The organism is Pseudovibrio sp. W64 (assembly GCF_001623145.1).
GTDB lineage: Bacteria > Pseudomonadota > Alphaproteobacteria > Rhizobiales > Stappiaceae > Pseudovibrio.
Window position 1 is genome coordinate 159,672 of record NZ_LMCI01000043.1, and the last position, 114,661, is coordinate 274,332.

Consider the following 114,661-nt stretch of genomic DNA (forward strand, 5'->3'; position numbering starts at 1 on the left):
CGCCGCCTTACTGTCACGCACTGTCTGCTTTCGGTACTTCACCAGATCAGAACTGGTTTTGCCCTTGGTCAGCAAATCCCGGATAAGCAAGCGACGCCGTGGCATGCGGATCGGATCACGTTCCTCTTCATGGTAGATCAATCCACCAGCAGAACCAGCCGCAGTGGTGATTGCATTCGAGACAGTAATGCGCAAATTACCTCGTGCACCACCATCGGCAAACGCCTTGATCCGGTCATCTTCTGCCACGAATGCCTGACCAAGTGTCATCACCGGAGTAGAGCCACCGCCGCCGATCCCCTCAGCCACTTGCTGCGAGATTTCCAGCGCCTGACTCTTGATGCCTTCCAGAGCATTTTTCAACTCAGTGACCGAGTTGCTCAAAGCTGTCTGCTCAGTCAAAAGCTTGTCGGCCTTATCTTTGGTTTCCTGCGAAACCTCGCCAGAGCGCTTCGCTTGCTTCAGAGCTTCTTCCGCCGTGCCCTTAACGTTATCAGTCACATCATCCAGCTGCTGACTAACTTTTTTCAGCAGGTCTTCTGTCGTCATGTTGTCATTGCGTACCGACCCGACAACAGCATCAGGGCGAGCAAGAGCAAGTGCCGCCAAGCAAATGGCGGGCATGAGTGATTTCGTTCTCATGAATGTTCTCCGATTTACATGGAATCCAATTTATCGAGGAGGCTTTGCACTCCTGCTCGAACGGCAGCGCCAGACTTGCCGGATGGAGCAGCGCCAGACGTGCTCCCTTTCAAAGCCGCACAAAGTGAGCGACGTTTTGATTTTGGTACGTTGAGACGCGCAAGGAGGATATCAAGCTCCTTCTGCGCAGCATTTGGTGAGGGCTTATCGGAAGCTTGGCTTGGAGCCTGCTCAACTTCATCACTTGGAAGAAGCGCATCTGCAAACCCTTGCTCAACTGCACTCTCACCATTGATCCAGGTCTCTTTGTCGAGCTGATTGCTCAGCTCTTTTTCCGAGATCTTGGTGCGTGCGTGATAGATGCTGACTGCCGCATCATCAAACGGCTTTAGCCAATCGGCAACCTCAAGGAACGCATGGCGATCACCGCATGCACAAACCCATGTGTTATGGATCATCAAGAACGCCGCTCGCCCGATCTGGATTTCATCTGCCGCCATCGCAATGACAGAAGCCGCTGATGCTGCTAACCCCAGCACCTTCACAGTTACCTTTGCCTTGTGCTCACGCAGCAGATTGTAGATCGCCAACCCTTCGAAGAAGTCGCCGCCGGGAGAGTTGATCGAGACGACCACATCCTTCTCACCAATGTTGCGCAGCACCGCTGAAATTCGCTTGGCAGTCACCCCATCATACATCCAGCTCTCGCCAATTGGATCGAGGATGGAAATGGTGTTTTCGCCATCCTCACCAGCTGCTGCCTTGATATCGGGATTCCAGCGCTGCTGTACGCTTTCAGCAATCGCACTTTGAAGACCTTTCCCAGCCAACACCGGGACATTTGGCAAATTGCGGATGCTCATTTGTCTTCCTTTCCTAGCAAGTCGACCAGTCCCATAGAGGTTTGAACCACCAGCTCATCACTGTTGCCACCGCGCCGTGGCAGATTGAGCTTGTCGCGTCCCTCATCACCAGACATGAAGCCGCCCATTCGCATTTTGAGGAGAAAGTCACCTTTGGCCTTGCTGTCCATTTGCAACATGGCTTCGCGGTTATATTCCACGTACCAACGCCCACGCTTTTCAACGGGAATGAGATCTTTCAGGATACGAGCTTCGTTTTTGATAAGTAGCGGATTGATACCAAGCGAGAGCCAGGACAACATCACCGCCTCAACACCACTGCCCCACATGGTCTGGCCATCAGATGAATGACCAATCACAATCGGCGGAACCCCAAACCATCTGCAAACATCTTCAACGCCAAAGCGCCGGGTTTCCAAAAGCTGCGCATCCTCAGGGTTCATCTGGAGCTGCTTGTAAGAAAGCCCAGCTTCAAGCGTCAGAATTTTACCTGCCTTGCGAGAACCTGAGAATTTGGTGAGGATCGCCTGAAGTTGCCCGCGCTGCGTCTCGTTGAGCTTTTGCTCGGAACTCAATACGCCTGCAGCCATCATTGCATTTGAAAAAACACTGCCCGCTGTTTCATCAGCAGCCAAAGCAGCACCAATTGAGTTCGCCCCATACTTGATGGCTGACATGCCCAAACCATCACCAGCCCCAAACCCGCGCAGATGGAACACTTTATCAGCGGGCAATGTGCTGTGTTTGCCCCGGTCATAGACGCTGTATTCCAGCTTGCCATCTTGATTGCGTTTGGGTGTGGCATTGAGCAGAGGGCGCAGCCCAACCAGCCTTGGTCCCACAAAGAGCTTTTCCGCACATGCATTGCCGCGCAAGGTTGCATGCGCCGTCATACCTTCCCAGAACTCAACCGCAGTTTGCTCAGGGTTGGGGCTCTTACTAAGGATCTCGGACAGGTCCTCTTCAATCTTCACCCTGCTGTTTTCAGCACCCTTTTCATAAAGAGCAAGAGGCAGTGTTGAGATCACCTGTGAAGTCTTGCGAACACAATCCCAAACAGCAGAAAACGCCAGAGCAGAGGACGCATTCACGGTTTTGCCAGCCGCAGAAGAATGACCGCCCCCAGTCCATGCATCTCCCCCATTGAGGTTGATCCATCCAGACTCGCCTGCTCGTAGCTCCTGCTTAATGCCGCGAGCTGCTGCCTTTAAAAATCTGATCATATAACCATCACCGGATTGCTGAGGAAATCATCCAGGCCATTGCCTTCTGCTTCTGGATGGCGGCTCATAAGATCGAACGCGTTGAACGCTGCTGTGAGCGGATCAATCTTCATGGAACCGGAGGCTTGCTTGGTCACGTAGTCGGCATTGCCGCGTTTCTCGGTTTTGGCGTTAGAAACACACCAAGCCATCAACCGCGAGCCACCATGAACCAGAGATTTGTCTGCTAGCTTTCGCGCCATGCCTTTGGTTACGCCTGAGAGTTTGTAGCCTTGAGGCACACCAACAAGCTGCTCTTGTTTGACCTCCCGCTCCATCAGCTCATCAACAATTGCCGCAACCCCAACTGGATCTAGTCCGATTGCATCCTGTTTTGGGAAAAGACCACGATCCAGAACTTGCTCGATGTAATCAGCAACAATCGGAATATCGTCTTCGATGTTCTCACAGATGAACAGGTCGCCATCCTTCTCAAAGTCTTGGAGCGCCGTTGCAATCTGTTTGCGTTTTTCCAGCGCACTTTTGTGGCAACACGCGCAGGTCCAAAGCAGCCATCTGCTTTTCTCGGCCTCGCTCTCTTTTTCGCGCCCGATAAAACAAAGCCCTAGAAGGTCATCCAGACCGCCGCCATCAACACCAGCAGTCACAACTTCACATCGATCCAAAAATTCAACAAAATCGCGGATGACAGTGAACTCAGCAGCCTGCCAATGATCAGCCCCGGCCCACCGATCTCTTCGCAGGTTCATGCCAATCGGCACATTCAAGTGCTTAGCAAGGAAGCTCTGCTTGTCTTCTTCACCAGTGCCATCCATGGCTTCGCGAAGTTTGGATTCCAGCCAGCTCTTACGAACGGAACGCCCGAGATTGGGATTGGTGATGTAATAGTTTTCCGGCTTCAGATAATCCTTGCTTTTGAGCATTGCTTTCGGGAACTCATAGAGAACTCCAAGCCGCTCAGGATCATGAATTTTCCCGTCGCGCACATCGCGGTAATATTCAAGCTTACTCTTCCAGACCCCTGCTGGCGGCTCATCAGAATGCGTAGTCAGATAAACAACAAACCCTTCAGGACGCGCAATCAATCCGCCAGTGGCCTCCTGCAGCATGGCTGCTGCCTTTGGCTTCTTGCCAAACAACCACAGCTCATCAACCAGAACGAAACCAGCTTTTTTGCCAGAAAGCGTGTCACTGTCAGCAGCCACAATCTTGAGGTTCGAGTTTGTGGTCTCATGCCTGATTGTTCGCTGGTGCGAAATCACTTTGAGGATGCTTTTGAGTTCCGGATCGTAGGAGACCATCGCAGCAGCTGGATCAAAGCAGTTGTTGGCGACCTCAATTGTAGGAGCCAACAGCAACAACTCATTGAGGTGACGCCAGTTGCGAATGAGCGCCGTCACCATAATCCCGGCTGCAATGGTGGACTTGGCATTTTTCTTTGAGATCAGGAGAAGGAACTCACTGATCAAACGCTGCCCTTGTTCCGCGTCATAAGCTCCAAAGATCGCACCAACAAAATCGAACACCCATTGATCACAGCACTCACCAAATGTCGGCATGCCCGGAACATCAACTACTTTGAGCGACTTGAAGACATTCAAAGCCGCCTCTGCTTCTGCTGAGAACAACGGATCAAAGGGAATGAGAGATTTCCCTTGAACAATCCGTTGTTCCCAATCCACGCAGGCTGTTGACCAGTGCTGAACTTTCAAGACAGATCTTTCTTCAGTTGATCAGCTGGGGAGCTTGGGGAGGTGCAAACTTCCCGTCATAGGTTTCTGCTGTTTTCTTGCGTTCTTCTTTTTTGCCAAGCGCCTTCCCGGATGCAGCTGGAACACTTGTTCCCCGATTGGCAATCGCCTCTGCAAGCTTGTCGCGATCAGAGCGCTCTAGGCGTGCAAAGATTTCTTTGATCGCTGACACTTTCCCGGCTTCAGCCATGTCCATGAGCTTGCCCAGCAGCTTGGCTTCCACTCTCGCCCGAGCATCATCCTTGACCTTGAGCTGACGAAAATAATTCTTGCGCAAAGTGGGAGCTGTGATCCCTAAAGCTGCTGCAATTTCATCCTGAGTTTTCCCAAATGCCAGTAACTGTATGACAAGTCTACGCTTTTCGTCTGTCACCACATGAGGTGGACGCCCTCGTTTTCCAAACCCTTTCGGGATTGGATCGCCTAGCAGGTCAAAATCGAAGTCGGCCAAAAAAAAATCTCTCAGTTATAATGGGGCGGGTAAGGGCCATTCAGCCCCCGGACTTTCACCCTACCCCCCCATTTTCTCTTTAAAATCAATGACTTGGAAGCCCAACCACTAAAGCCCTCACAGCCGCCTCAGAGGCGCTCAACAGCTCCCGAGCAACTCATTCAAACTGAAATTCATTTTATAAATCAATGCCTTGGCAACGCATCCGTCGCGCCTGCGCAGTCTTCCGATTGTGGCACCACGTGCAAAGGCACTGGATGTTGCCCGGATCGAGGTCAGAGCCGCCATCCTTGCGCTCGACGATGTGGTCAGCGATGAGCTTGTGTTGCAGCTTGGAGAAGTCCTTGCCGCACATCTCGCAGACATAGCCGCGCAGCTGCTTGATGTACTTGGCGAGCGCCTTCCATTCAGCCGTGAGGTAGAACGGATCAATCGCCTTCGGCGCTTTGCGCAGCGTTGAGCCCAATGTGTTCAGGCGGGGTGTGATGGATTTGAGTGGCAAAGGAAGCTGCCTTCAAACAGAAAAAAGGCCCGCCTCTCAGCGAACCAGTTTGACGCACTCTGCATGCGTATCGAAATTCCATAGAAACTCTTCGCGCCAACTCCGCTTCTCAGCGTCTTATGTTGACTGGGTCTCGTGTCTGGGTCGCTTCTGTTTGGTGTAGCGGGTTCTAGCCGCTCAGGCCCCAAGAGATTCACGTGATCATCCTGACGCGTATCATGATTAACCTAACGACACTTTGTCAACTGGTACCGTTGCATTCATCACCCGACCGAATGCCTCAAGCTCCACTCGAACCAACTCACCGCCTTGCCTGAAGCTGCGAACCTCGCCTATCAACTGAGCACCAACGCCAGCCACAAGCATGACCTTATCACCAATACTAAAGAGCTGACCCTTAACTAGTTTTCGCCCAACCTCAGCTTCACATGCCGTGTCGACTATTCGAAGCATCTCGCGCATCGGCACACGATGAGGAGCGCCCTCTAAAGTTGCCGAAAGAATTTTTTCCACACCATCACATTTTCGGACTAAATCGCAGGTGTGGCCTGCATTCGCATCCAAACCTACAAACAGATAACGAGGGAACATCAAGCAGCTCACAGCGAACTGCTTTTTCCTTGTCTTCGACCTCCGGCACTCGGTCATCATTGGTAGATAGGCAGTCAGGCCAACCGCATTGATCCCTTCGAAAGCTCGATCCTCACAGTTCGGATTGGTGCGAACCACAACCCATTCAAGAGAGCTACTTTTGATGAGCGAACGCATGAACTGATAGTTGCGCTCAAGCGCTCGTCTTTCCTCGTTGGGAGCAGTCTTCATCATTCAGCAGCCTCCTGAGTTGCCGTTGTGGTGTTGGTGACTTGATTGTGCGCTGCCTCAAAGTTCTCAAGAGCCGCCTTCACAGCCCCAAGCAAAGTCTCGTGTTCATCACCAACAAGCCTCGGCATCCAGACCCACTCAGGCAGAGCATGATCAGGAGCAAACCTAGGCCAGCCACGCTCCTGGTGAAGCCACTTCCAAGCCTGCCAGATCTCGCTACCAACCTTCACAACTTCAAACTCATCACCCAACGAAGACAGCTCATTCGGGACAGTTCCGCCACTTCGCTTCCGTTCGGCAGCTTGATGCATGAGAACAACCGAGCGCCAACCGTATTTCGACAACCGGTCCAGCTTCTCTTGCTTCTCGATATCTCCCCCAGCCGTTAGTCGCCCTTGGATTATCGAAGGTGGTTTCGGAAAGTGCTCAGGCGCAAGGGGCGGTTTGAGCAACTCAGAAAACCGATAAACGCCCCAAAGCTTGCCATAGGGCTTGACAACCTGCACCTCACCGCCCTCATTTCCAGAGCCTTTGGGCAGCAGCTCCCACCGCTTTTCCTTGAGATAAGTCAGCAAAGAGCAAATCTTGGTGCGACCTAAATCCCTGATGTGTTTCTCGTAAGATTTCGCCAGCTTTGCAGCTTGATTGCGTTCTTCCTCAGTCAGTCCAAACCACAGCCGCTCAGCAGCTTCCACACTGTCGCCTGCCCCTGTAGACCAGCCAGCATGAACCTTTTTCAGCCTTCGAACCCACGTTTCACGAGTGACTTTGCCCTTATTGTCATTTTTTACATTCTCGCTCTTACACGCGCCCTCTCTCTTCTGGACTGGTATTGGATTGTTAAATGGACTGTTCTTATCTTGGTGCACGTCGTGCACCGCCTTAGGTGCATCAGGTGCACCACCTTCATGCACCTCGTGCACCACCTTTTTTGAGTGAGCTGGTGCATCTGGTGCACCGCCTTCCTCCTCAAACTCGGTAGATTTGACCATCCGCTCAGATAAGCTGGGCGCAACTAAATCACGCTCAGGCCACCGCGCCACGTACTCATGGCGCTTCCATCTTTGCCCTCTGAAACCATGCTGGCTGACTTTGATCCAACCAGCTGCCCGAGCCGTCTCGATATGGTTGAGAACTGCCCGCTTGCTCAGACCGCTATACTCCATCAAATCTTCAATTGACGGATAGCAGCTCTCCCCCAACGTGTTCATGAACATGCTCAAGGTTTGCAGCACATGCTTTGTAGTCGCCGGAAGTTCAGACTGGCAGAAGGCTTGCCGCCAATTCCATGCCTTTCGGTCTCCGCTCATGTCCAGCCCTCCACTTCCATTTCAGGAGACTTGAGCATGTAGTCATTTCGCCTAAGTTTTGCGCCCGCAGCATCGTAGCGCCGCACTCCGACCCAGCCAGCCTGTTGTGCCCTCTTAAGGTGCTTGGTCACCACCGGTTTGCTCAAGTTGGCCCGCTCTGCCAGATCGCTAACAGGCACCGTAAAAACCTCACCAACACCGCCGACAAACAGGCTCAGCGTATGCAGCACCAAGCAGGTGCCGGATTCCATGTGGTATTGCGAAAACTCGCGCCGCCACTCTTCAATGTTTCGAAATTCACGCACTGCAAGCCTCCATTGTTTCAGGGAGAGAAAACAAAGGGCCAGGTTGATCCTGAAGTTCAGGGCCAGTAGCCAGTTCTAGGTCATTTAGCTTTGAAAATTGCCCTTTGGAGCCGGGAGGCACCCAGATGAGCTGGGTAGAGCTTGCCTCTTGGTCTGTCCGAAAAATGATCCAGCAATACGCCGTTGCAGTGGACCCTTTGGGATCATATCGCCCCTTATGGATCGGCACCCTTTCAGCAAAAACCGCCACGATTGCAGGTGGATGAGCAAGAAACAGTGTTGCAACACGCTCGATTGTCTCCAGCCACCTCAATGGAACAAGCACAGCAACGCCTCGCTTGGGCTTATGGGCTAATGCACGTTCCACGAACTGCTGAGCCAACATGCCAAAGGGCGGATTGGTGACAATCCAATCAAAGGTTCCGTTAGGGAATTGCCACTCAGGGAGCACTGTCAGGAAGTCCCAAAACTCCCCATGTGCATCGCCAAACCCGCGATTGAACAGATCGGACGCCCAAACCAGATCAAAGTATTCTCGGAGCGGGATCGCCATATGCCCACCACCGCAAGCACATTCCCAAACCTTCAACGGCTCCCAACCCGCCTCTCCCACTCGCTTGAGGTGCAAAAGCAATTCGCACAGAGCACGCGTTGCCCATGGTGGCGTAGGGAAATAGTCACCAAACTTCTCAGGCTCCACTCGAGACGCCATAACCGCTCGTGAGTTCTTAGGAGAGCTCATGCAGCAACCCTCCCGAGGAATTCCGTAGATCGACGTTCAGGTGAATGCGTGTTGCAATCGGCATCGCGTAAAGATGCAGAGAGCCTTGCCGGATGCGCCAACATAGCAAAGCTCTCTGCGCACACTGGCAACCCGAGGAAAGGAACAGCCAGCATGAGTGATGAAGTATTCGAAGAAGCCGTAATTGAAGTACATCCAGAAGAGAATTTAGAACAGAGAGCACATAATGAAGTTCTATTTGTCTTACTGTGCAAAGTGCTTGAAAGCCTAACACCTGAGCAAAGAAAATCTGCTGTAGGACAATTTGAACATTATGCCAGAAACTTGAAATATGGCGATCGCACCAACGACGATGACTGCAAAGTCGTGGAAGAAGTTTGCTATCAATACCTCCGTCAGATTCGATACCTCCGCTAGAAGCAAAGTGGTTGCAAACCTCGCCTAGAAGAAGAACTAGCTTAGTCAATTTTGATTTGTTGACTGGGTTTTGCTCTGCCAACAGATTATGAGGAAAGGTCATGCAGCAACCTCTCGCAACATAATGTGCAAAAGTTACACGACGTTTATCAGATTTGAACACTACACCACCTCCCCCAAACAATGCGCTGCGTGACGAGATTGGCTGCATTGAGGGAACCATCTCTCAATACAGCCAACTTCTACCAATCACCTCTTGGCAGTAGGAAGGTTTTCATCTTCAGTGACTTGCTGTTGCTCCAACATGAAAAGCTGATAAGACCTTTCAAGAACGGCAGTTTTCTCAGAGAAACCATCCCGTTCAACGCGAGAGATGCAACTTTGAGAGCATCCAAGCGCACGCGCCATCTCCAACTGAGTAAGCTTAGCTTTCATTCGAATTTCGGTAGGCTCTAGCATCGCTATAAAATCCCGTGGGTATAATATTTACTCGACACGTGTATTTTCAATGCCAGATGCATAGTCCAAAGTCAACACCCAATGCATAAAGCCGATTGGCACTGTGGAGCTATGGAACCACACGAAAGACTTAGAACAGCCCGCTTCAATGCAGGCTTCAAAACAGCTACAGCAGCCGCCAAGTCTCTTGGCGTCAACGTTAGCACCTACTCAAGCCACGAGAACGGCTCTAGGGCATTCGGTCATGAAGAGGCCGCTCACTATGCCCGCCGCTTCAAAACATCTCCCCAGTTCCTTTTGTATGGAGAAGGCCGATCACCCGATGATGCAAAACCAGACGCTGATGACCTAACACACAGCCTGCTGGGTGAAATGGCGAACAATTCTGACAGACCGCAAACGGATAAGCTTGACTTAGAGTTATTCTTAAAGTCTTTTGAAGAAGGAATAAGACTTGAAGAGCAAATTCTTGATGGCAGGGGTAGCATTAGAGATTTATCTATTATAGTTGAAAATATTTATAACGCTGCAAAGAAGAAAAAGACTGATAAGTGATATTTTTTAACTGAAGGATACTGTCCTAAAGTTTCGCTACGCGCTCTAACCATAAGTACCTAAAGAGAGACCATATGGACAACGAAAGCGCACTATCACTGATCTGGCATCGTCCAACCTTCTCACACAAAGAGGAAGTTTTGGACCTTATTAAGACCGCCGAAAAGTACGACCTAATCACACCACTTAAGATGATGTGTGTTAATCTTTACGATTGCCCCTACATCGATTTACTAAGCGAAAAGCAGCAAAAAGAAGTAATCAACGCCTTTCGCCCCGCGCTGGTTCTGGCGTACACACAACAGAAACAGGAGCAGGAAGTTGCTTGAGTACACCAAGAGGCGCCCCGCTACTGCACTCATACTCGAAGAGTTGAGCACAACGGGTGCACAGCTTTTGCACATCTGGAATAAATCCAATGGGCACCTCTCACCCGAGTTCATCGATTACGCACGCAAAGTACTACTCATGGCGCCACCTGCCACCCCCAGCGACAGCCCTGACATTCTAATGATAGGCAACGACAGCTTCGCACGTCACGTGTTCGGGGCGGACTGGGCTCAACACCCAACCAGAGCCAGAAAGGCGATGTCACTGACATATCGGCAATTGGTGGCAAGCAGTTATTGGAATGCCCACCAGTCAAACAAGCCAATTTTTGACCTGATCGGCGCAAACCTTTCCGACAATAACTATCGCGAGTATTGCAGACTAATCCTGCCCGTACATTCACGAGCAGGAATTTCGCAACTTGTAGTTTTCACGAAAGAGCTACCTGATCAATCATCTCGCGCTATATCACTAATCAACTGATTCAGAGCGTATGAAGGGTTTGCACAAAACGCCAACCCCTTTGGAAAGTCTCGAGACGGCACCTCAAAGCGAATGCCATCTGACTGACCCACCAACCATCCCCAGCGCGCTCCATTTCCATTCAAGAAATCAGCGGGACGCATCCAGCAATAAATCCAATCAAGTCGCCAAAGATCAAAAGCCATAATCTGCGCGAACTCCATCAATCTGCGCGCGTACCCCCGCTTCCTGAGATCTGGCCTTATCCAAAGATCGCCCAGGTATCCAACCTGCCCCGAAATACGCTTCGCGATCTCAGGCTGAACATTCGTCACCTGTACAGGATTGCCATCAACATCAACATATCGCAATCGCCAATAAGTGGCCAAGAATTCCGACAACGCCAACCCTTGCAGCGGCTCTAGCCTAATTGCCGCAAACCCACATAAATGCTTCTCACCAACTAACCTCAGGCCTAGCCATGCAACATTCTCTTTACTCTGTGCGTTGAGAGAATATGCAAAATGCGGTGTAAGCCCGCCCTTAGCCTCGGGCAAAGCTTCTTCAGCAGCGGCAAACGATTCCCCCTGAACAATCTCAAAGCCGTTTTTCTCAAACTCAGAAATCAGCTTAGCAGCTGCCTGATAGAGCACTAAACGCGCCACCATATTGGTACCTCCAAATACCCAAAGAGCAATTGGATGCAGATATCCACATAAAACCTAACGAAATTACCCCTTAAATCTAACAATCAACATAGTTTGACTCGTGTCCTAAATTCATTTTTCGGACGCAGAGCATAATATTTATGCCATACGCATTGACAACAGCGTATACTCAGAGCATATTTTTTACACTGACTGTGTGGATTTGAATATCATGACCGAATTTGAAGCAATTAAGCTTCTTCGTGAACATCGAAGAAAACTGTCTCGACTTCCAGCTGGCTCATTAGTCCGTTTTCGAAGGAGCCCGCCTGAAGACTTAGGCCGATGCAACATCGGTATTGTGCAACGAGATGCAGCCCTTAGTGCTGTGGTCGTTCTCTACATCGATAGCAACAACCAACCTCAGCAAGCAGTAGCAGCAGTTTCAGATTTATTTATCGCAGAGGGTGAACGAGATGACATCTCAGATTGATGACAAAAAGGTGCGGGACACACGCGACGATCTACAACCTGGAATTGACAACCTGACCAGCCAGATCAAAAGCGCCGCGGTGTCTGACACAGATAAAGCAACTCTCGCTTTGCGTGCAGGGAAGGCAATCGTCTCAAACGTTGCAGAAGAGATCTTGGTGAACCAGTTCGCCGAGACACTCTCAAAGGAAGATGAAGACACCACCGCCTAACACAAAATAGAGAGAGAGGGCCCTGCTCTGTCTCTCTATCTCCAAAAGGGAGTATTTCGATGCATAGCGCCACAATCATTCAATTCCCTGCGACTAAACAGAGCCCAGCTCAAGCACCCTCCAAAACCGTACAGCAAGTGGGTGAAGAAGCGCTCACCCAGACGAAGGACGCTCATAGAGACCTCTGCACGTTCCTCTCTGACTTGAGCTTCATGGTCAAAGAGACCCCGCAGGATCGCCGCGCGATCAGCGCTCGCATCCTCGCCATGCACGAAACACTCACCAACGCCGATATCGCGCTGGTGAAGATGCTTCAGCAAATGGAAACCGCAACTCCAGCAGGCACTCTTTAGGGCCTCCAATACCTCACCTCTTCGCTCCCCTCAATCACGAGGAACAGTCCCATGAATAGCATTGAGAAAGTCGTATCTAGTAATCTCTGCCGCGAGATCCTGTTCCACGTGAACGAGGCCGCGAAGCTATCCGTTCTGGTGGTCTTCGCCATAGTGCTGCTGCTCCTCGCCCCCGCCCTTGATGAAACAGTAATCGAGGCAAAACAGAGCATCTCCTCTGAGTTCATCAGCACCCAGCTTTCCTCTTTTGACGTCCTAAACGAACGCTAGAAGGTTCATGCGCCTATGAAACGTAAAGCGAAATTCCAGACTGAAGCCGAGATGTGCTCAGTGTTCCTAAAGAACTTGCCGGAAGGCTGGACCGCTTACCCGGAATGGAACAATTGGGACATTGTTTTGGTCCGCGACTGCGATGGCTTTCAAATCGGCATAGAAGCCAAGCTGCGCTTAAACGCCAAGGTCGTCACTCAAGCTGCAGAACGCGCCTATGAGATCACCAAGCCGGGACCAGATTGCCGTGCGATCCTCATTCCCGAGGGCCACAGAAACGATCTGGCCTTCATTTGCGGACTACTCAATCTGCAAATCATCGAAGTGCGCGACGAAGTGAAGAGCCCCAAATACGACGAATGGTTCTCGCCATCGCTCCCCGTTCTTGATCAATACAATTTCACGTATTTTCCTGAGTTCTTTCCTCTTTCCAGAATGCCATTGCCTGAGATTGTTCCAACTGTAGAAGCTGGCAAACCCTGCCCTACTCGCCTCACAGATTGGAAGATCAAAGCGATCAAACTTTCCATTCTGCTCGAAAAGAACGGATTTGTGACCCGCAAAACCTTCAAAGAACTGGAGTTGAGCCCGACGCTATTTATTTACGCGGGCAAGAATTGGATGGAACGAGGCTCCACCCGAGGACACTGGCAGAAGACCGGAACCTTCCCCGATTTTCGGAACGGCTTTGAAGCGAACTACGCAGAGCTGGAACAGCTCTTTCCTGATTGGTCCCAACAGTTGAGCCTTTAACATGCAAGCAGAACTCTTCAATCTTTCCGCCAGCCGGACCTTTCACGAACTCATCGCAATGGAGGAAGCAGCATGACCTTCCTTCCCCTCATCTTCACTGTAAACACCCTCCGCATGAGGCAGCTCTACTGGTTCGGAATGGAGCCGGCTCGCTATGGAACAGCCCTAGAGCAGGAGAACGAGCAATGAAGTGCCCTAGCTGCGTTGGAACCGGACGCGATGACTATTTCCACCTTGCATTAAGCGAGTGCGAACGCTGCAACGGAACCGGCTCTCTCCCAATTGAAGACCTCAATCCGTCTGCCCTGAAGACTGCTTCGAAAGCTTTTTGGGAAACTCAGTCTACGAGCAACCAAGTGCCTTTCGACGAACTCACCCTGAGCAATCAAATGGACCTCTCTTGGCACGCTGCGAAGATCATTCTCGCCTACCAAGAACGCGACGAAGAAACACGGAGCTAACCATGCCAGTCTTAGCACCTAAAGCCACAGCGTCAGCAGTCGAGACCATCAAAGAAACAGCCAGAACCGCTGGCTACTCTATGCCTGCATTCAAGCGGATCATTGAGGAGTTTATCTACCCTCTTCGCTGGTCAGAACGGCAGTCTCGCCCGTCTCACGATCCTTACTTTAAGACCTCCGAGTTCTACTCAAAGCCACCTCTTATGCTCTACATGATCGTGCGCAGGGACTGGTATAACGGGAAAACCGATTGGCTTGCATACTTCCAGCGCTCCAACGGCATCTATTCTTCAGACAACAAACCACACAGCACATTCGAAGAAGCAGAAGCAGCCTGCAACAAGTTCCACCGCGACCACGTCTTGAAACTTATCGACCTGGAGGCAGTTTGCAGCGAGGTCTTTGAGATGGTGGCGAACATGCTGGAAGCCCAAACCGGCACAGCCGACAAAACCCCGTGCCCCTCCTGCTCTGGCAACGATGCAAACCGTTGCGACTGCGTAGAGGATTACTGCACCTGCACGCTCCCTCGCACAAATTGCGACCATTGCAACAACAAAGGCTGGCTACCCCAAACACCCGCCAGCAACCTCCTCACTGAAGAGGAGGGCAAGCTGGCAACATTCCAGCACGTCACCCACGCCCATTAGCATTGCCGAGGTTACTCCTCCCAAGCGCGAAAGCGTCGCCTCGGCATGAGCGGCTCAGGAAAGGCGCACCTGAGCCGCTACCCACCCTTCTCAACACTGGTCGCAACCTAAGCTCAAAGAGGCACAGCAATGAGATTGGAAACAGAAGTCAACCCAATTCATATCGGCATTACACTGACAACCAAACCGGAAGCCTTAGCAGAGCTACTCACCGCCGTTGCTGTTAACGCTCCCTCTGAGCTTGCTGAGCAAGTCAACGAGCATATGCCGGAAGCCCTACGCGACCGCACATCCAACCTGCTTGAGAAACTACTCATCGCAATCTCAACCTGAAACCAATGAGGTGATAAATGTTAGATGGCAAAACCAATCCGTTGAACTTCCCGCCTCGCGGTTTAGGTAGAGTGGATGCCGCCAAGTACATTGGCATAAGCGCAAGTCTTTTCGATGAGCTGGTTGCAAAACGTTTGATGCCTGATCCTAAAATGATGAACACCAGAAAAGTCTGGGATATCCGAGAGCTGGACAGAGCTTTCGATGAGCTCCCGCATTCCAACCAATCAGCAACAACAAACAGCAACCTACCAAGCGACTTCGTGTAACCATGAGCACAACAAAGTTCAAAGGCGTTCATACCGAACGAGATCGACACGGAAAAATTCGCAGGTACTTTCGCAAAGACCGACAGTCACGCAGAATCCGCCTTAGAGAAGAGCCCGGAACACAAGCTTTTTTTGATGAGATCGCCCGCGCTCAGCTTGGGTTAACAAAGCCTGCACCCCTGGCAAAAGATAAGCCGAAGAAGACTATTCGAAAGGTAAAAGGAACATTCGGCTGGCTGGCAGAGGAGTATCTCAGTCGAGTAGGACCCACCTTTGCAAAGTCAACAGTAGACCAAAAACGCCGAGTGCTCACCGTTATTGGCGACGAAACGTGCTTGAGCGCCTCTGCGTCTGCTTTGCGAGATATGGACTATCGCGGACTAACCAAAGCACACGTCACTAAACTGCGCGATCAAAAAGCCGGTACTCCTGAAGCAGCAAACCACCGTGTGAAAGCTCTATCAGCCCTTTTCGAGTGGGCTTGCGGAGAAGCTGAACTTGCAGAAACCAACCCCGTCCATGGGGTCAAGAAGTTCAAGTCAAACACGACCGGCCATCATACCTGGACACAAGATGAGATGGACCAGTTTGCTGCTCACCATAGCCCAGGTTCAAAAGCCCACCTGTGCTTCACAGTTTTACGCTACACCGGCTTGCGCATATCCGACGTTTCTCGACTTGGACCAAAACATCTCTACACTGATCGCGAAACAGGCTTGCTTCACTTTAAGATTGCAACCAAAAAGAATGAGAACAACACCTCGAAGGTGATTGATATGCCGGTACTCCCGCCACTAGCATTGGCTATCAAAGATCTCGATGAACAGGCAACGTTCGTCCAGACACAGTGGGGAAAACAGTACTCCATAAAAAGTCTTGGGAACCGCTTCAGCACTTGGTGCAATCAAGCAAATCTTCCTCATTGCTCTGCTCACGGAATCAGAAAAGCTGATGCCGTTCTGGCTGCCGAACAAGGCGCAACCGCTCATGAACTACTGAGCATGTTCGGCTGGGAGAAACTAAGCACCGCCGAAATCTATACGCGAAAAGCAAACGCAAAAAGACTGAGCCAAACAGGCTCTTCAAAACTGCTAAAAAAGTGAGGGAAACCAATTTGCTAAGTCTTTGATTTTTAGTCCTTAGACTTTCCCTCACCTACCAACTAACAATATGATTATTCAAATATAAATCGCTTCGGCAGAGGCCTCCATTTTCCTTCTCCCCCATTGATATTATTAGCTATTGCCTATCTCTGGCGCAGAAGAATTGCGTCTTGCGATCAGTCATGTCTCACGTTTTACAACACCGGAGGCGCGTCTATTTTTACGCGGCCAACCTCCCGATGATGGCTCGGTTTGCCTGTCAGCTTACTCCTGAAATTCAGATAGCCAGTATAAATCTCTGACTGCCGCCCCTTCACGCCCGGCAACGAGCGCAGGTCTAACCCAGACCACGGAAAGTAAGGCGAACGGCGCAAATCTGCGAACAGTCCAACACGAACACCCGGACGCGTTGCAATCCCGCGGCGATGGAACCCATGCGTATCAGCAATCACCAGTGAGTTTGCAGGCACATCAAAACTGATAGGCTCACCATACCCCAACCTTAAGATATCATCCTCGCTTGCACGAAATGAACCCGCTGCGTGCATACCATCGGGATGTTGAACTGCATTCAAGCTCTGCTCAAACTCCCAGGCAGTCCGTTCCGGTGTATAACGATGAGACCCCGGCACATAATGAAAAGGCCCATCTGCAACATCCACATCACGCAAAAACAGCCAGGCTTTAGATGTGGCATGGAACGTATCAATGTGAAAATCAGTCTGCGGGTCTTTCTTCTTCTTGTCCAAATCCCACAAAACAGCATGCAAAAACATAATGGGATCCGCATTGTATGACCCCACATAGCGCATGGCATTTTGCAAAAACGGATCATGCACTGCCCTGCTCAGGCCAGGCAAGTCTTTCAGCACTGAAGGTGGCAAACCGATGAAACGTGTCACCGTTTTCCCTTGCCGCATTTCGCTTGCTGCAAACGATTTCGTTGCAATCTCACCCTGAATTTGCGCAAAAACGTCCTTGGAGAGAAAATTCTCTTTCACCACATATCCATTGCGGTGAAAAAACGCTTTATCTTCATCTGGCAGAAAGTGAACCATCTGACGACGACGCAGATCAGCCATCTTCTCGGCCCACGCCACACGCTTCAGATAAAACCCACGCTCATTTAACCAGCGACTTCCTATAATCGGATTCTTCTTAAATGACTTTTGCCCCATCAAGGCATCTAGTGCCCAGATAGGACTTTTTAAAATTCGCAACACACCAGCCCCTACTCTTCTGGCAAAATTCGCCAGAACCTGTGCAGTAACAGACACTCTACGTATTCCTGTGGTCATTTGCCAATTAAACTCATTGGGCAGGCTATTGCAGCACTGAGGATTTAAAGGGCAACTTTCCATGAGCGATACACTTGATCAACCAACCAAACGCTCACCTCCTGCACGTCGTAAGAAGAGACGCCGCAAAGCAGAGTTTGCCTCCGAAAGCCACATGTGCACTCATTTCATCAATAAGCTCCCGGAAGAGTGGGTCGCTTATCCTGAGTGGGGCAACTGGGACATTCTGCTTGTCAGAACAAAAGATGGCTTTCAGGTTGGCATCGAAGCCAAGTTGCGCCTCAATGCAAAAGTCATCTCTCAATCAGCAGAAACCGCCTATCAGAGCGACAAACCGGGACCAGATTGCCGAGTAATCCTGATCCCAAAGGGCTCCAATCTCGATTTTCAACCGGTTTGCAACATACTGTCTCTGCAGATCATTGAGATTGAAAGCGAAACCTCAAAAAGCCCAAGCACGGTCAGCTGGTACCGGCCCAAACTCCCCAATCCAGATCGCGCGTCTCCAGCAGGAAATTTTAAAGAGTTTTATCCCATCGAACGGTTGGAACTTCCTGAAATCATTCCAGTTGTTGAAGCTGGCAAGCCCTCTCCCATCAAGCTGACACCGTGGAAAATCAAAGCCATAAAGCTTGACATTCTGCTGCAAAAGCATGGCGTGGTTACGCGCAAACTGTTCAAAGCCCTCAACCTCAGCACAACGCTCTTCCTTCATTCCGGCAATGGCTGGATGTTGAAGGGATCAGAACGGGGCGTCTGGACACGCGGCCCCAGTTTCCCTGATTTCAGAACAGGGTGCGAAGAAAACTACGACGAGCTGGAAAAGCGTTACAAAACATGGGTTAAAACCTTGCCGATGGAAGGCATCCTCGCACCGGAAACAGAAAAAGAACCTGCCTCATGAGCGAATAAGCAGCCCTTTGTTGTTGCATGCAGAACAAACACCCCGAAACAACAGAGTTTCACTTGACCTAAATAGCTGCTAGATTACCCTTAGGTAAACCAAGCATCTGGGAGGGAGCGATGGTTTTCAAAACGCAAGATGAGACGGGCACACTCAAAACATTCAGGGACGCAAAGCGATATTACTGGCTGATTGCTTATGCCAGCAGCAGCGTCACACTCATCACAGTCGCGCTTTATGCCTACACGCACGTCACAGCAACTCTGTTCATTCCCCTCGTTTACTTCTTCATCGTCATTCCTGGCCTGGACGCCCTGATCGGCGAAGACCCGTATAATCCGCCTGATGATGTGTTGATCCAGATGGCGGAAGACCCTTATTACAGCCGGCTCGTGCACTGGCTGGTCCCATATTCATGGATCAACCTCTTTGCAGGCGTATGGCTTGTTGGCACCTATGACCTCCCTCTCTGGCTGATTGCTCTGTTTGCCTTTGGCAAAGGCCTGTTCGGCTCCGGCACCATCATGCTTGCCCATGAGCTCGGCCACAAAACCAACAAGACAGATCAGTTACTGGCCAAGTTTGCCCTTGCTGTCGTCGGCTACGGTCATTTTTGCATTGAGCACAATCGCGGCCACCACGTGTATGTGGCAACGCCGGAAGATCCCGCCAGCTCCCGCATGGGAGAAAGCATCTACGCCTTTGCTTGGCGCGAGATCCCCGGCGCGTTCGTCAGAGGCTGGCAAAACGAAAAGGAACGCTTGCACAAGAAAGGCCTCAGCACCTTCTCAGCGAAAAACGATATCTTGCAAGGCTATGCCATCACCTTGATTGTCTTTGGCATTTGCACCGCCCTGTTTGGCTGGAAGGTTCTGTTATTACTGGCGATTCAAAGCGTGGTTGCTTGGTATGGCCTGACGCAGGCAAACTATGTGGAACACTATGGCCTGCTGCGCCAGAAGGACAAGAATGGCAAATACGAGCGCTGCCAGCCACGCCACTCATGGAACACAAACCACATCTTCTCAAACCTGAGCACATTCCACCTGCAGCGCCATTCAGACCACCACGCCAACCCGCTGCGCCCCTATCAAACCCTGCGAAATTTCCCGGACTTACCCAGCCTTCCCAGCGGATATCCCGGCTGCTTCGCACTGGCGGCCATCCCCTCACTGTGGTTCAAAACAATGGACCCAAAAGTTCTGGAATGGGCTGGCGGAGACATCAACAAGGTCAATCGCGTTGATGGGTATGAGCCTGTTGCATTCTCTGCGCCGAACATCTGTTGAAACACGCAGAATACCACTGCATTTCATGGCAATCACACAGTCGCCCCGCTAAAACAGGATCAAGTTTTGAAGCGGGGTTAGACCAATGCAACATGGTGGCGATCTTTCAAAGGCAATTGCTGAGTTTGGCGGCGAGATCAGCGACTGGCTGGACCTTTCCACCGGCATCAATCCCGTTGTCTATCCAGCAGCAGAACACATCACGTTCCGCGGTCTGGCAGAGCTGCCAAGCGAAAGAGCCGAAGTCGCGCTGATTGAAGTTGCACGAAAGGCTTATCATGTCGCACCGCACTCAGGCATCACAGCAACACCTGGCACTCAGGCGATCATCAGCGCACTTCCGCAGCTACTAGGCGCCAGTTCTTCAATCGCAATTGTCGGTCCAACCTATGCTTCCCACGAAGAAAGCTGGAGAGCCGCAGGTGCGACCGTCCAATGCATTTCCGCTCAAGAAGCCCACACCGCTACGACTGATCACCTCTTGCTTGTGAACCCAAATAATCCGGATGGTCATCTTCTCTCAAAAACCGAACTTCTGGAACTTGCAGTTAAGAGAAAAGAAAGCGGCGGCTATCTGATCATCGACGAAGCCTACATGGATCTTTATCCAGAAACCTCGATCATTCCTGAGCTTGATGAGCTTCCAATTCTGGTCCTGCGCAGCTTCGGCAAATTCTTCGGCCTCGCAGGCTTGCGCCTCGGCTTTCTTGTTGGTCCCAAAGCAATCACAACGAAACTACAGAACCAGTTGGGCAGTTGGGCGGTCTCCGGCCCCGCATTGGACGTTGGCTGCACCGCTCTGTCGGACCTGAACTGGCAAGAAGAAATGCGTGCGTTTTTGAAAACGGAAATGGACATCTTCAGGGCTACATTTCAGGAACTAGATATATCAGTCGTAGGCCAAACCAATCTCTATCTGTTGATTGATCATCCTTCTGCTCACCAGCTCCACGCAGCACTGGCGACAGAGAAAATCTGGACACGTGTGTTCGATTACAGCGAAAGCTGGTTGCGCCTTGGTTTGCCTGCATCTAAATCCGCCCGGCGGCGGTTCATGCTAGCATTCAAGAACGCAGTACAGACGGTCGAAAACCATGCTGCTCTTTGAAAACATGCTCTGGATCGTTCTGCTTGCCATTTGTCTTGACGCCGTGATTGGTGATCCGGAATGGCTGTGGTCCAGACTGCCACATCCAGTCACTCTGATTGGCAAAGTGATCTCCTATATGGATCACACCTACAACAAACCGGAATACGAACGCTCCGCTCGCAAAACCAATGGTATTCTAACGCTTGCGTTGTTGATCAGCAGTGCTGGTTTTGCTGGATTGGTACTCCAGTATCTGCTCGATTTTTTGCCATTTGGTAGCATTCTGGTCGCGCTGATCGGTATGATCTTGATTGCGCAAAAAAGCCTCTACCAACACGTGGCAAGAGTGCGAGATGCCCTGCGAAACTCCGGCCTTATCGAGGCCCGCAAGCAAGTCTCCATGATCGTTGGCCGTAATCCTGAATATCTGGATGAAGCTGGCGTCAGCAGAGCAGCCATAGAATCATGCTCGGAGAACTTTTCAGATGGTGTGGTCGCGCCCATCTTCTGGTTTGCCGTTTTGGGCCTGCCTGGGCTGTTCATTTACAAAGCCGTCAACACAGCTGACAGCATGATCGGCCATAAAAACGAAACCTATGAGGACTTTGGCTGGGCCTCAGCACGGTTTGACGACTTGATCAATCTACCAGCCTCTCGCCTGTCCGGTCTGCTGATCGTGCTCGCAGCGCTCATTTCCGGCAGAGCTTATAAAACAGCACTCTCCACCATCCTTAGGGAAGCAAAAAAACACCGTTCACCCAACGCAGGCTGGCCCGAAGCTGCTATGGCAGGGGCGCTCGGAATAGCTCTAGCAGGCCCACGGCAGTATGCTGAATACCGTATTGAAGATCCCTTCATGAACGCAGAAGGACGCAAAATAGCGGATGCAGATGATATTGATTGTGCGCTGAAACTGATGGCAATTTCCAGCGTCCTCCTAGCACTCCTGATCGCAGCAATCTTAGTTATCTAATGCGGCTTTGAGCAATTTCCCAAAGCGCATCCAGATCAAGATGCTGCTCCAGATGATCAGCCAGCGCATCCAGCGCTCGTTCAACACGATGCTCGTATCCCAATTGAGAAACAGCCCCAAACCCTTTCAGGAATGCTGCACGAAACGCATCTGAGCCAAAGACGCCATGCATATAACACCCTGAAATCTGGCCGGTTTTCGAGATCGCACCATCCACGTGGTCTCCAAGGTCAACAAAGGGACGTTCACAATCCGGGCCAGACGTCCGCCCCACATGGATCTCATAACCTGTGACACTCTCACCACTCGGGACATGCAACCCGGTCTTCTCCGTGGTTTCCTTATGGGCTGTCAAAACCGTTTCAACATCCAGCAAACCAAGCCCGTCAACGGTGCCAGCATCACCTTCAATGCCTTCAGGATCCGCGATAGTTTTGCCAAGCATCTGGTAGCCGCCACAAATCCCCAGCACTTGCCCACCGCGGCGGACATGACCGTAAAGATCAATGTCCCACCCCTGAGCGCGGAAGAAGGCAATATCACCGATGGTGGACTTGGTCCCCGGCAGCAAAACCACATCCGCATCAGCTGGCAGCACCTCACCCGGGAGCACAAACTCCAGCGAAACATCCGCTTCCATGCGAAGTGGGTCAAGATCATCAAAATTCGCAATTCGGCTGATGACAGGAACCACAACCTTCAACTTACCGCGACTGGTGCTCTCAGACAGGTCCAGCGCATCTTCCGCAGGCAGGTCCATCACTTGCGCAAACCATGGCACCACGCCATTGCAGGGCCATCCGGTTTTGTCCTCAATAGCCGTTACACCTGAATCAAACAGTGAGGGTTCACCCCTAAACTTATTGATTAAAAACGACTTTATGCGTTTTACTTCACCACTTTCCAGCACAGCATGCGTTCCGACCAACGAGGCAATGACGCCGCCGCGATCAATATCTCCACACAGTACAACCGGTACATCTGCTGCCTCGGCAAAGCCCATATTGGCAATGTCACCGGAGCGCAGATTGATCTCAGCCGGTGAGCCGGCTCCCTCAACCAGAACCAGATCAGCCATTGACTCAACTTCAGCAAAACTCTCCATAACGTACTGGATAAGCGTGCCTTTTTGCCGACCAAACTCCGCCCCGCGCAACGTACCAAACCGTTTGCCCTGCACAATCACCTGAGACCCACTGTCGCTTTCAGGTTTCAAAAGCACAGGGTTCATATGCACGCTCAACGCAACATTTGCGCCTCGTGCCTGTAAGGCTTGAGCGCGCCCAATCTCTCCACCGTCAGCCGTGACAGCAGCGTTGTTAGACATGTTCTGCGGTTTGAACGGCTGAACGGAAAGACCACGCCGCGTGAAAGCACGCGCCAGTCCGGCAACAAGCACGCTCTTACCAACGTTAGAGCCAGTGCCCTGTATCATCAGGGCTGGCTTTCTTTTCTGCGAAACAGATGACGTCACAACTTAAAACTCAATGCCTTCCTGCGGCTTCACACCAGAGCGGAACGGATGCTTGATCTGGCCCATCTCAGTCACAAGATCAGCAATCTCAATCAACTCGTCCTTCGCATTCCGACCTGTGATAACCACATGAACATCATCAGGTTTTTCATCACGAAGGAAGGCTACGACACCCTCAAGCGGAATGTATTCATAACGCAGCACGATGTTCAGCTCATCCAACAAAACCATCTTATGTTCACGAGAACTGATCAACTCCTTTGCAGCATCCCAGGCAGCGTGTGCAGCTGTAATATCGCGCTGACGGTCCTGAGTTTCCCATGTAAAGCCTTCGCCCATGCGTTTGATGGTGACGAGATCGGAGAAACGATCCAATGCCATGCGTTCACCAGTCTCCAGGCGGCCTTTCACGAACTGTACAACAGCCACTTTATGGCCGTGACCAAGGCTGCGGAAAATCATGCCGAAACCGGCGGTGGATTTGCCTTTCCCCTTGCCGGTATGGACGATCAGCAGTCCCTTCTCGATGGTCTTAGTCGCCATGATCTTATCGCGCGCAGCCTTCTTCTTACGCATCTTTTCAGCGTGGCGTGCGTCCAGATCTTCTTCACTCATGTCAGCCTTGGTAACCATTCTTATTCCCCTCCATCCATGAGCGCGCGTCGCAGCTCTATTAAGTCCTCAAAGGCGCTGTTTCGTTTCGGCACCCACATATCTCGTTGAATGATCTCTAAAAATCGCTCTGTCATTTCCAAAAGCGCTGCAGAATTCTTCTCTGCAATAAAGTCCCGCACCTCATCATCATAAAGATATGCATCATAGAGCTGGTCAAAATGATGGTTAGAGACAGCGTTGGTCGTCGCCCCAAAAGCAAAGAGATAGTCGACCGTGGCCGCCATCTCAAAAGCACCTTTATACCCGTGGCGCATCACACCTGCGATCCATTTTGGATTGGCAGCTCTTCCTCTGACAACCCGCCCGATTTCCTCAGAAAGCGTGCGAATGACTGGGCGTTCGGGCCGCGAATGGTCGTTGTGGTAGACGTGCGGAGCATCGCCTTTGAGCGTTTCAACAGTTGCGGCCAAACCGCCCTCAAACTGATAATAGTCATCAGAATCAAGGAGATCGTGCTCTCTGTTGTCCTGATTGTGAACCACTGCATCAGCATGGGTGAGCCGGGTGACCAGATCGTCTCTGGCTTGCTCGCCTTCTTGCGAACGGCCATAGGCATAGCCTCCCCATTCAAGGAAACTCTCCGCAAAATCCGCACGTTTATCCCATAGCTTCTCATCAATCAGTGCCTGCAGGCCAGCGCCGTAAGCGCCTGGTTTACTTCCGAAAATCCGGGTGGAAGATCGCTTGCGCGCTTGTCCTTCTTCAACGCCCTTGGCCAGTAATTCCCCAAGCTCAGTTTGGTATCGCGCCGCCAGAGGATTGGCATCATCAGGCTCATCAAGATCGCAAATCGCAGCAACCGCAGCGTCGAACAAATGTATGAGTTGTGGGAACGCATCGCGAAAAAAGCCGGAAATTCTGAGGGTTACGTCAACGCGGGGGCGTTGGAGCTCGGAAAGCGGAACAATTTCAAAACCTGTCACGCGGCCAGAGGTGTCTTCCCAGACCGGACGAGCCCCAATCAGGGCCAGCGCCTGTGCGATATCATCCCCGCCGGTGCGCATATTTGCGGTTCCCCAGCAACTCATGGCGATGCTTTGCAGCCACTCGCCGTGCTCCTGAAAGTGTCGCATAATCAACGCGCTAGCGCTTCTCTCGCCAAGCTTCCAGGCAACCTTTGTAGGAACTGAGCGGACGTCAACAGAATAAAAGTTACGCCCGGTCGGCAGCACATCAGGGCGACCACGCGACGGCGCACCCGATGGTCCGGGGGGGACAAACCGTCCGGACAAGGAGGATAACACCCCCTCAACCTCAGCAGCGCCAGAGGCATCAACTGAGCGCGCAATCTCTTGGCTCAAAGCCTCCAACACGGCACAAGTCACTGTAAATCCAGCCGGAACCGTCAGCTCACCTGAGACATACGCCAATGCCAGCGCTTCCAATCGCTCAACCGTATCCCCGCAGCTGCGCCACGGCGCGTCAACAAGCTCCTGCAAAAGCACAGGCCGTTCACCAGCCCACGCCTGCTCAAAGGCACAATCCAGCGGATCAAACGGAGCCAGATTCAAATCCTCAGCAAGTGCGCGTAACAGACTGTTCTCATGAGGCTTTTCACCACGTGGCACACGCAGCAAAGCCACCAGCAGCTCGGCCCGCTGCTCTCCTGTTGGCGACTGCCCTAGAATGTGCAACCCATCGCGGATTTGTAACTCTTTCAGGTCACACAAGTAGGCATCGAGCCGCGCCAAACGCGTGTCCTCATCCATCTGCGATGTAAGACCGATGTCTTTGTCCATACCTTCACGCGCAGCAACGCCAAGTATCTCTTTTCCAAGCGCTTTCAGGCGGCGATGGTCCACCCCTGCGGCGATGTAATACTCATCCAGTAACGCCTCCAGCTCCAGCGCAGAGCCGTGGCTCTCAGCACGGGCCAGCGGAGGGGTAAGATGATCGATGATCACCGAGGATAACCGCCGTTTTGCCTGCGATCCCTCTCCAGGGTCGTTAACGATGAAAGGATAGATATTCGGTACCGGTCCAATCACAGCTTCAGGATAACAAGCCTCTGATAAGGCTAATGCTTTTCCGGGGAGCCATTCCAGATTTCCGTGTTTGCCAAGGTGAATAAGTGCGTCCGCCTCAAAGCTGTCGCGCAGCCACATGTACCAGGCAAGGTAATGATGCGGCGGAACAAGCGCCGGATCGTGATAAGTCTCTTTAGGATCAATGTTATAGCCGCGTGCGGGCTGAATGCCGACAGTGATATTGCCGTAAGTCTTAAGCGCCAGCTGGAAAGAGCCGTCCACAATATGCGGATCGTCCTCCGGCGCCCCCCAGCGCTCCTCAATCCCCTCTCGCACTGCCAAAGGCAGTTGAGAAAACAACTGCTTATAGCGAGCAAGCGCAAACACTTCCCCGCCTTTGCGTTGGTTTGCGTTCCTATGGGAATTGGTGGGGCCAGCCAACAGGTCGTCTATCAACGCCTCAGAAGATTTCGGCGCATTCTCTACAACTCCATAACCTTCTGTTTTCAAAGCAGAAAGCAGATGCGCGCAAGAGGCAGGTGTATCCAGCCCAACCCCATTTGCTATACGCCCATCCTTGTTGGGATAGTTTGCGAGCACTATGCCAATTTTGCGTTGATTTGCGTTTTTGTGTCTCAAACCCGCCCAATTGGCCGCCAACGCTGCCACAAACTTAATCCGGTCCGGTTTTGGCACAAAACGAACAAGCGAACATTGGGTCCTGACATCACGCCCACCTTCTTCCTTAAACGAGATCGCCCGAGTCAAAAGACGACCATCAATTTCAGGAAGCACCACATGCATGGCAAGGTCGCGCGGGGATAGGCCCTGATCACTCTCCGCCCAGCCTTCTTGCGAGGAAGACGACAGAACGATCTGCAGAACACATGCACCTGGGTTGTCCAGCACCGTGCCGGAATGAACAGCACCCGCACTCGACAAAGCAAAGGCTGTGGCATTCAAAACCACATCTGGCGGACACTGCTCAAACACGCTGGAAACAACACCAGCGCATTCCGCAGTTTTCAGGCTCGCCACATAAAGCACCAACGGGTTTATCCCCTGTGCCTCAAGCGCATGGCATAATGCCTGCACTGGCTCGATTGCACCGCTCTGGTACAGCGCCCGATAAAACACAATGGCCGCGACCGGACGGCTTGAGTCTTTCCAGCTCGCCCGCACATCATCTAAGGAAGGAAGCGAATGCCCTTGCAGCACCAGCCCGGCCCGCGGCAACGCCATTGGCTCCGATGGTGTCTCAACAGGCAACTCAGTAATCTGCGCGGCATAAAGCAAAGCGTTAGAAAGGTTCTCCGCCCCGCCCTCAATCAGATAGCGCCACAACATCTGCGCAACTGACAAAGGCACGGTGGAGCGCATCGCCAGCTCTTCGTCCCACTTGTCATCACCGGGCAGCAGAACCAGCTTCACCCCGTCAGCGCGGGCAGCTGCTTCCAGCCGCTCAACGCCGTAACGCCAGTATTCAACACCGCCCAAAAGGCGCACCACAACAAGCTTGGAAGCCTGAATGGTCTGCTCAACATAAAGATCAACAGAGTACGGATGCGACAGCGCCAGAAAACTGGCAAGACGAAGAGAATAGCCCTCATGCTGGGCATGCGCCACCGCAAGCCCGGCAAGCTCTGTGTCTGCTGCACTTAAAAACACAACATCCGCAGGCGCCTGCTCAAGGTCGACGGCCTCTTCACCATCATCCAATCGGCGTGATTGCCCGACAAGTACGTGCATCAGGCCTGAACCAACTCAAATTCACTCAGCGCAGCCTGCACACTGTGCTTGTCCAGCCCCGCAAGGCCGATCACAACAAGTTTGGAGTGGCTTTCACTGCCAGCCGCAAACCACATTTCCACACGCGGCCCAACCGCCTGCACCAGCACCGGCGCGGTCTTGCCCTCAACCACCACACTGCCCTTAATGCGCAACACACCAGAAACCTTCATGGCCGCTTCCACCTGTGCCTTCACCTCATCAATTGAAGCAAATCGGCGGGTTGGTAGTACAAAACTCTCAAAATCATCATGAGAATGATCGTGATGATGATGGTGGTCGTGGTCGTGGTCGTGGTCGTGGTCGTGAGCATGCTGCGCTTCATGGTGAGAAAGACGCAAGTCCATATCATCTTCGGCCCCGGCATCACGCCCAAGCAGGACATCCAGCGCCAGCTCGCCATGAGAGGCAGAAACAATCTCAACCCCATCACGCACCCGGCCACGGATCGTCTGCTTCACCGCCGCCAGCTCTGCTTCAGTCAAAAGGTCCGCTTTGGAAAGCACAACAAGGTCAGCACAGGTCAGCTGATCAGCAAACAACTCTTCCACCGGGCTTTCATGGTCCAGCGCATCATCCGCCGCCCGCTGCGCAGCAACAGCCTCTTCATCGCAGGCCACTTTGCCAGCAGCAACAGCCGGTGCGTCCACCACGGTCACCACACTGTCAACGGTCACGCGCGGCTTGACAGAAGGCCAGTTGAACGCCCGCACCAACGGCTGTGGCAGGGCAAGGCCAGAGGTTTCAATCACAATCACATCCGGCACCTGCTCGCGCTCCAGCAACATTTCCATGGTCGGCAGAAAATCATCAGCTACCGTGCAGCAAATGCAGCCATTGGCCAGCTCCACCACTTCATCAGCAGAACAGTCCGGATCGGCACAGCCATTCACCAGTGAGCCATCAAAGCCCATCTCGCCGAATTCATTGACGATCAGCGCAATGCGTTTGTTCTGTGCCTTCATCAGCAGGTTACGCACCAGCGTTGTTTTTCCGGCACCCAGAAAACCAGTGATAATGACAGCAGGGATTTTTTTAGAAGGTGCAGCAAAAGAAACAGTCATAGGGAAATCTCCGGAAAAACAGCAGGCTTCAGCTGCAAAGGCTGCCCAGCAGCCACAAACATCACAAAATGGCAGAGGTCGGCGATACGCTGGTTCAGGCGGCCAGCTTCATCTCGAAAGGCGCGGGCCATGGCGTTTTCAGGCACAATGCCCATGCCCACTTCATTGCCAACAAACACAACAGGGCACGGCAAAGAGCTAAGAACCGCCTCAAGTCGCTCAAGCTCCACGGTCCAGTCCCGCGACCCGTGCATAAGGTTGGAAAGCCAAAGCGTCAGACAATCAACGAGGATCGCACGATCGCTGCTGGCATGCGTTTCCAGCACGCGCACAAGCTCCAGCGGCTCCTCAACAGTGTCCCAAAGGTCGCCCCGCTGCATCTTATGATGCGCGATACGCTCCTCCATTTCACCGTCAAAGGCCTGGCCTGTCGCGATATAAGTCGGGCGTCGCCCGCTGCTTATAACCAGCTTTTCCGCATATGCGCTTTTCCCGGAACGAGCTCCACCCGTAACCAGGCAATGGCGAACACCAAGGTCGCCTCTCTGTTCAGCCATCTGGGTTAGCTGGTCAGCAAGCGCAAAGAAGCCGGGGCTTCAGTCAAAGAATATGAAAGTACAGCAACTGTCTCGCACGGAGACAGGAAAATATGCGTCATGAGCACCTCTCGCCGTCCACCCGACAGCAGTCCTATGTCAAATCATATCTCCAGCCGGTCTCCTGGCTTGCGGCTCAACCGACCATAGCCCCTTCCCAGCCCTTAAAAGGCCAGTGGGATTTTCGCTAAGGTCTCACCGCTCACAGTTGCGGGGGCAGCTGCGGCTTGTCTCCATAATAAATGGAACCGCATTCCCGTTTAATCTCGTCATTCCAAAGCCTGAGCCGGAACAAAAAGAAACTGGAGTTCTGGCCTTAAGTGTGGGGCGCAATCAGCTCTCCTGTCAATTGTCTTTGTGAGGATTCCAACATCACCGGAAAATCAAACCCGCAAAATCCGCGGTTTTTGGAGATTTCTGGCTAACCCCCTTGGATATCTCAATAAAAAAATAGAGAAACTGTCCACAAATCGAAAAATACGCAAAAAACGACTTGGCAAACACAACATGCCTCTGTAAAAGCCTCCTCACGCAAACGGCGAGGCAAACTCGCAAGGGTGTCATGATCCCCGGTAGCTCAGTGGTAGAGCAAGCGGCTGTTAACCGCTTGGTCGCTGGTTCGAATCCGGCCCGGGGAGCCATCCTTTTTCGTTTGCAGCCATACGGCAAGATCATCGTGATCCCCGGTAGCTCAGTGGTAGAGCAAGCGGCTGTTAACCGCTTGGTCGCTGGTTCGAATCCGGCCCGGGGAGCCACTTCTTTTATCGATCAAAGCCAATGGCAACATAGTATGATCCCCGGTAGCTCAGTGGTAGAGCAAGCGGCTGTTAACCGCTTGGTCGCTGGTTCGAATCCGGCCCGGGGAGCCATACTTTTCTCTTTACCCTCCCCTTCTTCTTAAAACAGCTCTTCTCTTCACAAAACACGTGCGTGCGCGTCTATCCAGAAAACAAGAAAAATGATGGGTAGAAAACCATGTTCACGCGAAGCGAAGGCGCAGCACTATCAAGTGCCGCTGGCCGAAGACATAAAGTCCATTTGGGTAGAACTCTCTTCCGCACAAAAGCGGAGGCGTTCCATTTTGCGTTAAAACTCACCCTGATCCTGCACATGGCCACCCACTGATCCAGCACTGGCTCCTTCAATTTTCAGGGAGTTCATAAGTCTGGAGAGCTGTGCATATCAGCAACGAGCCCAAATGCCGCCCGACAGCCCTTGGCACCCACAAAAAATTGGCCGAAATGAAGCGCTGTTCTTTCAAAAGCTTAGTTCATGCGGAAAAATACTAGATTTTTTTGCCATATGTACAAACTGCGATCTACATCACAGTTCTATCCAAATCCTATAGCAAATCAACACAATGAAAATTTTACATAATAGCATTTAAATAACCTGAAAGTATAAATACGCGAAACATAATTTATATACAATTATTATGGCATAGATACTCTAAGTAAATGCGTATACCTCTAATATATCTAGTGCATATTATCATAATCACTACTAAGTGATAACTAGTGAAGTGCACATAATAAGGCGCCCCCTCTGGGAAAGTTGCTGCGTAAAAGTCAGGGAGCCATAAATGAGTAGTCTGTTGCCATCCTGCGGTCTGCCGCAAACCTTCAAGTTACATCTCACAAGATCAGTGTTTCTTGCCGCCTGCATCGCTGCGCCACTCGCTTTGGCTGCGCCTTCGCACGCAGAAACGCCACCTGCCTCCTCGCCTGCCACAACATCCGGCCCTCAGCTCATCGAAAAATCCGATAATGGCAACACCTACGCCATGCCAGAGGACTATCTGGCCGTCACCGTTGCTCCGCCCTCCAAAACACCCTACGCCGATCCATTAGAGAGCGACCTGTCCATCTGGGTTGGTGAGGTGGAAATTGAGGGCCGCAAGACCCTGTGGGTCGAGCTGATCGATACCCACGGTGAGGTCATCTACAATTCCGAGGTCCAGCAAAACGAGACGCATCTGCTGCCAGATGGCAGAGCCATTGCCGTCACCGTGATGCAGCCTGCCACTCACAACAAAGCACTACAGTCTGCCAGCCTGAAGAAAGACCAGTCCCGCGTGCCAACCGATGAGCGCTTTGTCATCACCCGCAAGGAAGCTTTTGCTCCGGCATTGGATACGCAGGTGAACCTGCTGGAAGTGCAGCCCGTCCCAAAGGAAGTCCATAACTCCTTCATGCTGCGCGCAGGTGAGAACGGTGAGATCCTCTGGAAAGCCACCAAGGATGCCATCACCTGGCTGGAAAGCAGATCCTGACAGAGACGGGACGGCGCGCAAATCGATACTCTCTCAAATCGCATTTAGCGCACTCATTCGAAAGCCACGCACCCCGTGAGCAATTTTGTTCTCATGCGCGATTGCCAAGAGAATAATATCCTAGTCTGACGCACCCTTTGGCAGCCCATTTCTTGTTCTCGTGAGGTCAGCGCAGTAGCGTGGTCTCAAAAGGGGTAAACACCCGCATTCTGATTTTTGGTCATACGAATTATTTGAGAGAAACTATGGATACGCGCGCCTCTGCCATCGAAGCCATCGGCAACACTCCACTTATTCGCCTCAAAGGCCCCTCCGAGCGAACCGGCTGTGAAATTCTCGGCAAAGCCGAGTTCATGAACCCGGGCCAGTCCGTCAAGGACCGCGCCGCGCTCTTCATCATCAATGACGCAGTCAAACGCGGCACGCTCAAACCGGGCGGCATCATCGTGGAAGGTACAGCTGGCAACACCGGCATCGGCCTCGCACTGGTCGGCAACGCTCTGGGCTATCGCTCTGTGATCGTCATTCCCGAGACCCAGTCTCAGGAAAAGAAAGACATGCTGCGTATCGCAGGCGCTGAGCTTATCGAAGTTCCGGCTGTCCCCTATAAGAACCCGAACAACTACATCAAGGTCTCCCAGCGCGTTGCTGAAGAGTTGAACAGAACCCACCCGCAAGGCGCCATCTGGGCCAACCAGTTTGATAACACCGCCAACCGTCAGGGCCACATTGAAACCACCGCTCAGGAAATCTGGCAGCAGACCGACGGCAAAGTGGACGGCTTTATCTGTGCGGTCGGCACCGGCGGCACGCTTGCCGGCACCGGCATCGGCCTGAAGGAAAAGAACCCGAACATCAAGATCGGCCTCGCAGACCCACACGGCGCAGCGCTTTACAACTACTACGCCCACGGCGAACTGAAGTCCGAAGGCTCTTCCATCTCGGAGGGCATCGGTCAAGGCCGCATTACCGCCAATCTGGAAGATGCACCGATCGACATTCCTTACCGTATTTCTGATGAAGAAGGCCTACTGATCAACTTCGAGCTTCTGGAACACGAAGGCCTCTGCCTTGGCGGCTCCTCCGGCATCAACGTCGCTGGCGCAATCCGCCTGGCAAAAGAACTCGGCCCCGGCCACACCATCGTGACCATCCTGTGCGACTACGGCACCCGTTACCAGGGCAAGATGTTCAACCCAACCTTCCTGCGCGAAAAAGGCCTGCCAGTGCCAGAATGGATGGAACGCAAGTCCGAAATCGCCATTCCATTTGAAGCTGCCTAACCTTAACGGAAAGCACTGCACAATATGCCAAGAGGTTTTGACCATTCCTCTTGGCGCAGCTATAAGTAGGTCCTCGCATTACAGGAGTTGTAGCGCTTGGAATCCTCATTTAGCCTTCTTCCCCTGATCGCAGTTTTCAGTGTTCTTTTCTATGCATTGGCAGTCATTTGCGCCATTCGCGAGATCATGTATTCACGCACCTCGCAAGGCAGCATTGCCTGGCTGCTCTCCCTGTTTTTCATCCCCATGCCAACGGTCCCGCTCTACTTCGTCTTCGCATGGAAGCGGCTGGATGATTACATCGAGGTCCGCGATGATATCTCCCAGATTGAGGCAGACGTCCTCAATCGTCACACACCGTATGTAGACGGCGCAGCCAACAAGCAGTGGCCGGTGCACACCCGTGTAGCCTCGGTGCCTTTTCTCGCGAATAACCAGTGTGACCTGCTCATCGATGGTCCAGCTATGTTTGCGTCCATCATTGAAGGCATCCGCACCGCCGAAAGGCATGTTCTTGTCCAGTTCTTCATCATCCGCGAAGACAGCGCGGGACTGGAGCTGGCAGATGCCTTGATAGAACGCGCCAAAGCGGGCCTGCACGTTTGCCTGCTTTACGACGACATCGGCTCCCGCTCTCTTTCCACGCAGTACCTCACGCGCCTGCAAGACGCTGGTGTCCTCGTCAGCGCGTTCAACAGACGCCACCGCCTCATGCGTATGCTCGGCCCCATGCGCCTCAACTACCGCAACCACCGCAAAGTCGTGGTCACAGACAGCAAACACTGCTGGATCGGCGGTCACAACATCGGTGAGGAGTATCTGGGGCTGTCAAAAGAGTTCGGTCACTGGCGCGACACCCATGTCAAAGTCACTGGCCCGGCAGCGCTCGCAGCCACGCTCTCTTTCAGCGAAGACTGGCAATTTGCAACGGGCAAGACATTACAGCTGGAACTGCCCTCCTCCTTCTCCCAAACGGGTGGGGAAAGCGTCATGGTCATGCCGACAGGTCCGGCAGACATTCAGGAAGACTGCGCCATCACATTTGTGGAGAGCATTTCAAGAGCCAAGGAACGCATCTGGATCGTCAGCCCTTACTTTGTACCGGGCATTGAAGTCCTCACAGCCCTCTACGCAGCCGCTTTGCGCGGCGTGGATGTCCGCATCCTCCTGCCGGAAAAAGCCGACCACTGGCTCGTCTGGCTCGCCAGCTATGCCCACGCAGATAACCTCGCCAGCCATGGCATCAAGGTTTATCGCTATCTGGAAGGCTTCCTGCACGAAAAGGTCATCCTCATCGATGAGGAACTGGCAGGCATTGGCACCGTCAATTTCGACAACCGCTCCTTCAACATCAACTTCGAGATCACCCTCTGGTTCACAGGCCAGAACATGATCAGGAAAACCGAAGAGATGCTGCTGCAGGATTTCAAAGGCGCCCGGCAAACTGATCGCCTGGAACTCAACAACCGCCGCTACGCCTTCCGCGTCCTCGCCCAGGCCGCCCGCCTGTTCTCACCCATTTTGTAGATCTTTTTCTTGGCCACCGATTGCTTTTGCAGAAGCGATTGCTCGCCCTGAACATTAGAATATTGATTGAATGACCCAAGCACAGAAAAAAGTTGTTTTGATTACCGGAGCAGGCCGCGGATTAGGTCATGCAACAGCAGTTGCGTTTATGGCAGCAGGCTATGAAGTCATAGCAACCGCACGTGACACCTCTGAGAAGCGGGATAAAGCGGGCCTTAATTGGAGACCGCTGGACGTGAAAGATGCCGCAGCCTGCAATGAAATCATCGCCGACGCATTTGCTGAATATGGCCGACTGGATATCTTGATAAACAACGCCTCAGGTTACACCGGCGGCATGCCATTCGATGAGCTATCTGATGATGAGATCATCGCAGAAACAGATATCACACTTAAAGCCCCAATGCTCCTTTCCAAAGCTTTCATGAAACACGGAAAACACCAAGGATTTGGGAAAATCATTTTCATTGGTTCAACGGCAGGCCTCACCAACCGAGGCGCGACCAGTAAGTGGGCAGCCTATTCAGCAACCAAAGCAGCAATACTTCGATTTTCTGAAAGCCTGCAAGGCGATCTCTATGCCTACGGGATGCAAAGCCATGTCATCATCCCAGACAATCTTCGGGAAACAGAAGACATGACAGAACTGTCTCAGGAAGCCGCCACATCATACGAAGCGGTATCTGAAGCACTTTTGTTTCTGGCGCAGCTTAAAGGCAACCTCTCAATTTCTCGCATGGACATACGTCCGGCTATCATTGCAAGCAATGATGTACCCAATAAGCCCTAAACACTTTAGAGCACCCTCCGAAATAGTGAGTACGCTTCAGTAGACTTGCGTTGGGGCACTGAAATACGTTAGGGGCCAACTGAGAATAATAACCCAGAGGGCTTTTCGCATGTATTTTGTGCCTGAACTAAGCGTGATGGCGGGCTTTACCCTTGCTGCCTTCATCCTGTCCATTACACCTGGACCGGACATGACCTTCTTCATGAGCAAAACGCTCACACAGGGCCGAAAAGCCGGACTGGTTGCGATCATCGGCGCAACCAACGGCATCATGATCCATGCGTTTCTGGCAGCGGTTGGCATTTCCGCCCTGCTCGCCGCATCTGAATTTGCCTTCCAGGTCCTCAAAACGGTAGGCGCGCTCTATCTGGTTTACCTGGCTTTCCAGATCCTGCGCAACGGGTCCGCCCTCTCATTGGAAGAAGGCGAAGCATCCCGCGAAACTCCCAGAGCCATTTGGGCAAAGGCTGTCACGATCAACCTGCTCAACCCGAAAGTTGTGTTGTTCTTCGTAACCTTCCTGCCGCAGTTCGTGTCTGCCTCTGATCCATACGCAACCTCAAAACTGTTGTTCCTTGGCTTCTTCTTCATTCTTCTGAATGTGCCAAGCAGTCTCGTAATGGTATTTGGCGCCTCTGCTGTCTCCAAGTTCCTGCGCAGCTCACCGCGGGTGATGCGCATTCTCGACTATTCTTTCGCTGGCATCATGGCAGCGTTCGCTGTGAAGCTGCTCAGCGCACGCACCACCGCTTAAGATCACCAGTTAAAGGTGCGCCAATTCATTTCATGGCGCACCTGTTCAATCCATTTGAGATTATTCCATGACCGAACATTTGTACCGTGAAGATGCTTACTTGCGCAGCAGCGAAGCCGCTGTAAACGAAATCACTCCGGAAGGTGGCATCATTCTGGACCGGACCTGCTTCTACCCCAATGGCGGCGGCCAGCCGGGGGACTGTGGCTCGCTTGAGCTGGAGGATGACACCCGCATTCCAATTGCAACAGCTGTTTATTCCAAAGACCGCAGCCAGATTGTGCATGTGCCAGCTGATGGCACCGAGCTTCCCGCAGGGCTGACCAGCGGCGCAAAGATTACTGCGCACATTGACTGGGAAACCCGCTACAAGCGCATGCGTGTCCACACTGCTTTGCATCTGCTCTCCGTCGTGCTGCCCTTCCCCGTCACCGGTGGCCAGATCAGCGATGGCACAGGCCGTCTGGACTTTGACATTCCAGAAGCTGCACTGGACAAAGAAGAGCTGACAGGCAAGCTACAGGACCTCATTGCAAACGACGATGCCATCACTCAGGAATGGATCACTGACGAGGAGCTGGAAGCAAACCCGGGCCTTGTTAAAACCATGAGTGTAAAACCACCTATGGGCAGCGGACGGTTAAGGCTGATAAGAATTGGGGAAGATGTTGATTTGCAGCCATGCGGTGGAACGCACGTGTCGCAAACCGCACAGATTGGCAAAGCTGTCATCACTAAGATAGAGAAAAAAGGCCGTCAGAACAGACGCGTCCGTATCCAGTTGGAGGACTAAAACATGGCACAGGACCCGATTGTTTCGACAAGCTGGCTCAAAGACCACCTTGATGCTCCTGATGTAGTTATCATTGATGCTTCCTGGTATCTGCCTGCAATGGAGCGCGACGCCAAAAAGGAATACGAGCAAGAGCATATTCCCGGCGCACTGTTCATGGACATTGACGACGTGTCCGACCAAAATTCTCCGCTCCCGCACATGATGCCGGAACCACACGTATTCTCATCCAAAATGCGCAAGATGGGCATTGGCGATGGCCAGACCATCGTTCTCTATGATGGCATGGGCATTTTCTCCGCAGCCCGCGTCTGGTGGATGTTCCGCGCCTTTGGTGTAAAAAGCGTCTTCGTGCTGGACGGCGGCTTGCCTGCCTGGAAGGAAGAAGGCTATCCGGTCTCCGACGAAGTGCCTGCCCGCATGGAACGCCACTTCACAGCCATGCTGAACAACGACATGGTGCGCAACCTCAACGAAGTGCAGGATGCCTTGGAAACCAGCAGCCACCTTGTGCTTGACGCACGCGCACCAGAGCGCTTCAAAGGACTGGCACCGGAACCTCGCGAAGGCGTGCGCGCCGGCCACATGCCAGGTGCTCTGAACCTGCCGTTTGGCTTGCTGCTGAACGATGGCAAGCTGCGCTCTAAGGAAGACCTGCAGAACATCTTTGCGCAAGCTGGCGTCGATGCCACCACTCCGGTAATCACCTCTTGCGGTTCAGGCGTAACAGCTGCTGTCATCACGCTAGCTCTGGAGCAAGTAGGCTTCACTAAGAACGCACTTTATGATGGTTCGTGGACCGAATGGGGCTCAAGTTCAAAGACCGAAGTTATCAGCGAACCAGCCTGAGTTAAACCAGATTCACATTCGCAACAAAGCCCTGCAAGTCATTGACCTGCAGGGCTTTTCTTTACGCCACAGCCAACACGTCCTGCACTGCAAGCGCATCTTGTTTGCCAAGTTCAGCGGTTTCCGCAATCCATGCAGCGCGCTCGTCCTCACCCGCCAGATAGGTTGGCGAGAACATCTTGAAGCTGTGCTCCTCAAACCCGATGAAGTCCAGAATCTGACGTCCCATCACCTTGTCATGCGCACAGTCATAAAGCTCTTCATAATAATGCGCGGCTGTATCACTGGTGATGATCACACGTGCGCTGCGGCCTTTGAACAGTTTGGCAGGCAGCTCTTCCCCTTCCACAATCTGGAAGGCAACACCCGGCAGCAGGGCCCGATCCAGCAGCCCCTTCATAGGCCCCGGCATACCACCCCACCATAGCGGATAGATCGGCGTCCAATGACTGCACCATTTCAGGTTCTCCTGAAATGCAGCCACATCCGGTTCCAGCGCCTGATCTCCTTTGAAATCACCTGAGAACAGCGCACTCTCAAAGCTCATAGTGCTCAGGTTCATCACACGAACCTCCGCCCCCGATTGACGTGCAGCTTTAGCGTATGTTTCAGCCAGCGCATGCCCAAGACGGTCCTCTCCGAGATGACCGCTAAACACAAAAATTCTGTTTGTCATGGAAACTCCATTTATTTGACTGCGGTCAATTTATTTTCAAAATATGACTGGAGTCAATTTATTTTTTTGACCATAGTCATATTATTCAGATTGAGGGAACCATGCTTCAGGGCAAACAAAAACGAGCACAGGAAACCCGCCAGCGCATTTTGGTGGCGGCAACGAGCCTGTTCAATGAAGGCAATTTCAATGCGGTCAGCACAGAGAGCATTGCCGAGCAAGCCAACGTTTCCAAAGGCACGCTCTTCGCCCACTTCGGCGACAAGCTGGGACTGTTTGCTGAGATCGGCCTGAAGGAGCTGAAAGCCTGCGTGGACAGCCTTCACAAGGCAGCAGAAAGCAGCCCTCTCAATGGGCGGGATGTATTGAATCAATCTCTCATGGGAATTCTGGAATACTTTGAAAAACAACCAGAATTCCTGCGCATCTTCATCGACGTTGCTGGTTGGGAAAAAGGCACCAGAGCGGAAAACTTCATCAATGTCGCAATCAGCATTGATGCGCTCTTTCAAGCAAGTGTTGAGAAGGGCCAGCAGGACAAATCTATTCGAGCAATTGATCCAAAACTCGGCGCAGTCTCCGTCCGCGCTTTCATGATCCACGTCGCAATTGGCCGTGTCTGCGGCGAATACAAAGACACGCAACAGCAGCACACCGAAGTTCAAAAGCTGCTCTCACTGGTGCTTTAGGCGGCACTATACGCCGTAGATATCAAACGCAGTCTTCGGTGCTTTGCCACCTGTCAGCTTGGTCAACACATAAGGCCGCGTGCCTTTCAGGTGGCGTGCTGTTTCAAACTCCAACGCTTCAATCACCCCATCACGCGGATGCTTCTGCATGATTTCATCCACGCTGGACTTGGCAAGACGGCGATGCCCTGCCCCAAACAGATCACACATCGCCCCTCGGTTCACCAGATACGCCTCACCCCCATGCGCCCGCGCTGACACATAGGCATTCAGATGCAGCGCAATCGCGTCGCCAACCCTATGCACCGTATCAGCATCATGCCCACAACTGGAGAGATGATTGCACGCCACGTCAGCCCCGGAGATCGCAAAGCAACACTCATGCACTTGGGTCTCACGATCATCGATCAACCCACTGTCGTGCAAGATCGCCGCTGAGAACAAGAGCTCCCGATCAAATGGCACATCTGCATACTCCCCCAGCAGCACGCCAAACAGATAGGTCCGCCAACTGTGGTGTAACAATCTCGTATCATGCGTCTCAACCGCGAAATCAAGGCTATCGCGCACCAATCCCGTCTCAGCAGGCAGCAGCGCTTCCAGCTCAGAAGAAACCGGCGACAACAAGTCCAACCGGTCTTTCACGCTGTCACCCAGCTCAATCAACTGCGTGCGCACCAGATTGCCAACCAGTTTGAGATGTTCCAGAGGCGTCAACCGCCCTTTGCTGTACGCCCCGTCGCGATGCCCCCAATTCAGGCTACCCATCACGCGCTCAGAGGCTCTGCAATCCCTTGCTGTCACAGACATAACTCGCTCTTCCAAAAACAAAATTAATTATGTACCGTATCGCATCAATATTTAGAGCTCAATATTTTTATGCGAAGCAGTACATAAATGAGTCCATCACGCCCACGCGGACGCCCGCGCCTTTTTGACAAAGACGAAGCGCTGACCACAATTCAGCGGATTTTCTGGAAAAACGGCTACTCAGCAACCAGTCTGGATCAGATCTCCGCAGAGACCAAAATCAACCGCCCAAGCCTTTACGCCACCTTCGGCTCAAAGAAGGACATCTACATCAAGTGCCTGGAGCACTTTGCCGAAATGATGGGCAAACGCACCGAAGCAGCCATCCTGTCCGAGACAGAAATCTCACGCGGGCTGGAGAAGGTCTTTATGCAAGCCATGGAGATCTACCGGCCCAAAGCAAAGAGAGATGGCGGCCCAATGGGCTGCTTCGTCACCTGCACAGCCCCATCCGAAGCAGGTGCAGATGAAGAGATCAAAGAAGTCCTGAAAATAGTCCTCGACCGGATCGACCAGACCATGCGCGAAACCGTTGAGGCGGCGATCAAAGACCGGAAAATCCAGCCAAAGCAAACCGCTGAAATCACCGGCCACCTGCTAGGCTGCCTGCTGAACGGCCTCTCCCTGCGCGCCCGATCCGGCACCTCGCGAGACGAACTGGAACGCACAGCAAAGGCAGGCATCGAGCAAATTCTTGCATGACATCTGCATGCAAACAAAGCAGATCACGCCGCCCATCGGCAAATAGAAAGTGCACCGGCTTTCAACACACCGGTGCACTTGCAGTCACTCACTCACCCATTCAAATCAGGTCATGGCACCTTGCACCACGAGGGCCTGATCAATAGCAGCCTTAAACCGGCTCGCTACCTTCGCAAATCCATCAGACGTGCCGTGGATTTCATCCACCCAGTCTGTCAGATTTGGCATAGCCCCTCGGCAGTCGACCACGATGACATTGGCATCACTCGCCGCCAGACCATCAAGCATAGCATAGAGCTCATCCAGCATTGCGCTGATGATCTTACGCCCAAGCACACTCGGAATATTGCGGTCTGACAGTGGTTCACCCAGCCACTCATCCTGAGCCGCATGCAGAGGATCACGCGTATCTCCCTCCCATCTGAATGGGAACACGTAATCGTATCCATGCACGAAGACGGGCATCTCCTGCAGCTCGGCAACACCGCGAATATCGCTGATCACCCGCTCATAAGCCCCTTTGAGGAAAGCAAGTTTCTCATCAAACACCACACGGTCGATGTGCCCTTCCACATCAGTGATATCGCCGTTAAAGTCTCGCAAAACGTCGAAAAGCACTGCAACGCCGGTATTCGGATCTTCGCCGATCACGTCATTCCCGGCAGCCGAGAACAGGAACCCGGACACCTGATCCTTGTATTCAAGCAGCGCGGAGAGATACTCACGCCGCCGCGCCCGGTTCGCGCCATACACCATGTTCTGCGCCGTATCCCCGGCAGCGTCTAGCGAGTAAATGTTGAAGTGTGCGCTGAGATGATCAATGACGTCATCAATCAGGATTGGAAACTGGAACCAGCTGTCCCCTTCCGAAATCAGCATTGGCCGCTCTGGATGATCCCTGAGCGCATCTTTGAACCGCCAATACCGCCGGATACGAGATGCCCAATTGCCAATCTGAAGAGCATTCTCAAACTCCTGATCAGCCTCAGTCATCTGCACCATGTCAGACTTTATCTTGAACTGTATGTCAAATGCACCTGAATGCTCAACCACATCACAGTATTTTAGCAGTTGTTCCTCTGGGATACTTGGATCCCGAGCAATTTTCAAAAACTCATCATATGTAATTTTCATAGTATTCCCCCTCCTAGATTTACAGATAAACTTTACACAAGAGGTGAGTTTATGATTAAGCTTGCCATATGCAGATAACAATTTAAAGGTACTTTTCATGACCCTTAAATTACAAAACTTAAACAATGTATTACTTGAAAAAGCGACTCATAGATTGCAAAGCCGTCTGGGGGATTTAAACAAGACGCGCAGTGCAATTCTTGCAGGCACACAAGCGGAGACAGATAGCCGGGAACGCTTGAATCTCTACCAGAAACGGCAGGCCACACTCGCCTTATCAGAAAGCTCTGCCATCTCTGCGCAACCCTCAATCTTTGAGGATGACGTGCAGGATCTCTCAAGACTGGGCAAGGAAGCTTTGACCGGCACGCACAACGACCTCCTCCCAATCGAGTTCTTTGAATACGGCCTTTATGCCGCGCGCTCAGTTGGCAGAATTGAGCATGTTGAAGGACTTAGGTTCGGCACCGGCTTTCTGGTTGGGCACGGTCTCATCATGACGAACCACCATGTTTTGCCCAATGAGCACGAAGCACGCCAGCATTTCTTCGAGCTCGGTGCAGAAGCTAATCGCATCGGCAATCAGACGCCCTCGAAAATCTGCTCCATCGAACCAGACCGTTTTTTCTGGGCCAACGAAGAACTGGACATCGCCATCGTAGCTGTCGTGGATGAAGACCCGAGCTTCATTCCACTGGACCATTATGGCTGGCACGCCCTCATCCGCCAGCAAGGCAAAATCAAGAAGGGAGATCCGATTAATATCATTCAGCATCCCCTTGGACGCAACAAAGCCGTGGTCGTCCATAACAACCACCTTCTTCATATTGAAAATGGAACTGATGCACACATGTTTTGCTGGTATTCCGGCGATACGCAAAAAGGAAGCTCCGGTTCTCCCGTCTTTAACAGCCGCTGGGAGGTCGTCGCCGTACACCACATGGCAATCCCGCAAACCAACACACAAGGTGACATTCTGGGCAAGAACGGCCAGCCCATCAGTCGGGCGACCGCACGCAGACACCCTGACCAGATCGCCTACGCCGCCAACGAGGGCATCCGCACCTCTCGTATCGTAGATGCACTGGAAACCGCTCAGTTCACCAAAGCCCACCACACCGACATCCGCGACTTCCTCCTAAAATCATGGAGCAGCCCCGGCGCCCACCGCAGAGGCCTGCGCGCCGCAGTAAGAAGCGCACAGGCATTGTAACTCTGCAACATCATATTATAGCAGGCAGATACGTTAAGCTCCCAACCGTATCCAGATGCCTGGAAACTCGTAGGAGTTCGGGCCGATCTGTGTCGCTGGCTTTGCAGAAGAGCTGGTCTGCGGTTTGAAGTTACCGGTGGTCGCGATCTCCAGAACATCACCTGTGGCAGGATCATAAATCATGGCCTTATCCGTATCCGTCAGATGACGCGTACCAGCAACCCAATGCATCGTATTGGTGCCCGCATACTGCACCAGAATAAGGTTCACCTGATTGGTCTGAAACGGAATACTGGTCACGGTGGACAGGCTCACAGTCTTGCCGAGCTTGTTCTGAATCAGGTCTTCCTCTCGATTGAAGAGATAACCACCAGCCGCATTCAGAACTTTGAAGTTGTTGAACAAGCCTTTGCCGAATGCAGTGTAATAAGTAATGTTCTTTGCCAGACCCGGGGCAAGAGTTTTCGCAACAGCAACCATACCCGAAGGGCTGTTCTCCAAATCAACTGTTCCGTCATTTTCTTTATAAAGTGCAGTTGGATCTGGAGAAGCTGTAAGATCAAGTTCCAGATTTCCTGAAACTTTGTAAGTCTGCGTCGTCACCACCTCAGCAATCTGCAAGCGATGATAGATCAAGTGACTCAGCCGCCATAAATTGATGCGCCCTGGATCGGTTGTGACATCATAACCTTTGGTGAGATCGGCTGCGTTGAGCGTGTCGACATCAGTCGCTTTGGGCATGAAGCCCAGTTGAGCAAGAGCTGCGTTCACACAGTAAGCACCACAGGATTTAGGGGAATGTTGGACGATACCTTCATAGAGGTCAAATTCTGCCATTTTTGCTTTTCCTTGTTGAGAGCCATTGCTCTGCAAGGAAAGACGTGGCAGCGGGCAAACTGTGAAAACGGTAGACTGCAAACAAGAAAAAAGCCCCGCTGAAACAGCGAGGCTTTGAATTGGGAACTCTGTCCAGATCAGTGATTGAGGATCTGGGAGAGGAACAACTGAGTACGTTCATGCTGCGGATTGGTGAAGAACGGCTCAGGCTCATTCTGCTCAACAATCTGCCCCTGATCCATAAAGATCACGCGGTTTGCCACTTTACGGGCAAAGCCCATTTCGTGGGTCACGCAGAGCATGGTCATACCCTCTTCCGCCAGACCGATCATCACGTCCAGCACTTCCTTGATCATCTCAGGGTCAAGCGCGGATGTCGGCTCATCAAACAGCATAACCTTCGGGTTCATGCACAGCGAACGGGCAATCGCCACACGCTGCTGCTGACCACCGGAAAGCTGACCTGGGTACTTGTTGGCCTGCTCAGGGATCTTCACGCGCTCAAGGTAATGCATCGCAACTTCTTCAGCCTGCTTCTTAGGCATCTTGCGAACCCAGATTGGAGCCAGCGTACAGTTCTCCAAAATGGTCAGATGCGGAAACAGGTTAAAGTGCTGGAAGCACATACCAACTTCACGGCGGATCTCATCAATCTTCTTGAGGTCAGAGGTCAGCTCAATACCGTCAACGACGATACGGCCCTTCTGATGCTCTTCAAGGCGGTTGATACAGCGGATCATCGTGGACTTACCAGAACCCGATGGACCACAGATAACGATACGCTCGCCGCGCATAACCTTCAGGTTAATGTCGCGCAGAACATGAAAGTCACCATACCATTTGTTCATGCCTGCAATTTCGATCGCCACATCAGTATCCGAAATCTGCATTTTTGAGCGGTCCGCCTGGATATCTTTAGCGAGGTTTACGTCACTCATTTTTATAACTCCGAGTTTCTTTGGGCACGTATCAAACACGCGCCAGGCGACTAGCGATGGCCGGTATGCAGTTTGCGTTCCAAATACATCGAATATCGGGACATTGCAAAGCAGAAGATAAAGAACATGAACGCGATAAACGCATAAAGTTCCACAAAAATACCATTCCAACGTTGGTCAGCGAGCGTTGGCGCAACCAATCCGAGAGGATCCATAAGGCCAATAATCAAAACCAGTGTGGTGTCTTTGAACAAGCCAATGAAGGTGTTCACGATACCTGGGATGGAAATTTTGAGCGCTTGCGGCAGAATAATCAGACGCATGCTCTGCCAATAACTCAGCCCCAATGCATCCGCAGCTTCATACTGCCCTTTTGGCAATGCAGCCAGACCACCGCGAATGACCTCTGCCATATAAGCACTGGCAAAGAAGGTCACCATGATGACAACACGCAGCACGATATCGAAGTTCACGCCCTTTGGCAGGAAGTAGTTGAGCAGAACGTGCGCAACAAATAGCAAGGTGATCAATGGCACACCGCGAATGAACTCGATGAAGATAATCGCCAGAGACTTCACAATAGGCAGATTGGAACTGCGAGACAGCGCAAGAACGATACCGATCGGAAGCGAGAACGAGATACCGGAGACACCGATAATCATGGTCAGCAGCAGACCGCCCAGCTTGGTAGAGGAAACCGGCTCAAGACCAAAACCACCCCAAATCAACCAGAACGCCACAAATGGATATGCCATAGAAGCCATCAACGCTGTACTGCGCTTTGGCATACCATCCCAAAGGGCGGGTACAAGAGCTAGGAACAGCAGCACGAAAGCCAAAATCGGACGCCAGTACAGCTCAGTTGGGTAAAAACCAAACAGGAACTGATGATAACGCTCACGAATAACGGCCCAACAAGCACCATTTTCTGTCAGTGCCCGGCATTCATCCAGAGAGTTGGCATTCCAGACTGAATCCACAAACGCCCAATTGACCACACCCGGCACGGTTGAATATACCACAAAAATTGAGAGCAGCGTCAAAATAGTGTTCAGCGGCGACGAGAACAGGTTTTCACGGATCCAGCCGACAGCACCAGTTGTACCCTGGGGAGGTGGCAACTGAGGCTTTTCAGAGGTCGAGACAAAGGCGAAATTATTTTCACTCATGTTAGCGCCCCTTCAGCTTTACGGATTCATTGTAAAAGTTCATGACTGCTGAAATAGATAGTGAAATCAGCAGATATGTTGCCATCAAAAGCAACATGCACTCCATCTCACGGCCTGTCTGGTTCAGTGTAATACCGCCCAGAGTGCCAGTCAGATCCATGTAACCAACCGCAATCGCCAAGGATGAGTTCTTGGTGATGTTCAGGTAGTTGGAGATCATTGGTGGAATGATAATGCGCAAGGACTGCGGCAGCACAACAAGACTCATGGTCCGTTTAGGACGAAGGCCAAGAGCATATGCAGCTTCCGTCTGCCCTTTACTGATCGCCATGATGCCTGCGCGAACAATTTCCGCAACAAAAGCTGCAGAGTAGATGGAAAGCGCAAACCACAGAGCGATAAGCGGAGTACCAACTTTAAGGCCGCCCTTCAGGTTGAAGCGTCCGGCAACAGGGTAATCAAGGCCAATCGGCATACCAGAAGCGAAGTAAGCCAAAACGGCTGGTACAATCAAAATACCAAGCGTGATGTAGCCTACAGGCAGGATCTGACCAGTCACTTCCTGACGCTGACGCGCCCAACGACGGAATACAAAAATGCCACCGATGGAAGCGAGCAAAACTGCAACAACAATCTGGTAGCCACCATCGAAGGTCAGTCCAGGAACATAGAAACCACGGTTTGTTGCATAAACCGCCCCTTCAATAACTGGTGCTTTGACAGCCTGCTTGGGGGTTGGAAACACATGAATGAAGACAGCGTACCATGCCAGGATCTGCAGCAGCAGCGGCACGTTACGAACGCCTTCAATGTAAACCGCCATCAAGCGGGAGACGACCCAGTTATTGGAGAGACGCAGAACACCGACAAAAACGCCGATGAGTGTTGCAGTCACGCACGCCAGGAAGGCAACCAGCAATGTGTTGAGCAAGCCAACAAGTGCCGCTTTCCAGTGACCTGAAGCGGATGTATATTCTACCAGCATCTGACCAATGTCATAGCCTGCTGGTTCAAATAAGAAACCGAAATTGAAATCTTTGCCAAGTGCTTCGAGGTTCTCGACAGCATTGCCGATGAGCATCATCACAACAGACAGAGCAACGAAAAGCGCGATAATCTGGATCGTATAAGACCTGTATCGAGCATCTCGCCACAGTTGCGAAAGCTGGAAGCTATTATCGGCTGGTACGGTTGAAGTGCTCATAAGTAGCCCGCCTTATTTATTATGCTTAGAAAAAAGGGCGCTGTCATCTTGCAACAGCGCCCCTTTTGTCAGATCTCAATCAGATCAACGGAATGGAGGTGCGTACTGCAGGCCACCTTCGGTCCATGTCGCATTCAAACCACGAGCCAGATTAACTTTGGTCTGTGTGCCCAGGTGACGCTCGAACATTTCGCCGTAGTTACCAACGGATTTGATAGCTACGAGAGCGAAGTCGTTACCCAGACCAAGGGATGCACCCATTTCACCGGAAGCACCAAGCAGACGCTTAACTTCTGGATCTTTGGTGTTAGCGGCCATGTCGTCTGCATTTGCAGCGGTGATGCCTTTTTCTTCCGCAATCTTCATTGCATTCAGAACCCAACGGCCAATGTCAGCCCACTGATCGTCGCCATGACGGACGAGCGGACCTAGAGGCTCTTTGGAGATGATTTCAGGAAGAACGATATGGTCGTCCGCGTTCTCGAATGTCGCACGGGAAGCAGCCAGACCGGAAGCATCGGTGGTGTACACGTCACAAGCGTCTGCAAGGTAGTTCTGACGACCTTCAGTGTTTGTCTCAATGGACAGCGGCTCGTAAGACATGCCTTCAGCTGAGAAGTAGTCAGACAGGTTCAGCTCTGTTGTTGTACCAGTCTGGATACAAACAGTTGCACCGTCCAGTTCTTTAGCAGAAGCAACACCAAGAGACTTCTTCACCATGAAGCCCTGACCATCGTAGTAGCTCACACCAAGGAAGGTGAACTTCAGGTCTGCATCACGGGAGAACGTCCATGTGGTGTTACGGGACAGGATATCCACTTCACCGGAAGCCAGCGCAGTAAAGCGGGTCTTACCAGTGGTTGGTGAGAAATCAACTGCATCCGGATCACCAAGAACAGCAGCAGCTACTGCACGGCAATAATCAACGTCAAAGCCCTGCCATTTGCCGTTTTCGTCGGTGTAAGAAAAGCCTGCAAGACCAGTGGAAACCGCGCAGCGCAGCTTACCGCGCTCTTTCACGTCTTCGAGAGTGCCGGCAGATGCTGCAGACAGAGCAGTCGCTGCGAACGCTGCACCCAGCGCAACTGGAAGGATCATTTTTTTCATAGAATTGGAGCCTCTTTTTCTTGTCCAATTTTAAAATTCATCACCGGAAGTAGCAGGCTGTTCTCCTCCTCTAAGAAAAACACCCAGGACAGACATGTCAGCGCATGTCCTTAAAGCCCCCCTATTGGCTTCAACCACTCCTCGCTAAGCATTCGATGATATTTCTCTAAAAACGTCAAGAGGTTTTTATTAATAAGTTAGTCTACGAGGTGCTATTCATCAACGATTGCAAAGTTTCTATGCAATTTATATCTCAACTGCACGCGCTTTAACCATTAATCAAAATTGCAAAATATAGTTCTTTATACACCAGCAAACAAATTAATCCAAACAATACTGAAATAGAGAGGAAATATTACTTAGACTACAAGCGCAATGAAAAAACTAACCTTAAAAACTGACCGCAAAATCTGAGCAATTTTCTTCAAAAATACGTATTTCACACTAACCTTTACAATCCCACTGCACAAATAATACGCAATTTTACGAAAATCCCACAAGGAAGTCTATCTTCCCTATGGGCAAATAGCGTTCAGCTATACTGGTGTATTCAGAGTGCATTTATTGCGGATAAATCGCCTAGAAATTCGGGTCCTTGCGTTTTTCCTTGTAGATAAGCCATAGATTTCGGAAATAAATGATCAATCCGAGGCCCTGTCCCGCAATAAAAACCGGATCCTTCTTGACGATAGCGTAAGTCAAAAGGAGCGATCCGCCCCCTATTGAGAAGAACCAAAAAGCCACCGGGACAATAGATCGCCCCACCCGCTCAGAGGCAATCCATTGGATCATAAAGCGCATCATGAACATGAATTGCGCGACAAATCCCCATAGAACCCAAAAATCCCACTGAGCGACGAAAACATCATAAAGCCAGCCATACAAACCCGAGAACATCAATGGTCCTCCTTAGCAGGGGACACATCCGAATCTGTCACCATCACCACCTCGGGAATGACTTTTCGACGTCGACGCAACCACCACACACCAAACAGATCAAGAACCCCAACAAGCGCCCGGTCAAAGATCCCATATTTGGAGACACCGTGCTCGCGCTCACGGTCGACCACATCCACATGAACCACCTCGTATCCTTCACGGATAACAAGGGCCGGTAAAAACCGGTGCCAGCTGTCAAAATACGGCAGTTTCAGAAACACATCACGACGCAACAACTTGAGACCGCATCCGCTGTCTCGTGTATTGTCTTTCAGGATTGCACCACGCAACTTGTTAGCCGCTTTGGAAGCGTAACGTTTGAAGAGGCTGGCTTTGCGCCCCAGTCGCTGCCCGGCAGCAAGACCAACACGCGCACCGCCCTTCTCCATCGCCTCAAGCATTTCACGATAATAGATCGGATTATTCTGCCCATCGCCGTCAATCGTGGCGATATATATGCCCCGAGCATGCAATAAGCCCGTTCGTACAGAACAACTCTGCCCACCAGACCGCTTATGATGGATCAGCCGCAAAAAGCCGTGCTCCAACGCATAGCGGCGCAAAACCTCAAGACTATCGTCAGTAGAGCCATCATCAACCACAATGGCTTCAAACCTGTAGTCCTTCAAAGCTTCCGCAATTTCATCCAGCAATGGAGGAAGATTATCTCTCTCATTCTTGGCAGGGATAACGACGCTAACGTCAATCTCATTCACACCGGCATTCTTGGTCATTCCAGTTACCCCTACCCTGAGATGGAACTCCGCTCAGGCTAAGGACAACGACCTCAATCAGCCCGGAGTGTCTCCGATTGTTTTTGTACGGGAGAAAAACTGTCAGATCGCGCTGCTCGCCAGGACCTCAAACATAAAGCCGCAGAGATACTGCTCATGATCGGTTGCACACCGCCTTTATCATCAAATGAAAACCCGATCCGCCGACGAGCCATCCAACGAGCACAGCAATAAGAAAATGCTCCACCTATGATAATGCCAGCGACAACATCACTGGGATAATGAGCTCCCACAATCACTCTGCTGGCAGCAATCCAAAGCCCCACAACCGCAAGCAGCCACCGAAGTCTGGGAGCAATCAATGCCAAAGCAACGATCAGAGCACCAGCCGTTGTCGAATGCCCGCTTGGAAGGCTCGAAAGCTTTGCCTCCCACGCGAAGAAGTCGAAATACATTGGCCCCATTTCATCAAAAAGGGTTGGTCGGGCACGCCCGATATTCCATTTCAGAACAATGGCCAGCAGCCCGCTGACAGCAACAACAAAGAACAGATAACTCCCGTATATCGTCAGATACGACACTGCCATCTTTCTACGAAACGGGAGGCGCTGCCAGCCGCCAAAAATCATTGCTAGAATCCATAGTCCCGTTGGGAACAGGATCCAGTCAGACTTGCCGACGTCTGTAATGACCTCGAAAATATCATGGTAGGCAACGGGCAGTTTCCGGGCCCAAATCGGGCTACTGTGGTCCAGAAAGACCATCGCCAGACCGCACAGCCCAATCAATAAGGCCGCAATATTTTGTGGCTTCAAAAGTGGAGGAAGAGCAGCAGCGGCAACAGAGCTCCGCGCTCTTCGGTTTTTCAAAATTGCAGAGATTTGTCCAACATGCCGTCTCGCATTATTGCCAGCAACCCGTATGGCATCAATCAGACGTTCACCAATTGATGGAGTGGAACCTTCTTCCCGCGGAGCATCTTCCTTGTAGCTTTGCTCACAAGACGCAGCACTTATGGCGTCCTTTTTGAAAGGCTGCACTTCGCGTGGTTTATCTTTTGTTTGATCCACGTCCTGAACTGGACGCTCTAAGGTATCTATGGAGCCGTCATCAATCATCACGTCGCCCCGCCCGCAGAAAAAATGTGTATCAGCAATGCTTTACCGCCATTGATATTCAGGCCAGATACAATTGATACGTCCGAAGTCTTCATCCCCAACCGAAGAGCTTCCGCATCAAACCGATCCAGCTGCCGTCCTTCCACCAGCACGACTCTGCAGGTCCCCTTAGGCACTCCGGCTTTCTGGCTTCCGTCCGCCAAAAAACGCGCTGCAGCTTCTGCGCCAAGTAATTTTGTTTGCGTGCCCTGCAAAAAAACAAAGCTGGGCTCATAAAAACCTGCTGTTGCAACGTCTTTCCGCTCACATCCCGGGAGCTGCTCAATAGCTTCCACGAGGCGACTGGAAATCCAGATCGTCGACAATGCTGGACCAGAAAATGCCCAGAAGCCGACAAACATCAGCAAAGCCGAAGCCCCCACCGTCGGCAATGCTCCAACAAGCTCTCCGCCAATCAGTTTACGAGTGGCTGATAACGCGGCAATGACAGCCAACCCACACAGCACAACACCGGGAGGGGACGGCCACAGATCAAGCAGCAAAGGCCCAACAACAACAGCAATCAAAATGCCCAGCGGCACCAACAGGAATAAAAACGCCGAGGCATATCGCCAACAAACGCTGGCCTGCTTTGCTCTGCCAGTCGTCAACACACCTGCTGCCAACAGCGCTAGTACTGGCATCATCGGCAGTGTGTAGTGTGGCAGCTTCGTTGAAGCCAATTCAAATATGACCCACGACGGGATCAACCAACACAACAAGAATCTATAACAATATTTATTCAATTCTTGCCCATTTCTCTTAAAAGCCGCAAGGAGAAAAGAGGGGATTGGCCAGAAAATAACGAAACTGATTAACAGGTGCGTGAGTGGTGGAGCACCGTGAGCCTCTCGCCCGGTTCCCACTTTCCCCCAAAGGTCACCGCCCAGCGCATCCCGGAAGAACGCTCCCTTTGTTTCAATGTAAATGGCAATAAGCCATGGGGAGACCAATGCAAGAAACAGCAGAAATCCGACGATTGGAGCGAGTCCTCTCAACCACGAGATCCGTCTTTCCCAAAGAACCAACGACAGGATGGTTAGGCCGCATACCATAAGAATGATCGGCCCCTTGATAAGGGTGCCCAGCGCCAACCCAACCCAAAAGAGCACGGCAGAAGCCCAAAGCGCTTTGCTTTGTTGCGCTATCCATACTCGAGCCAGCGCCCCTTGAGACAACATCACACATGCCAGAAGCGCTGCATCCGTTTTAGCCAAATGTGCTTCAACATTTAAAATGAGAGCTAATGCAACAAGCAGCGCACCTAAAAAGGCCTCCTGCTCCCGAAAAAATGCTCGCCCAGTCCAGTACGTCAGCAACACAGCTGCAATTGCGCCAATCACAGAAGGGAGACGATAGACCCAAATGGGCGCATGCTCTCCATATCCCAACAGTTTGGCAGCACCCACTTGTGCCCAGTAAATTCCGATCGGTTTTTTGTTTCGTGCCAGCTCTTGATAGTGAATGGAAACGTAGTTGCCTGTCTCCATCATCTGTTTGGAAGCCTGAGCAAACCTCGGCTCGTCACGATCAAGCGGGGGAACCGACGTCAACCCCGGCAGGTACAAGCACAGACACAAAAGCAAAAGAATGATCGGGACCAACCAGTCGTGCGCCACCAGACGAAGCCAAATAGCCTGTTGATCAGACTTCTCAACCTCATCCTCACTCAAAGACATTGCAAGATTCATTTGCGCAGACATAATCGCCTTGAGGCCCTCCACACTCCCAAAAAACATGGTCCGAGAGACTGCCGCCCCCTGAGAACAATACGCAGCCGATCATCTGGAACACATTCCCCAAAACTCCCCACTCAAATGCATGGTGGGCCTAAATCCATAAGCAGCACCCTCCCCTGGAAAGCTGAAGAGCACCTGAGTTGCCCCTTCCAATTGTGTCTTCAGCATTTGACAATCTGTGAGGTTTCTAAAACTCATGGCTTGTCTTCACTCTTCTTTGAATTCACCTGAAAATCCGAAGGAGAGAAGTATGAGGGAAATGTACTTTTGTCAACTTTATTGACAATAAATACTTTTAAATGATGTATTTCAATATGTTACAATTAAGCAACCAACTCTATATCGCTCTATACTGGTATTCACATGATTGCTCATTGCTCCGCACGACCAGCAATCGAAGAGCCAAAGCCACTCCTTTTAAGGACAATCAAAATAAAGAAACAGCTTGGGAATTACGTGGATTACTCGCGAGCAGTACAGTTTCGGCCAAATTTCATGCCTAAGATGAAATGAACTAATCGGGCATTTCGGGATTACACACGTGCGTTTGGAATTAAGGGCAACTGCTGCCTTGCTGCTGGCAGGAACACTTGCTGGCTGCGCTGGCTTGGGCATAGAGACATCAAAGAATGTTGAGCTGTCTCAGATCGCGATCAACAAGAATGAAGCATTACACCAGACTAATGCGTGGCGTGCGACGCATTCCCTGCCACCAATCAAGCTGGATCCGCACCTCAGCGAAGTCTCACAGGATATGGCTGATCACATCGCCCGCCTGGATTCGCTCAAAACCAGACGTCACTCCTCCTCCAGCCTCATCAGTCGCACCCAGACTAACGGATATAAATCCTTTGCAGGCGCAGAAAATCTGGGCGCAGGCTACGCGAACATTTCGGCTGCAATGACGGGTTGGAAAACCTCTCCCGATCACAACAAAAACCTGCTCAACAAGAACGTCACCCATATGGGCATTGCCCGCACCAACCGAGCAGACGGCACCTACCGGAATTTCTGGGTCATGACTCTCGCTGCCCCTCAAAAGCCAGTGACAGCAACAGGTTTCACCACAGTCTCACTGCCCTTCCCGGTCCAGTAACTTCCCTTGCGTCGAGAATTGATTAGGGGAATTTTCGCCCCGCTTCCTTTACGCAGTTGCAAATAGCACCCATATTCACATCTCCAACGCGCATTCCCATGATGAGGCCTTGCCTCCTTGAGGGAATACGCGTCCATCAATTGATTGAAAACAGTCTGGCTCTCCCCTTAAGCAGATCTGAGCCCAGTCTGAATTTTTAATTTCATCGGAGATTTAATATGAGCGAGACCGCAAAGGTTCTTCTGCAAGATTGGAAAACCCCGTTCGGACTTCCACCGTTTGCACAGATCAAGCCAGAAGACTTCGAGGGTGCATTTGAAGAGGCCTTTAAGGCAGGCGAAAACAACATCACTCGCATTGCTCAAAATCCTGAAGAACCAACCTTTAAAAACACCATTGCAGCATTGGAACTGGCCGAAGATGCTCTGGAGCAGGTTGCAAGCGTGTTCTTCAATCTATCTTCGGCAGATACCAACGAGACCTTGCAACAAGTCGAGCGCAATGTTTCACCAAAACTGGCAGCCTACAGCACTAAGAAGTACCTGAACCCTGCTCTCTTCAAACGCATTGAAACGCTGATGGCGAAGAAGGACACGCTGGACCTGACATCTGAACAGGATCGTGTGTTGGAGCGTTACTACGCCATCTTCCATCGCGCTGGTGCTGGTCTGGACTCCAGTGGCAAAACCCGTATCGCAGAAATCAACGAGCGTCTTGCAACTCTGGGCACCAGCTTTGCGCAAAATGTTCTGGCTGACGAAGCTTCCTACAAACTCGTTTTGGAAAACGAGAGCGATCTGGAAGGCTTGCCGGAGTTCCTTGTAAAAGCTGCGAGTGCTGCAGCTGAAGAACGTGGGGAACCGGGCAAATACGCCATTACCCTCTCCCGCTCCTCCATTGAGCCGTTCCTGCAGTTCTCCAAACGTCGCGACCTGCGCGAAGAAGCCTTCAATGCCTGGGCAAGCCGTGGTGACAATCCGGGAGAAACCAACAACTCAGTAATCGTCCGCGAAACCGTGCAGCTCCGCAATGAGAAAGCCAAACTCCTCGGCTTCGAAAACTTTGCAGCATTCAAGCTGGATGACGTCATGGCAAAAAACACAGGCGCAGTGGATGATCTGCTCTCCAATGTCTGGGGACCAGCCAAGGCACGAGCACTGGAAGAAGCCGCTGACCTGCAAGACATGGCCCAATCTGAGGGCGACAACATTGAGATCGCTCCGTGGGACTGGCGTTACTATTCAGAGAAGGTCCGCAGCGCTAAGCATGATCTGGATGAAGCTGAGATCAAGCCGTATTTCCAGCTGGATCAAATGATCGAAGCGGCCTTTTACACCGCAACCCGTTTGTTTGGCCTCACCTTCAAAGAGCAGAAGGGGCAAGACGTCTACCATCCGGATGTGCGTGTCTTTGAGGTCTTTGACAAAAACGGTGACCATCTCGGCATCTTCATCGGCGACTACTTCGCCCGCGCTTCAAAGCGCTCCGGTGCATGGATGAGCGCCTTCCGCTCACAGCAGAAGCTGAAGGGTGATGTTCGCCCAATCATCGTCAATGTGATGAACTTCTCAAAAGCACCAGAGGGTGAGCCAACCCTGTTGACCTTTGATGATGCCCGCACCCTGTTCCACGAATTTGGTCACGGCCTCCATGGCCTCATGTCCAACGTGACACACCCACTTGTTTCCGGCACCAGCGTGGCACGGGACTTTGTGGAACTGCCATCCCAGCTCTTTGAGCATTGGCTGGATCAACCGGAAATCTTGAAAAAGTATGCCCGCCACTACCAGAGCGGCGAAGTCATTCCAGAAGAGCTTTTGGAGCGTCTGCTAGCAGCAACCAACTTCAACCAAGGCTTTGCAACGGTTGAGTATCTCGCAACTGCTCTGGTCGATATGGCAATCCATAAAGAAGATAAGCTCGACGATCTAGATCCGGCTCAGATGGAAAAGAAGATCCTCAACGGCATCGGAATGCCAAAAGAGATCATCATGCGTCACCGCATTCCGCACCTCCTGCACGCCTTTGCCGGAGACGGATATTCTGCGGGTTACTACAGCTACCTCTGGTCAGAAGTGATGGATGCTGACGCATTTGAAGCTTTTGAAGAAACTGACGATGCATTTGACGCTGACACAGCAGCCAAACTGGAAAAGTTCATCTACGCAGCGGGCGGATCTCAGGATCCGGCAAAAGCCTATATGGATTTCCGCGGTAAACTGCCATCCATTGAGCCGCTTCTTAAAGGTCGCGGGCTAGTCAACTAAACTTCAGACACCTAAGTCAGACATCAAAGAGGGCGGACCATGTGGTTCGCCCTTTATTATGAGAACTTAAAGGGAGAAGGCTAGCCTCTCATCATCCGGTTGAGACCACTTAAGAATACAAACAACCAGCCCAGGATCATCAGCATGCCACCCGTCGGGGCAGCAAAGTCAAAGAGCTTCTCACCAACGAACAATCGTTGAGCCAGATCACCACAGAACAAACCAACACCGGCAAACAGCAACAGCATGGCAAATGCAATGCCTTTGGAGCCCGTAATCCCGTGTGCAACGCCCAGTCCGACAAAAGCGGCGGCATGCATCATCGTGATTTGAGAGATAATACCCAGATACTGGTTATCGACCGCGTGCGAACTGGCCGCCGAAGTCAAAATGGCAATAACACCGCAAAACCCGCCAAGCGCCAATCCAAGACCAAGGCCCTGACCAAGTCTGATCCGTGGCTGGTCAACAGGCACCGCTTCACTTGCACTATCCGGCATGGCTGCTCCTTAAATCCCTATTCCAAATAACATACTGCGTGAAACACAGACACGCATCAACTGCATATAGGATAGCCAGCAAAAATTACAAAACCCTCAGCAACACACCACCATGATTGATAGCTGATAAGAACATGCACTCCGCTGCAGTCCCTCAACACCTGGACCTGCGACAAACAATAGGCTCTCTCCTCGACCAGAGAGAAGGCTGCAAAGATTGACTCTTTACAGCCTGCATCACTTATTTCGCAGCATCCGCTAGATTGCTAAACGGGTCAGCCACCAGCGGCTTCAAGATTGTTAGCGTAGACCCATCCGGGTCAAAGTCCTTGAAGCTCACAGAGTTGAAGTTCATCGCATTGAGCTTCCGTACATAATAAACAGCACCATTCAGATCTGCCATAACAGACCATTGCGTGTAGTCTGGGTTGTCATCTTGCTGAGAGCTCGCAGACTGGGCCGCATCCGGCGCTTCCGGTTGGGCAAAGCCTTTCGGAATGTCGAAGTTGTTCAGAATATGCCCAGCGACATTGAGGTTCTCTTTTGCAGTTTCATGTTCCTCAGCTGTCGTCACAAACGCCGTCACGCGCACAAAACGCGATGGCGGCGTTACATCTCCCGGCACGCCCAGCATACCTGATCCTTGCCCCAGTGGTTGCAACTCACCTTCTGGAAACTTCTTTCCAGCCGAGTTTATAGGCGTCAGGTTCACGTAATTGCGCAGATTGGTTAAGTGCCAATCAAACTGTGGCGAGTTGGTCATCACACCAAGCTCATTATCGTAGATCTTCAAGCCATCATCGACGGGCTCGATCACAATGGATTTTCCGGAACGATCATGAATAGTGAAATGCAGCGGAGGCACTTCGCCAAGCGGAGCAAAATCAACATCGACCAGCTTGATCGACTTAACGGCTTCTTTCACCTCTTCAACTGTCTCAAACTGCGATAGGACCCAAACGAGAAAATCAATCGGTGCAACTTCATCATCTGCGCCACTCGCCTTCACGTCAGAATACTCTGCAAAGCCAGGGAAGTAGAGAGCACCAGCTGCAAGACCAGCTTCATTTACACCATCAACAATCGCGGTCTCATGCTTCATTGCATTCATACCGATCACAGCAAACTTACTTTTCCACTTTGCCCCTTCCCATTGTGTATCCCCGTTAAGCTCTCCAGAACTCGTGAGCTCATAATTGCGCGGGATAAGAGAAACAGTGGACTCTGTTTCAAAGCCAAACTCCATAGTCCTCCCATACACACGTCCGTCATCTTTGGCCGTGACAACAAAGCTCGTGCAAGCAGATGCACCAGCAATTGGTGCTATCAAGAGGGTGGTCGAGCATAATCCAGTCAGCACAACGCGCTGCATTTTTGAAAATAGTGATGGCATGCTAAGCTCCTTTTAGCTTTTTGCATGCGTATCGTTTCTGGAGATCTCCAAGAAATGCATAACGTTTGCATTCGATTACTCCGAAGCTTAGTAAGTGCTTTATGCTGTTGTTTTAATTAGAAATATTTAGAGTTCAGTTGGAGAAATCGATGCACAAAGCTCTGAGCATTTCAAACTTGGTTGATGTCCCTCACTTCCTTGAGCCAGCTGCAAAAGGCATGTGGCTGGAGTGGTGGGAAGAAGAAGGTCATCCGATTGAAGATGTTTATGTGGAACTGCGCACGAGCCTCAGCGAGGAAACCATTCCAACAACATTGATCGCCCACGACCAGACCGGGTTCCTTGGTATGGTCATGCTGGTGCGCTCAGATATGAGCAAACGCCCGCAATACACGCCATGGCTGGCGTCCCTATGGGTCGCTCCCGAGCATCAGGGAAAAGGTATCGGCTCCCGGCTGACGAAGGAGTTGGAGACACTCGCCTCGAACGAGGGCACACCGCACCTCTATCTCTTCGCAAAACTCAGCCTGCGCGGGTTTTATGAAGGTTTGGGCTGGCTGTGCATTGAAGACGATGTGAATGGAGTAGATATTTTCCGCAAGCAATTAAGCTGAAACAGCAGGCCGCTTCATCAGCACCTTATGCAGTCCAGGCCCATAGCCATCCGTCTCAACGGACTCAGCGAAAAACCCCATTCTCTCATAGAAGGGACGTGTATGCTGCGAGGTATCTATGTAAACTGCCTGATCCGGATAGTCTTCGGCAATACACGCAAGCCGGAATTGCACGAGCGTTCTGCCAATTCCCTGACTGTGTAGTTCACGGCGCACCATTCCCCAAGTCAGCCCAACCCCTTTAGCGTTTAGGCAATACCCGCCAGCAGCAACAATCAGCCCATCTCGCTCAACGACAAAGTACGGATCATCAAGCCTTTCCAGGTCCTGGCTGTATTCTTCCAGCTCAGTCTCCATGAAATACTTGGGAACGTTTCCCTTAAAGATCTCAAGGCATGCATCGTAATCAGCTGTTTGATACCTGCGAAAGTTCATCACACAGTCCTTGGTGGTCTTGGTTCTAAAACATATCGCATGACAGGCAGTTTTCGCCCTTCAGGAAGAAGTGGACGTGATCCAGTCTCTCTTCACTCAGAAAACTCTTTGGCATCAGGTCTCAAGCAAATCATTGCAGGTTTCGCCTGCAAACTAACAGCAGTAATCTACGATTAGGTAGTAGTTCGGATTGATCCATTTTAGCTCGGTGCGCACATCGTCGCTTTTTAATCTCGCTGTATGATACGCAGACTGAATAGCTGCCTCATCTCCATTTTCAGAGAAAAGCAGCTGTAGGTCCGTGCTGCTGGAGTAAAGTCCGGTATTACCCCAACTCACAGTTTCAACTGTCCCATATCCCTTAGTCCCAGAAAAGTCAGGAGGGTCAAGAGCAAGCCTTACATTGCTCATTAAAACAAACATGACGGGCGAAAATACTGGCTGCAGCATGAATGCAGCAACTATCAAAGGACCAACCCAAAACCGGCATGTCTTAAAGCCGAAGTATAAAACGGTGGGGATCGCAACCGCGAGCAGACCCGGCAACGAGTATCCGTAATTAACTCTGTACCCTATCAGCGAAACCACGAATGCAAGTGCAAACAAGCATCCGCTATACCTCAAAAGCCATGGTTTCCAACTTTGAACTCCAAGCTTAAGCTCCATATTGTCCTCTGGTTGGGTCTGCCACATCAATAATGCGTATGGACGGTTTCGCCTGCCCCTGCCACGTATCAACACTCAAACTACCAGCAATATGGAGGGGTTTGCCACGTGCTTGTAAGAGCGCCTTTCCATGAGGTTGGTCTTCCGCTTTAAAAGCAATCGCCTTCAGGTTTGTTCCCTCATTACCGCCAAGTGTCACACTCACATGCCCTTGCCCAACCACCTTTGAAAACTTGATCGGCACAGATGGCAAGGCAAAAACAGGTTCTGCGTGCGAGGCCCCATAAGGCCCTGCCTGTTCCAGTATATCCAGCAGGCTCAGATTCGCGCCGGCAGGTGTCAGCACACCATCAATGGTGAGTTCATGATCAGCAGAGGCCTGCTCCACATCTTCACTCAGTTGCTCTGTCAGGAAAGCCTCAAACTCAGGCACTTTTTCTTTTTCAATGGTAAGCCCTGCCGCCATTGCATGCCCTCCGCCTTTGACCAGCAAACCCGCCTCAACAGCTGCACGAACCGCAGAGCCCAGATCAACACCAATGATCGAACGACCTGAGCCAGTACCCAAACCTTTTTCATTAAACGCCATAGCAAAAGCAGGCCGGCGGTAACGCTCCTTCAACCGCGAGGCGATCAATCCAACGACACCCGGATGCCAGCCGTCTGCTCCTGTCAAAAGCACGGCAGGAGGAACAGTGACCTCCATTTTCTGGAACGCCTGCCCCTCGCCTTCTTCCAGCATCACAGCTTCCATGGCCTGACGTTCCTGGTTGAGCCGTTCCAGCGTCGCTGCAATACGCTCCCCCTCCGCCCGATCATCAGAGGAAAGCAGTTTCATGCCAAGAGCTGAATCGCCAATTCGCCCGCCCGCATTGATGCGCGGCCCAAGCATGTAGCCCAGATGGTACGGGGTCGGCTTCCCGCTTAAGCGCGAGATGTCTGCAAGGCACGACAGCCCGACATTCTCACGCCGCGCCATCACTTTAAGCCCCTGCACCACATAGGCGCGATTCAACCCCTTAAGCGGTACCACATCACAAATCGTTCCAAGTGCAACAAGATCTAGTAAATCCATAAGGCGCGGCTCTGCACGCTGAGCAAACGCTCCCCGGCGACGCAACTCACGGTTCAGCCCCACAAGAAACAGGAAGGTGACGCCCACAGCGGCCAGATGACCTTGTCCAGACAAGTCATCCTGCCGGTTGGCATTCACCAGCGCATGAACCTCCGGAAAGCTCTCATCCACCTGATGGTGATCCAGAACCACCACTTCCAGTCCGATCCGCTTGGCTTCCTCAAAGGCTTCAAACGACGTGGAACCACAGTCTACTGTGACTAGCAACCGTGCCCCACCTGCATGAAGCTGGTTGATCGCCGTTGGATTTGGCCCATAACCATCAATGATGCGATCCGGGATATAAACATCCGGCTCCGCTCCAAGCTGCATCAAGTAGCGCTTGAGCAAAGCAGAGGACGTTGCACCATCAACATCGTAATCCCCGAAGATCGCAATCTTAACGCCCGCCTGCAACGCATCTGCAACGCGTGCGCAGGCCTTATCCATACCCACTAGTTTGGAAGGATCTGGCATCAGGTCTTTAAGGGAAGGATTTAAGAACCCGGAAGCCTCTTCCAGTGCCACATTGCGCCCGGCAAGCACACGGCCAACCACTTCAGGCAGATCGGTTCTTTGAGCAATGGCCAGTGCTTGTGAGAGCCCCTGATCATCAAGCCGTTCACGCCACATACGTGCACTCAAAGACTTTTTTACACCAAGAACGACACGCCGTTCGGCATTGGTTGCATCCAACGTCATAACCATAGAAAGAAACTGCCCGGATTCTCGTATAAAAGCAAAAGGGGCGAGTGTTCAACACACCCGCCCACTCTATTTATCTAGCTTGAAGGAAGCGCTAAATCAATCCAGATGGAATTTTTCCAACTGGGTATGCTTCGCTTCAATGAAACGAACAGTACCGGTCGTGGAGCGCATCACAACAGTGTGGGTGGTGATGTTATCACGGCCCAGCTTCACACCCTTCAGGAAGTTACCAGTTGTCACACCGGTCGCAGCAAACAGAACGTCTCCGCCAGCCATTTCTTCCATGGTGTATTTGCGATTGATATCGTCAATACCCATGCGGCCTGCGCGTTCAACCTGCTCTTCACGAGTGATCACCAGACGGCCCTGCATCTGACCACCAATACAGCGCAGAGCTGCAGCAGCCAAAACGCCCTCAGGCGCACCACCAATACCAACATAAAGATCGATACCGGTCTCTTCAGGATCAGTGGTGTAAATGATGCCAGCGACATCACCATCACCAATCAGGAAGATGGAAGCACCGGTCGCACGGATGTCGTCAATCAGCTTAGCGTGACGCGGACGGTCCAGCACACAGACGGTTACGTCTTTCACTTCACAGCCTTTTGCTTTCGCAACAGCTGCAAGGTTTTCCTGAATTGGGCGATCCAGATCGATGGTACCCTCAGGATACCCCGGACCAATCGCGATCTTATCCATGTAGCTGTCAGGTGCGTTCAGCAAGCCGCCTTCTGGTGCCAGCGCGATAACAGCAATGGAGTTTGGCATGTTCTTCGCACAGATCGTGGTACCTTCCAGCGGATCAAGTGCGATATCAACCTTTGGCCCGTCTTTGGTGCCAACCTTTTCGCCAATGTAGAGCATTGGCGCTTCATCACGTTCCCCTTCACCAATCACGACAGTACCGTCGATTGGCAGCTGGTTCAGTTCGCGGCGCATTGCGTCCACAGCAGCCTGATCAGCTGCCTTTTCATCGCCCCGTCCACGAAGACGTGCTGCAGATACAGCAGCACGTTCCGTAACGCGTGCAAGTTCCAGTGTCAGAATACGGTCAAGAACGTCAGTTGCGTCCTGATGACTATCCGCCATTTAAACCTCTCGGGTGTCCTGTTTTCACGTTAAACGTGAGGAAGTATTATTTCAGGTTCTCAATTCGTAACATCTGAGGCTTACCAGAAGTTACTTTTTCAGCAGCAATCGCATCCAGAGCTTCGCGCACAGCCAGTTCAGTGGTCTCATGCGTGATAAGGATAACACTTCGCGGTGCTGCAGGATCGCTTACACCATCCTTATCATTTCTGGAATGCGGTCCACGTTGGACAATAGACTCAAGTGAGATCCCTTTGTCCGCCATACAGCGCGCAATTGTGGCAAAAGTACCGGCTACGTCCAACACAGCCAGACGAATGTAATAACCACCTTCATGCGCTCGCATACGCGCTGGAACATAATCTGCAAGTGTTGTCGCAGACTGACTAAACACCGGCAGAGCAACATCACGTGCAATATCGACAAGATCGGAGATCACAGAGGATGCTGTTGCATCACCACCAGCACCCGGTCCAACCAGCACCACTTCGCCAACTGCATCACCATCAACAGCAACAGCGTTCAGCACACCATCAATGCGAGCGATTGCAGAAGACTTCGGCACCATAGTCGGGTGCACACGCTGCTCGATCCCCGTATCAGTGCGCTGAGCAACACCCAGCAGCTTGATCCGGTAACCCAGCTCATCCGCAGCGCGAATATCAGCCGTCGTAATGGAAGTGATCCCTTCCACATAGATCGCATCGGCATTCACTTCACAGCCAAACGCAAGGCTGGTCAGCAGAGCAAGCTTGTGCGCGGTATCAAAACCTTCAATGTCAAAGGTCGGATCAGCTTCGGCATAACCAAGGCGCTGCGCATCAGCAAGACACTCAGCAAACGACAAGCCTTCCTGCTCCATACGCGTGAGGATGTAGTTACAAGTGCCGTTCATGATGCCGTAAACACGGGACACATCATTGCCCGCAAGGCTCTCACGCATGGTCTTGATAATTGGAATACCACCAGCGGCAGCGGCCTCATAGTTGAGGCTCACACCTTTGGCTTCTGCAAGGTGTGAGAACGCAACCGCATGCTTCGCCAAGAGCGCTTTGTTGGCTGTGACGACGTGTTTCCCAGTCTCCAGCGCAGTGCGAACACTCACCTCAGCAGGACCGTCTTCACCGCCAATCAGCTCCACAAAAACATCAATCCCGTCAAACTTGGCAAGTTCAACGGGATCTTCAAACCAGGTCAATCCATCCAGATTAACACCACGATCTTTAGAGCGACTGCGAGCACTCACAGCCACTACTTTGATAGGTCGGCCACATCGATTGGCAAGAACATTCGCCTTGGCCTCGAGGATACGCACCAACGAAGCACCGACGGTTCCTAGACCAGCAACGCCAACTTTCAAAATATCAGTCATAAATACCCAGTATCTGTAGGTGGGCGGGCGCCTAAGCGCCCGATTTACTCAATTCCTCAGAATTGCTGCCCGCGTCTTCAAAAAACTTCCGAATGCCACGTGCGGCCTGCCTGATACGCTGTTCGTTTTCAACCAGACCGATACGTACAAAACCTTCACCGTGTTCACCGAAGCCGATTCCCGGAGCAACCGCCACATCTGCCTTTTCAATAAGCAGCTTGGAGAACTCCAAAGACCCTAGATGTTTGAACTGGTCTGGAATTGGAGCCCAGGCAAACATGGATGCTTCTGGAGCAGGAATATCCCAACCAGCGCGTCCAAATGAGTCGATCAGCACATCACGGCGCTTCTTATAGATCTCGCGAGTTTCACGAATGCAGTCATCTGATCCGTTCAGCGCAGATGCAGCTGCCACCTGAATTGGAGTGAACGCACCATAATCCAGATAGGACTTCACGCGAGCAAGAGCCGCAATCAGACGTTCATTACCAACTGCAAAGCCCATACGCCACCCCGGCATGGAGAAGGTTTTGGACAAAGAGGTAAACTCAACAGCAATATCCATTGCTCCCTCTACCTGCAGGATGCTTGGAGGAGGAACATCACCAAAGTAGATTTCGGAGTACGCCAGATCAGAAAGCACATAGATTTCGTGCTTACGCGCAAAGGCAACCACATCACGATAGAAATCCAGATCAGCAACACTTGCTGTCGGGTTCGCTGGGAAGCACAGAATAATTGCAATTGGCTTCGGAATGGAATGGACCACAGCCCGCTCCAGAGCCTCAAACAGCTCAGGACCCGGAGTTGCCGGGATAGACCGCAGTGAACCACCTGCCATCAGGAAGCCAAATGCATGAATTGGATAGGATGGATTAGGGACAAGCACCACATCGCCCGGCGCGGTAATCGCCTGAGCCATGTTGGCAAATCCTTCCTTGGACCCCAGTGTCGCAACAACTTGCGTATCTGGGTTTAGCTTTACACCAAAGCGACGCTCATAATAGCCAGCCTGTGCCTTACGCAATCCCGGGATCCCTTTGGACGCGGAATAGCGATGTGCGCGCGGGTTCTGAACAGTCTCCACCAGCTTATCGACAATATGTTGCGGAGTAGGCAAATCTGGGTTGCCCATACCCATGTCGATAATATCGGCGCCTGCCGCTCGCGCTTTGGCTTTCAGACGATTGACCTGTTCAAAGACATATGGCGGGAGCCGGCGTGTCTTGTGAAAGTCGTCCATGACGCGAGCCTCACTTTCTTCAGTTTAGCGTTTCAAGCTATATTTTGATTTCTGTTCAAACTTGGTCCCGAGTCATTTCAGCCAAGTTTCCACGGCCTTTTAGCAGGTGCGAACATTTTTCGCATCATTCATGAGGGATAAAACCGACATTTTTTTAAAGTTTTCAAAGAAGATGTGAAACTTTAAATCCAAAGAAAAAGCCGCAGAATTCTGCGGCTAACAACGGGATCTACAATTTCAACTTGAGAAATTAGACGGCTTTCACACAAAATGCACAACTAAAGGTGCATTCGCCACATGAAAAATGCGGCGAAAGATTATTGCGCCTGCACATCCTGAGATTGCTCAGCCTGCTCACCAGCAATCGTTTTCAGCTGTTCGGCACTGGACTCAAAGCTCCCACCGAGACCTGCCCTGCGCTTACTCTCAGAGGAGATCGCAAGCAGATTGGCTTCAGAAGCCGCACGCTGTTCTGGGGAAAGCAAATCGCTGGAAACTTCTGGCGGCAGTTCAGCCACACCAGTCTGCTTTGCGCCGTTGCCTTTTTCGATGGCCTCGTAAACCGTCAAAGATTCGCCAAATGCACAACCGCCAACAAAACCTGCCAGCACAACTGCACAGCAAACCCGTTGAAACTTAAGCAACATCTGGAACCTCGCGTTTTATCTGATGACGACACAAAAGCAGCGCACATAACTTTATTAAAAATGCACTTAGCAGTTGCGTCATCCGTAGTCCACATATATTACCCTGTTAACAACACATAGTTTATTACTCTAGGGCAGTTGTCATTTACTGAACACAGAACACGATATACTCAAACCATAACCGATAAATATTAAGAAGAAATACTATTATAATTCGGAGTATTCCGAGTTTTCCTCAAGAGTTGAACTCATCCATAAAACTTAAGAATAACCCAAAACTTCTCACAGTTCCGCAAGAGCACTTTACTTGCTAAATACCTACTAAGAATCCACCTAAGGACTAAGACAATCAGCATGGATTTTCACGTGCCTGTCAAAATTCTTAGGGATATACTCATTATGCCGTTTTTGTAGGCTAAGACACCGCCCCATTACGCATGAGTGTATGTGGCATATTTTTGAGCACGATCACGCACACCAAATACTATTGGGTCTGGCGAGTATTAATCAGACACCAGATACGAGGACTGAGCAGGCAAATGACCGGTGAAGACACCAATCCAATGTTGCAGTACATCCTCAATAATCCTGAGGAGTTTGCCAAGAACCTCTCCGAGATCGCCGAAAATGGCGGCAAGGCTCTGGCAGCCTATCTGGAGCCTCGCGAAAAAGGCGAAGCAGCATCCGGTGGCACCGAAGAACTCAACGCAGTGGTAAAGACACTCGCTGAGGTCGGCAATTATTGGATGAAAGACCCTTCCCGCGCCATAGAAGCTCAAACCAAGCTCTGGTCTGGATATATGAACATCTGGAACTCCACGCTCCAGCGCATGGCTGGAGAGGAAAGAGAACCAATCGTCGTCCCCACCAACACTGACAAGCGCTTTAAAGACAGTCAGTGGGACGACAACAACTTCTTCGACTTCATCAAGCAGATGTACTTGCAGACGAGCAACTGGGCTGAGGAACTTGCCGAAGGCGCCGATGAACTGGATGACCACACGCGCCATAAGGCGGGCTTTTACATAAAGCAAATCTCCAATGCCATGTCGCCGTCCAACTTCATCCTCACCAACCCGGAGCTGCTGCGCGAGACCATGTCGTCCAACGCCGGCAATCTGGTGAAGGGCATGAAGTTGCTGGCGGAAGACATCAAGGCCGGACACGGAGACCTGCGCATCCGTCAGACTGACCCGGACAAGTTTGAAGTTGGCGTGAACGTTGCAGTCACACCCGGCAAGATCGTAGAACAGAACGATGTTTGCCAGCTGATTCAATACACACCAACGACAGAGACCGTTCTCAAACGTCCGCTCCTTATTGTTCCGCCTTGGATCAACAAGTACTACATTCTTGATCTTAACAAGGAAAAGTCGTTCATCAGATGGGCTGTGGATCAAGGCCACACTGTCTTTGTAGTCTCGTGGATCAATCCGGATGAGACACAGGCTCAAAAAAGCTTTGAACACTACATGCGAGACGGCATTCTCAACTCTCTGGAACGCATTCGCAAAACCACCCAGCAGACGACCGTCAACGCCATCGGTTACTGCGTCGGCGGCACTTTGCTGGCTGCTACCCTCGCCTACCTTGCAAAAATTGGTGAGCAAGATCGCATTGCATCCGCAACCTTCCTGACCACTCAGGTGGATTTCACCTATGCAGGCGACCTGAAGGTGTTTGTGGACGAAGAGCAGATCGAAATTCTTGAACATCGCATGGGCGAGAAAGGATATCTGGACGGCTCCAAAATGGCGACGGCCTTTAACATGCTGCGCTCAAACGACTTGATTTGGCCTTATGTCGTCAACAATTATCTGCGCGGTAAAGATCCATTCCCGTTTGACCTGCTCTATTGGAACGCGGACAGCACACGCATGCCTGCCGCCAACCACTCCTACTACCTGCGCAACTGTTACCAGAAGAACGCACTTGCGAAAGGCGAAATGGAACTGGCCGGGCAAAACCTCGACCTGAGCGATGTCCAGATCCCGATCTATAATCTGGCAACAAAAGAAGACCACATTGCACCTGCAAAATCCGTATTCAAAGGCTGCGGATGTTTTGGTGGTCCCGTGGAGTACGTTTTGAGTGGCTCTGGCCATATCGCTGGTGTCGTCAACCCGCCATCCAAAGAGAAATACCAATACTGGACAGGAAGTAAGCCGGAGGGTGCTCTGGAAAACTGGATGCAAGATGCATCTGAAACCCCAGGGTCATGGTGGCCACACTGGCAAAAATGGATTACATCTCAGGATGATAATCAGGTAAAAGCACGCAAACCGGGCGCACGCCGCACAAAAATTTTGGAAGACGCCCCAGGCAGTTATGTTAAGGTGCGCATATAAAGAGAACACGCAGTGAGTCTGCTCGATGCCACGCTTGTTCTCAAGGAATAAATGGAGGACAACGTGGCAGGAGATCCTAAGCTATCACAAATGCAACCGCGGAAGATCGGCGGCTGGGATCCTCGACATGTTCGGCACCTGAACACACAAAGCGCTGCCCTCACGCGCATGAACAAGCCTAAAAACCTCTTGGCAAGAATCCTTGTGCTTCCTGCCTTGCTTGCACCTCTGTGGTATCAACCAGCGCTCGGCTGGTTCTGGGCATTAGCCCTTTCACTTGCAGCTGTTGCATGGGTTTGGGTCATTCCACCCTTTGGCAAAAAAGCAATTGGCGCAAAAACTTGGCTGCAAAAAGCGATGCTGGGTGAGAGAATGTGGCTGAACCGGATGTTTGTTCCAGTTCCAGCCCCTTATCATCAAAAAGCACTCGCTCTTCTTGTCATCGGACTAATCGCAGTTGGCACAGCGATCTGGGCAGCAACCACCAACAATCTTCCGCTCATGCTTACGGGTGGCATCCTCGCCTACCTCGCAAAGCTCGCCTCACTGTTTGTGATGGTGAAAGTCTTCGAGCATATGAAAAATGCCCATCCACTCTACAAGAGCTGGCGAAACATTCCAGTCAACGACAACAGCCTGAAAGCAAAAGCGAGCTGAGTCTTAGTCGGCCAACAAGGGCGCACCATAACCGTCTTGCTTTGTAGAAATAGGCGACTCACGCCCCTGTTCTGAAACAAACCAGTAATCTGCTCCGGAAAGTTCCGGTTGGGTGACCACATATCCCGGCAACTTCATAAAGGCGATTAAGGCATCTTGTTGCTTTGCGTTATGATTGTGCTCAACGCATAGGAAGTCAAACGTCCTGCGCGAAAAATCGATTCCCTTGAGAACTTCCAGCTCAGTACCTTCCGTATCAATAGATATAAAGGGAATGTGATCGGGCACATTGTGCTGAACCAGAATATCCTCAGTCCGAGCAATAGGAACTTCAATCTCGCGCCCGGGCTTCGTTCCTTGGCCTACAACGGAGAGCATCCCAGAGTACTCCGAAGTATCAGCACAAAAGAAGCGAAGTGCTCCCCCTCCCGAACTCCAAGCCGCTCTCTTATCCAAATCAGCGTCACGCCTTGAGCAAATCTGCTCCCAGCAATCTGGATTGGGTTCCACAAGCAAACCAGACCAACCCAATGCCCTCTCAAAAAGGAAGCTATTGGAAAGGTGCGTTCCATCTCCAACGCCTATTTCTACAAAAAAACCTTTTTGCTTCTCGTAGAATGGAAACTGTTTGAGGAAATGCAGCTCCTGAAAGCGCTGAGCACGGCAATAGTAAAAGTACTTCTCACTCAACCGCGCAAACTGCTCATCACCCAAGCCAACTTGCAAAAACTCTTCCAATCGCCTCATGTTGGAAAAGCCCTTATGCTCTTTCAGATAAAGCACTCTCGAAGCACTTAGGTTTTTCTTATCCAACCGCAAAGCAAGACGAGCCAGCGTCCCACTTCGTTTGTGCGGGGCAAGCCCCATTAGGAATGCCGACAAGAACTTTTGCGACCACCGGATCAATGCACATCCCCACCACAGTTTCGCACAAACGTGGCAGGTAAACCCCAGCGCAACAACTCTGCAATTTCACCCACGGCAAGACAGAGAGCCCAAACACAAAAAGGGCCGCCAAATGGCAGCCCTCTCCGTAAAACTGTTTCCAGTATCGCGTATTAGCGCTTGGAGAACTGGAAGGAACGACGAGCTTTACGCTTACCGTACTTCTTACGTTCAACAACACGGCTATCACGAGTAAGGAAGCCTTCTTTCTTCAGAACCGGACGCAATGCTGGCTCGTAGAAAGTAAGTGCTTTAGAGATACCGTGACGAACAGCACCAGCCTGGCCGGAAAGACCACCACCAGCAACAGTTACGTTGATGTCGTACTGGCCATCACGCTCGGTGAGCATGATTGGCTGACGCAGGATCAGCTGAAGTACTGGACGAGCGAAATACTCAGCGTACTCTTTGCCGTTTACAACGATTTTACCGGTGCCTGGCTTGATCCATACACGAGCGATAGCGTCTTTACGCTTACCGGTTGCATATGCACGGCCTTGTGCGTCGAGCTTCTGTACATGTACAGGAGCTTCGTTCTCGGTAGGGGCGATTGCGCCGCCCAGTTCCTCAAGGGACTGTAGCTCAGACATAATTAACCCCTCTTCGCATTTTTAGGATTCATGGCTTTAACGTCTACCACTTCTGGAGACTGGCCATCATGCGGATGTTTTGCAGCAGCGTAAACACGCAGGTTACGCAGCTGTGTACGGGAAAGAGGTCCGCCTGGCATCATACGCTGGATAGCCTTTTCCAGAACGCGCTCTGGGAAACGACCTTCGATCAGCTGACGTGCAGTGCGCTCTTTGATACCGCCAGGGTAACCAGTGTGCCAGTAGTACTTCTTGCTCTGATATTTTTTACCAGTCAGTACAACTTTGTCTGCATTGATAACGATTACGTTGTCGCCATCGTCGATATGTGGTGTGTAGGTCGGCTTGTGCTTGCCGCGCAGACGGTTTGCGATGAATGCTGCCAGACGGCCAACAACAACGCCTTCTGCGTCGATCAAGATCCACTTCTTGTCGACCTCAGCCACTTTAGTGGAATGAGTCTTCATAAGATCTACCGTAGTTTTGACGGTTAAAATTCTTGGGAGAAATTCGTTCAGGCCCGAAAGAGCAGCTAAACGTGATAGCTCCGTGTAGGAACGGGTAGATACGCGAGCTTGAGCACAACGTCAAGAGCAAAAAAACACACGCCCAAGCAAATTAATCAACAAAATCAAATAGATACAAAATGGGTATTATAATACCACACTTTTTCCGCATGAATCTGAGGTTTTTGCACCTCAGGAAACACCGGCAGCACGTGCAGCAGTCAAAATAAGGTCATCTACCTGCAATTCATAGAAGACCCAGTTGGCGCTGTAACAGCTGACATAATAACCAAGACCAGCAAGTGCCACACGATATTCGCGCAAATTAATGGGTGTAAAATGAACCGGATAGAAAAACCGCCAGCGACTTCGGGTCAGGCGTGTCGTCAACGTGGCATTTGCCAGCAGCAGATTGAAGAACACCAGGCTCACGAAGACAATTGGATCACCAATAAAGGCCGTATCCAGATAGAACATCGTCTCGCGGAATTCAGCAAAGACCCGAGGCTCACTGACCACATAAAGATCAAAGAACGCAGGAACAGCCAGAATCAAAAGGATATTCAGGGCTAGAAAGCCAATATAGCCGATCGTGGCCAATAGAGTTCCGAAACGGAGTGGTACCAACAGGAAATCAAAAATGAAACCGAAAAACGCACGATAGAACACAAGCCTGCTCCCCCACACGCCGTCTTCTCAGGTCTCCCATCCATCAAAAAACGGCCTTTGGCTTTAGTCCCTGAATTTTAAGTGGCTTTTTACTTTTGGATCAACAGACAATTCAACTTTCAGGCAAATTTAATTCAAAAGTTTCAATAAGCTGAGGGTTTTAGGCACTTCAACGCAGTGTCGTCTTGTAGAGCACATGCTTCATACATTGGATAACATGGGATGAACACATTTCCGTGCGGAAATCATCGAATCGATTGTTCAATCCAAAGTTGCTTTTCTCAGGTATCAAATTTTCAGATGCACCTCCCCTTTCTCTTTCTAATTCCGTCCTTGTTCATAAAACCTGCCCTTGCAGAAAATCCACCGGTCCAGATCATCATAGACGTCAGCACCACCACACCTATGAGCGGAACTGCAACAGTCACATTTCCAGCTCCACAAGGCCTCAGGTTACTGAAGCCCCGCACCATTCGAGGGGATGCAAAAACGCCACCAATTCAGTTCTTCTGCGACGGAATTCAAAAGGCATCCATTACCTATGGAAAGCAATTATCATGTCGTGAGTTGCAATGGACTGTCACCTTCCAGAATGTGCAAACCGCCCCTCACGCCATTGCAAACCAGCAAAACCTCTACTCTCCCTCTGGATGGTGGAGCTTAACGGAGTGGGATGACATTCCTCGCTTCGAAGGTATCTCTGCAACAGAGATCTGCGGCAAAGTCCTTAACAAGGCGCAGGCAATCAAATGCAGCGCCCTGCCCACCCAAAACGAACCACCACTGATCCTTACATGGGGCAAGACCACCAAAACACTGGAAACCGGACAAACAACGCTCACGCTGTTCAAAGACGACCCGACTTCAGCCTTGAAAGCAGAGAACCTGCCCGCTCTTCAACAACAACTTGCGTATCTGAAAGCGTTGCTTGCACCCGAGGAGCGCACACCAAACAATATCGATCTCGTGTGGGTCGCAATTAACAAGAAGCTGGGGCAAATAGCTGGAGCTGCTGGCAAACAAGCGTTCCTTGCCAATTTTGCAGTAACCGATGGCGCAGCCACAGACGACAGCATCGCCAAACTTCATTGGGTCTCCGGCCACGAACTCTTTCACTTGCTGGCAACCCAATCTTACCCACTCTGGATATCTGAAAGTCTTGCTCAATATTACGGCTACAAATCACTGGAGAAAGCTGGTTTACAATCAGAAACTCCGATGGAGCAATGGCAAAACTTTCAAGAGCGCTACCCTCACGCAGCAACAGGCCTTTATGAAGCCCACACCAAAGTAACGCGCGACAATAACCCCAGCTACTACCCTCTCTTCTATATGAAAGGCGCTGCATTCTGGCAGGCAGTTGATCAGAAATTGCAGAAGGCAGGAACATCACTCGATAAGGTTCTGCCTCAAATAGAAGCCGCAGCAGCAAATGATGCGGCATTATCGTCAAGAACAATCGGCCTCCTGAAAACTACGCTTTCGGAGCAAGTCGTTTCAACGCTACAACAGCAGTACCTCCACTAAGCGCATTGCAGGTTCCCATGATCACACAGGATTCATTTCAGTATCAGCAGCTCAAAAGCATCAGGCACCGTCAAGATGGAACCCCATGCGCAGTCCGGTCCCGCGGCAAGCAGACGGATGTCGCGCTCACAAAGTGCGAGTTGAACCGTTTCCCATCAGAGTTGTTGCATCATCATTCCTTAAGAAGCCTCTATCTGGGACAGAACCCAATCAGCGAAATACCGCAGGCCCTATCCGGCCTTCAGGCGCTAAGGGAACTCTACATCTACGGATGTAAGCTGACACAACTGCCCGACAGCCTCTGTGACTTGCGAAATCTGGAGATCCTGGACCTCAGCCATCAAGCATTGAAGTGTCTTCCGGAAAAGTTAGGAGCTTTAAAGAAACTGCGTGTGCTCTATGCAAGCAACACCGTCATGACGCAACTGCCAGAGAGCATTGGTGATCTGTCTGCACTGGAGTATCTCGGCTGCACCGACAACACCATTACACATCTCCCGGAAAGTTTCGGGAACCTGCAAAATCTGAAGGAGCTAAGGCTCTACGGCAATGGTTTGCGTGTATTACCCTCGCACTTCTCCAACCTCTCATCCTTACGAGAAGCTTATTTGCGCGACAACGCCCTCACAAAGCTTCCTGAGAATATAGACGAATTGCATCAGCTCGAAGTGCTGGACCTCCGCAACAATCAAATATCCCAGCTCCCAGAAGATATTGGAGATCTTCCCAATCTCTATCAGTTGGACCTCAGGGCAAATCCATTGGAAGAACTGCCCGCCAGCATGAGTAACCTGAAGAACTTGCGCAAGCTGGATCTGCGCTGGACACGCCTGACCAAAGAACCGGAGTGGTTTGAAATCCTGCGCGAACAAGGTACGTTGATTTACCTCTGAGCGGCAAAGTACCCCTGAAAAACAGTGGTGGCGATCCACGCCCCACATCTTACCATGGGGAATGCATCGCTATCTCTTACTCACCCTATCGCTTTTGTTGCTTTGGACCTGGAATGTCCAAGCTCAGGAAAGCAAGTTCCGCAAACGTCCTCGCAGTCTGTTTAAACAGCCGGACTGTTATTGCACCAACCGTGGCCTGCGGATTGAGCTGGGTGATTTTTCCTGTCTGTATGTAGACGGCACTGCCTATCTGGCCCAATGCCAAATGGCACTCAACAACCCCATGTGGCGCAAAATTCAGGATGGATGCCCAACCACGCAGTTGGACAACAAACAGCACGCATCCTATCCCTTGAACGACGCCGGCGGGATGGAGTAAGTCGCGGTAGCATGGGCAATCAGATCACCGCTCCCTTCACGTGTAATTTCGCAATCCATAACAACAAGGCGTTTGCCGCCCTTCAGGATGCGACACGTGGCGATCATCTCACCAGCTTCAGCTTTACGTAGGAAGTTGATATTGATGTTGGTGGTCACAGCAAGCGCATGCAGCCCCATATTACCCAGCAGAACCACATAGGCTGCATAGTCAACCAGAGCCATCAACGAAGGACCGGAAACAGTACCACCAGGACGCAAATGTACGTCCCCGGCCTTGAGCCTGACAATTGCTTTTCCCGGTAGAATTTCATCGATGAAATATGCACGACCTAATGCGTGCATCTGCGGAAATGCCTTGTCCAGAAATTCCGTCAGTTCTGCCGGACTAAACTTAACAGCAGGCGCCGCCACCTCACTGGTCATGAAGTCCCTCCTCCTCATGCAAGCCGACATACTGATATATGGCTCCATGATTTACCAGCTGAACAAAAGTTCTAAACCGTTGCGCTAGGCTCAAGTTTTGTTCACTCTGTGATTTAACACTTAATCATGGCCCGATAGCCTGCTAAAGGCATCTTAACGACTATTTTCAGCACTATGGAGAACCATTATGTCTGACGCAGACACCACCAAAGATCAAAACGAAGCAGAACGCCCGATGCTTGGCAAACTGCTGCACAATGGTGTTCAGCGTATCGTCATGCAGCGCCCTGAGCGTATGAATGCTCTGTCCATGGCCATGATGAAAGAGCTCTGCACCGCGCTGGATGAAGCCGCAGCAAACCCGGAAGTGCGCGTCGTTTTGCTTGGCGCTGAAGGCAAAGTCTTTTGCGCAGGCCACGACCTGAAAGAACTAACCGCAGCACGCGCGCAAGCAGATGGCGGCAAAGTTTTTTATCAGCAGACATTCGATCAATGCGCTGAGCTCATGCAGAAGATCGTGAACCTGCCAAAGCCAGTCATCAGCGTTGTAACTGGCGTTGCAACAGCAGCAGGCTGCCAGTTGGTCGCTTCCTGTGATCTGGCACTAGCACTGGATACAGCCACCTTCTGCACCCCAGGCGTTAACATCGGCCTCTTCTGCTCCACCCCAATGGTAGCCCTTACCCGCAACATTGGCCGCAAACAGGCCATGGAAATGCTTTTGACTGGCGAAAGCATCGACGCCTCCACCGCAAAGGAATACGGCTTGATCAACCGCGTGGTGCAAGCAGACTATCTGGAAGTCGTAGTTCAGAAATACGCTGAAGTGATTGCATCAAAATCAGCCCTTACCGTCAAAACCGGCAAGGAAGCCTTCTACAAGCAAGCCGACATGCCATTGGCAGAAGCGTATGCCTACACCTCACAGGTTATGGCAGAAAATATGCTGGCCAATGACGCAGAAGAAGGCATCAACGCCTTCCTTCAAAAGCGCACACCGGATTGGAAAGACAGCTGATCAAGATGTAAGGAGCAGCCCAATGACAGCCGGGTTTTCAAAAAGATCACTAGCTCAAAAGCTAGGCCTGAAACCCGGTATGCGCTGCTGGTGGTACAACATGCCACAAACCGTTTCCGATGAAATTGCAGCAGGAGTTGACGATCTGGTCCTCCTGCCCGCACTGGAAACTGGTATCAGTGCTGCCCATATCTTTGTAACAGGTCAAAGCGAACTGTCAGAATTGCTAAGTAAGCTGCGCAGAACACTGGATGCAGACGGCATGATCTGGGTGTCTTGGCCTAAGAAAGCATCCAAAGTCCCTTCAGAGGTGACAGAAGATACGGTTAGAGAAGTTTGCTTGCCTATGGGGCTGGTCGATATCAAGGTTTGCGCAGTTGACGCTGTCTGGTCCGGTCTCAAGCTTGTTATTCGCAAAGAGCTGCGTGAAGAGCACAGACAAATGCAGCTGGCGGCCAATGAAATTGCAGAAAGTTGATAAGAACATGAACCACGATCATTATTCAGACGACTACATTCAGGACATCCTGAAAAGCACCAAGACAATCGCGCTGGTCGGCGCCAGCAACAAGCCGGAGCGTGCCAGCTTCCGCGTGCTGGGCTACTTGCTGGAGCAAGGCTACACCATTTATCCAATCAATCCCGGTCAGGCAGGCACCGAAATAGCCGGCGCAAAAGTCTATGCGTCCCTGACAGACCTTCCAGAACCCGTCGACATGGTCGATGTCTTCCGCAATTCAGAAGCAGCGGCTGGTGTCATCGATGAGGTAATCGCTCTGCCAACGCTCCCCAAAGCAATCTGGCTTCAGCTGGGCGTCAGAAACGACGACGCAGCCGCGCGGGCAGAAGACAAGGGAATCAAAGTGGTAATGGACCGCTGCCCTAAGATCGAAATCCCACGTCTGGCATCAATTACAGCCAGCTAAACACTCCTATCAGGCGCTCTCGATACCACGAACATTGAGAGCGCATCCGATAAATTAGAACGATTTTCCAATCCCACCAAGCAGACGCGAACAGAATTTCAAGCATCAAATAGTCGGCAAGTTGCTTGAGCTTTCTGCAAGAGTGAAGAGTGCTCATCTTTTCATCTGAGCTTGCCAACCTCCGGTTGCCCCCTCATAGTTCCTAGCGGGAAATTATATAAATTTCAGCAGAGAATGACGCGCCTGTTCCAAGGGATTGCAAACCATGCACCTTGCGCAGAACCGTTCCATCCTGCAAGCGCATTGAAAGGACTGCCTTATGAGCGATCACACCCCAGGCTTTGATACCCTTGCAATTCACGCAGGCGCGAAACCAGACCCAACCACAGGCGCGCGCGCAACACCAATCTACCAAACCACATCTTTCGTGTTTGAGGATGTAGACCACGCTGCGTCCTTGTTTGGCCTGCAAGCATTTGGCAACATCTATACCCGCATCACAAACCCAACCACCGCTGTTCTTGAAGAGCGCGTGGCAACATTGGAAGGTGGCACTGCAGCTCTGGCTGTGGCATCCGGCCACGCCGCACAACTTCTGGCCTTCCACGCTCTCATGACACCCGGCTGCAACATCGTCGCCTCCAAGCGCATGTATGGCGGCACCATCAACCAGCTCAACCATTCTTTCAAAAGCTTCGGCTGGGATGTGAAATGGGCAGAAGGTCTGGACGCACAAAGCTTCGCAGACCAGATCGACGAAAACACCCGTGCCGTCTTCATTGAAAGTGTCGCTAATCCAGGCGGCGTTATCATGGATATCGAGGGCATCTCAGCAGTGGCCAAAGATGCTGGCATGCCTCTTATCGTCGACAATACGATGGCAACCCCATACCTCTGTCAGCCGATTAAGCACGGCGCAGACATCGTGCTGCATTCCCTGACCAAGTTCATGGGTGGACATGGCAACTCCATGGGCGGCGCCATTGTTGATGCCGGCACATTCGACTGGGCGGCCTCCGGCAAGTATCCAATGCTGACCGAACCCCGTCCAGAATACAACGATATGCGACTGTTTGAGACCTTCGGCAACATCGCTTTTGCGATCTGCTGTCGCGTGCTCGGCCTGCGGGATCTCGGCCCTGCTATCTCTCCACAAAATGCCTTTATGCTCATCACAGGCATCGAGACACTAGCACTGCGCATGCAAAAGCATTCTGACAATGCCTTGAAGGTCGCTGAGTTCCTCCAGAGCCACTCAGCTGTCAGCTGGGTTTCCTACGCAGGCCTTGCCAATGACCCATTCCATCAGGCACATCAGAAATACTGCCCGAAGGGTGCAGGCGCTGTCTTCACCTTCGGCCTGAAGGGTGGCTATGAGGCAGGCGTTGAACTGGTAAAAGGTCTGGAGCTGTTCTCTCATCTTGCCAACATCGGTGACACTCGCTCACTCGTAATCCATCCAGCATCGACAACACATCGCCAGCTGTCTGACGCTCAAAAGACAGCCGCTGGAGCGGGCCCTGATGTTGTTCGCCTTTCCATCGGCATTGAAGATGCTGCCGATATCGTCGCAGACCTGAAACAAGCCCTTGAAAAGGCATAATACCTATATATTTCAATGCAGTATGATTGATAAATGAATCAATCTGCAAGCGGCGATCACATAACAAGAAAAGGCGCTCACAAGGCGCCTTTTTCGATTCCACATCAAACACTTAATCAGACGAACTGAATCATCTTCTCAATGCAGCTTCTTTCTCACGGCGAAGCAGACAAACCTGCTCGACGGCAAGCGCCAGAACGATAAGAGCCATCGCCTGATGCGCCAGTGCGCGATCCATCTGCACCATGCCAAGCAACGTCACAACACCAAGGAACACCTGAATAACAATCGCCACCATGAGCCAGCTGGCATTGCGCTTCAGTACGCCCTCTCTGTTGCCGCGCATCAGATAGAACCCCTGCAGAAACACAGCAATCACCAGCACATATGCAATCATGCGATGCTGGAATTGCACCATCATCACATTCTCAAAAAAGTTGATCCACCAAGGAGACATGACAAACAAACCTGATGGTATAATCTGTCCATCCATCAGCGGCCAGGTGTTAAAGGTCAACCCAGCATTGAGGCCTGCGACCAGTGCTCCGAGGAACAGCTGAAAGAGCACCAAGGCAACAATGCCATATGCACCAAACAAACCATCACCAAAAACATTCCAGCCTTCACGCTCAAGCTCTGGACGCCGCTTTAGAACGCCAGCAAGATAATAGAGGTAAGCAAACAGAATACAGGCCACACTCAAGTGCACAGCAAGACGGTACTGGCTCACATCCACACGGTTCACAAGACCAGAAGCAACCATCCACCAGCCAATCGCCCCTTGCAATCCACCCAGCAGGAACGCAACGACAAGCCGCGGCTTAAGCCATGAACGAACCTGCCCTCGCGCCCAAAACCACACAAGCGGGATAAAGAAGAACAGCCCGATCACCCGGCCCAGCAGCCGGTGTCCCCATTCCCACCAAAAGATCGCCTTGAATTCGCTAAGCGTCATGCCCTCATTGAGAAGCTTGTATTGGGGGATTTGTTTGTATTTCTCAAACTCCTCCGTCCATTCAGCTGCACTCAGCGGCGGAATTGCACCATGTATTGGCTTCCATTCAGTGATGGAAAGACCGGATTCTGTCAGACGAGTCGCCCCGCCAACAACAACCATGGCCAAAATCAAGAAGCAGATAAACAGCAACCACACACGAATTTGCCTGCGGTTGGAAAGGTCTTGAGCAGAAAGATCTGAACTGTAGAACGGAGTAGACATGACACCTATTCGAAGAATTCGTTTGCCCCTATATATGTCAGATCAGCAGCCAAATCAGGAAAAATACGCAGATTCTCACAGCAGTCTAGACAAATTACCTAGATTCTTCGGGTGAAAGTCAGCCGCGCAATAGCACTGGTGTGTCATAGACTTAGGGAACACAAAAGCGGATCTGCACACTGTAAATTGCAAATTCCCAGCAAGATCCTCTTGAAAAATATATGCATTTTGAACTATGGCTTGCGCGGAAAAGAAAGGCCCTACGCAAAGAGGCTTTCAAGGAGAACTCTATGGTTTCGCCATTTCGCCGTTTCATCGGCATGGTATTTCTGGTCACTTTTGTTCTTGTCTATATCTTCCTGGCAATGGTCATTGGCGATATGACAATGGCGGGCAAGCACTGGTCTATTAAGCTTATCTTTTTTGCAATTGCTGGTTTGATCTGGGTGGTCCCGGCAGGATTGATTATCAGCTGGACCTACAAAAAGCGCTAAGACCAAAAGGCTCTGGCACAGACCAAAGCTTAAGCCCTTCTCAAAAAAGACCGGACGCGCCTCACTGCGTAATAAGCCGCAAATGCTGCTCCGGTCAGATACACATCAACCATTCTTTGGTGTTGATGTAATCCATTCAATGAGACGCGCGGCAAATGATAGCGCCGGTTGAGACTATCAGCACCCAAGGTTCCCGGTTGCGTCGTCACAGCCGCCGCAAAGCCCAACTCCTCGGCCACACTCTCACAGCGTTCGTCAACCGCTTCAGCAAAGCCATAGGGATACGCCAATACCGTCGGCGTCTTGCCAAGCTGCGCAGTCATCTCCTCCAACCCTGCCTGAATATGCTGCCGGATGTCGTCTCTGGTTGAAAGGCGCGCCAACATCGGATGAGTGTCCGTATGTGCACCTAGGCTTACCAGTGGTTCCTGTGAGAACGCGCGTAGCTCGTCAAAGGACAGAATAAGCTCACAGCAAAGTGCGCGCCAATCCAATTCATAACGCTCTGCAGCCTCACGAATGACTGCGCGCTGCTCAGCTTCTGGTACTTCGCTGATCAACATGCAGCGCGCTGATATAAACGCGGCCTCTTTTTGCTTCAAAGAGGTACAGTCATAATCAAACTGCTTATCTTCATATCGGAATGAGACGTAGTCATTCTTGGCAATAAGCTGTTCTATGATAATCCACCACAGCTCAGAGTTATGCTTGCTGTATTCGCTGCTAATAAAAACAGTGAAAGGAACATTGAGTTCTTTCAGCACAGGAAAGGCCACATCCCGGTTATCTTTATAGCCATCATCAAAAGTCAGAACCGCAAACTTCTGAGAGCATTGCCTTTTGCTTTGAAGCCGTTCCAAAGCATCATCCAGTGAAATAAACTCGTATCCCGCCTGCCGAACCTGAATAACGGTTTTACGCAAAAATTCTGGTGTAACTTCAAGCAGTTTATTAGGCTGAAAGGGCCCGGTTGTTTCAGGTAGAACACGATGAAGCGTAAAAATAATGCCATCACCAGCGGTCATGTTCCTGAATAATCTGGCAGGCCCACGGCTACTTAAAAAGTAGCTGGCGTAATCAATAAATAAATGCTTGAAGGACTTCCGCACGGAGACCCCCTAGTTCCAAACCGAATATTTCTCAAATTGTAACTGGGAATTATTTACGATTAATTTCAATTTGGGTTGCTCTACCTAGTTAGATTTGAGATTCATTAAGAGCTTGGAACTAATATTTCCTTGTATTTTATTTAGGGCATTTTTCAATGGCACTTCCACAATCCACGTCAAACAGCGAGCGCTCTAACCGTGCTGATTGTAATAACACGCTGGATTTGAATAAGCTTTCTTTTCAGATCATCTCAGATGCAGACTTGTCAAAACTACGAAATGATTGGCTCATTCTGGAAGCATCTGGTAATGGAAGCGCTTATCACGCTTATGAATGGTGTAAAAGCTGGGCAGAGCATGTTGCCCACTCAGAAAGAGCCACCACACTGATTGTTGCCGGATACATCGGCGGAAAACTCCACGTCCTGCTACCTCTCGCTCTCCATCAGTGCCACCTTGCAAAAACCGCCCGATGGCTCGGAGAGGAAATCTTCAACCAGAACACGGGCTATTGGTCTCAAGAGCTATTACAAGCTCCGCAGGCACATTTTCTCCGCCCTCGTCTGGTCGCAACCCTCAAAGCATGGGGCGTTGATCTCATCCACCTTGGCAACATGGCAAGTCATGTGGGCGCCTACGACAACCCGTTAATCTGTTTGGATGACACCACGAGCACCAATGCAATCTATCCGTTTGAGCTAACAAGCCCTGCGGAAGAATTCGTCAAAGCAAAACGCTCTAAAGGTGCCCGCAAAAAGCACCGCAGTAAACTTAGCAAACTTCAGTCACTGGGAACGCTCAGCTTCACGGCTGAAATCACAAAAGAAGGCGCAGCCGCTGCCATTGATGCCATGATAAGGCAGCGAGAACTCCGTCAGGCTGAGACAGGCATTCCAACCGCCTTCGCTCTTCCCAACTACCAGTGTTTCGTGCGTGAGGCCTTCACAAACCTTTCGCAAGACGACAGCCCATCAAAACCGGTGATTTACAGCCTGAAGCTTGATGATGAGATCATCAGCACATGCCTCAGTCTTAAGTCTGGAAAACGTGTATATTGCTACTGCACCTCCATCATTAATGGCGAACTGATGCGACATAGTCCCGGCGAGTTGCTCATGCAGCACGTCATTGAGGACATGTGCAATGAAGGCATGGAGATCTTTGACTTTGGACTGGGCGAAGAGCGTTTCAAGCTGGCATGGGCTGAACCAGAACACTTAAAGGACTGGATCGAACCACTCACTTTCAAAGGAAAGCTCGTCGCAGCTCTCGAAAACGTCATACTCAGCTCTAAGCGCAAACTCAGAAACAACGAGCGTTTTTGGCAGCTTTACAGGCGTGTCCGTGGAACTTTCGCTCGCATGCAGCACTAAGCTCACTCAGGAAATATTAAAGTAAGTGGCTGCTCTTACGCTGCCATATCAACCTGCAACCAAGCCGCAGCTTCATTGCTGACCACTCGCTCCACCTCAACGGGTGCCTTGGTGTGCTTTTCAAGGATGGTCAGAGCTTTTTCCAGTTCAGGGCCAGCAGGTGACCCGTCAGTCGCAATAATTACGCGATCCGCTTCAGAAAGCATCTGCGCGCAAATCAAACTCGGTTCGATGAGACCGAGATCAGCCACGATTACGTCATACGTCAGATCCAGGGCTTCCATGATGAGATTATAGCGCCCGCCATAAACCACTTCATCACGAATAGGCATGACACCTGATTGTATCACATGCGCACGGGAAACAGGATCGCGGTGGATTACGTTCGTAAAGGCCGCCTCGCCTTCCAATAACTCTGCAAAACCCGGCTTCAACGGATCATCAGAACCCTCTTCAGCTTGACGCACATCCCCAACTTCTTCAAGCGGCGTTTCTTTGAGGATGGACTGAGCCCCTTCACCGCCTTCAGACCGCACCTCGACGACCACAGGCATAATACCGCGCTCGGCAATCTTGCGCGTACAGCTTAGGGCAACGCGTGAAGACAGGCTTTCATCCTCAACACTGAGCACAACCACACGGCCAACCTTTGCCAGCTGATTGGCGTTATCAGCCTTGACTTCTTTTAGAGTAATTGACGAAACCTCAGCACTTGCTTCTTCTTCCTCAAACTCCTCGTCAAACTCTTCTTCTTCGCGTGCTTCGTCATGCTCTTCTTCAGAAGCTTCATCCCCAGCAAGCTCAGTCGTTTCCTCTTGAGGCTCTTCCTCCTCTGAGGTGTCCTGCTCCTCATCAGACTTATCTTCCTCTTCAACAAAGGAAGGCTTCAGCTCAACAGGAGGAGCGGCAACAGCATGGCTGCGGGTCGTTGCATCCACCACGCTTTCAAGCGCGTTAGAGGTTGCGGTACCTGTCGCTTCTTTCGGATTGGCAGCAGGTGCTGTTGGCGTAGAAAATGTTTCGCGGCGTAAAACTTCACCAGCAATCAAAGCACGTGCAATCACCCAGAGGCAGCCGAGGAAGAACGCGGCAAAACCTGCAATCGCAGCAAGCGCAGAAGGCTTCCGGCCAGACAGCTCACTTGGCACAGACGCACGCGAAATCACACGGGAGTCAGCATTCAGCACACCAACACCCTGCAACACTTCGGCTTCGCGCAGGCTCACAAGCAACTGGTTCAGCTGCTCTTCTTTGGAGCGTGCTTCTCGCTGCAACTCCTGCAAACGAACCTGATCAGCGCCCGAACGGGCAGCTTCTACCTTCAGTGCATTCACCTGCTCATTGAGCGCGAGGTAACGATCCTGAGCAATCTTGGCATCATTCTCAAGACCAATAACAATCTTCTCCGCCTCAGCACGGATCTGACGATCGTACCCACGCAGCTGGGAGCGCAGTGCTTTGATCTGTGGGTGATTTGGCAGGAGCGTAGTTGAAAGCTCCGCAATACGATTTTCCAGCGCCAACTGACGCTCACGCAAGCGCTGGATCAAAGACGAAGCCAGAACCTGCGTTGCAGTTTCCAAAGACCCACTATCCTCCAGCAAGGATCGGATCTGTCGCGCCTGAGCTTCAGCCTGCGACTTTGCCACGATGGCGGAAGAAACCTGAGAGTTGAGCTCGGCCAGCTGCTGTTGGTTTAGCGTCCTATTTTCGGACCCAAGCAACAGGTCTGCTCCCGCACGAAACTCCGCAACGGTCTTTTTCGCAGCCTCAACTTCGTTTTCGAGGCGCGCAACCTGCGGCGCAAGCGCATCAGCCGTGTTATTGGTCACCGCGCGCTTCGCATTATCCTGCAGCATGCGATATTCGTTGATCACCGTGTTAGCAACACGCGCTGCAAGCTCAGGATCTTTGCTTGTAAAACGCACTGCGATAACGCGGGATCCGTCGACCTGATACACATCCAGATTGCTCGTGAATTTGTTCAGCAGCCGCTCTGCTTCACTCATCTGACCAGATGTCGGCTCAAGCCCAACACGGGTCATCAATTGATCAACAAGACCCGGTTTGCTTTTGGCTGCAAAAACACTGTTGTTCGCAAGATCAAGTGTTTGCACAACGTGGCGCGCCAAATCACGCGACTGTAACAACTGTACTTGGCTGGCAATGCCTTCTTTATCCAGCAGAGATCGTTCCTGCTCGCTGTTACGGATTTGGCCTGGCAGGATAATTTTGGCTGTATCAATGAGGACTTTGGATTCGCTTGTGTATTTGGCAGTTTGCTTGCTGGCCAGGTAGAAAGTGCCGAAGGCGATCAGCGCTGCAAAAGGGATCACCCAAAGGAGCCCCTTAAACACTTTTTTGAACAGCACGCCCATATCAAGAAAGACATCTTCTTGCGGCACAGCCCACTTCCCCACTCAATACAAAGCCCGAAACAATTTTCAATCACAAGAATGCATAGACAGGGTAACCAAGTTATTAAGCACCTTTATCAAATGCTGGAAAGAAATGACAAAGCGCTCAACAATTATTGTAAAATTAACTAGAGGATAATTACAATATTTATACTCTGTTAACCTTGAGCGCGGAAATATACTCCCAATGAATTTAAAGGATTTCGTAATGCGCCCGCGCCTACTAGCAGTTATTGCTGGCTTAACTCTGTTAACGAGTTGTTCATCCTATAAAAAGCCAGAGCCTGCTTTTCATGAGGAACTGGTCCAGCCATACACTCTTGCTGCAAGCGACGAAGTCCGTATTATCGTTTTTGGACAGGCTAATCTGTCCAATACCTACAAGATTGATCAGGGAGGCAGCCTCGCCTTCCCATTGATCGGTCAGATCAACGCAACAGGCAAAACTCCAAAACAACTCGCAAGCATGATCCGCACCCGTCTAAAAAACGGTTTCATCCGCGATCCCGATGTATCTGTGGAAGTTGCCGTCTACCGACCAATTTTCATCATGGGTGAAGTCAGAAACGCAGGCCAATACGCATACCTGCCGGGCATGACCGTGCAAAACGCCGTAGCGACTGCTGGAGGCTTCACTGCAAGAGCCCGCCAACAGGATGTTGATCTAACGCGTCAGATCGGCGGCGAAGTTGCCAGCGGACCGGCACCAATCACAGCGCCTGTACGCCCTGGGGACACGCTCTATGTGCATGAAAGGCTTTTTTAAATTAAGAGCATGCATCCTACATGCCTTTACGTTTTATTAGGCTAAAACCCACGATTAAGAATTAATTAACCCTGTCGATTAACAGGTCAAACAGTATTTTAAGCTAGCAATAAACTCAGTTGCGCGGCGGTCTGTGCTGGGGAGCATCAGACAATGCATGCGCGGTGGGGAGTTTGCTGCGGATGTCTACGGACAAGCTGAAAATCGTTCATTGCATACGTGCGCCTTTAGGCGGTGCGTTTCGTCATCTTATGGATCTTGTCGAAGAGCAGATCGAGATGGGCCATGAGCTTGGCATTGTCTGCGCCTCCAACGCTATCCCTCCCTCATCAATGAAACAATTAGAAGCCTTAAAGACTAGTCTTTCCCTTGGCTTACTCACAGTTCCCATGGCGCGTTCACTCGCTCCTAAAGACCTTTTCAGTTTCTACAAGATCACAAAACATCTTACCCCTTTAAAGCCGGATGTCTTGCACGGTCATGGCGCGAAAGGCGGCGTCTGGGCACGCATCGTAGGGTCTGCACTGAGGCTGAGGGGAATCAATACCCAGCGCGTTTACAGCCCTCACGGCGGCAGCTTGCACTACGATTTCTCAACCATATCAGGCAAAATCTACATCACGCTTGAAAAGCTCTTGAGACCACTCACCGACTCACTCGTGTTTACCAGTGCGTTTGAGCAAGCAGCTTATCAACAAAAGATCGGCTTGAGCGGTAATCCTCCACACCACAAAATCGTACATAACGGTTTGCGGCAAGCAGAGTTCAAACGCAGCACAACTCATGAGAACGCAGCAGACCTACTCTTCGTCGGAGAGCTTCGTCTTTTGAAAGGCGTCGACCTGCTCATCAATGCTCTGGATGACTTGCACAAAAACTCCAGTACCAAGCCAACCCTTGCAATTGTGGGAGATGGTCCAGATCGTGCTCTGTTTGAGCAAATGGTCCGAGATAAAAATCTGCGAGCCTACGTTACCTTCCATGGGTTCTTGCCACTCAGCCAAGCTCTTCCACTCGGCAAAACAGCAGTTATCCCCTCGCGAGCAGAAGCTCTGCCGTATATCGTGTTGGAACTCCTTGCTGCACAAAAACCGCTGATCACAACTCGCGTTGGCGGCATACCTGAGATTTATGCAGAGCATCACAAGACACTTGTTCAGCCCGATGATCAGCAAGCGCTGACAAAAGCTGTCAGTTGGGCTCTCTCTCATTCTGATGAGCAAATCCAGCTGAGCCAGCAACTGCAGAACCAATTGAAAATGAATTTTACTCTGCCGCAAATGGCGCAGAGCATCACCCAACTTTATCACCCTGTTCAAAGTGCAAAAGATGAACTGGCAGACGCCTCGCGGCAGTCTCAACAGTCCACGCTGCACTCACAAAACAAACTCACTTAGGCGCACGGCACAATGGTCAAGCATCGCTTCAATGTAATTGAGAGTGGCCCGTCACCTGATGATCAATCCGGGACGAATGGTCAACAGACTTCTTTGACAAAAAATGAGGATACCACAACAAGCAACCTGTCCAAGGATGCTCTGGAGGTGGCAGCAACCCTGCGCACCAACACCATCTCTAAATCGGTTTTCGATGGTTTCATGCGCTGCTCAGATGCGGCCCTGATTGTTCTGACAGGTATTATCGCTTATCTGAGCGGAGCTTCCCTTGATATCCCGCCTCTCTGGCAAATCTTCGCACTGTTCGAAGCATCCCTGATTGGCGTCATGCTGTTTCAAATGGCTGATCTGTATCAAGCCAATGCCCTGCAAAAAGTCGTGGCTCAGGCCATGCGCCTCATCACAGCATGGGCACTGGTATTTGCGGCTTTGATCACGTCTCTGCTGCTTATCCTGCCATCTACGGAGATTCCGCAGGCCTTTCTGCTGAAGTGGTTTGTGAGCGGAGTTGTGGTCCTCACAATCTTCCGAATGGTCATGCGTGGCTTTATCGTGCGCTGGACTCGCATGGGTCGCTTGAGCCGCAGAGCAGTCCTCGTCGGAGGTGGGCAAAGCGCTGCTGATCTCATCGCAGAACTTGAACGCCAACCAAACAATGACATTGAGATTTGCGGGATTTTTGATGACCGCTCAAATGATCGTTCCCCACCAAGCGTCGCTGGCTACCAAAAGCTTGGCAATGTTTCTGATCTGGTAGAGTTCGCCCGCATCGCACAAATCGACATGTTGCTGGTGACAATCCCGATCCGTGCCGAGAAGCGCATCATTCAGTTGCTGGAAAAGCTCTGGGTTCTCCCGGTCGATATCCGCCTCTCAGCGCATGCAGACAAACTCCGCTTCCGCCAAAGGGCCTCGTCTTTCGTGGGCGCAGTGCCGTTTGTCGATGTTCTTGAAAAACCGATCGCGGATTGGGACACAATCGCAAAGCGCGCCTTCGATATCTTCTTCGCAAGCATTTCGCTGATTGCTCTCTCTCCGGTCATGCTGGTCACAGCATTGCTGATCAAACTGGACAGCCCCGGCCCGGTCATCTTTCGACAGAAGCGCTACGGCTTTAACAACGAGTTGATTGACGTCTTCAAGTTCCGCTCCATGTACCACAACATGACGGACGCCAACGCCTCAAAACTGGTGACCAAAGGCGATCCACGCGTTACCAAAATCGGCCGCTTCATCCGCAAGACCTCCATTGACGAGTTGCCTCAGCTGATGAACGTACTGATGGGACAGCTCTCTCTCGTCGGCCCTCGCCCGCACGCTCTCTCCGCAAAAGCCGAAGATCGCCTCTACGAGAATGTGGTGGATGGCTATTTCGCACGCCACAAGGTCAAGCCAGGCGTCACTGGTTGGGCGCAGATCAAAGGTTGGCGCGGTGAAACGGATACCGAGGACAAGATCCAGAAGCGTGTCGAATGCGATATCTACTACATTGAAAACTGGTCCGTTTTCTTTGACCTCTATATCTTGATTAAAACACCGTTCTGTCTTCTGGAAACGGAAAACGCATATTGACCGACTTATCGCGCTCACACGATGCAATCAGAAATGCACGCCCCTTCTGGTACGTGCCTCTGACAATCGGCACAGAAACAATAGCCAGAGCGTTGCTGTTTCTGACCGCATCTGTGAGCGCTCTCGTTATCATCGAACCAGCTCCCTATGATCTGCTGATCGCCCTCTTGTTGGTGGGCTGGTCCTTCTTTGGGCTGGAATTGCGTAAGGACATTCTGCCTCTTCTGATTTTGCTGTGTTTCTACATAGCAGGCGGAATTCTTGCCTTACCCGCAGCCGCAGACACCAAAGAAGCCGTCACCTTCTACGCCGTAACGATCTTCCTGGCGTTTTCATCGTTCTTGTATGCAGCAACCCTGTCTGCAAAAATTGAACGGATAGACATTCTTGAGAAGGGCTATTTGCTGGCAGCTCTGTTTGCCACCCTGCTTGCCATTGCAGGTTACTTCAACGCCTTCCCCGGCGCTTATGACCAGTTCACCCTGTATGGCCGCGCGAAAGGCACCTTCAAGGATCCAAACGTCTACGGCCCTTTTCTGCTCCTGCCGACGCTACTGATCACCTACGACATTCTAACCAAACCTTTGCGAGAGAACATCTTCAAGTCAGGCGCCCTGCTCATCCTCTTGCTGGGAGCGTTCCTTTCCTTCTCCCGGGCAGCTTGGGGCATGACACTGGGCGGCGCACTCATGGTGTTTCTCCTCGTCTTCATCAACGAGCGGCGCTCACTCCCACGCATAAAGCTGCTCGGTATCCTTGGTCTTGCAGGTGTCGGCCTCATCATTGCGCTGTTTGCAATTCTTTCAATTGAATCGATCTCGGAGATGTTCACGCTCCGCGCCAAGCTCGTGCAGGATTATGACGGCGCACGTTTAGGGCGTTTTGGACGCTGGGGGGAAGGCTTCACACTTGTCACAGAACGCCCGTTTGGTCTTGGTGTCGGCGGCTTTAACTCCATCTTCCCAGAGGATGAACACAACGCCTACCTCAAAGCCTTTACAACCTACGGGTGGCTCGGTGGCCTGTCTTATATAACGCTTGTTTTCTGGACATTGATCAAAGCTCTGCCGCTGGTCTTCAAGCCACGACCATGGCAGAAATACATCATCTGCACCTACGTCGCGTTCCTGCTACACGCTTGTGTTAGCTTCATTATCGACACAGATCATTGGCGCCACTACTTTCTGCTACTCGGCATTCTGTGGGCCATCATCGCAGCGGAATCCGGCATCTCACGCTACAGGCGTTTTCCACCAGCACAATAAGCTCAGTTTCATTTGATCCTTGATCGGACAACCTGAATTAGGTAGGAAAGTTGTGTGGTAAGCTGTTAAGGCAGCTCCACAAATAGGAATACTTGCATATGCGGCAACGCACCCAGGCGCAAGGTTCCTCACGGTTCGGGTAGTAGCGCAGCCTGGTAGCGCACTTCACTGGGGGTGAAGGGGTCGTCGGTTCAAATCCGGCCTACCCGACCATTTTTCTCACAAAACCAATATTTTTGCGGGTTGGGTCAACCTAACCTGCCGCACCGGATAATGTGCAGTTGCTTGCACAAAAAAAAGGGGACTGACCAAGCCAGTCCCCTCGTAAATGTAATTCTCAATAAGACCTATTGAACAACTTCACCTTTATCGATGACTGTTTTGCGGACAACCTCAGCAAATTCCTGCGCTTCCTTTCGGATTTGATCTTCATCCACGGTCAGCACGTCACGCTTGTCCATCAGGATACGGCCATCAACAATCGAGGTGCTGACATTGGTGGCGTAAGCAGAATAGACCAGCGCAGAGTATGGGTTAAAGATTGGCACCATGTTGGGCGCTTTGGTGTCGATGATGATCACATCAGCCAGTTTCCCGACTTCCAGTGATCCGATCTTGTCTTCCATATGCAGCGCACGTGCAGCACCGATGGTTGCCATTTCAACCACTTTGACCGGAGGCATCGCAGCCCGGTCTTTGTTGGCCAGTTTGTGAACCTTCGCCACCTGCCCCAGCTCATCAATGATGGAAAGCGTGTTGCCAGACATCGGGCCATCAGTCCCAAGACCGATACGAAGCCCCTGATCAAACATCTTCAAAGCAGGAGCAACACCCTTCGCTGATTTGATATTGGCACTCATATTGTGAGAGACACCAACATCATGATCCTTCAAAATCTGGATGTCATCATCATTTGCTGTGATGGCATGCGCTGCCACCCAATGTTTTGACAATGCTCCGATTTCCGCCATGTAGCCGATTGGCGTTTTGCCGGGCATCCGCTTTTCAATCTTTTCACTTTCACGTGAAGATTCAGACAGATGGATCAGGACCGGAACATCTTTTTCCTGCGCCAGCTCATTCACCTTCACAAGCACCTCTGTTGTGTTTGTATACGGCGCATGAGGCGCAAATGCTGGTGTGATCCGCGGATGGTCTTTGTATTCCTCGATGAAGTTCAAAGCATAGTTGATGCCTTCTTCAGCATTTTTCGCATCTGCCACCGGAAACTTGATCACAGTCTCACCAAGCACAGCGCGCATACCGATCTGATCAACCGTCTTCGCAACTTCATCCTCAAAATAGTACATATCAGCATAGGTGGTGACGCCACCCTTCAGCATCTCCACATTACCAAGGTTTGCACCAATCCGAACCATATCACGCGAGACGAGCGCTCCTTCCAGCGGGAAGATATACCGGTGCAGGCGATCAGGAACATCATCAGCCAGTGAGCGGAACACAGTCATAGAAACGTGGGTGTGCGCATTGATCATGCCGGGCATAACAATATCGCCATCCGCATCAATGGTTTTGTCGGCACTATAATCATCACTGTCAGACCCATCAGACACCGCAACAATCTTGTTGCCCTTGATTGCCACAAGCCCACGGTCATAAACGGTTTTTTGCGCATCCATGGTCAGAACGTGCGCGTTGGTGATCAGCAGATCAACCGCCTCACCCGCATGCGCATGTGTAAGAGCCGTAAAACCAAGAAGAAGAGAAACGAAGCTAAGTTTTTTCATGGAACCTGCAATGCCTTTCCAGCAGTTCAGAATTTTGGTGCCCGGTTGTAATGGGAGAACCAGCAAGCACACTAAAACGTCCTTAGCAGAACGTCATTGGTAGTTCCCATTACAGATTGCCCAATGCTCCAAAATCACTGGGGAGCTTTACGGCACCGCTGCGTAAGCTTCCTTCCAGTCGCAGTGCCGCTCAAATCTATGCCATTCGCTCTTTCTGGAGCATCAGATAGCCACCAATGCCTGCTGCAACAACAAGCGCAAAAGCGAACGCCCACTGCAAAGGCCCGGAACCTGCAAGCATGCCGGATATGCCGGAAATCAGCACCCCGGCCTTACTCACGCCCTCTGGCGTCCACCAGGTGCTCATAGCGGAGGTTTCTTCACCCCGTGCTTTGGCAGCCCCATCCGGCACAACGCCATCACGGACACGCAGTGTTTGGACCGCGGACGCTGGCGACTTGATCAACTCAAGCGACCGTTGCTGAACATCCCTCACCCGGCGCATCCATCCATTTTTGTTGTAGGGCCAGTTCTTAAGCCGCTTCATGAAACGCAAGCGCTCAGCAGAAAGCTTGCCCACCAGATCATCGAGATTGTGCGACTTGAGTGCCCCAAGCGTTTCAACACCAGCCAGACCATCAGCAGCAACGCCCAGAATACTCTGAAGCGTCTTGACCGCCCGCGCAGGCCCCGAGTTCACGGCAAAATCAAAAAGCGCATAATCCAAGCCCGAAGGCATTTTGTCTCCCTTCACAGCATCCCAATACTGTGCCCGAAAGATATCGACAGCCTCAGCCCGCTCCATAGACCGCACCTCCTGAACGCTAACAGACTGCCCCCGCCATGCACTCAAGGTCCGCTGTGTAATGCCAAAATTTGTAGGCCCCCCCGGATCAGCCTTCCGGCTTCGATGGGCAAATCCTCCTTCACTCTCAAGCAAGTCCGAAACAATCAGTTGAAAGGTATCCTGCATCTCTCACTCCCCTAATAAAAAACGGGAGCCAAAGCCCCCGTGCAAACACAAAAAAGACCGCAGATGCGGCCTATGAAACTCAAAGATATCGCTCAGGTCTGCGGCACCACAGGCAGGAAGAAATGCAAGGACAATCGAACCTTGCCTCCGGTAAAGCTGCCAGTATTCGCAGTAATCCGGACTGGCGTGTCCGCATAATACGCAGTTGGTCCAATCACGCCTGCATTATTAGAACCAACGGCAATCCCCAAAGAGCCTCCAAACTTGCCAGTCTCACCAGCAGTTCCGCAATCGTAGGAGCTTGCACCAGTGACAGCCTCAACCACGCGGGTAGACACACAAAACACGATTGCACGGGAGGGAATAACCAAAGAGCTTTCAGTAAAACCGCCAGAAACGGTGATCAGCTCATCTGCGGTCACAAACTGGCTCTGCGCACCATGAGCGCTCTCGCTCAGCACAGTCTTTTCCTGCTGAAAGGCCGCACCGCCGGTAACGTCATCAACGCCCAATCCAGCGACAGAAGAATACCCAGTCCATTTACCATCTGAGTAAACCTGCATCGCGCCGAGGCTTTGCACCCAGGCCGCCCAACCTTCAACTGGAGCTAAAAATCGCCAGATGCCGCCATCAAAGGCCGCGATCTTACTCTCCTGCCCTGCAAAAGCACCTGTCGCAGCTGCAGGAACGATGTAACGCTCCCCTTCTGCTGGGTCTGCAGGTGGTGCACTCACACTGTTGGAAACAACGCAAAGCTGCACAACCAGATCAACAAGTGCCAAAGCCTCGTTGTGCGTGACATGCTTTTGCGCTTGAGCAGCTGCCAGAAATGGCAGTTTAAGATGCGATGTCGTCTCACTCATCATGATCCCCATAGATCGCCTAGCCTACGCAAAAGCGTACCATCCAGCGCAACAAGGGGGATAAGTTGAGATCAGAGCCGCAGGCAGATCAGCCCGCAGCAGCAATCAAAAGCTTAGGCAACGTGGCGACCAGTACCATCACCAGCCAGAGACCAGATACGCGTGCGGTTGCGAGCCATTTTCTCGTCAACGGCAAATGAAAGCTCAGCGCCATGCAAACCAACAAGACGATGCAGCAGGATCGCAATCTCCGCGGCATCCGCAGCGACATCACGTGAACTCTCGCCGCTTTCGACAGCCAGTTGCAGAGCGGCAAGCTCTTCTTTTGCCCGCGCAATCAACGCATTCAGGTCAGCCACTTGCCCAAAGGTTCGCTCACCCCAGGCCGTAATGCTTGCACTGCTTTCAATGGTTACCATGTTCGCCCACCTTCAAACTCTGGGGTCTGTTCTTTAAAGGATGGCAAGCCAACCTGTTCTAAAACAAACCCAAAACAACAAGCCGGAGCACTCAGGACGTTGCGATCAAGAGCGACGCCTCCGGATTTTGAACATGAATTGAACTCACCCTTACCTTCATCCCGTTAGCCCTCAGGACAAAGAAAAAGCGGAGACAACTTCCTGTCCCCGCCTATTCTTCAGGTAAAAAAGGCCAGACTTTGGCCCTTTTTTGATAGTTTACATGGTTTCCAGAGCAGAAACGGACTCATTCATGGCCTGATCGAGAACATCCAGCAAGTAATCCGCATTTTCCTTAGAAAAAATCATCGGTGGCCGCATCTTCAACACATTGTCATATGGCCCCTCGGTTCCCATCAAGATACCAAGGTCCTTCGCACGGTTTGCAACACGCCTCGCCATATCTGTTGCTGGCTCTTTAGTACGGCGGTCTTTCACCAGCTCAATGCCCAGGAACAAGCCCATGCCGCGTACATCGCCAATAAACTCATACCTCTCCATCATCTTTCGGAAACCAGAGAGAATGTAGTCACCAACAACACGCGCATTCCCGCGCAATCCATCCCGCTCAATCACATTCAGCACAGAAAGCCCAACCGCGCAGGAGACTGGGTTACCACCAAAGGTATTGAAGTACTCCATCCCATTGTTAAAGCTGGCGGCAACCTCACGAGTGGTCACTAACGCTGCCATAGGATGACCGTTACCAATTGGCTTACCCATGGTCACAACATCAGGCGCCACACCCTGGGTCTCAAAGGCCCACCAGTGAGATCCAACGCGGCCAAAGCCAACCTGCACTTCATCAGCCACACACAAACCGCCCTCAGCACGGATCAGTTTGTACACCTCCTCCAGATAACCATCCGGCATAAACACCTGACCAGCCACACTTGGAATTGATTCAGCAATAAAGAACGCTGGCCGACGGCCTTGTTTCTTCATCAGATCCAGCTGCTCAGCTACACTCTGCACATAACGCGCGGAGATCTCTTCAGGAGCCCAGTCGGCAGGTGCGCGGTAGGCATCAGGAATAGCCGCCTCAAACACATGGTCGGGCCGTCCCTTCCCGCCATTGCGCTTGTATTTATAAGGGCTCAGCGCAATCAGCTCAGGCGTGGTGCCATGATAGGCCCAATCCAGAACCACAGCATCACGACGCCCTGTATGAGCCTCTGCCATGCGAAGCATCAGGCTGTTCGCCTCACTGCCCGTACACACAAAGGAAGCAACCGCCAGATCATCCGGCAGGGTCGCTGTCAGGCGCTCTGAGTACTCAACGATGTTGTCATGCAAGTAACGGGTATTGGTGTTCAGCAAACCAGCTTGATGAGACAAGGCCTCAACCACATCTGGATGCGCATGGCCCAGATGGCAAACATTGTTGAAGCAATCCAGATAAGCCCGCCCGCGGTGATCAATCAGATAGGCCCCTTCACCACGCACAAATTTAATTGGCTCACTGTAAGAGATAGACAGGTTCGGCAGCAGGTTCTGACGACGCGATGAAACAATCTCGCCGACTGACCGTCCAGTACTGCCCAGTGTTTCTTGCGGTAATCCAGCAAAATCGATGGCAGACGGAAACAAGTCAGCCCACACATCAAGATACTTCTCTTCGCCAACACCGAGAATTTCTTCAGCACTCAAGGAAACGTCAGCACAGAGCTGCAGGTGAAGATGGGGAGCCCAACCACCGTTCTCATCTTCCGCGCCCAGATACCCGACTGTCTCACCAGCTTTGATCACATCACCCGCGCTCAGTCGGCTCGCCGCCTCATGGGCCATGTGCCCCCAAAGGCTCACAAACGGCTGACCACAGTCGGTTTCATGCTCCAGCGCAATCATGCAGCCATAACCAAGCGGGTCTGTCTCAATCACCACAGACCGTACCTTGCCATCCATTGGCGCACAGACACGCGTTCCTGAAGGCTGGAACAAATCAAAACCCAGATGGTTCCGGCGGCGCTCACCCTCGATAAAGCGGCTCTCAAAGAAATCGGAGGAATAAACACTACGGCTTTCACCCCATGGACCAATGCCAAGCTCAACGCCATGCGCCTCGCAGTACTCTTCCCACCATTCCTGCGCAGCTTCTGGCTGGCGATCACGAGACGTCACTGTCATCTCGTTGTCAGGATCAGCATAAGGCACCAGTGCCTTGGACATAAGCTTGGGGTGACGCGCAAACAAGGAGGCAAATGAACCACGGTTTTCTGAGCAAAACGCCGCTATTTTACGCGCACCCGGCACCGCATCAAACCCACAGGCCTTGCGCAGGATTGCCGTCGCAAACGATGGCTTCATCCCATAAAGTTTATAAAGCAGGTTCCAGGCTGGCGCTTCACTAACAGCTAAGTATGGATTGTCCTCAGTCTCATCTTTCCGAAGAGCAGACAAGCTCACGCTCGTCACCAATCGCATTGCAATCAGATCAAAGAGAAGATCGACCTCCCCTTCTTCCAGCGGGTACTCTGCATGATACGCTGCAGCCAGATCAGCCGCAGCCCCAATCGGATCAGGCACCTCCATAATTGTATAGGCCGCTGCAATCGCAACTTCAGCAATGACCGGCGTATGCAGGCTGTCACCAAAATCAATCAGACCACAGACACGGGAATGATCTTCTGGATCAACCAGCACATTCCAGTCATTGGCATCATTATGAATGACAGCAGCTCTTAAGCCGGCAAGCTGCGGAGCAACAATCCGGTCAAACCGATCAAGGAAGTACTCAACCACGCGCCGCTGATCAGGATCACCAATGGCACTCAGACGCGCGCGCGCATCGCCAGCCGCACGTAAATCCCATTCAAAGCTGCGCAAAGCACCGGGATGCACGAAACCACGCAGCGCCTTATCCATCTTGCCAAGCAACGTTCCCAAACTGGCAACAACACCATCTTCACGCTGAGTTTCAGCCAACGGCACCCCGGGAACCCAGGAAACCACCCGCATGGCATGAGATGCTCCACCCGGTCCGGCGACACTCTGCGTGGCTCCACCATCTTTTGTCAGGCGCAGGCGCGGCATAGGCAAATCCGGAGAGGACACAGCAAGATGTTGCAGCATGGCTGTCTGAAAACCTGTCTCAGCGTCGGGCTCACTGGCATTGACGAGCTTGACCGTCCAGCGCGTGCCATCCTCAGCATCAAGGCGATGGTTCTGGTCGCGCTCGCTTTCCAATGGAGACAAGTCACCTTTCAGGTTCCAGTGCTCCAGCAGAAGGGCTGCAATGGTATCGCGGTCAAAATTAGGGGCGGGATGGCTAATATCAGTCATAAGTCTCTCCGGTTGCCCGGAATATAACGCACACTGATATTTCAGAACACCGACTTTATGTCAGTTGCACCGCCACTATGTCGCGATTAATAAGTATTTTACCGGCACTCATCCTGATAGCCCGCGCAGAGGAATCTCAATGCTCGATGCCACCGACCGCGAGATTATCGCGATCCTTTCCAAAGAAGCCCGTATCCCGATCAAAACACTGGCAGCCCGCATAAACCTGTCTCGCAGTGCCACCAGCGAACGCATCACACGGCTGGAGAACAACGGCACAATTCGCGGCTACAGGGCAGACATCGGCGGCCTCGATCCCACGCACATCTCCGCCTTCCTGTTCATCCGCCTATCACGCACGCCAATGCGTGAAATCCTCGACATACTGGCGGCGTTTCCAGAGATTAAACGTGTGAGTTCGGTAAGTGGAGAGCTCGACCTTGTGGTCGAAGTCGTTGCCTCCTCAATGGAGATGCTCAACAACGTCAGAGACGCCATCGCATCCACTGACGGTGTGAAGGACCTGACAACCACTGTCATTTTGCGGGATGAGTTTCAACGCACCTGAAACAGCAAAGGGCGCCGACTGCAACAAAGCAGTGACTGACGCCCTTAAACCAACGCTCAGGTTAGCATTTCACCAACCCAAGACCCTATCAATTTTTGTAGATTATCGCGCCTGATCCAGCATACGCTTACACTCCAACAACTCAAAGAGCGTGGACTGCAGCCGATCAACATTGTCCTTGGAAAGTCCAGCAGAACCAGCTGCCTCTTCCTTTTCAGAGCCCATCAAACGATCCATGAAGCCAAACGCTCCATGTCCACCTTTGCCATGCTGATCCGGCTCGTCATCCGGCAATAGACCGGACGGCAATGGCATCTGCGGCTCAGGCTCGCTCTCAAGCGGAAGAACCGCCTGTTCTTCTACAGACCGTTCAGCAACCCAGTCTTCCTGCGGCTCATACATCTCATCTGGAGACGATATGATAGCCTGCGCGACCGCAGCTTCCGCTGCACTCCGCACTGAACCCTCAGAAACTTGGGATGGATCAGGAGCTACGCCGACAGGCGTATTGGCGCTGGACGAGGTTGGGATGACAACGCCACCACCCTCTTTCCAAACGTCCATAACGACACGCACGCCTTGCTCTCGCAAAATACGTTGCACGCCTTTAATCGTATAGCCTTCCCCATAGAGCAAATGGCGGATACCGCGCAAAAGCTCAAGGTCGTCAGGTCTGTAGTAGCGCCGTCCACCGCCTCTTTTCAGAGGCCTGATCTGGGTAAATCGTGTTTCCCAGAACCGCAGAACGTGCTGCGGCAGATCCAGTTCACTCGCTACTTCACTAATTGTTCGGAACGCGTCGGCGCTCTTCTCCACGATGCAGACCCTCTAAACCTTACTATTATCGGGGCAGCAAATTAGCTGGCGCCCTCAACCAGTGCATCATTAATGCGCTGTTTAAGAACATTGCTTGGCTTGAATACCATAACCCGGCGTGGAGAGATCGGAACTTCCTCACCTGTTTTTGGGTTACGGCCAATGCGTTCACCTTTCGAGCGAACAACAAAAGAGCCAAAGCTAGACAATTTGACAGACTCGCCGCCTTCCAGGCTGGCAGAAATTTCTGCAAGTACCTGCTCAACGAGTTCGGCAGATTCAGTCCGAGATAGGCCGACTTTCTGGTAAACCGCTTCACATAAATCAGCGCGGGTTACAGTGTGACTACCCATTCCACCCTCCTCCGGTAAAGCCATGATCCGTAAGAATAAAGCTTGCTTTCAACAAGTTACGGTATGGCCAACCGGCGTCAGGGTCAACAGCTCATTTGCTAAGAAATGCAACCCTCTGGGGTTTTTTGCCGCTTTTTACCACTTAAGGAGTACTGAACCCCAGGTAAAGCCGCCGCCCATTGCTTCCAGCATGATCAGATCTCCCTTTTTGACCTTGCCAGCTTTAACAATGCTGTCCAGAGCCAAAGGAATCGATGCAGCCGAAGTGTTGCCGTGCTCGGAAACTGTTTTCACTACCTTTTCAGGAGCGATGCCAAGTTTCTTTGCAGAGGCATCAATGATGCGTTGGTTCGCCTGGTGCGGAACAAACCAGTCCAGGTCTTCCGCAGTTGTGCCAGTGGCATCAAAGGCAGCTTCAATCACATCAGTGACCATGCCAACCGCGTGCTTGAACACTTCTTTGCCCTGCATGCGCAGATGACCTGCAGTCCCAGTGGTGGAAGGACCACCATCCACGTAAAGCTTTTCCTTATGACGGCCATCAGAACGCAAATGACAGGTCAACACACCGCTGGTCTCAGCAGAAGCCTCACCTTCCTGCGCTTCCATGACAACAGCGCCAGCGCCATCGCCAAACAGAACACAGGTCGTACGGTCTTCCCAATCCAGAATGCGGGAGAATGTTTCAGCGCCAATTACAAGCGCACGCTTAGCCAGACCACCGCGCAGGTATGCGTCGGCAGTGGTAACTGCATAAACAAAACCAGAGCAAACAGCCTGAACGTCGAACGCAAAACCGTGGTTGATACCAAGTTCTGCCTGCACAGCAACAGCCGTTGCCGGGAACGTATTGTCAGGTGTTGAGGTTGCCAGAATGATCAGATCAATGTCCTGCGCATCAACACCGGCATTTTCCAGCGCAGCCTTGGCAGCATTCACTGCAAGGTGAGACGTAAACTCACCTTCTGCCGCTATATGACGGTTCTTGATCCCGGTACGCTGAACGATCCACTCATCAGAAGTGTCAACAATCTCGGTAAGCTGCTGGTTAGTAAGTGCTTTTTCAGGCAGATAGCTGCCACAGCCCAAAAATACAGAGCGAAGTGCCTTCACTTTAAACCCTTCAGTTTTCTTCAGCCTCTGAGAAACGACCACGATGGTAGTTTGCCAGATCCTCGGAGATCTTTTTAATCAATTCATTCTTGGCCATATCATAGGCAAGTTCAATGGCAGCACCAAAGCCTTCAGCGTCTGTTCCGCCATGGCTTTTGATAACAATCCCATTAAGCCCAAGAAAGACCCCGCCATTGACTTTACGCGGATCCATTTTCGCCCGAAGCCGCTCGAAAGCACCTCGTGCAAAAAAGTAACCGATTTTCGCCATGAGCGTACGTTTCATAGCAGCCCGTAGGTAGCCAGCAAACTGTTTTGCGGTTCCCTCGGCTGTTTTGAGTGCAATATTGCCGGCAAACCCTTCGGTCACAACAACATCAACGGTGCCTTTACCAATGTCATCACCCTCGACAAAGCCGGAGTAAACAAGGTTTGGAGGAGACAGTTCGCGCAGCATTTTGCCTGCTGTACGCACTTCCTCAACACCCTTCACCTCTTCAACACCAATATTAAGGAGACCAACAGTCGGCTGCTTAACACCATGAACAGAACGACACATAGCGCCGCCCAAAATAGCAAAGTCGATCAGCTGCTGTGCATCCGCGCCGATCGTAGCACCCACGTCAAGCACAATGGATTCACCGCGAAGTGTCGGCCACATTGCCGCAATCGCAGGACGCTCAATACCAGACATGGTGCGCAGGCAAAACTTGGACATCGCCATCAGCGCGCCCGTATTGCCTGCGGAAACAGCAACATCTGCTTCAGAATTTTTAACCGCAGCGATCGCATTCCACATGGAAGATTTACCGCGGCCCTTGCGCAAGGCCTGACTCGGTTTTTCGTCCATGCCAATCGACACATCGGTATGATGAACAACGGATGCCTGCTTCAGACGAGGGTATTCCTCGAGCATTGGCTCGATGACTTTACTGTCACCGAAAAGTAGGAATTCGATATTCGGGCAGCGTTGCAGCACCTGATCAGCACCAGGCAGCACCACCTCAACACCGTAATCCCCCCCCATAGCATCAAGAGAAATACGTATTTTTTCAGACATTTCCAATTTCTTGCCTTGTCCCAACAAAGTCTGCCCTTGTATCGGCAGACCTCGGAATAGTTAAGAGCATTTTCCCTAAGTTCAGTGGAAATGCGCGTCGCGAAGATACTCGATTATAAACGTCTCGCAACACCCACCTCTAAAAAACCTTTGCAGCAATCTAAGATTATTTTTTGCCTTTAAGGGCTTCTAGTGCAGCAAAAGGAGAAGGCTTCTGCTCTTCATCCTGTTTCAGTTCATCCTCTGGGTCCGGAGCATATTTGTCATCCATTTCAACCCCTTTAGCCCGAGGAAATGGATCCAGTCCCAACGCAAAGTGCTCACAAACAACAGCTCCGAAATCCACCTGTGAGCCTTCGAAATAATCCGGCGGATCGCTCTCATCAATATCCAGATCTACTTCCAAGGTATCATCATCACTTCGACGACGCCCCCGGGAATCTTGATCCGGCAAAAATGTGCGGTCGAATTCTTCGTCCACCAGGCACTCAACTCGGTCAAGCGTGACAACGCATTGTTGAATAGCTTTGGCGCGAATGTGACCGCGCACCGCCAGTCCATCACGGCGCCACGGACGCACTTCAAGGTCGGCTTCGAACTCAGGCAGCTCTATCAAATCATAGGCCTTAGCGATCTGCGTCCGCTCATTCTCATTGAGGACAAGCTTTAGCTGTTTGGTTTTCTTACCAAGACGCACCGCATCGAATAAATAGGCCCACGGGTATTCAGTTTCAGCCATCGCTGGCGCTTTCCCTTATAAGTTCGATCTTTGGAGCCACAAATTTGACGTCGCCCGCAAGAATTTCATGGGTTGGAAGAGCAGCAAGGCCTTCCACCGCTTCATGCATGTAATGAACCAGCGCTCTTATCGCAACAGCTTCACCGCTCTCGCCATAAATGTTTCTTACAAAGGCCTCAAATAGAGCGGAATTGTCCTTGTTTTCCAGAGCCTGCATATAGCTGGCTGTGCGTCCGTAAAACGATTCGACCATAATTCGAACCCGTTTACGCACACCTTCATCACCAATACCGATCTCACGCATGCTCTGGTCCATATCCTGAAAAAAATAATCGAATACAGCCTGTGCAAATTTCCGGGACGCCTTATCTTCGCCTCCTAACCGGTAAAAGACACAAAAAGCGTGCAAAACAATCATCTCGAAGCGACCTTCGCTCGTATCAGGTATACCATAGTGCTGATAAAACACTGGTAGTCGTGCCTGCGCGACGATCCGCTCGTAAGTTGTTCTGACGGATGTGTCTTTATGTCGACGGAAAAAGCCGAAGATCATGGCACCTCTCTTGCGCTTGTCGAGTTACTTGTGTGACTGCCACGAGGATGGCATAAGCACAAGTCTGAATCTAAACCGCTTGCTTGCTGCATTTTGCTGCAATTTGCAAGCCAACAGGATGTTTGGAATGATTGCATTCGCACGCCGTACTGTGTTCCTCGCTTTTTTGAGCCTGCCACTTGCCGGCTGCTTCACCCAGACACTGACACATGGCCAGGTTGTTTCACCTGATTCAATTCAAGATGTTCAAGTCGGTTCCAGCCGTGAGCAGGTAGAACTTCTCCTTGGTAGCCCGTCCACCACATCTAATCTGGACGGTGAAGCTTACTATTATATCTCGCAAAAGAGCGAAACAGTGGCATTCTGGTCTCCGTCAATCGTCGACCAACGTGTTGTCGCTGTTTACTTTGATAAAGATGGTTATGTGAAGTCCGTTGCTGACTACGGCATTGAAGACGGAAAAGTCTTTGATTACCTCGGCAGAAAAACACGCACCGGCGGTGCTGATTATGGTCTCCTGACGCAGATCCTGCGTGGAGCTGCAAATCCATCAATCGGTCTCTAAGACCCGCCCATGACGAGTTTAAAAAACGGCGCCTGTTTTTCAGGCGCCGTTTTTTTTTGCGCTTAAAGCCAACAGGCCAGGCTGCTCTATCCCATTCATATCGAGAATGCTGCCAAATCCTAAGCTTCACGCTTAAAATCACGCCGGTGTTATTGGAGGTTTGCTACATGTGATCCTGTATTGAGGAGTTATACGCATTCTGGCCGTCTTCTTCCGTGGTTTCTTCAAGGCATTAGAGCGCGTTCCTTTTGATTGGAAACAGTCAAACGACAAGAATTCGCTCCACCAAGGATGTTAGATCGCGATGCGTGAATGCAAATAAATGCGACGTGCTCTAACGACAAACGCGAAGTAAAATCATGACGCACTCCTCTACTGCCCTCAAAAAAATTACAGATCTGCGCCCCTCAGATCACGCTCTTTTTATCTATCTCACACTTGTCACAGCAACCTACTTGATCTGGGTTGGCCTGCTCAAGCTGACAGGTCCGGAACATCAGCAAATCGAGTTCTGGCTCGGCAACAGCCCCATATTCAGTGGAGTGGTTCAAGCACTCGGCGTGCCTCTCACCGGCGTTCTGATGGCTCTTTTTGAAGTCCCGGCAGGCATTCTGGTTCTGCTTGGCCTGAAAGATCGCCGCCTTGGCATTCTTGGCTGCCTGATGGCCATGCTGATCTTCGCTCTGAACTTCCTTTACCTGTTCACAAACCCTGTGTGGATGGATGCCCTCGGAGGTTTCCCGATTATCGGCTCCGGTCAGAACCTCCTGAAGTACCTCTCCATGTTTGCAATCCCGGCGTACATCCTCGGGCATCACATGCACACAGCTGGCAAGGAGCAGACCGCAGGCTCTCTCAAAAAGCTGGCTGTGTTCGCAAGCTTCGCTGGCATCGCACTGGTCATGGGCTGGATCGGCGCTATGAAGTTTTATGAGTTTGAGGCACAAGGCATTGTCCGCCTGATGCAGTCCAACGTCCTCTTCAGCTGGACCTATCAGGTCTGGGATGTTCAGGGCGCCTCCAACTTCATCGGTATCGTAGAGTGGGTCTTCCTGCTGCTGCTGCTCTGCCTGCCATTCAATCGCTTCCTTGGCGGTCTGGGTGTCCTCGGCATCGCTGCTACAGCACTCGGCACCCTCACCTTCATGTTCTCCGTACCGGGCTGGGATGCAGATTCATTCTTCCCTCTCCTCAACCGTACAGGCATCTTCGTGCTGAAAGACCAGTTCCTGCTCGCCGCCGCCATCATCCTTTGGCGCAATTACTGAGCAGTACATAGACAGCAATGATAGGAAAGCCGGTGTTCCATAAGGAGCACCGGCTTTTTCACGTTCACCTGAAGGTATCCGACAGTCGTAATGACCTGCAGCACTCTTCCCAATAGGCTGGTCAGGATTGCGATTGTATTGGAAACAAAGATGTTTGAGACATATCGCGGGATTGTTTACCCGCAGCAGGAAGATCACATGGGCCATATGAATGTGGCCTGGTACACCTCCAAATTTGATGAAGCAACATGGCACATGCTCGCCCACATTGGCATCACCCCAGCCTATATCCGCGAGAGCAACAAGGGCATGGCTGCACTGGAGATCACATATAAGTATCTGGCGGAGGTCTCCGCAGGCGACCTACTTGTCGTACGCTCTGAAATTAAAGAAATGCGCGACAAGACCATCCTCTTCAAACACACCATGTTTGACTCAATCACCAACACACCTGTTGCAACCATGCAGGCCGTCGGTGTCCATATGGATCGCGAAGCCAGAAAGTCCTGCCCTTTCCCCGCGCATGCAAGAGAACGCTATGAGGCCCTGCTGCCAGAGCCAGCAGCCTGATCAGGCACCTCAAAATTACTTAGCAGGTTTCAGATAGGAGCCGCCGCAAGAACAACAGACTATAGTAATCTTGTAAGTGAATCTGAGTAGGACATGCAGCACTGCTGCATACCAGATTGATGCGGGCAAATTCTTGATTGAGTGCGGGCGTTTTTCGCAAAAGGATGGGTTCCATCAAAGTGTTGGAGCATGCGGCGTAAACAAGAGTGCGCGCTGCATAATCCTGAGTTTCTCTGTTTGCCTGAGTCAGTCTAGGGGAACCAGCTTTTGCGAGCGCTTAAGGTACCTGCGATAAAAAAACGCATATCGCCAGTTCTACAGTTTCTAGCGGTTGTCGGCATAGCGCTGACAGCCAGCACAGAACTTCGCGCGCAAGTGGGCAACTGGCCATTAGCCTGGGCGCAATGGCACAACGAAACACGCGACTGGGGCGGTATCCGCACCAACCTTTCTGACGAGGGTCTTGATCTAGGTGTGCTCTACACCCAGGACGTTGCCGCAAACCCCGTTGGCGGCCTGAACCAGAGCGCAACTTATGGCGCGCGGCTGGAAGGCATGGCCATGCTGGACTTTGAGAAGATCTTCGGCATCAAAGGCAGCAGCCTGCACTACATCATGTATCAAGGTCTGGGACAGGGCCTGTCACAGGAGGTCATTGGCAACGACTTTGGCGTCACCCAAATTTTCTCAAGCGACATCCTCGCCATCGCCAACTTCAGTCTGGAGCAAAACCTGCTCAACGATCAGCTGTACCTCTCCGCCGGTCGCCTCGCTGTGGGCGACATCTTCGCAAGAGACGATACCTTCGCGTACTACCTCAACGGAGCCCTCAACAGCACCCCTGGTCAGCTGCTCATCAACCAGCCCACTTTCACCACCTACCCCTTCAACATATGGGGTCTGGCAGGCAACTATACCTTCCCCGGTAATCAATACGTCAGCCTCGGCGTCTATGACGCGTCCGTGGATGACCTGAACAACGCCGAAAACGGCTTCAACTTCCGCTTTGCGCCCAAAGGCAGCGTGCTGATGGTCGGGCAAGTTGGCGTTAATCCGGGGAAAGATGACACAAGCAAGTATCTCCCCGGCCACTATCAGCTGGGCGCCTTCTACAACACTGGCAGAGTGGATGTTCTGGGCACCACCACCACGCAGACCCGTGAAGGCAACTGGGGCGCCTATGCCATCGCACGGCAAATGATCTATCAGGAAAAGGACCTGCAAGGTCTGAGCCTCTGGGGCCTTGTTACAATCGCGCCCCAACAAGCCATCAACACCCAACCTCTCGGCATCAGCGGCGGCTTGTTCTACCAAGGCCTGATCCCCAACAGAGACAATGATGTTACTGCCGGAGCCTTCATTCTCGGTTATTTCAGTGATCACCTGCCCGGCCAGTCCTATGAGCTCGTATTCGAAGCCACCCATCGCTACCAGTTCGCCGATTGGTCCTATCTCTCACTGGATTTTCAATACGTGGTCAATCCTGCCGGAAACGACGACATCCCGGACGCCTGGGTCTTTGGCACCGAGTTCTCAGTGAAATTCTGACCTCCGCTAAAGCTCCCAACACCAGAACGGCAAAAAGCCCGGCCATCTCCCAGACCGGGCTTTTTAGTTTCAAATCAGATCAGAGCAAACTAGTGCGCCAGCACTGCCAGAAGCAGAAGAGCCACAATGTTTGTGATCTTGATCATTGGGTTCACAGCTGGACCAGCAGTATCCTTGTAAGGATCACCAACAGTATCACCCGTCACAGCCGCTTTATGAGCTTCAGAGCCCTTACCGCCGTAATGACCGTCTTCAATGTACTTCTTGGCGTTGTCCCACGCACCGCCACCAGCGGTCATGGAAAGCGCAACAAACAGCCCTGTCACAATCACACCAAGCAGCATAGCGCCTAGGGATGCGAAGGCATTTGCTTTGCCAGCGATTGCTTCAATCAGGAAGTAAATGACGATTGGAGATAGCACAGGCAGCATGCTCGGAATGATCATTTCCTTAATTGCAGCCTTGGTCAGCATATCAACAGCACGGCCATAATCAGGGCGAACTTCACCCTTCATGATGCCTGGCTGTTCTTTAAACTGACGCCGAACTTCTTCAACCACAGCACCCGCTGCGCGGCCAACCGCTGTCATGGCCATACCGCCAAACAGGAATGGGAGCAGACCACCAAAGAACAGGCCAACAACCACATATGGGTTAGACAGTGAGAAATCGATAGACGCCTCAGTCATCCCCTTGAAGTAAGGAAACTGCTCAGAGTTTGCCACGAAGAACTTCAGATCCTCCGTGTAAGCCGTAAACAGCACCAGAGCACCAAGACCGGCAGACCCAATCGCGTAGCCCTTGGTCACAGCCTTTGTGGTGTTACCCACTGCATCCAGCGCATCAGTCGTGTCGCGCACTTCCGCAGGCAGGTCTGCCATTTCAGCAATACCACCAGCGTTGTCCGTGACTGGACCAAACGCATCCAGCGCCACAACCATACCAGCCAGCGCCAGCATCGTTGTCACTGCAATGGCAATACCGAACAGACCAGCCAGCTGGAAAGTCACGATAATACCGGCAATGATCACCAGAGCAGGAAGCGCAGTGGATTCCATGGAGACCGCAAGACCCTGAATAACGTTGGTACCGTGACCTGTTTCAGAGGCACGGGCAATCGCCTGCACAGGACGGAAGTTGGTACCGGTGTAATATTCAGTGATCCAGATGATCAGACCTGTCACCACAAGACCGGAAACACCGCAGAAGAACAGATCCAGCGGCGTAAAGCTAACGCCATTGCTCTGCGTCAACACTGTATCCATACCGCCGAAGACCCAGTAGGTCAGCGGATACAGGATGATCAGTGAAACAATTGCAGTGGCGATGAAGCCCTTATAGAGCGCACCCATAATGGAGTTGGACGCACCAAGGCGCACGAAGAACGTACCGATGATGGATGCCACAGAGCAAACACCACAGATCAGCATCGGATACAGCATTGCAGACTGCAAATCAGCTGTACCTGCAAAGTAGATCGCTGCAAGAACCATCGTCGCAACAAGCGTCACGGCGTAGGTCTCAAACAAGTCAGCGGCCATACCTGCACAATCACCAACGTTGTCACCAACGTTATCTGCGATTGTTGCCGGGTTACGTGGATCATCCTCAGGAATGCCAGCCTCAACCTTACCAACAAGGTCACCACCAACATCAGCACCTTTTGTAAAGATGCCGCCGCCAAGACGGGCGAAGATGGAAATCAGAGAAGCACCAAACCCAAGAGCCACAAGCGCATCAATCACAGTACGTGATGTTGGATCAATGCCCATAGGTCCGGTGAGGATCAGGTAGTAAACGGCAACGCCCAGAAGAGCGAGACCGGCAACGAACATCCCGGTAATGGCGCCGGAACGGAATGCAATAGAGAGCCCTGCCCCAAGGCTCTGGCTTGCAGCTTGTGCAGTGCGAACGTTTGCCCGTACGGAGACGAGCATTCCAATAAATCCTGCGGCGCCGGAAAGAACGGCACCGATAACAAATCCAATAGCTACGGTGATAGACAGCAAGTAAGCGACGATGGCGAAGATAACCACGCCAACAATTGCAACACTGGTGTACTGACGAGTGAGGTATGCTTGCGCACCCTCTTGAATGGCACCAGCGATTTCCTGCATTTTCGCAGACCCGGTGTCAGCAGCCATCACGCTGCGAATTGCCCAGATGCCGTAAACGACAGAGAGCAAACCGCACGCAATGGTAACGATAAGTTCAGTCATATTTCCTCCCCTAAGGGTACCCTGCTACTTATGTGTGTGTTCGTAGCAAAATCCGCACTGCAATTGTGTAAATTAACGAACACAGTGACGGTATATACCTGTCACTATCCGTCAAGTTGCTTTTGCGTGGTAGTGGAAGGAAACACGTATGTTGAAAGGAGAGAAACTACTTGGAATTATTCAAACTTTAACTTCCCTTTTTTCAGTAAACATCAGTGAGACAACAAGAAATAGACATAAGATAACGAACGGGAACACCATTAGGTTGACAGTTTCCCAACCAAACACGTTTAACAATTTCCCTGAGGAAAACGAGGCAGTTGCGACTAAACCAAAGACGAAGAAGTCATTTACGGACTGGACTCTGTTTTGTTCTTCTGGTCGGTAAGTTTGTGTCAGCAACGCAGACGCTCCGACGAAAGAAAAGTTCCAGCCAAGACCAAGTAAAATCAGGGAACTCCAGAAAATCCAACGCTCTAGTCCCGTAAGGCCAACCAGCGCGCACACCGCATAAAGCAAGAATCCGGTGCCAATTACAGCTCCATGACCGAATCGGCTGATCAAACTACCCGTAATAAAACTAGGTGCAAACATGGCAATCACGTGCCACTGGATGCCAAGAGCTGCATCTGAGTTCGTCAACCCGCAAGCAACCATGGCGAGCGGAGCAGACGTCATGATCAGATTCATGATCGCGTAACTGATCATTCCACAACCTACAGCCACAAAGAACTTTTGTTGCTTCAAAATCTCTAAAAGCGGACGTCCACGTTCATGCTTTTCCATCTTCGGTGGCAAGGGTATTTCCAAAAACGCCACAAAAAACAAACCGATAAGCATCAGGACCGCTTGCGCAAGGTAGGTTCCGACAAAAAGGAAGGGCTCAAACATGCCCTGTGTCAGAATTACAGTCTGCGGACCAACCACACCGGCAAGAATACCACCGGTCAAAACCCATGAAATTGCTTTGGGCTTGAAGGCAGGGCTGGCGGTATCAGCAGCAGCAAAACGCGCCTGTTGGGTAAAAGCCATAACAAAACCACTGCCGAGTGTAGAAACACAAAGCAGCGTAAAACTTCCAAGGTAGGCAGCGTAGGCAGCAACCAAGGCAAACAGCACACCAAACAGCAGCGCACCAACAAGCCCGGCACGGCGTCCAAAAGTGCGCATGATCATGCCAGCAGGCAACGTCCCGATGGCGGTTCCAAGCACAAAAGCAGTAACAGGCAGTGTTGCCAGAGACTTGTCGTCAACCAACAAAACTGAAGCAAGAATAGATGTGGTTGCAAAAATGATAGGAGGAACACCACCAGCAAACGACTGGGCAAGCGCCAAAAGCAGCGCATTGCGCTTTGCCAATCCGTCATCAATCAACGGAGCCGCCAGAGTATTTGCCATAATGTAAACTTTCAAAGAAATCAGGAAGGAACCGACAGCCTAATCAATTCCACGTAATGAGCAACCACAGAGCTCACCAGATCATCTGTAACTTCGGGAGATATACGCACAACTCGATGAGAATACGTCATGCAAGGCAGCTATTGTCGATTATAACGGCAAACCCAACACAATGCGTCTTGCAATCCCTGCAACGAACATCAGGCCCCACCACAAAAGCAGTGATTTTCCTATGTGGTAGGAAATCAAACGACTTCTGGTCCGTCTTTGGCGTTTTAACGTCGTTGCAGCGGGAACTTTCCGCAACTTAACAACCAAGTAAAGCAATGAAATAACGAATGTTATAAAATAGATAGCCGACTCCATCTGAGTACCTTAGCAAAAATAAGGCTCAGGTCGAGACCACTAATCAAAAATGCTTGAACCCGTCAGCCCCGTGAAGCGCATAGGTCTTGCCATTCAGGCTCAAAGCAATCTCTTTCTTGGAAACATCAGCAGCACCCAGCACACCAATCTGAGCACAGCACAAACCGGTTTCCCGAAGAGCCTTCTCAAAAGCCCCTGTATTCTCAGGCATCACGGCAGCAAGAATCTCATAATCATCCCCTCCCGTAATCACTGTTTCAAGGAAGGCAGCATCTTTCGCAATCATTGCAGAAGCAGCGTCAGATAGTGGAACACTTTCCAGCTTCACTGAGGCCTGCACCTGTGATGTCCGGCACATATGTCCCAGATCAGCAACCAACCCGTCAGACACATCCATCGCCGCAACCGCATGATCACGAAGCGCTTGAGCAGCACCAACACGAGGCTGCGGCAGCAAATAACGGTTTAGGAGGAAATCACGCTGCTCAGCAGAGAGCTCCAGCTTATCTGCGAGTGCTTCATCAAGACGCAACTGCAGGCCAAGTGCGGCATCACCAATGGTGCCAGTCACATAAAGCAATGCACCAGCAACAGCCTCATTGCGCCGAACCACCTGCCCCGTTGGAACCTGACCAAACGCGGTGATGGAAAGCAGCGGGCCTTGTGGGCAGGAAATCGTGTCACCGCCAAGAAGGTCAATCTGGAACTGATCCTGAACCAGCTTCAAGCCGCGGCAAAACTCGGCAACCCACTCTTCACTGATGTCTTTGGAAAGACCAAGACCCAGCAGATACCCCTTAGGTTCAGCACCTTTTGCCGCCAGATCCGAAAGGTTCACACCAAGCGCTTTTTGCGCGATTTCAAAGGGAGGGTCGTTTTCAAAAAAATGAACCCCTGCCATCAACATGTCTTTGGTTACAACCAAATCACATCCGGTGTCAGGGGCAAATACAGCAGCATCATCTTGCAGATGCACAGCACCCGCGCTGGTGGCGAGCGGCGCAAAATAGCGCTCAATAAGCGAGAACTCTCCCGGTCTGGAACTGGTAGCTCTCTCGCTCATTTTTTAGTCTTCGAATTCAGACTGACGCAGTTCGCGAGCCAGACGGTTCATAATACCGTTGACCAGACGTGCCTCATCTCCATCATAGAAGGACTTCGTCACATCAATGTATTCATTGATGATAACGCGGGCCGGAACGTCTTTTTTACGCAAAAACTCAGCACAGCCAACACGAAGGATCGCACGCAAAGTGGTGTCGATACGCTTTAGTGGCCAATCTTCAGAAAGCGCTGTGTGAATGCGAGGATCAATACGCAGCTGATCCTCAAACACCGCCTGCACCAGATCACGGAACCATGCCGGATCCGCATCACGGTACTGGTCGCCATCCACTTCCTGACCAAGCCGGTAAGCTTCATACTCATTCAGCACATCATTCAAACGCGCACCAGTGATTTCCATCTGATACACAGCCTGAACAGCAGCCAATCGAGCAACCCCGCGCTTATTCGCGGGTTTCACTTCGGCGTTTTTCTTGTTGTTTTCCGTTGTCATCCTAAACCTTACACACCGAACCGGTCGCGCACGTCAATCATAGCAAGACAAGCTTCAGCAGCACCGCCGCCCTTGTTCTTTTTAGAAACGCTTGCGCGCGCCCATGCCTGATCATCATTCTCAACTGTCTGGATGCCGTTACCAACTGCAACGTTTGCATCCACAGAAAGATCCATGATCGCACGAGCCGACTCGTTAGAAACGATGTCGTAATGGGTTGTTTCACCGCGAATTACAACACCGAGCAATACAAAACCGTCATAATCTGCGTCGCCATTTTCCATTGCGGTTAACGCCATGGAAAGCGCAGCAGGAATTTCGAGCACACCTGGCACAGCCAGTCGAGAGATTTTCGCTCCTTCACGGTCCAGCACATCTGAAGCACCTTCATAAAGGGCATCAGCCAGATCTTCGTAAAACCGTGCTTCAATAACAAGAATGTGCGGAACGGCGCTCATTTAATTTCTCCTAATGCCAACCTCATCTTTTCACTGAGAAATCAGCAAAAATGGGTTAAGGCCACGGGTACGGACAGTACCCACGTATGTGCGCTCAGGAACCACGCCCCAAGCGAAATGTCCAGTTATTTCCTGCGGAAGATTTTGGCTATAAGGCTATTTTGCAATTTCTGCAAGGCTTGGAAACTCAGCAAGACGCGCAACGTACCGTGCCATCATGTCAACTTCCAAGTTTACCTCATCCCCCTGCGCTCTGTCGGACCATGTGGTCACCTCCAGAGTGTGTGGAATAAGGAAGACAGAAAACGTATTTCCTTCAGCCTCGTTCACCGTCAAAGAGGTGCCATCCAGCCCCACGGATCCCTTCTTCGGGATGAACCTCGCGAACTCTGGCGCACACTCAAATTTCAGATAAACGCTCTCAGGGTGTTCGGTCCGCTCAACAATGGTCGCCTTGCCATCCACATGCCCCAGAACCAGGTGACCACCCAGCTCAGCGCCCATGGAAAGGGAACGCTCCAGATTGACCCGCTTGCCCACGCTCCACTCAGCAACAGTTGTCAGCGCCAGCGTTTCGGCAGCCGATTCAACCGTAAACCAGTTCTGCTCGCCATCACGACCTTTCGCGACAACAGTGTGGCAAACGCCGGAACAGGCAATAGATGCACCAATATCGATCCCGTCAGGATCGTAAACAGTACCAATTTTCGTCCGCTGACCTGCAGCAATCTGCTCCAGTTCAAGGATTGTTCCAACGTCACTAACGATGCCCGTAAACACCTAGAACCTCTCTTTTGGCGTATACCGCCACAACAGATCTTCGCCCACAGGACGCAGCATCTGCTTGTTATAACCGTCTCGCAAACTCTCCAGCCCTTCAAATCCAAAAGGCTGAATACCATCGGACCCAATCAGATTGGCTCCCTGGAAAATCAATAGCTCATCCACCAGATCTTGCTGAAGCAGACCGTGCGCAAGCTCCGCACCGCCCTCAACCATAACCTGGGAGAGACCATGCATGTAAAGCGCATCCAGTGCCTTATCAAGACATACCTTGCCATTTCTGAGGCAGTCATTGACGATAACTGTCACGCCTTCCCGCTCAAGCGCACTGACGCGATGATCCGGCGCATGTTCACCAATCACCACCCACAGGGAATTGATCTCTGCGTTTTGCACCAGCTTGGAGGAAAGCGGAATCCGGGCCTGACTATCAAACACCACCGGCTGCGGTGAGCGATTCGCCATGCCCGGCAGGCGCACAGAGAGCTCAGGATCGTCTTCTAAAACCGTGCCGATGCCCACAACAATGGCATCCATCTGCGCCCGCATCGCATGCACCAGCTGCCGCGACAACGGACTGGAGATCGCCACCTGTCCGGCACCACGCTTGCCGATATAACCATCTTTCGTCACAGCCATCTTCAGCTGAACAAAAGGACGCTCATTAAGGATACGGGAGATATGACCGCGAACAGCTTGTCGGCATTCCTTTTCCAAAATACCGATTAGGACGTCAACACCGCCCTCTTCAAGGATCTTTTTGCCGCGACCGGCAACAGCAGGGTTGGGATCAGCGGTGCCATAAACAACGCGCGCCACGCCAGCCGCCACAAGCGCCCGCGCACATGGGCCAGTCCGGCCATAATGCGCACAAGGCTCAAGGGTCACATAAGCTGTCGCGCCTTGGGCATGTTCACCGGCATCTTTGATGGCCAGCACTTCAGCGTGAGAGCCACCGGGAGGCAGAGTTGCACCCTGCCCCACAATCACAGGCCCATCACCAAAATCTTTTGTCAGGATTGCTCCAACAGGAGGATTGGGCCACGTCCGGCCCTTTGCACGAATGCCATAGCTGATCGCCGCCGCCATAAAGCGTTCGTGCTCAACTCGTTCCTTTGCATCTAATGCTTTGTAACCAGACAAAGCCATCCCCCTGCCAGCACTACAGCGTATTCCTTAAAAGAAAAGCCCGATCCTCGGAGAAAATACGCAACACAACACTGCAAAAAGCCAGAGATTACATCCGTGGCGGCATCATCAGCGGATCAACATCCGCATCGGAAAGCTCATCCAACAGAGCCTCGAAGTCTTTGGCCTCGCGGAAATTCTTATAAACAGAAGCGAAC

114 protein-coding genes, 4 tRNA genes, 1 pseudogene and 1 riboswitch (1 of these 120 running past the window's edge) are annotated in these 114,661 nt (G+C 51.5%); of the genes and pseudogenes, 53 read left to right on the top strand and 66 right to left on the bottom strand.

What is annotated here, in order from left to right; all coding sequences use genetic code 11:
- The 10 genes and pseudogenes from PsW64_RS28060 to PsW64_RS24800 form a co-directional block, all read right to left on the bottom strand.
- A pseudogene (locus tag PsW64_RS28060) lies at positions 1-642 on the bottom strand (phage major capsid protein); the annotation flags it as partial.
- 14 nt (positions 643-656) lie between these two features.
- Entirely contained in the window at positions 657-1,505 is an 849-nt protein-coding gene (locus PsW64_RS24760) for a head maturation protease, ClpP-related (RefSeq protein WP_063305349.1), read from the bottom strand.
- The gene (locus PsW64_RS24765) at positions 1,502-2,728 is read right to left on the bottom strand and encodes a phage portal protein (RefSeq protein WP_063305350.1); all 1,227 of its coding nucleotides are present in this window, start codon (positions 2,726-2,728) and stop codon (positions 1,502-1,504) included. Before PsW64_RS24765 ends, PsW64_RS24760 begins: the two co-directional genes overlap by 4 nt.
- A complete protein-coding gene (locus PsW64_RS24770) occupies positions 2,725-4,440 on the bottom strand; it encodes a terminase large subunit (protein ID WP_063305351.1) in 1,716 nt (571 codons plus the stop codon). The genes PsW64_RS24765 and PsW64_RS24770 overlap by 4 nt, the downstream gene beginning before the upstream one ends.
- A gap of 13 nt (positions 4,441-4,453) precedes the next feature.
- Positions 4,454-4,930, bottom strand: coding sequence for a hypothetical protein (locus PsW64_RS24775; RefSeq protein WP_063305352.1), 477 nt, complete (start codon positions 4,928-4,930; stop codon positions 4,454-4,456).
- A gap of 178 nt (positions 4,931-5,108) precedes the next feature.
- Complete coding sequence (locus tag PsW64_RS28290; protein ID WP_082831211.1) at positions 5,109-5,432, bottom strand: HNH endonuclease; 324 nt, start codon at positions 5,430-5,432, stop codon at positions 5,109-5,111.
- Between the two features lie 222 nt (positions 5,433-5,654).
- Positions 5,655-6,257, bottom strand: coding sequence for a transcription termination/antitermination NusG family protein (locus PsW64_RS24785; RefSeq protein ID WP_063305354.1), 603 nt, complete (start codon positions 6,255-6,257; stop codon positions 5,655-5,657).
- The gene (locus PsW64_RS24790) at positions 6,254-7,564 is read right to left on the bottom strand and encodes a helix-turn-helix domain-containing protein (protein ID WP_063305355.1); all 1,311 of its coding nucleotides are present in this window, start codon (positions 7,562-7,564) and stop codon (positions 6,254-6,256) included. The genes PsW64_RS24785 and PsW64_RS24790 overlap by 4 nt, the downstream gene beginning before the upstream one ends.
- Positions 7,561-7,869, bottom strand: coding sequence for a winged helix-turn-helix transcriptional regulator (locus PsW64_RS24795; protein ID WP_152986794.1), 309 nt, complete (start codon positions 7,867-7,869; stop codon positions 7,561-7,563). The genes PsW64_RS24790 and PsW64_RS24795 overlap by 4 nt, the downstream gene beginning before the upstream one ends.
- Complete coding sequence (locus tag PsW64_RS24800; RefSeq protein ID WP_063319065.1) at positions 7,862-8,611, bottom strand: class I SAM-dependent methyltransferase; 750 nt, start codon at positions 8,609-8,611, stop codon at positions 7,862-7,864. Before PsW64_RS24800 ends, PsW64_RS24795 begins: the two co-directional genes overlap by 8 nt.
- Positions 8,612-8,764: 153 nt before the next feature.
- On the opposite strand from PsW64_RS24800, the gene PsW64_RS24805 reads away from it, so the two are divergent.
- Positions 8,765-9,028: a hypothetical protein gene (locus PsW64_RS24805; protein ID WP_153040928.1), complete on the top strand. Its 264-nt coding sequence runs from the start codon at positions 8,765-8,767 to the stop codon at positions 9,026-9,028.
- Between the two features lie 249 nt (positions 9,029-9,277).
- Here PsW64_RS24805 and PsW64_RS28490 read toward each other — a convergent pair whose 3' ends face one another.
- Positions 9,278-9,487 (bottom strand): helix-turn-helix domain-containing protein, encoded by a 210-nt coding sequence (locus PsW64_RS28490; protein WP_153040929.1) that lies wholly within the window; start codon positions 9,485-9,487, stop codon positions 9,278-9,280.
- Between the two features lie 111 nt (positions 9,488-9,598).
- Here PsW64_RS28490 and PsW64_RS24815 point away from each other — a divergent pair, with 111 nt between their 5' ends.
- A complete protein-coding gene (locus tag PsW64_RS24815; protein ID WP_153040930.1) occupies positions 9,599-10,042 on the top strand; it encodes a helix-turn-helix domain-containing protein in 444 nt (147 codons plus the stop codon).
- 74 nt (positions 10,043-10,116) lie between these two features.
- On the top strand, positions 10,117-10,371 hold the full coding sequence (locus PsW64_RS24820; RefSeq protein ID WP_057464815.1) for a hypothetical protein: 255 nt from the start codon (positions 10,117-10,119) through the stop codon (positions 10,369-10,371).
- Positions 10,372-10,821: 450 nt separating this feature from the next.
- Here the strand turns inward: PsW64_RS24820 and PsW64_RS24830 are convergent, their stop codons facing one another.
- Positions 10,822-11,502, bottom strand: a complete 681-nt coding sequence (locus PsW64_RS24830; RefSeq protein ID WP_063305359.1) for a GNAT family N-acetyltransferase — start codon at positions 11,500-11,502, stop codon at positions 10,822-10,824.
- A gap of 455 nt (positions 11,503-11,957) precedes the next feature.
- Between PsW64_RS24830 and PsW64_RS28070 the strand changes: the two genes are divergently transcribed.
- The 9 genes from PsW64_RS28070 (at position 11,958) to PsW64_RS24875 (ending at position 16,377) form a co-directional block, all read left to right on the top strand.
- Positions 11,958-12,185: a hypothetical protein gene (locus tag PsW64_RS28070; RefSeq protein ID WP_208981011.1), complete on the top strand. Its 228-nt coding sequence runs from the start codon at positions 11,958-11,960 to the stop codon at positions 12,183-12,185.
- A gap of 59 nt (positions 12,186-12,244) precedes the next feature.
- Positions 12,245-12,538, top strand: coding sequence for a hypothetical protein (locus tag PsW64_RS24840; RefSeq protein ID WP_057464812.1), 294 nt, complete (start codon positions 12,245-12,247; stop codon positions 12,536-12,538).
- A 51-nt stretch (positions 12,539-12,589) separates the two neighbouring features.
- Complete coding sequence (locus PsW64_RS24845) at positions 12,590-12,808, top strand: hypothetical protein (RefSeq protein WP_063305360.1); 219 nt, start codon at positions 12,590-12,592, stop codon at positions 12,806-12,808.
- 15 nt (positions 12,809-12,823) lie between these two features.
- On the top strand, positions 12,824-13,561 hold the full coding sequence (locus tag PsW64_RS24850) for a hypothetical protein (protein ID WP_063290962.1): 738 nt from the start codon (positions 12,824-12,826) through the stop codon (positions 13,559-13,561).
- Between the two features lie 185 nt (positions 13,562-13,746).
- Positions 13,747-14,022 carry a hypothetical protein gene (locus PsW64_RS24855; protein WP_063305361.1) on the top strand — a complete coding sequence of 92 codons (276 nt, stop codon included), beginning with the start codon at positions 13,747-13,749 and terminating at the stop codon, positions 14,020-14,022.
- A gap of 2 nt (positions 14,023-14,024) precedes the next feature.
- A complete protein-coding gene (locus tag PsW64_RS24860) occupies positions 14,025-14,672 on the top strand; it encodes a hypothetical protein (RefSeq protein WP_063305362.1) in 648 nt (215 codons plus the stop codon).
- 129 nt (positions 14,673-14,801) lie between these two features.
- The gene (locus PsW64_RS24865; RefSeq protein WP_063305363.1) at positions 14,802-15,005 is read left to right on the top strand and encodes a hypothetical protein; all 204 of its coding nucleotides are present in this window, start codon (positions 14,802-14,804) and stop codon (positions 15,003-15,005) included.
- Positions 15,006-15,022: 17 nt separating this feature from the next.
- Entirely contained in the window at positions 15,023-15,274 is a 252-nt protein-coding gene (locus PsW64_RS24870) for a hypothetical protein (RefSeq protein WP_063289144.1), read from the top strand.
- A gap of 2 nt (positions 15,275-15,276) precedes the next feature.
- Positions 15,277-16,377, top strand: a complete 1,101-nt coding sequence (locus tag PsW64_RS24875) for a site-specific integrase (RefSeq protein WP_063305364.1) — start codon at positions 15,277-15,279, stop codon at positions 16,375-16,377.
- 194 nt (positions 16,378-16,571) lie between these two features.
- On the opposite strand, the gene PsW64_RS24880 is transcribed toward PsW64_RS24875, so the two are convergent.
- Positions 16,572-17,654, bottom strand: a complete 1,083-nt coding sequence (locus tag PsW64_RS24880) for a phytanoyl-CoA dioxygenase family protein (protein ID WP_208981012.1) — start codon at positions 17,652-17,654, stop codon at positions 16,572-16,574.
- Between the two features lie 82 nt (positions 17,655-17,736).
- Here PsW64_RS24880 and PsW64_RS24885 point away from each other — a divergent pair, with 82 nt between their 5' ends.
- The 4 genes from PsW64_RS24885 to cbiB all read left to right on the top strand — a co-directional run bounded on the left by PsW64_RS24885 (position 17,737) and on the right by cbiB (position 21,931).
- Positions 17,737-18,579 carry a hypothetical protein gene (locus PsW64_RS24885; protein ID WP_063305365.1) on the top strand — a complete coding sequence of 281 codons (843 nt, stop codon included), beginning with the start codon at positions 17,737-17,739 and terminating at the stop codon, positions 18,577-18,579.
- Between the two features lie 119 nt (positions 18,580-18,698).
- Entirely contained in the window at positions 18,699-19,868 is a 1,170-nt protein-coding gene (locus tag PsW64_RS24890; protein ID WP_063305366.1) for an alkane 1-monooxygenase, read from the top strand.
- Positions 19,869-19,953: 85 nt separating this feature from the next.
- The gene (gene cobD / locus PsW64_RS24895) at positions 19,954-20,976 is read left to right on the top strand and encodes a threonine-phosphate decarboxylase CobD (protein WP_063305367.1); all 1,023 of its coding nucleotides are present in this window, start codon (positions 19,954-19,956) and stop codon (positions 20,974-20,976) included.
- On the top strand, positions 20,963-21,931 hold the full coding sequence (gene cbiB, locus PsW64_RS24900) for an adenosylcobinamide-phosphate synthase CbiB (RefSeq protein ID WP_063305368.1): 969 nt from the start codon (positions 20,963-20,965) through the stop codon (positions 21,929-21,931). Before cobD ends, cbiB begins: the two co-directional genes overlap by 14 nt.
- Here cbiB and PsW64_RS24905 read toward each other — a convergent pair.
- Genes PsW64_RS24905 through cobU form a run of 5 tightly spaced genes read right to left on the bottom strand, consistent with a single transcriptional unit; the run spans position 21,924 to position 29,456 of the window.
- Positions 21,924-23,366: a cobyric acid synthase gene (locus tag PsW64_RS24905; RefSeq protein WP_063289151.1), complete on the bottom strand. Its 1,443-nt coding sequence runs from the start codon at positions 23,364-23,366 to the stop codon at positions 21,924-21,926. The two genes, cbiB and PsW64_RS24905, sit on opposite strands and share 8 nt — an antisense overlap.
- Positions 23,367-23,408: 42 nt before the next feature.
- Positions 23,409-24,038, bottom strand: coding sequence for a cob(I)yrinic acid a,c-diamide adenosyltransferase (gene cobO / locus PsW64_RS24910; protein WP_063305369.1), 630 nt, complete (start codon positions 24,036-24,038; stop codon positions 23,409-23,411).
- Between the two features lie 2 nt (positions 24,039-24,040).
- Positions 24,041-27,796 (bottom strand): cobaltochelatase subunit CobN, encoded by a 3,756-nt coding sequence (cobN, locus tag PsW64_RS24915; RefSeq protein WP_063305370.1) that lies wholly within the window; start codon positions 27,794-27,796, stop codon positions 24,041-24,043.
- A complete protein-coding gene (gene cobW, locus PsW64_RS24920) occupies positions 27,796-28,899 on the bottom strand; it encodes a cobalamin biosynthesis protein CobW (RefSeq protein ID WP_063305371.1) in 1,104 nt (367 codons plus the stop codon). The genes cobN and cobW overlap by 1 nt, the downstream gene beginning before the upstream one ends.
- Entirely contained in the window at positions 28,896-29,456 is a 561-nt protein-coding gene (gene cobU, locus PsW64_RS24925; protein ID WP_082831213.1) for a bifunctional adenosylcobinamide kinase/adenosylcobinamide-phosphate guanylyltransferase, read from the bottom strand. The genes cobW and cobU overlap by 4 nt, the downstream gene beginning before the upstream one ends.
- A gap of 136 nt (positions 29,457-29,592) precedes the next feature.
- Positions 29,593-29,801: riboswitch (cobalamin riboswitch) on the bottom strand.
- Positions 29,802-30,061: 260 nt separating this feature from the next.
- On the opposite strand from cobU, the gene PsW64_RS24930 reads away from it, so the two are divergent.
- From PsW64_RS24930 to sseA, 10 genes are all read left to right on the top strand, one after another.
- Positions 30,062-30,136: transfer RNA gene (locus tag PsW64_RS24930), tRNA-Asn, on the top strand.
- A gap of 39 nt (positions 30,137-30,175) precedes the next feature.
- Positions 30,176-30,250: transfer RNA gene (locus PsW64_RS24935), tRNA-Asn, on the top strand.
- 39 nt (positions 30,251-30,289) lie between these two features.
- A tRNA-Asn gene (locus tag PsW64_RS24940) sits at positions 30,290-30,364 on the top strand.
- Positions 30,365-31,077: 713 nt separating this feature from the next.
- On the top strand, positions 31,078-31,767 hold the full coding sequence (locus PsW64_RS24945; protein WP_063305372.1) for a hypothetical protein: 690 nt from the start codon (positions 31,078-31,080) through the stop codon (positions 31,765-31,767).
- 245 nt (positions 31,768-32,012) lie between these two features.
- On the top strand, positions 32,013-33,050 hold the full coding sequence (locus PsW64_RS24950; protein WP_063297508.1) for a cysteine synthase A: 1,038 nt from the start codon (positions 32,013-32,015) through the stop codon (positions 33,048-33,050).
- Between the two features lie 96 nt (positions 33,051-33,146).
- Positions 33,147-34,577, top strand: a complete 1,431-nt coding sequence (gene cls / locus PsW64_RS24955; protein WP_063305373.1) for a cardiolipin synthase — start codon at positions 33,147-33,149, stop codon at positions 34,575-34,577.
- A 70-nt stretch (positions 34,578-34,647) separates the two neighbouring features.
- Entirely contained in the window at positions 34,648-35,367 is a 720-nt protein-coding gene (locus tag PsW64_RS24960; protein WP_063305374.1) for an SDR family oxidoreductase, read from the top strand.
- Positions 35,368-35,476: 109 nt separating this feature from the next.
- The gene (locus PsW64_RS24965) at positions 35,477-36,121 is read left to right on the top strand and encodes a LysE family translocator (RefSeq protein ID WP_063305375.1); all 645 of its coding nucleotides are present in this window, start codon (positions 35,477-35,479) and stop codon (positions 36,119-36,121) included.
- Positions 36,122-36,188: 67 nt separating this feature from the next.
- Positions 36,189-36,914 (top strand): alanyl-tRNA editing protein, encoded by a 726-nt coding sequence (locus PsW64_RS24970; protein ID WP_063305376.1) that lies wholly within the window; start codon positions 36,189-36,191, stop codon positions 36,912-36,914.
- Between the two features lie 3 nt (positions 36,915-36,917).
- On the top strand, positions 36,918-37,763 hold the full coding sequence (gene sseA / locus PsW64_RS24975; RefSeq protein WP_063289161.1) for a 3-mercaptopyruvate sulfurtransferase: 846 nt from the start codon (positions 36,918-36,920) through the stop codon (positions 37,761-37,763).
- Between the two features lie 61 nt (positions 37,764-37,824).
- Here the strand turns inward: sseA and PsW64_RS24980 are convergent, their stop codons facing one another.
- The gene (locus PsW64_RS24980) at positions 37,825-38,439 is read right to left on the bottom strand and encodes an NAD(P)H-dependent oxidoreductase (protein ID WP_063305377.1); all 615 of its coding nucleotides are present in this window, start codon (positions 38,437-38,439) and stop codon (positions 37,825-37,827) included.
- 101 nt (positions 38,440-38,540) lie between these two features.
- Between PsW64_RS24980 and PsW64_RS24985 the strand changes: the two genes are divergently transcribed.
- On the top strand, positions 38,541-39,128 hold the full coding sequence (locus PsW64_RS24985; RefSeq protein ID WP_057464415.1) for a TetR/AcrR family transcriptional regulator: 588 nt from the start codon (positions 38,541-38,543) through the stop codon (positions 39,126-39,128).
- A 6-nt stretch (positions 39,129-39,134) separates the two neighbouring features.
- On the opposite strand, the gene PsW64_RS24990 is transcribed toward PsW64_RS24985, so the two are convergent.
- Positions 39,135-39,938, bottom strand: a complete 804-nt coding sequence (locus tag PsW64_RS24990; protein WP_063305378.1) for an HD domain-containing protein — start codon at positions 39,936-39,938, stop codon at positions 39,135-39,137.
- 87 nt (positions 39,939-40,025) lie between these two features.
- Between PsW64_RS24990 and PsW64_RS24995 the strand changes: the two genes are divergently transcribed.
- A complete protein-coding gene (locus PsW64_RS24995) occupies positions 40,026-40,640 on the top strand; it encodes a TetR/AcrR family transcriptional regulator (RefSeq protein WP_082831214.1) in 615 nt (204 codons plus the stop codon).
- Positions 40,641-40,745: 105 nt separating this feature from the next.
- Here the strand turns inward: PsW64_RS24995 and PsW64_RS25000 are convergent, their stop codons facing one another.
- Positions 40,746-41,774 carry a hypothetical protein gene (locus PsW64_RS25000; RefSeq protein ID WP_063305379.1) on the bottom strand — a complete coding sequence of 343 codons (1,029 nt, stop codon included), beginning with the start codon at positions 41,772-41,774 and terminating at the stop codon, positions 40,746-40,748.
- A 97-nt stretch (positions 41,775-41,871) separates the two neighbouring features.
- Here PsW64_RS25000 and PsW64_RS25005 point away from each other — a divergent pair, with 97 nt between their 5' ends.
- Complete coding sequence (locus PsW64_RS25005) at positions 41,872-42,987, top strand: trypsin-like serine peptidase (protein ID WP_082831215.1); 1,116 nt, start codon at positions 41,872-41,874, stop codon at positions 42,985-42,987.
- 33 nt (positions 42,988-43,020) lie between these two features.
- Here PsW64_RS25005 and PsW64_RS25010 read toward each other — a convergent pair whose 3' ends face one another.
- The 9 genes from PsW64_RS25010 to PsW64_RS25050 form a co-directional block, all read right to left on the bottom strand.
- Positions 43,021-43,824: a hypothetical protein gene (locus PsW64_RS25010; RefSeq protein WP_063305380.1), complete on the bottom strand. Its 804-nt coding sequence runs from the start codon at positions 43,822-43,824 to the stop codon at positions 43,021-43,023.
- Between the two features lie 137 nt (positions 43,825-43,961).
- Positions 43,962-44,762 (bottom strand): amino acid ABC transporter ATP-binding protein, encoded by an 801-nt coding sequence (locus PsW64_RS25015; RefSeq protein ID WP_063305381.1) that lies wholly within the window; start codon positions 44,760-44,762, stop codon positions 43,962-43,964.
- 50 nt (positions 44,763-44,812) lie between these two features.
- The gene (locus PsW64_RS25020) at positions 44,813-45,931 is read right to left on the bottom strand and encodes an amino acid ABC transporter permease (RefSeq protein ID WP_063289167.1); all 1,119 of its coding nucleotides are present in this window, start codon (positions 45,929-45,931) and stop codon (positions 44,813-44,815) included.
- Between the two features lies 1 nt (position 45,932).
- On the bottom strand, positions 45,933-47,135 hold the full coding sequence (locus PsW64_RS25025) for an amino acid ABC transporter permease (RefSeq protein ID WP_063305382.1): 1,203 nt from the start codon (positions 47,133-47,135) through the stop codon (positions 45,933-45,935).
- 84 nt (positions 47,136-47,219) lie between these two features.
- Positions 47,220-48,242, bottom strand: coding sequence for an amino acid ABC transporter substrate-binding protein (locus tag PsW64_RS25030; protein ID WP_063289169.1), 1,023 nt, complete (start codon positions 48,240-48,242; stop codon positions 47,220-47,222).
- 579 nt (positions 48,243-48,821) lie between these two features.
- Positions 48,822-49,139: a lipid-A-disaccharide synthase N-terminal domain-containing protein gene (locus PsW64_RS25035; RefSeq protein WP_063305383.1), complete on the bottom strand. Its 318-nt coding sequence runs from the start codon at positions 49,137-49,139 to the stop codon at positions 48,822-48,824.
- Positions 49,139-49,915, bottom strand: coding sequence for a glycosyltransferase family 2 protein (locus tag PsW64_RS25040; protein ID WP_082831216.1), 777 nt, complete (start codon positions 49,913-49,915; stop codon positions 49,139-49,141). The genes PsW64_RS25035 and PsW64_RS25040 overlap by 1 nt, the downstream gene beginning before the upstream one ends.
- Before the next feature lie 53 nt (positions 49,916-49,968).
- Positions 49,969-51,033, bottom strand: a complete 1,065-nt coding sequence (locus tag PsW64_RS25045) for a phosphatase PAP2 family protein (RefSeq protein ID WP_063305384.1) — start codon at positions 51,031-51,033, stop codon at positions 49,969-49,971.
- Positions 51,033-52,775: an ArnT family glycosyltransferase gene (locus PsW64_RS25050; RefSeq protein WP_208981013.1), complete on the bottom strand. Its 1,743-nt coding sequence runs from the start codon at positions 52,773-52,775 to the stop codon at positions 51,033-51,035. Before PsW64_RS25050 ends, PsW64_RS25045 begins: the two co-directional genes overlap by 1 nt.
- Positions 52,776-53,352: 577 nt before the next feature.
- On the opposite strand from PsW64_RS25050, the gene PsW64_RS25055 reads away from it, so the two are divergent.
- The gene (locus tag PsW64_RS25055) at positions 53,353-53,907 is read left to right on the top strand and encodes a CAP domain-containing protein (protein WP_208981014.1); all 555 of its coding nucleotides are present in this window, start codon (positions 53,353-53,355) and stop codon (positions 53,905-53,907) included.
- A 218-nt stretch (positions 53,908-54,125) separates the two neighbouring features.
- Complete coding sequence (locus PsW64_RS25060; protein WP_063305385.1) at positions 54,126-56,174, top strand: M3 family metallopeptidase; 2,049 nt, start codon at positions 54,126-54,128, stop codon at positions 56,172-56,174.
- 80 nt (positions 56,175-56,254) lie between these two features.
- Here PsW64_RS25060 and PsW64_RS25065 read toward each other — a convergent pair whose 3' ends face one another.
- Both PsW64_RS25065 and PsW64_RS25070 read right to left on the bottom strand, forming a co-directional pair.
- Entirely contained in the window at positions 56,255-56,674 is a 420-nt protein-coding gene (locus tag PsW64_RS25065) for a DUF423 domain-containing protein (RefSeq protein ID WP_057464405.1), read from the bottom strand.
- Positions 56,675-56,915: 241 nt separating this feature from the next.
- Positions 56,916-58,067, bottom strand: a complete 1,152-nt coding sequence (locus PsW64_RS25070; protein ID WP_082831217.1) for a choloylglycine hydrolase family protein — start codon at positions 58,065-58,067, stop codon at positions 56,916-56,918.
- Positions 58,068-58,216: 149 nt separating this feature from the next.
- Between PsW64_RS25070 and PsW64_RS25075 the strand changes: the two genes are divergently transcribed.
- Positions 58,217-58,681 carry a GNAT family N-acetyltransferase gene (locus PsW64_RS25075; protein WP_063305387.1) on the top strand — a complete coding sequence of 155 codons (465 nt, stop codon included), beginning with the start codon at positions 58,217-58,219 and terminating at the stop codon, positions 58,679-58,681.
- Here the strand turns inward: PsW64_RS25075 and PsW64_RS25080 are convergent.
- From PsW64_RS25080 to PsW64_RS25110, 7 genes are all read right to left on the bottom strand, one after another.
- Positions 58,673-59,116: a GNAT family N-acetyltransferase gene (locus PsW64_RS25080; RefSeq protein WP_063305388.1), complete on the bottom strand. Its 444-nt coding sequence runs from the start codon at positions 59,114-59,116 to the stop codon at positions 58,673-58,675. The genes PsW64_RS25075 and PsW64_RS25080 overlap by 9 nt on opposite strands.
- A gap of 153 nt (positions 59,117-59,269) precedes the next feature.
- The gene (locus PsW64_RS25085; RefSeq protein WP_063305389.1) at positions 59,270-59,782 is read right to left on the bottom strand and encodes a hypothetical protein; all 513 of its coding nucleotides are present in this window, start codon (positions 59,780-59,782) and stop codon (positions 59,270-59,272) included.
- Complete coding sequence (gene recJ / locus PsW64_RS25090) at positions 59,772-61,604, bottom strand: single-stranded-DNA-specific exonuclease RecJ (RefSeq protein ID WP_082831218.1); 1,833 nt, start codon at positions 61,602-61,604, stop codon at positions 59,772-59,774. The genes PsW64_RS25085 and recJ overlap by 11 nt, the downstream gene beginning before the upstream one ends.
- Before the next feature lie 96 nt (positions 61,605-61,700).
- Positions 61,701-62,696: a class II fructose-bisphosphatase gene (gene glpX, locus PsW64_RS25095; RefSeq protein WP_063289178.1), complete on the bottom strand. Its 996-nt coding sequence runs from the start codon at positions 62,694-62,696 to the stop codon at positions 61,701-61,703.
- 46 nt (positions 62,697-62,742) lie between these two features.
- Positions 62,743-64,068, bottom strand: a complete 1,326-nt coding sequence (locus tag PsW64_RS25100) for a homoserine dehydrogenase (RefSeq protein ID WP_063305390.1) — start codon at positions 64,066-64,068, stop codon at positions 62,743-62,745.
- Between the two features lie 31 nt (positions 64,069-64,099).
- The gene (locus PsW64_RS25105) at positions 64,100-65,311 is read right to left on the bottom strand and encodes an LL-diaminopimelate aminotransferase (RefSeq protein ID WP_063305391.1); all 1,212 of its coding nucleotides are present in this window, start codon (positions 65,309-65,311) and stop codon (positions 64,100-64,102) included.
- A 317-nt stretch (positions 65,312-65,628) separates the two neighbouring features.
- Positions 65,629-65,958, bottom strand: coding sequence for a hypothetical protein (locus tag PsW64_RS25110; protein WP_208981015.1), 330 nt, complete (start codon positions 65,956-65,958; stop codon positions 65,629-65,631).
- 539 nt (positions 65,959-66,497) lie between these two features.
- Here PsW64_RS25110 and PsW64_RS25115 point away from each other — a divergent pair.
- Positions 66,498-68,306 carry a PHA/PHB synthase family protein gene (locus PsW64_RS25115; RefSeq protein WP_063305392.1) on the top strand — a complete coding sequence of 603 codons (1,809 nt, stop codon included), beginning with the start codon at positions 66,498-66,500 and terminating at the stop codon, positions 68,304-68,306.
- 63 nt (positions 68,307-68,369) lie between these two features.
- The gene (locus tag PsW64_RS25120; RefSeq protein WP_208981016.1) at positions 68,370-68,963 is read left to right on the top strand and encodes a DUF6653 family protein; all 594 of its coding nucleotides are present in this window, start codon (positions 68,370-68,372) and stop codon (positions 68,961-68,963) included.
- A gap of 3 nt (positions 68,964-68,966) precedes the next feature.
- Here PsW64_RS25120 and PsW64_RS25125 read toward each other — a convergent pair whose 3' ends face one another.
- The 4 genes from PsW64_RS25125 to PsW64_RS25140 form a co-directional block, all read right to left on the bottom strand.
- On the bottom strand, positions 68,967-69,710 hold the full coding sequence (locus tag PsW64_RS25125; RefSeq protein WP_244277360.1) for an FkbM family methyltransferase: 744 nt from the start codon (positions 69,708-69,710) through the stop codon (positions 68,967-68,969).
- A 311-nt stretch (positions 69,711-70,021) separates the two neighbouring features.
- On the bottom strand, positions 70,022-70,498 hold the full coding sequence (gene rpsI / locus PsW64_RS25130) for a 30S ribosomal protein S9 (RefSeq protein ID WP_057464395.1): 477 nt from the start codon (positions 70,496-70,498) through the stop codon (positions 70,022-70,024).
- Between the two features lie 2 nt (positions 70,499-70,500).
- Entirely contained in the window at positions 70,501-70,965 is a 465-nt protein-coding gene (gene rplM / locus PsW64_RS25135; RefSeq protein WP_063305393.1) for a 50S ribosomal protein L13, read from the bottom strand.
- Between the two features lie 231 nt (positions 70,966-71,196).
- Positions 71,197-71,673: a hypothetical protein gene (locus PsW64_RS25140; RefSeq protein ID WP_208981018.1), complete on the bottom strand. Its 477-nt coding sequence runs from the start codon at positions 71,671-71,673 to the stop codon at positions 71,197-71,199.
- A 333-nt stretch (positions 71,674-72,006) separates the two neighbouring features.
- Between PsW64_RS25140 and PsW64_RS25145 the strand changes: the two genes are divergently transcribed.
- The 3 genes from PsW64_RS25145 (at position 72,007) to PsW64_RS27820 (ending at position 74,472) form a co-directional block, all read left to right on the top strand.
- On the top strand, positions 72,007-73,200 hold the full coding sequence (locus PsW64_RS25145; protein ID WP_208981019.1) for a hypothetical protein: 1,194 nt from the start codon (positions 72,007-72,009) through the stop codon (positions 73,198-73,200).
- Between the two features lie 17 nt (positions 73,201-73,217).
- Complete coding sequence (locus tag PsW64_RS25150; protein ID WP_152986775.1) at positions 73,218-74,093, top strand: leucine-rich repeat domain-containing protein; 876 nt, start codon at positions 73,218-73,220, stop codon at positions 74,091-74,093.
- A gap of 61 nt (positions 74,094-74,154) precedes the next feature.
- Entirely contained in the window at positions 74,155-74,472 is a 318-nt protein-coding gene (locus PsW64_RS27820) for a hypothetical protein (protein ID WP_082596998.1), read from the top strand.
- On the opposite strand, the gene PsW64_RS25160 is transcribed toward PsW64_RS27820, so the two are convergent.
- Positions 74,439-74,897 (bottom strand): PaaI family thioesterase, encoded by a 459-nt coding sequence (locus PsW64_RS25160; RefSeq protein WP_057464390.1) that lies wholly within the window; start codon positions 74,895-74,897, stop codon positions 74,439-74,441. The two genes, PsW64_RS27820 and PsW64_RS25160, sit on opposite strands and share 34 nt — an antisense overlap.
- A gap of 187 nt (positions 74,898-75,084) precedes the next feature.
- Here PsW64_RS25160 and PsW64_RS25165 point away from each other — a divergent pair, with 187 nt between their 5' ends.
- From PsW64_RS25165 to PsW64_RS25180, 4 genes are all read left to right on the top strand, one after another.
- A complete protein-coding gene (locus PsW64_RS25165) occupies positions 75,085-75,915 on the top strand; it encodes an enoyl-CoA hydratase (RefSeq protein WP_057464389.1) in 831 nt (276 codons plus the stop codon).
- Positions 75,916-75,937: 22 nt separating this feature from the next.
- On the top strand, positions 75,938-76,393 hold the full coding sequence (locus tag PsW64_RS25170) for a DUF3052 family protein (RefSeq protein WP_057464388.1): 456 nt from the start codon (positions 75,938-75,940) through the stop codon (positions 76,391-76,393).
- A gap of 7 nt (positions 76,394-76,400) precedes the next feature.
- Complete coding sequence (locus PsW64_RS25175; protein ID WP_063305455.1) at positions 76,401-76,841, top strand: CoA-binding protein; 441 nt, start codon at positions 76,401-76,403, stop codon at positions 76,839-76,841.
- 319 nt (positions 76,842-77,160) lie between these two features.
- Positions 77,161-78,444: an O-acetylhomoserine aminocarboxypropyltransferase gene (locus PsW64_RS25180; RefSeq protein ID WP_063305395.1), complete on the top strand. Its 1,284-nt coding sequence runs from the start codon at positions 77,161-77,163 to the stop codon at positions 78,442-78,444.
- 130 nt (positions 78,445-78,574) lie between these two features.
- Here the strand turns inward: PsW64_RS25180 and PsW64_RS25185 are convergent, their stop codons facing one another.
- On the bottom strand, positions 78,575-79,663 hold the full coding sequence (locus PsW64_RS25185; protein ID WP_063305396.1) for a COX15/CtaA family protein: 1,089 nt from the start codon (positions 79,661-79,663) through the stop codon (positions 78,575-78,577).
- Between the two features lie 290 nt (positions 79,664-79,953).
- On the opposite strand from PsW64_RS25185, the gene PsW64_RS25190 reads away from it, so the two are divergent.
- Positions 79,954-80,157 carry a DUF2842 domain-containing protein gene (locus PsW64_RS25190; RefSeq protein WP_063305456.1) on the top strand — a complete coding sequence of 68 codons (204 nt, stop codon included), beginning with the start codon at positions 79,954-79,956 and terminating at the stop codon, positions 80,155-80,157.
- 29 nt (positions 80,158-80,186) lie between these two features.
- Here the strand turns inward: PsW64_RS25190 and PsW64_RS25195 are convergent, their stop codons facing one another.
- Positions 80,187-81,266, bottom strand: coding sequence for a polysaccharide deacetylase family protein (locus tag PsW64_RS25195; protein WP_208981021.1), 1,080 nt, complete (start codon positions 81,264-81,266; stop codon positions 80,187-80,189).
- A gap of 155 nt (positions 81,267-81,421) precedes the next feature.
- Between PsW64_RS25195 and PsW64_RS25200 the strand changes: the two genes are divergently transcribed.
- The gene (locus PsW64_RS25200; RefSeq protein WP_063305398.1) at positions 81,422-82,639 is read left to right on the top strand and encodes a GNAT family N-acetyltransferase; all 1,218 of its coding nucleotides are present in this window, start codon (positions 81,422-81,424) and stop codon (positions 82,637-82,639) included.
- Positions 82,640-82,674: 35 nt separating this feature from the next.
- On the opposite strand, the gene PsW64_RS25205 is transcribed toward PsW64_RS25200, so the two are convergent.
- The gene (locus PsW64_RS25205) at positions 82,675-85,044 is read right to left on the bottom strand and encodes a GumC family protein (RefSeq protein ID WP_063305399.1); all 2,370 of its coding nucleotides are present in this window, start codon (positions 85,042-85,044) and stop codon (positions 82,675-82,677) included.
- Between the two features lie 220 nt (positions 85,045-85,264).
- Between PsW64_RS25205 and PsW64_RS25210 the strand changes: the two genes are divergently transcribed.
- The 5 genes from PsW64_RS25210 (at position 85,265) to PsW64_RS25230 (ending at position 90,269) form a co-directional block, all read left to right on the top strand.
- Entirely contained in the window at positions 85,265-85,822 is a 558-nt protein-coding gene (locus PsW64_RS25210; protein WP_063289192.1) for a polysaccharide biosynthesis/export family protein, read from the top strand.
- A gap of 182 nt (positions 85,823-86,004) precedes the next feature.
- Positions 86,005-87,219, top strand: coding sequence for a glycosyltransferase (locus PsW64_RS25215; protein WP_063305400.1), 1,215 nt, complete (start codon positions 86,005-86,007; stop codon positions 87,217-87,219).
- A 12-nt stretch (positions 87,220-87,231) separates the two neighbouring features.
- Complete coding sequence (locus PsW64_RS25220) at positions 87,232-88,791, top strand: undecaprenyl-phosphate glucose phosphotransferase (RefSeq protein WP_063305401.1); 1,560 nt, start codon at positions 87,232-87,234, stop codon at positions 88,789-88,791.
- Positions 88,788-90,056, top strand: coding sequence for an O-antigen ligase family protein (locus tag PsW64_RS25225; RefSeq protein WP_208981022.1), 1,269 nt, complete (start codon positions 88,788-88,790; stop codon positions 90,054-90,056). Before PsW64_RS25220 ends, PsW64_RS25225 begins: the two co-directional genes overlap by 4 nt.
- A gap of 136 nt (positions 90,057-90,192) precedes the next feature.
- A tRNA-Pro gene (locus PsW64_RS25230) sits at positions 90,193-90,269 on the top strand.
- Positions 90,270-90,403: 134 nt separating this feature from the next.
- Here the strand turns inward: PsW64_RS25230 and PsW64_RS25235 are convergent.
- The 5 genes from PsW64_RS25235 to PsW64_RS25255 all read right to left on the bottom strand — a co-directional run bounded on the left by PsW64_RS25235 (position 90,404) and on the right by PsW64_RS25255 (position 97,380).
- Positions 90,404-91,804, bottom strand: a complete 1,401-nt coding sequence (locus PsW64_RS25235; RefSeq protein WP_063305457.1) for an amidohydrolase — start codon at positions 91,802-91,804, stop codon at positions 90,404-90,406.
- Between the two features lie 196 nt (positions 91,805-92,000).
- Complete coding sequence (locus PsW64_RS25240) at positions 92,001-92,777, bottom strand: glycoside hydrolase family 108 protein (protein WP_063305403.1); 777 nt, start codon at positions 92,775-92,777, stop codon at positions 92,001-92,003.
- 92 nt (positions 92,778-92,869) lie between these two features.
- A complete protein-coding gene (locus PsW64_RS25245; RefSeq protein WP_063305404.1) occupies positions 92,870-93,640 on the bottom strand; it encodes a DUF2793 domain-containing protein in 771 nt (256 codons plus the stop codon).
- Between the two features lie 113 nt (positions 93,641-93,753).
- On the bottom strand, positions 93,754-94,059 hold the full coding sequence (locus tag PsW64_RS25250; protein WP_063289197.1) for a hypothetical protein: 306 nt from the start codon (positions 94,057-94,059) through the stop codon (positions 93,754-93,756).
- Between the two features lie 258 nt (positions 94,060-94,317).
- Complete coding sequence (locus PsW64_RS25255; RefSeq protein WP_063305405.1) at positions 94,318-97,380, bottom strand: aminotransferase class III-fold pyridoxal phosphate-dependent enzyme; 3,063 nt, start codon at positions 97,378-97,380, stop codon at positions 94,318-94,320.
- A 139-nt stretch (positions 97,381-97,519) separates the two neighbouring features.
- On the opposite strand from PsW64_RS25255, the gene PsW64_RS25260 reads away from it, so the two are divergent.
- A complete protein-coding gene (locus PsW64_RS25260) occupies positions 97,520-97,948 on the top strand; it encodes an Lrp/AsnC family transcriptional regulator (RefSeq protein ID WP_063305406.1) in 429 nt (142 codons plus the stop codon).
- Between the two features lie 102 nt (positions 97,949-98,050).
- Here the strand turns inward: PsW64_RS25260 and PsW64_RS25265 are convergent, their stop codons facing one another.
- The 6 genes from PsW64_RS25265 to PsW64_RS25290 all read right to left on the bottom strand — a co-directional run bounded on the left by PsW64_RS25265 (position 98,051) and on the right by PsW64_RS25290 (position 102,582).
- Positions 98,051-98,764: a MerR family transcriptional regulator gene (locus tag PsW64_RS25265; RefSeq protein ID WP_063305407.1), complete on the bottom strand. Its 714-nt coding sequence runs from the start codon at positions 98,762-98,764 to the stop codon at positions 98,051-98,053.
- A gap of 41 nt (positions 98,765-98,805) precedes the next feature.
- A complete protein-coding gene (locus PsW64_RS25270) occupies positions 98,806-99,117 on the bottom strand; it encodes an integration host factor subunit alpha (RefSeq protein ID WP_057464306.1) in 312 nt (103 codons plus the stop codon).
- Positions 99,118-99,252: 135 nt separating this feature from the next.
- Positions 99,253-100,230, bottom strand: coding sequence for a beta-ketoacyl-ACP synthase III (locus PsW64_RS25275; RefSeq protein WP_063305408.1), 978 nt, complete (start codon positions 100,228-100,230; stop codon positions 99,253-99,255).
- 10 nt (positions 100,231-100,240) lie between these two features.
- Entirely contained in the window at positions 100,241-101,290 is a 1,050-nt protein-coding gene (plsX, locus tag PsW64_RS25280) for a phosphate acyltransferase PlsX (RefSeq protein WP_057464304.1), read from the bottom strand.
- A gap of 166 nt (positions 101,291-101,456) precedes the next feature.
- Entirely contained in the window at positions 101,457-102,029 is a 573-nt protein-coding gene (locus PsW64_RS25285; RefSeq protein WP_063305409.1) for a DUF177 domain-containing protein, read from the bottom strand.
- Positions 102,022-102,582, bottom strand: coding sequence for a ubiquinol-cytochrome C chaperone family protein (locus tag PsW64_RS25290; RefSeq protein ID WP_208981023.1), 561 nt, complete (start codon positions 102,580-102,582; stop codon positions 102,022-102,024). The genes PsW64_RS25285 and PsW64_RS25290 overlap by 8 nt, the downstream gene beginning before the upstream one ends.
- Before the next feature lie 127 nt (positions 102,583-102,709).
- Here PsW64_RS25290 and PsW64_RS25295 point away from each other — a divergent pair, with 127 nt between their 5' ends.
- From PsW64_RS25295 to PsW64_RS25310, 4 genes are all read left to right on the top strand, one after another.
- A complete protein-coding gene (locus PsW64_RS25295) occupies positions 102,710-103,147 on the top strand; it encodes an outer membrane protein assembly factor BamE (RefSeq protein WP_057464446.1) in 438 nt (145 codons plus the stop codon).
- Between the two features lie 359 nt (positions 103,148-103,506).
- Positions 103,507-104,415: a DUF417 family protein gene (locus tag PsW64_RS25300; RefSeq protein WP_063305410.1), complete on the top strand. Its 909-nt coding sequence runs from the start codon at positions 103,507-103,509 to the stop codon at positions 104,413-104,415.
- A 150-nt stretch (positions 104,416-104,565) separates the two neighbouring features.
- A complete protein-coding gene (locus tag PsW64_RS25305; RefSeq protein WP_063289203.1) occupies positions 104,566-104,985 on the top strand; it encodes an acyl-CoA thioesterase in 420 nt (139 codons plus the stop codon).
- 267 nt (positions 104,986-105,252) lie between these two features.
- Positions 105,253-106,533, top strand: coding sequence for a carbohydrate porin (locus PsW64_RS25310; RefSeq protein WP_063319110.1), 1,281 nt, complete (start codon positions 105,253-105,255; stop codon positions 106,531-106,533).
- An 89-nt stretch (positions 106,534-106,622) separates the two neighbouring features.
- Here PsW64_RS25310 and PsW64_RS25315 read toward each other — a convergent pair whose 3' ends face one another.
- From PsW64_RS25315 to nrdR, 8 genes are all read right to left on the bottom strand, one after another.
- Positions 106,623-108,752 (bottom strand): sodium-translocating pyrophosphatase, encoded by a 2,130-nt coding sequence (locus PsW64_RS25315; RefSeq protein WP_057464301.1) that lies wholly within the window; start codon positions 108,750-108,752, stop codon positions 106,623-106,625.
- A gap of 180 nt (positions 108,753-108,932) precedes the next feature.
- Positions 108,933-110,150: an MFS transporter gene (locus PsW64_RS25320; RefSeq protein WP_063305411.1), complete on the bottom strand. Its 1,218-nt coding sequence runs from the start codon at positions 110,148-110,150 to the stop codon at positions 108,933-108,935.
- 409 nt (positions 110,151-110,559) lie between these two features.
- Entirely contained in the window at positions 110,560-111,579 is a 1,020-nt protein-coding gene (gene thiL, locus PsW64_RS25325) for a thiamine-phosphate kinase (protein WP_063305412.1), read from the bottom strand.
- Between the two features lie 3 nt (positions 111,580-111,582).
- Positions 111,583-112,074, bottom strand: a complete 492-nt coding sequence (gene nusB / locus PsW64_RS25330) for a transcription antitermination factor NusB (RefSeq protein ID WP_057464298.1) — start codon at positions 112,072-112,074, stop codon at positions 111,583-111,585.
- Positions 112,075-112,082: 8 nt separating this feature from the next.
- On the bottom strand, positions 112,083-112,532 hold the full coding sequence (gene ribH / locus PsW64_RS25335) for a 6,7-dimethyl-8-ribityllumazine synthase (protein WP_057464297.1): 450 nt from the start codon (positions 112,530-112,532) through the stop codon (positions 112,083-112,085).
- Positions 112,533-112,688: 156 nt separating this feature from the next.
- Positions 112,689-113,312, bottom strand: coding sequence for a riboflavin synthase (locus PsW64_RS25340; RefSeq protein ID WP_063289206.1), 624 nt, complete (start codon positions 113,310-113,312; stop codon positions 112,689-112,691).
- Positions 113,313-114,458 (bottom strand): bifunctional diaminohydroxyphosphoribosylaminopyrimidine deaminase/5-amino-6-(5-phosphoribosylamino)uracil reductase RibD, encoded by a 1,146-nt coding sequence (ribD, locus tag PsW64_RS25345; RefSeq protein ID WP_063305460.1) that lies wholly within the window; start codon positions 114,456-114,458, stop codon positions 113,313-113,315. It lies immediately after the preceding gene.
- A 94-nt stretch (positions 114,459-114,552) separates the two neighbouring features.
- Positions 114,553-114,661: the 3' end of a transcriptional regulator NrdR gene (gene nrdR / locus PsW64_RS25350; RefSeq protein WP_063305413.1), read on the bottom strand. Its footprint extends 377 nt past the window's final position; 109 of the gene's 486 nt are visible here — the last part of the coding sequence; the start codon falls outside the window, past its right edge; it ends in the stop codon at positions 114,553-114,555.

What these genes read in the sequence shown, in the direction of transcription:
- glpX (WP_063289178.1), bottom strand. Translation starts at nt 62,696, where the DNA reads ATGGCGGATAGTCATCAGGACGCAACTGACGTTCTTGACCGTATTCTG.
- nusB (WP_057464298.1), bottom strand. Translation starts at nt 112,074, where the DNA reads ATGACAACGGAAAACAACAAGAAAAACGCCGAAGTGAAACCCGCGAAT.
- PsW64_RS25025 (WP_063305382.1), bottom strand. Translation starts at nt 47,135, where the DNA reads ATGAGCACTTCAACCGTACCAGCCGATAATAGCTTCCAGCTTTCGCAA.
- PsW64_RS25070 (WP_082831217.1), bottom strand. Translation starts at nt 58,067, where the DNA reads ATGCCATCACTATTTTCAAAAATGCAGCGCGTTGTGCTGACTGGATTA.
- sseA (WP_063289161.1), top strand. Translation starts at nt 36,918, where the DNA reads ATGGCACAGGACCCGATTGTTTCGACAAGCTGGCTCAAAGACCACCTT.
- PsW64_RS25165 (WP_057464389.1), top strand. Translation starts at nt 75,085, where the DNA reads ATGTCTGACGCAGACACCACCAAAGATCAAAACGAAGCAGAACGCCCG.
- PsW64_RS25170 (WP_057464388.1), top strand. Translation starts at nt 75,938, where the DNA reads ATGACAGCCGGGTTTTCAAAAAGATCACTAGCTCAAAAGCTAGGCCTG.
- PsW64_RS25180 (WP_063305395.1), top strand. Translation starts at nt 77,161, where the DNA reads ATGAGCGATCACACCCCAGGCTTTGATACCCTTGCAATTCACGCAGGC.
- PsW64_RS24830 (WP_063305359.1), bottom strand. Translation starts at nt 11,502, where the DNA reads ATGGTGGCGCGTTTAGTGCTCTATCAGGCAGCTGCTAAGCTGATTTCT.
- PsW64_RS24905 (WP_063289151.1), bottom strand. Translation starts at nt 23,366, where the DNA reads ATGATACAGGGCACTGGCTCTAACGTTGGTAAGAGCGTGCTTGTTGCC.
- PsW64_RS25010 (WP_063305380.1), bottom strand. Translation starts at nt 43,824, where the DNA reads ATGGCAGAATTTGACCTCTATGAAGGTATCGTCCAACATTCCCCTAAA.
- PsW64_RS25150 (WP_152986775.1), top strand. Translation starts at nt 73,218, where the DNA reads ATGATCACACAGGATTCATTTCAGTATCAGCAGCTCAAAAGCATCAGG.
- PsW64_RS25175 (WP_063305455.1), top strand. Translation starts at nt 76,401, where the DNA reads ATGAACCACGATCATTATTCAGACGACTACATTCAGGACATCCTGAAA.
- PsW64_RS25185 (WP_063305396.1), bottom strand. Translation starts at nt 79,663, where the DNA reads ATGTCTACTCCGTTCTACAGTTCAGATCTTTCTGCTCAAGACCTTTCC.
- PsW64_RS25240 (WP_063305403.1), bottom strand. Translation starts at nt 92,777, where the DNA reads ATGCAGGATACCTTTCAACTGATTGTTTCGGACTTGCTTGAGAGTGAA.
- rplM (WP_063305393.1), bottom strand. Translation starts at nt 70,965, where the DNA reads ATGAAGACTCATTCCACTAAAGTGGCTGAGGTCGACAAGAAGTGGATC.
- PsW64_RS25080 (WP_063305388.1), bottom strand. Translation starts at nt 59,116, where the DNA reads ATGAACTTTCGCAGGTATCAAACAGCTGATTACGATGCATGCCTTGAG.
- PsW64_RS24865 (WP_063305363.1), top strand. Translation starts at nt 14,802, where the DNA reads ATGAGATTGGAAACAGAAGTCAACCCAATTCATATCGGCATTACACTG.
- PsW64_RS25250 (WP_063289197.1), bottom strand. Translation starts at nt 94,059, where the DNA reads ATGGTAACCATTGAAAGCAGTGCAAGCATTACGGCCTGGGGTGAGCGA.
- PsW64_RS24970 (WP_063305376.1), top strand. Translation starts at nt 36,189, where the DNA reads ATGACCGAACATTTGTACCGTGAAGATGCTTACTTGCGCAGCAGCGAA.
- PsW64_RS28070 (WP_208981011.1), top strand. Translation starts at nt 11,958, where the DNA reads ATGACATCTCAGATTGATGACAAAAAGGTGCGGGACACACGCGACGAT.
- PsW64_RS24845 (WP_063305360.1), top strand. Translation starts at nt 12,590, where the DNA reads ATGAATAGCATTGAGAAAGTCGTATCTAGTAATCTCTGCCGCGAGATC.
- PsW64_RS25235 (WP_063305457.1), bottom strand. Translation starts at nt 91,804, where the DNA reads ATGAAAAAACTTAGCTTCGTTTCTCTTCTTCTTGGTTTTACGGCTCTT.
- PsW64_RS27820 (WP_082596998.1), top strand. Translation starts at nt 74,155, where the DNA reads ATGCATCGCTATCTCTTACTCACCCTATCGCTTTTGTTGCTTTGGACC.
- PsW64_RS25255 (WP_063305405.1), bottom strand. Translation starts at nt 97,380, where the DNA reads ATGACTGATATTAGCCATCCCGCCCCTAATTTTGACCGCGATACCATT.
- plsX (WP_057464304.1), bottom strand. Translation starts at nt 101,290, where the DNA reads ATGTCTGAAAAAATACGTATTTCTCTTGATGCTATGGGGGGGGATTAC.
- PsW64_RS24805 (WP_153040928.1), top strand. Translation starts at nt 8,765, where the DNA reads ATGAGTGATGAAGTATTCGAAGAAGCCGTAATTGAAGTACATCCAGAA.
- PsW64_RS24875 (WP_063305364.1), top strand. Translation starts at nt 15,277, where the DNA reads ATGAGCACAACAAAGTTCAAAGGCGTTCATACCGAACGAGATCGACAC.
- PsW64_RS25285 (WP_063305409.1), bottom strand. Translation starts at nt 102,029, where the DNA reads ATGGCTGAAACTGAATACCCGTGGGCCTATTTATTCGATGCGGTGCGT.
- PsW64_RS28490 (WP_153040929.1), bottom strand. Translation starts at nt 9,487, where the DNA reads ATGCTAGAGCCTACCGAAATTCGAATGAAAGCTAAGCTTACTCAGTTG.
- PsW64_RS24870 (WP_063289144.1), top strand. Translation starts at nt 15,023, where the DNA reads ATGTTAGATGGCAAAACCAATCCGTTGAACTTCCCGCCTCGCGGTTTA.
- PsW64_RS25320 (WP_063305411.1), bottom strand. Translation starts at nt 110,150, where the DNA reads ATGGCAAATACTCTGGCGGCTCCGTTGATTGATGACGGATTGGCAAAG.
- cobD (WP_063305367.1), top strand. Translation starts at nt 19,954, where the DNA reads ATGCAACATGGTGGCGATCTTTCAAAGGCAATTGCTGAGTTTGGCGGC.
- PsW64_RS25260 (WP_063305406.1), top strand. Translation starts at nt 97,520, where the DNA reads ATGCTCGATGCCACCGACCGCGAGATTATCGCGATCCTTTCCAAAGAA.
- cobU (WP_082831213.1), bottom strand. Translation starts at nt 29,456, where the DNA reads ATGGCTGAACAGAGAGGCGACCTTGGTGTTCGCCATTGCCTGGTTACG.
- PsW64_RS25210 (WP_063289192.1), top strand. Translation starts at nt 85,265, where the DNA reads ATGCGCCCGCGCCTACTAGCAGTTATTGCTGGCTTAACTCTGTTAACG.
- PsW64_RS25005 (WP_082831215.1), top strand. Translation starts at nt 41,872, where the DNA reads ATGACCCTTAAATTACAAAACTTAAACAATGTATTACTTGAAAAAGCG.
- PsW64_RS25030 (WP_063289169.1), bottom strand. Translation starts at nt 48,242, where the DNA reads ATGAAAAAAATGATCCTTCCAGTTGCGCTGGGTGCAGCGTTCGCAGCG.
- rpsI (WP_057464395.1), bottom strand. Translation starts at nt 70,498, where the DNA reads ATGTCTGAGCTACAGTCCCTTGAGGAACTGGGCGGCGCAATCGCCCCT.
- PsW64_RS24990 (WP_063305378.1), bottom strand. Translation starts at nt 39,938, where the DNA reads ATGTCTGTGACAGCAAGGGATTGCAGAGCCTCTGAGCGCGTGATGGGT.
- PsW64_RS25020 (WP_063289167.1), bottom strand. Translation starts at nt 45,931, where the DNA reads ATGAGTGAAAATAATTTCGCCTTTGTCTCGACCTCTGAAAAGCCTCAG.
- PsW64_RS25200 (WP_063305398.1), top strand. Translation starts at nt 81,422, where the DNA reads ATGGCACTTCCACAATCCACGTCAAACAGCGAGCGCTCTAACCGTGCT.
- cobW (WP_063305371.1), bottom strand. Translation starts at nt 28,899, where the DNA reads ATGACTGTTTCTTTTGCTGCACCTTCTAAAAAAATCCCTGCTGTCATT.
- PsW64_RS25115 (WP_063305392.1), top strand. Translation starts at nt 66,498, where the DNA reads ATGACCGGTGAAGACACCAATCCAATGTTGCAGTACATCCTCAATAAT.
- PsW64_RS24885 (WP_063305365.1), top strand. Translation starts at nt 17,737, where the DNA reads ATGAGCGATACACTTGATCAACCAACCAAACGCTCACCTCCTGCACGT.
- PsW64_RS24760 (WP_063305349.1), bottom strand. Translation starts at nt 1,505, where the DNA reads ATGAGCATCCGCAATTTGCCAAATGTCCCGGTGTTGGCTGGGAAAGGT.
- PsW64_RS25035 (WP_063305383.1), bottom strand. Translation starts at nt 49,139, where the DNA reads ATGTTCTCGGGTTTGTATGGCTGGCTTTATGATGTTTTCGTCGCTCAG.
- PsW64_RS24800 (WP_063319065.1), bottom strand. Translation starts at nt 8,611, where the DNA reads ATGAGCTCTCCTAAGAACTCACGAGCGGTTATGGCGTCTCGAGTGGAG.
- PsW64_RS24785 (WP_063305354.1), bottom strand. Translation starts at nt 6,257, where the DNA reads ATGATGAAGACTGCTCCCAACGAGGAAAGACGAGCGCTTGAGCGCAAC.
- PsW64_RS24765 (WP_063305350.1), bottom strand. Translation starts at nt 2,728, where the DNA reads ATGATCAGATTTTTAAAGGCAGCAGCTCGCGGCATTAAGCAGGAGCTA.
- PsW64_RS24980 (WP_063305377.1), bottom strand. Translation starts at nt 38,439, where the DNA reads ATGACAAACAGAATTTTTGTGTTTAGCGGTCATCTCGGAGAGGACCGT.
- PsW64_RS24840 (WP_057464812.1), top strand. Translation starts at nt 12,245, where the DNA reads ATGCATAGCGCCACAATCATTCAATTCCCTGCGACTAAACAGAGCCCA.
- PsW64_RS25065 (WP_057464405.1), bottom strand. Translation starts at nt 56,674, where the DNA reads ATGCCGGATAGTGCAAGTGAAGCGGTGCCTGTTGACCAGCCACGGATC.
- PsW64_RS24860 (WP_063305362.1), top strand. Translation starts at nt 14,025, where the DNA reads ATGCCAGTCTTAGCACCTAAAGCCACAGCGTCAGCAGTCGAGACCATC.
- PsW64_RS25295 (WP_057464446.1), top strand. Translation starts at nt 102,710, where the DNA reads ATGATTGCATTCGCACGCCGTACTGTGTTCCTCGCTTTTTTGAGCCTG.
- PsW64_RS25015 (WP_063305381.1), bottom strand. Translation starts at nt 44,762, where the DNA reads ATGAGTGACGTAAACCTCGCTAAAGATATCCAGGCGGACCGCTCAAAA.
- PsW64_RS24985 (WP_057464415.1), top strand. Translation starts at nt 38,541, where the DNA reads ATGCTTCAGGGCAAACAAAAACGAGCACAGGAAACCCGCCAGCGCATT.
- PsW64_RS25075 (WP_063305387.1), top strand. Translation starts at nt 58,217, where the DNA reads ATGCACAAAGCTCTGAGCATTTCAAACTTGGTTGATGTCCCTCACTTC.
- PsW64_RS25220 (WP_063305401.1), top strand. Translation starts at nt 87,232, where the DNA reads ATGGTCAAGCATCGCTTCAATGTAATTGAGAGTGGCCCGTCACCTGAT.
- PsW64_RS25040 (WP_082831216.1), bottom strand. Translation starts at nt 49,915, where the DNA reads ATGACCAAGAATGCCGGTGTGAATGAGATTGACGTTAGCGTCGTTATC.
- PsW64_RS24815 (WP_153040930.1), top strand. Translation starts at nt 9,599, where the DNA reads ATGGAACCACACGAAAGACTTAGAACAGCCCGCTTCAATGCAGGCTTC.
- PsW64_RS25125 (WP_244277360.1), bottom strand. Translation starts at nt 69,710, where the DNA reads ATGAGGCGATTGGAAGAGTTTTTGCAAGTTGGCTTGGGTGATGAGCAG.
- PsW64_RS25245 (WP_063305404.1), bottom strand. Translation starts at nt 93,640, where the DNA reads ATGAGTGAGACGACATCGCATCTTAAACTGCCATTTCTGGCAGCTGCT.
- PsW64_RS24790 (WP_063305355.1), bottom strand. Translation starts at nt 7,564, where the DNA reads ATGAGCGGAGACCGAAAGGCATGGAATTGGCGGCAAGCCTTCTGCCAG.
- cbiB (WP_063305368.1), top strand. Translation starts at nt 20,963, where the DNA reads ATGCTGCTCTTTGAAAACATGCTCTGGATCGTTCTGCTTGCCATTTGT.
- PsW64_RS25050 (WP_208981013.1), bottom strand. Translation starts at nt 52,775, where the DNA reads ATGTCTGCGCAAATGAATCTTGCAATGTCTTTGAGTGAGGATGAGGTT.
- PsW64_RS24950 (WP_063297508.1), top strand. Translation starts at nt 32,013, where the DNA reads ATGGATACGCGCGCCTCTGCCATCGAAGCCATCGGCAACACTCCACTT.
- PsW64_RS25190 (WP_063305456.1), top strand. Translation starts at nt 79,954, where the DNA reads ATGGTTTCGCCATTTCGCCGTTTCATCGGCATGGTATTTCTGGTCACT.
- PsW64_RS24820 (WP_057464815.1), top strand. Translation starts at nt 10,117, where the DNA reads ATGGACAACGAAAGCGCACTATCACTGATCTGGCATCGTCCAACCTTC.
- PsW64_RS25105 (WP_063305391.1), bottom strand. Translation starts at nt 65,311, where the DNA reads ATGGACGACTTTCACAAGACACGCCGGCTCCCGCCATATGTCTTTGAA.
- PsW64_RS25215 (WP_063305400.1), top strand. Translation starts at nt 86,005, where the DNA reads ATGTCTACGGACAAGCTGAAAATCGTTCATTGCATACGTGCGCCTTTA.
- PsW64_RS25270 (WP_057464306.1), bottom strand. Translation starts at nt 99,117, where the DNA reads ATGGGTAGTCACACTGTAACCCGCGCTGATTTATGTGAAGCGGTTTAC.
- PsW64_RS25060 (WP_063305385.1), top strand. Translation starts at nt 54,126, where the DNA reads ATGAGCGAGACCGCAAAGGTTCTTCTGCAAGATTGGAAAACCCCGTTC.
- PsW64_RS25300 (WP_063305410.1), top strand. Translation starts at nt 103,507, where the DNA reads ATGACGCACTCCTCTACTGCCCTCAAAAAAATTACAGATCTGCGCCCC.
- PsW64_RS24890 (WP_063305366.1), top strand. Translation starts at nt 18,699, where the DNA reads ATGGTTTTCAAAACGCAAGATGAGACGGGCACACTCAAAACATTCAGG.
- PsW64_RS25110 (WP_208981015.1), bottom strand. Translation starts at nt 65,958, where the DNA reads ATGTTGCTTAAGTTTCAACGGGTTTGCTGTGCAGTTGTGCTGGCAGGT.
- PsW64_RS24960 (WP_063305374.1), top strand. Translation starts at nt 34,648, where the DNA reads ATGACCCAAGCACAGAAAAAAGTTGTTTTGATTACCGGAGCAGGCCGC.
- cobN (WP_063305370.1), bottom strand. Translation starts at nt 27,796, where the DNA reads ATGCACGTACTTGTCGGGCAATCACGCCGATTGGATGATGGTGAAGAG.
- PsW64_RS24995 (WP_082831214.1), top strand. Translation starts at nt 40,026, where the DNA reads ATGAGTCCATCACGCCCACGCGGACGCCCGCGCCTTTTTGACAAAGAC.
- PsW64_RS25315 (WP_057464301.1), bottom strand. Translation starts at nt 108,752, where the DNA reads ATGACTGAACTTATCGTTACCATTGCGTGCGGTTTGCTCTCTGTCGTT.
- PsW64_RS25100 (WP_063305390.1), bottom strand. Translation starts at nt 64,068, where the DNA reads ATGACTGATATTTTGAAAGTTGGCGTTGCTGGTCTAGGAACCGTCGGT.
- thiL (WP_063305412.1), bottom strand. Translation starts at nt 111,579, where the DNA reads ATGAGCGAGAGAGCTACCAGTTCCAGACCGGGAGAGTTCTCGCTTATT.
- recJ (WP_082831218.1), bottom strand. Translation starts at nt 61,604, where the DNA reads ATGGTTATGACGTTGGATGCAACCAATGCCGAACGGCGTGTCGTTCTT.
- PsW64_RS25085 (WP_063305389.1), bottom strand. Translation starts at nt 59,782, where the DNA reads ATGGAGCTTAAGCTTGGAGTTCAAAGTTGGAAACCATGGCTTTTGAGG.
- PsW64_RS24965 (WP_063305375.1), top strand. Translation starts at nt 35,477, where the DNA reads ATGTATTTTGTGCCTGAACTAAGCGTGATGGCGGGCTTTACCCTTGCT.
- PsW64_RS24855 (WP_063305361.1), top strand. Translation starts at nt 13,747, where the DNA reads ATGAAGTGCCCTAGCTGCGTTGGAACCGGACGCGATGACTATTTCCAC.
- ribH (WP_057464297.1), bottom strand. Translation starts at nt 112,532, where the DNA reads ATGAGCGCCGTTCCGCACATTCTTGTTATTGAAGCACGGTTTTACGAA.
- PsW64_RS25290 (WP_208981023.1), bottom strand. Translation starts at nt 102,582, where the DNA reads ATGATCTTCGGCTTTTTCCGTCGACATAAAGACACATCCGTCAGAACA.
- PsW64_RS25305 (WP_063289203.1), top strand. Translation starts at nt 104,566, where the DNA reads ATGTTTGAGACATATCGCGGGATTGTTTACCCGCAGCAGGAAGATCAC.
- PsW64_RS25045 (WP_063305384.1), bottom strand. Translation starts at nt 51,033, where the DNA reads ATGATTGATGACGGCTCCATAGATACCTTAGAGCGTCCAGTTCAGGAC.
- PsW64_RS25000 (WP_063305379.1), bottom strand. Translation starts at nt 41,774, where the DNA reads ATGAAAATTACATATGATGAGTTTTTGAAAATTGCTCGGGATCCAAGT.
- PsW64_RS24945 (WP_063305372.1), top strand. Translation starts at nt 31,078, where the DNA reads ATGAGTAGTCTGTTGCCATCCTGCGGTCTGCCGCAAACCTTCAAGTTA.
- PsW64_RS25160 (WP_057464390.1), bottom strand. Translation starts at nt 74,897, where the DNA reads ATGACCAGTGAGGTGGCGGCGCCTGCTGTTAAGTTTAGTCCGGCAGAA.
- cobO (WP_063305369.1), bottom strand. Translation starts at nt 24,038, where the DNA reads ATGGTTACCAAGGCTGACATGAGTGAAGAAGATCTGGACGCACGCCAC.
- PsW64_RS24850 (WP_063290962.1), top strand. Translation starts at nt 12,824, where the DNA reads ATGAAACGTAAAGCGAAATTCCAGACTGAAGCCGAGATGTGCTCAGTG.